This window comes from Leucobacter triazinivorans, from assembly GCF_004208635.1.
GTDB classification, from domain to species: Bacteria; Actinomycetota; Actinomycetes; order Actinomycetales; family Microbacteriaceae; genus Leucobacter; species Leucobacter triazinivorans.
On record NZ_CP035806.1, the window covers coordinates 284196 to 399538 of the forward strand.

A 115343-nucleotide genomic window follows, 5' to 3' on the forward strand; every position below is an offset into this window, starting at 1 on the left:
GCTCGATCGGGCCGATCGGCTCGGAGGCCAGGTCGCGCTGGCCCTCGGCGTCGATCGTGAGCGACGTCTCGTAGCTCCAATCGCCCGGCGCCGTGCAGGCGACCGAGAACGAGAAGGTATCGTCGGTTCCGAACGGCTCGGCGCCGACACCGTCGAGTGTCTTGTCGATGATGATCCAGCCGGGCGCAACGAGACGCTCCTCATCCCGTTCCACGCCCACCCGCGGTGCCTCCAGCACATTCATGCGCAGACCGGTGGCGGGGTTTCTCACCGACACCGCGGCAGAGTTCCATGCCACATCCTCGGCACCGATTCGGGGCGCCTGCATCTCGAACTCGACGGAGAACCCGCTCCCGGCGGCGTAGGCGTTCGCCGAGCGGAAGCGCAGCGCGGTGACCTCGCTCAGATCTTCGGGCGTCGCACTCGACCAGTCGTCGACGCATCCGGTGTTCGCGCTATTCGGGAAGACCTCGTCTCGGCAGGGGTTGTCCGCGCGAGAGTACTCCGCGGACACCCCGGCAGGAAGATCCATGATGCCCGCGAGCACCGGTCGGAAGGTGCTGCCCCGTTCCGTGTCGGCCTGCCCCACGCTCACGCCGCGGTCACCGGGCGCGGGAAGCAGGTCGTAGATCACCGCGTCGTCGACCGACGCACCGTGCGCGTTCATCCAGGTGACGCGATAGACGGCGCTGCCGCCGACCGATGAGATCTGTCCGACCGCAGGATGCCTCGCGAATCCCGCATCCAGATCGCCCTTAACCTCTTTGATGAGTCGCTGTGAGGACGAGCCGGGCTGACCTGGTTTTTCGGGAACGGTGTACGAGGACGTAGCGCGGCAGTAGTCCACAGTCGAGGAGTCACCGTCGAGATCCTTCGCGTCTGCAGCTTTGCATCCCGACAGGAACTGCGGCGACGGAAGGTTCGCGAATAGTCCGGCCTCATTGGCGTAGACACCCGGCAGCGTGACGTCGGGGGTCAGCCACAGGCGGATCGACAATCCGGCGGCATCGCTCGCGATATGCGCGTTCAGGTGCTCGGCCGGGATCGTGACGCGCACCAGCTCCCGTCCCGTTCCGCCGAAGTCGTGAAGCACCTCCGCCGGATACATCTCGGCATCCGTCTGAGAAGCGCCTTGCCCGTGGGTGCTGATCAGCACCGGAACCGAGTCGCCGGTCACGAGCCCCGTGGAGGCACCCACGGGGATCAGATCGGTCATCACGACGTCGCTCTCGAACGCGCGCGGGGTGAAGACTTGAGCGTTCAGTGTCCACTCGAGGCCCGCGGCGGAGGCACTGCTGCTCTTGGTCAGACCGACCACTGCTCGATCCGTGATGCTCAGGGTCGCCTGCCGAGTCACTGTATTCGACGGGGCACCCGTGTGCGCGTCGGTGAACTGAGCGGTGGCGGTGTTGCGAAGCTGATCGCCCGGGCGCGTGGACTCGTCGGCGTATCCCCCGATCGTGTAGCGCAACAGCGCGCCGGGCACTTTGGAAAAGACCAGTCGAGACACCCGCCCGATCGCGTTCTCAGGCACCTCGGCCTTGCCCGAAACCACCGGCAGAGTGATCGTCGAGCCGTCGGTCAGCACCGCTTCGATCGTCGGTGTTCCCACGCCCCCAGGGTAGATCGCATACGGATGCCACGCCGGCGTCTCGCAGAGCTCGCCGTCGGTGCGGCTCTCGTGGAGGGTGCCCCCGCTGAGACAGGGCATGTCGTCCTCCACCTCCCACTCGACCCGGGTGTGCTGCCCTCCGCCGGTCCCGATCGTGAGGACGTAGCTCGACTCGCTCAGGCTGCTGCCCTGCAACCATCGTCCGGGGTAGGTCGTCTGCGCAGGCAGGTTCGGCCCACCGATCGCCCCCTTGGAGAACTCGCCGGTCGCGGGCTCCCGCTCCGCGACCGTCGAGGTCACGGACGCGGTGTCGTGGGTGCGATCGCCGGCCGCCCAGGCGAACTCGATATCGACGGAGTTGTCGATGTCCGTGCCGGGTGCGACGTCTGCGAGCACTCGAACTCTGAACGTGGTCAGGGCAGAGGCCCCCGGGCTGCAGCTGAGGCTCGAGGTGGTGACGATGATCTCGCGCGTCTCGGCATCGTAGCTCCCCGGGCCCGACACGAAGGCGACGAACTCCACTTCGGCGGGCAGCGTGTCCCGGGCCGTCACCGATACGGGTCGCTCGTGGCCCGCGGCCGGTGACACCCCGCAGTCGTACGTCAGGGTGTATGTCAGTTCCTCCCCCGGGTACGGTGCCGTACTCGACACGGTCTTCCCGGCTGCGGCCGGTGTGCGCTGCGCAGTCACGGTGCTCGTGACCGTGTTCCCCGGCACGGATGCGGGAAGGTTCTGCGCCGTGAGCACCGGCTGCACCGTCCACTGCGTCCCATCGGGAAGCCACAGGTGGGCCCGGTAGAAGAACTCGAAGGAGATCTGCCCGCCTTCCGCGCCCATCTCGGCGAGCGAGACCGTGATCACCTGCGACGACGGAACAACAGTTGCCCCGAGGATCTCCGGGGGCAGATCGCTCGGCAGCGTGACGGTGCCACGTGCGGGATTCGGCATCTGGATGTGCACCTCGCCGCCCTCCAGACAGACCTCGGAGTCCAGGGCAGAGCAGGACAGCGTCACCCGGTACGTGAAGTCGCTCCCAGACGGGAGGGTGTCAGCAGAGGTCTGCTCGATCTCCACGGCCACGACGCTCTCGGCGCTCGCTGGCGCCGCGATCACGCCGATCCAGAGCAGCGCAGCGACGCCTCCGGCGATCCATCGAAACCACATCTTCAACAGCCCCCTCAATACACACAGTCCCTACACATCGTGAGTGACTTCAAGTGAACGCTCCGTTGGGGCGTGCGTGCGGAGCTATATACCTTGTTGCGTAGTCATGACTCCTGGAGCGAGTAGTGCAGATCTGCGAGTAGGTATCTTGTAGACGCTGTGTGCGCGTATGTCCCGCCCATACGCCGCTGTCCTGATCGCAGATGGTGAAGATCAGCGCGGTCCACCGGGCGCGTCGTCCGCGACATCGAGACCGAGGCCCGAATGTTGACGGGTCGGCAGTCGATCGGCAGGTGATCGTCGCTCGGCGCCGACTGAGGCGCTTCGCGGGCCAGTGCCGCGCATGAGCGCGCGCGGCCGCAGCTCCGCAGTCGCAGCTCCGCATCCGAGTCGGCGTCCGCGGCTGGGTCAGCCGGAACGCCTCGACCGCGTCGCGAAGCCGCGCACGTGCGCAGCCCGAGCAGCGGCGCGCACCGCGTCAGAACGCACGTCTGCCCCGGCACATGCGCCGGGGCAGACTGATCGGGGTCCCTGCGTAGAGAGTTCTCGAACCCTAGTCCGAAGCTGAAATCCTTGATTTCCCGCTGGAAACGAGGGGCATACCGAGTGTCACAGCGGTCCGATAACACCCCGATTCAGGACGCGCGAGGGCCCTGTGTCCGGAGGATCGGGAAACCTCAAACCTTTCTCACCCCCGCAGAAGTAGACCGTCTTGTCGACGATTACCTCACTGGTCTCAGCGTCGGATACCTAGCCCAGAAGTATGGTGTGCACCGTGCAACCGTCTCGAAGCATCTCACCCGGAGCAACGTCGTGCGCCGCCAGCACGGCCTCACAATCGAGGAAGCCGCAGAGATAGTGAAGCTGCACGGCGGTGGCATCTCAATGCGCGCTATCTCACGCACTCTCGGTGTCGACCGTAAGCAGGTTCGCATCTCCTTAGTCGCAGCTGGTGCACTCGTCGATCAAGCCTCGACCATGAGAATCTAAACGAAGCCTTCCTCGACAAGCACACAACCGCTCTCGGTAATGACATGGGCCTGGCCTGAACCGTCAACGACTCGGCTCCAACTCTCAACCAGCAATCGACCCTTGAATATCGACATCGAGAAGCCGCCGTACATACCTGGATAACCAAAGTACAGATTGTCCAATGTCTCCAACGCGATGATCTCGGAAGGGATTGGCCGAATCTTTACGGGCTCCAAAGACTCGGTACGTTCCTGAATCAGTTCAGATAGGTGCTTGTCCCATGCAGCAAACTTTCGCAACTGGTTGTCGCTCAGATCACGCACGGTCAGAGCATCAGCAAGATGCTGATGATTGCGTTTCAAAGCAATAACGATTGGACGATCGCCTTCAGCGTTCCGTAACGAACGCCATGCTCCGCGGCGGATGAGTTCATCCACGACCTCCGATGAGGCGCCGAGCCAAGCTGCCTGGTGAAGTGGTGTGAACCAAGAGTCACCAGCGATTCTCCATTGATTTACGCTCAGAGATCGCTCTCGATCAAAAAGACGAAATACCACCTCCCAATTGCCGACTTTGGCAACGTCCGCAAGACGGTTGATGTTGTCGACGCGACTCTCCCTGAGAAGTCCCGCCTCTATCACGCCTGGCCAATCAACTTCCAACTGCCACCCTACGCTCGACATTCGGACGGTGTAACCAGAACTACTGCTGCCGGATCTACATCACTTGCCGTTGCAAGAGTCGGCAACTGGGTCTGCTGCATGAGTTGGTGACTGACCTGACCTACAGTTTGGTTTCCACTCAGGGTAGCTAGTCTCGATGGCCTTCATGAAAGGCTCACCCACATGCCACGCCCCTACCCACCAGAGTTCCGTGAACGTGCGATCGCGCTCGTCCGCGATGGCCGACCGGTCAAGCAAACCGCCGCCGATCTCGGCATCCACGAGGTCACCCTCCATTCCTGGCTCCGTCAAGACGATATCGATAACGGTCGCCGTAAAGGCAGATCTACCAGCGAAGACGCTGAGCTGCGAGCGGCACGAGGCCGAATCAGGCAGCTTGAGCAAGAGCTAGAGATCGTGAAACGAGCCTCAAAATGGCTCTCTGAGGAGGAACGCGTTAACCCAAAAGGGCTCACCCGGTGATCGACCGTCTCGTCGACGCCGGGGCACCCGTCGAGACCTGCTGCCGACTCCTGGGCGTCTCCAGACAGGGCTACTACCGCTACCGCAGACGCCCCACGAGTGCTACGCAGATGCGCAGGCAATGGCTCACTGGTTTGATTCGAGAAATCCACACTGCCTCGCGCGGAACCTATGGATACCGGCGCATCCATGCCGAGCTCACCATCGGGATGGCGATCCCCTGTTCGAGTCGACTGATCTCAGTGCTGATGACCAAGAGTGGAATGTACGGACTCCCTGGTCCGACTCGAGTGAAACGGTTGAAAGGGGTGGCTACTGCTGATGATCTCGTGCATCGCAAGTTCCACCGGCTGTCGCCGAACGAGCTCTGGGTGACGGATATTACGGAGCATCCGACGCGGGAAGGAAAGGTGTTCTGTGCGGCAGTGCTTGACGCATGCAGCCGGAAGATCGTTGGCTGGGCGATCGATTCCAAGCAGGATTCAACACTCGTGGTGAATGCCCTCGATATGGCGCTCCGCGCGAGAGCACCATCCCCAGGCGGCATCGTCCACGCTGACCACGGGGTCCAGTTCACGTCATGGGCGTTCACCCAGAAGATTCGTTCTGCAGGACTTCTGCCATCGTTCGGGACCGTCGGTGACGCGCTTGATAACGCAATGATGGAATCGTTTTGGTCATCAATGCAGATCGAGCTGCTCAATCGAAAGAAATGGACGACGCGGATCGAGCTCGCGAACGCGATATTCGAGTACATCGAGGTGTTCTACAATCGCAAACGAAGGCATTCATCGTTGGGCTATCAAACTCCCGCAGACTTCGATCTCGCCCTCACCAGACAGTTGACACCAGCCTGAAGCTAGCGACCGAGACTGGAAACCAAACTGTAGGTCAGGTCACCGAGTCAATCAAACCGACATCAGACCCTTGCCAGACGCGGAGGGTGTCGGGAGAGACCCCGAGGAGCCCACCGATATGTTTGCTCGCCGCGTGGAGGCTGGCGTGCTCGGGAAGTGCTTCGGCGAGCATGCGCAACGCTCGGTCTTTGAAATCTGGGTCGTATGGTTTGGGCATGATGTTCCTATCTTCCTGGTTGAAAGATCGGAACTAAACACAGGTCGAAGCAGTCACCGGGTTCGATATTCCCTGGACAATGAACATCACTCCCCCTTACACGGACAACGACTATGCGCGGGATACTGAAACCCTGCTGGAACGCACCGCAGCACCCGCGCCGCTTATGCCAGGGTCAGGAACAGTTTCTCGAGCTCTTCAGGTCCGTCCGAGCCATGCGGTTGCGGGTGACTCAGACACTCGGTGAGCGCATTGGCGATCAAAAGATATCCGGCTCGGTCCACCGCCTTCGAGACAGCCGCAAGTTGCTGCACCGTGTTTCGACAAGGGGCATCCTCTTCAACGGTAGCAATCACCGCCGCAAGCTGCCCCTGTGCGCGCCGTAGCCGGTTGACAATCTTGCGGTTTGCGGCAGCACGAGACTCTTCTGACTGGCCTCCATGAATTCGCTCAGCATTCATTCCAGAATTTCCTTTTCAACACTCACTTGACAAACCCGATACCCCCCAGGGTATATTGATCTTAGCCAAACGAATACCCCGGGGTGTATTTCACCGCTGATACGGGAAGACAAAGGGAGCCCACATGTGTAGAGCAGTCACCTGCAAGACCTGCGGAAAGACCACCTGGGCAGGATGTGGCCAACACATCAACATGGTGAAGAAATCCGTACCCGCATCGCAGTGGTGCGGCGGAAGGCACACACAAGCGCAGATCGACGCGGCGAAAGCCGAACGCGGCGGTTTCTTTTCGCGCCTCTTCGGTAAGTAAACACGAGCAAGGACGATTCACATTATGGCTACGAAACATCTCACCCTGAGCGATTTCCCAGAATTCGTCAACAGCGACGGCATCGCGCTCGTCGATTTCTGGGCGGCATGGTGCGGCCCGTGCCGAGCATTCGCCCCAACCTTCGAGCGGGCCTCTGAGCAGCACACCGACATCGTGTTCGGCAAGGTTGACACAGAAGCGGAGCAGCAACTGGCTGCCGAGTTCAGGATCACCTCGATCCCGACGCTCATGGTCTTCCGTGATGGCATCATGGTCTACTCGCAGCCCGGAGCACTCCCCGCACCGCAGCTCGAGCAGCTCATTCAAGGCGCACGTGACCTCGACATGGATGACGTCCGCCGGCAGATCGCCGAACGAGAATCACAGCCTGCAGCCTAGCCCGCACCCCCTCCAACACAACCCTTAGAAAGGAACACCATCATGTGTGCACGTACCACTTGCTCGAACTGCGGCAAGCCAACCTGGGCTGGCTGCGGCAACCATATCGAGGAAGCTCTCTGGGGCGTTCCCGAGGCCGACCGCTGCCAGTGCCACTAATTCCCTGACCCACCCCCACCCACGAAGGAACTGATCATGCTGCTTGAGCGCATCTACGACGAAGACCTCGCACAGGCGAGCTACTTCATCGGTTGCCAGGCGAAGGGCGAGGCCATCGTCGTCGACCCCCGCCGCGACCTCGACGTCTACCTCGATCTCGCCGCAAAAAATGGCATGAAGATCGTCGCCGTCACCGAAACTCACATCCACGCCGATTACCTGTCAGGCACCCGCGAGCTCGCCGCACACACCGGCGCGCAAATGTACGTGTCGGACGAGGGCGGCCCCGACTGGACCTACTCCGCCGCGTTCGATAGCGCCGTGCGCATGAAGCACGGCCACCAGATCACCCTCGGCAACATCACGATCGAGGCGGTGCACACCCCCGGCCACACGCCCGAGCACATGTCGTTCCTCATTACCGACGGCGCACAGTCACCCGAGCCAGGCTTCATGCTCACCGGTGACTTCGTATTCGTCGGCGACCTCGGCCGCCCTGACCTCCTCGACGAAGCAGCCGGCTTTGTTGATACCCGGTTCAAGGGCGCGAAAGATCTCTTCGCGAGTCTGCGCGACCGTTTCCTCACCCTCCCCGACTACGTGCAGGTTCTTCCCGCACACGGATCGGGTTCAGCGTGCGGCAAGGCGCTTGGCGCAATCGCTGTGACCACGGTCGGCTACGAGCGGAACTTCTCGTGGTGGGGCAAATACCTGAAGAACAACGACGAGCAGGGCTTCGTCGACGAGCTCCTCAATGGGCAGCCCGACGCACACGCCTACTTCGCGCGCATGAAGCTGCAGAACAAGATCGGCCCCGCCGTCATTGGTGACGTGCAAGAACTTGTCGAGTACACCACCGCAGACCTCACGCAGGCGCTCACCGATGACCGGGTCATCTTCGTTGACACCCGAAACAACCAGCTGGTGCACGAGGGAACCGTAGATCGATCGCTGAACATTCCGGGCGTAGAGAAGGCCGCAAGCTACGGCGCGTGGGTCGTAGATCCCGACCTCGAGCAGCGCCCGCTGGTGCTCCTCGCGGAATCACGCGAGCATGCAGAGGAGTTCCGTGATCACCTGGTGCGTGTCGGTATCGACACCACACACGGGTTCATCACGACACTCGAGGGCCTCGATCTCGTCACCCCGAAACTGGTTCAGCCAGAACAGCTCGATGGTTTCGACCGTGTGATACTCCTCGACGTGCGTAACAAGACCGAGTACGCTGACGGCCACCTGCCCGGCGCGGTACAGCTCTCTGGGGGCCGCGTGATGTGGCACCTGGATCAGCTGCCCGCACCCGGCGCCGGCACGATCGTGACGTACTGCCAGAGCGGGGTGCGCAACAGTGTTGCCGCGAGCGCGCTGCGCCGCGCCGGGTACGACATCGCAGAACTCGACGGCAGCTACGCCGCCTGGGTATCACGGGTCGGCAACGTGCCCGTCATCGAAGCAGCTTAACCATCGCCACGCTGAGGAGCACCCAGTGGAACCCCAACTCATCATCATCGCGCTCGCCCTTGCGGCGCTGGTTGGGGTCTCCCTGGGGCTCCTCGGTGGAGGCGGATCGATCCTTACCGTCCCGATCCTCACGTACGTGCTGGGCATGCCGCCGCGCGAAGCGATCGCCGCGTCCCTCTTCATCGTGGGCGCGACCAGCGCCGTCAGCATGATTGGGCACGCCAAAGCGGGGAGGGTGCGCTGGAAGGCCGGGCTGCTCTTCGGCGTCGCGGGCATGGCCGGGGCGTTCGCGGGCGGCATTCTCGGTGGGTTGATCCCGGGCGCGATCCTGATGGTCTTGTTCGCGGTCATGATGATCGTCACGGCGACCGCGATGATCCGCGGTAGAAAAAACCAGGCCGCGAAAAGCTCGGCTGCCGAGCACACACCCGCGCTCGTACGCATCCTGCTCGACGGGTTCCTGGTCGGCATCGCCACCGGCCTTGTCGGCGCGGGCGGCGGGTTCCTCATCGTGCCGGCCTTGAACCTGCTCGGTGGCCTCCCCATGGCCATCGCCGTTGGCACCTCACTGCTGGTCATCACGATGAAGTCATTCGCCGGACTCGGCGGCTACCTCTTCTCGGTGCAGCTGAACTGGCCGATCGTGCTCGCGTTCACCGCGACCGCGTTCGCGGGCTCGTTCGCGGGCGTCGCCCTCGCTGGCCGAGTGCCCGAACGCGCACTCCGCAAGGGGTTCGGCATCTTCGTGCTCGTGATGGGCGCGTTCGTGCTCGTGCAAGAACTCCCCCCACTCATCACCTCCCTCACCGGCGCCTGATCTCCAACTGGCCCCGTCTCACCAGAAAGGCCGTTGTGGCACCCGCACCCCCTTCCGCACAGACAGCGCGACCCCGCATCGGCACGATCGTGCCCGGCTACGCGGTTCCGGTGATCAACGAGCGCGCGGTTCGGGCGGCAGCGGGCATCCTCTTCCTACTCGGCGGTGCCGCGTTCGCGACCGCTTTCTTCACTGAGTCCATGCAGCCTCTCCAGCCATTCGGCATGTTCTTCATGCTCGACATGCTGCTCCGCGTCGTGGCCGGCGACCGCTGGTCCCCCACCCTGGTCCTCGGCCGCCTGGTCGTCAGCCGCCAGCGGCCCGAGTGGGTGGGAGCCTCACAGAAGGAATTCGCCTGGTGGCTCGGGTTCGCCTTGGCCGCGGTCTCCTGTGCCAGCATGGGACTTTTCGCCGCCCCGCTCTGGGTCACCCTCGCGCTCTGCAGCGTGTGCCTCATCCTGCTCTTTCTCGAGACCGCGTTCGGCATCTGCGTCGGGTGTGTATTACAGAAGCGGTTCGGTAAACAACCACCTATGTATTGTCCCGGCGGCACCTGCGATTATCACGCGGAAGATCCTGTCGTCACCGCATTCACCCAATCCCGCAAACATTTCTAATCGCCGAACAGTCACCCCAGTGCTTCGCTCACCACCCTCACCCGTCACGAAAGGACCGCATCATGCGTCGCATCATCCTCCTCCCCCTCGCCGCATCCGCACTAATGCTTGGCCTGACTGCTTGCTCGGCAGGGCCCGTCGCAGGCTCCGTGGAGGTCGGCGCAAACACGATCATCCTCGATGTGCGCACCGCCGACGAACACGCCGCAGGTCACCTCGAAGGCTCACAGTTGCTCGACTTCAACAGCGGTGAGGTTGCCAAGGCGATCCCAACCCTCGACCCTGAGGCCGAGTACCTCGTCTACTGCCGCTCTGGTAACCGCGCCGGCCAGGCGATCACGCTCATGGAACAGGCAGGTTTCACCAACCTCACGAATCTCGGCTCCCTCGAGCAGGCAGCCCAGGCGACCGGCGTCGCAATCATCCGTTAAGGCTCTCTGACACGGGTTGAAATCTGGTCTTCAGCAGGCACCTACGCGGTGAGCCGCGTGTGTGCATACCCATGCTTGCGGCCGAAAACTGTAATACGGTGTGAGTGATGTCGAATCGGCTCTTTCCTCCTTCACACTCGCACCACAAAGGATAACTACGCAGAACCTTCCTTTTCTCCGCGCAGCCGTCGGGTTGCTCGTTGCATGCGTCGCCATCGCAGGACTTTCGGGGTGCATGAGAACCACCGCTGATGGTCGTGTCGGCGGCGGCATCTCGTTGGGCGATAGGGCAAGCGGTGGGTATGTCACCCCGATTGATGTCGTCACCGGTCGTTACGAAGTGACTGTCCAGGACTACATCTGGGGTGCGCCACCGGCAGACGGAGTTTTCGACATTACGAAGACGAGCCTCACCACACTCACGATTCTCACGAGCGATGATGCGCTCTGGAACTGCGATTACGACGAGGAGCTAGCCTCTGCAACCTGCACCGCAGCTGCTGACACAGAGAAAGAGATGCCGATGCAGGTCGATTGGTCAACGCAAGATGACAAGAGGCACCAGATTTCTGGATTTGTGACGGTAACACTCGAGGGCGAAACTCATGAGGCAATGACGTTCGAGGGTACTCGTATCGTCGAATAGAGCACGGAGGCTCCCGGCAGCCTTTGTACTTTCGAGATCCTGAAGCATCCCGAGGCCCCGATGCGTGCAGTTTCGTTACCTCCGCAGCCGAGAAGCCGTGCGAATCCTCATGCGGTCAACGCGAATGTCTGGGAGGTTCGAGCCATGCGCTCACCAACCGGGATACCGTGTGGTCCAGCGTGTGTACAGGCCGTATTCGCCCTGCAGTTCATGCCCGCGAGTGAACTCGTAGACAAAGTCATCTGTAAGTTCGAGGATGGTGCCCCGACCTTCAACCTCAAACACCAGCTGCGGCGGCAACGATTCTTCTCCATGCAGCGCACCAAGGATGTTGCCACAGAGCGCACCCGTCGAATCAGAATCACCTGAGTGGGTGACCGCGAGCGGGAGCGCCTTGAGTATGTTCTCTGGCTCGGGGCACTGCAGCGCTGCGTAGACAGCGATGCCTAACGCTTCATCAGCTACCCACCCGCCACCCAACGACTCCAACACCGCAACGCTGGGTGGTTCAGTCGCCAAATCGATCGCCTGCTGAAGCACTCGCGTAGTCTCTTCATGGTGTTCGCGACAGTGTAGATGTCGCATCATTGTGTTTACCGCCTCGTCAAGTTCTTGCCCCAGAACTATCGCACCAATAAGCGCGGCGAGTGCACCCGAAGCGAGCTGGGCAGTCGGATGACCGTGCGTAAAGGATGCCGCTTGCGCCGCGCTATCGAACTGCCACCCGAAGGCGTCGTCAGAGCTCGGTGGCAACAGCCCGAATGGTGCACTGCGCATGACCCCGCCGCAGCCTTTCGAATCATTCTCAGCCTGGCCACCGTATTGCGAGATCTTCCGTTCGCCGCATCGCGCATCCATTAACGCTGATATGCAGGTGTTGCCAGGGGCGCGCCTGACATAGAGCCACTTCTGGTTGATCCACCAGCCATCTTTTGACCCATCGGGCTCGCGCATGAGCTGCGTGTCGGGGAAGTACACCTAGCACACCGGGCCCGGTCGCCCAGCCGAGAGGAGACACCCATGACGAAGCCACACTCGGGCCACGGGCACGACCACGGGCCTCACAGTGGCCACGAGCACCACGAGCACCACGAGCACCACGAGCGCACTGGGCACGAGGATCACGGTGGTCACGCTGGCCATATGGGCCACTGCGGTCACGGCGGCCACGGCGATCATGTGGCACAGTTTCGGCGCCTGTTCTGGGTGAATCTCGTGCTCGCGGTGCCAGTCGTCGCGTTCTCGCCAATGTTTGCCATGATCCTCGGCCATTCAGTACCAGGCTGGGCCACCTGGATCGCACCTGTTATCGGCACCGTGATGTATGTCTGGGGCGGCTCCCCATTCTTGACGGGCACGGTGAGCGAAATCAAGGCCCGCAAACCGGGCATGATGCTGCTGATCGCCCTGGGCATCACCGTGGCCTTCCTCGCATCGTGGGGCGCACCACTCGGGCTGTTGCATCACGAGCTCGAATTCTGGTGGGAACTCGCGCTGCTGGTGGTCATTATGCTGCTCGGGCACTGGATCGAGATGCGTTCGCTCGCCCAGACCACTTCTGCGCTCGACTCCCTCGCTGCGCTTTTGCCCGACGAAGCCGAGCGGGTCGAGGGTGAAACGGCCGTCACGGTGAGCCCGGCGGAGTTGCGCGTTGATGATCTCGTGATCGTGCGCCCGGGCGGCAGCGTGCCGGCCGACGGCATGATTGTTGACGGAAGTGCGGCCATGGATGAATCGATACTCACTAAACAACAGCGCACTGCCAGCACGGACAATGATGAACTTCACGTAGTCGAAAGCGATCGGCTCAATCGCTTCATGCATGGTCTGGGTCCTGGCAATTATCGGTGAGAACTGCCCGACGTATGGTGAAGTTTCGGTGTCTTCTTGGGCTAGTGCTTCCTTCGCGGTGTTGGCAGCGTAGAAAAATCGCCTGGTGGGCTGGATGCTCACGGCATGTCAGCCGTGCGAGGGTGTGTTATCCATTTGATTGTTCGGCCCTGTGCGTTCGGGTGAGACCTCGCTGTGTGCGAAGGTAGTCCGTGAGGCGGTCACCTTCGATATCCAGGTTCGGGAGGATCTTGTCGAGCCATTTCGGTGTCCACCATGCTGCGCGTCCAAGTGTTGCCATGAGGGCTGGGACGAGTGTCATGCGGATCAAGAACGCATCAATCAATATTCCGACAGCCAGCGCTAACCCAAATTGTTTCACCATGCTGTCTTCGCTGAAGATGAACCCGGCAAACACTGAGACCATAATCGCGGCGGCAGCAACCACGACACGACTGGACTGTTCGAACCCGCGGATGACGGCTTGGGCTCCCTGGTGCCCGTGCACGTGGGCTTCACGCATAGAACTGACAAGGAACATCTCGTAGTCCATGGCAAGGCCATACAAGATGCCAGTGACCATGATGGGAAGGAAACTGAGGATCGGGCCAGCCGTGTCGATGCCGACGAGGTCTTTCAGCCATCCCCACTGGAAGATCGCGGTCATGATCCCGAACGTCGCGCCAATGGTCAGCAAGAACCCCACGGTTGCTTTAATCGGGATCAGGATCGAACGGAAGACCACGAGCAGCACCAGCAACGAGAGGATGACGATGATGGTGATGTAGAGCGGGAGCACGCTCGCGAGTTTCTCGGAAATATCGAGATTGATCGCAGTGAGACCTGTGACACCAATGGTTGTTCCGGCGATTCCGGTGAGATCACCGGAATCTGCGCGCAACGTGTGCACGAGCGTGGTTGTTGACTCAGCATCGGCTCCTTCAGTAGGGATGACGGTGAAGAGTGCGAGCGTGTCGTCGGGAGAAAGCCCCATGGGCCTAACTGTCTCGACAGACTCACCGCGTTCGAGTGATTCGGCAATGGCAGGGAGTTCGGTGGCGTCGAAGTGTTCTCCGTCTGGTGCATGAATAACGGTGATGAGCGGTGCGTTGTAGCCCTCACCGAAACCCCGGGTGACGGCGTCGGATGCCAGCCGCTCGGTCGTTTCGAGATTTGCGGTGGATCCATTGGGCATGCCGAGAGACATCTGAGTCATAGGGATGGCGGCGACCCCCAGGAGTGCGACAACGCCGATGATGACGGCCCACCGCCCCTTCACCACGCCGGAGGCGAATGTGTGGGCGAAACCGTGACGTTGTACGTAACTGCGCTGCTGCTGTCTCTGCCGTGCCCGCGGGCTGAGAATTCGTTCACCGACGATTCCCAACAGGGACGGGAGCAGGGTGAGCGCGATGAGTACCGCCAGAAGCACAGTTGCCGCAGCCACGAGTGCCATGGTGGTGAGAAAAGATATCCCGATCAGCGTCAACCCGCCGAGAGCGATGACCACGATGAGACCTGCGAAAGCTACCGCACTACCAGCGGTCCCTAATGCTCGACCGGCTGCCTCCGCTGCAGAAAGCCCTTCGCGGAGAATGAGGTGCCGTTGCCGGTTGACGATGAAGAGGGCATAGTCGAGGCCGACGGCGAGCCCGATCATGAGCGCAAGCACCGGTGTCGCACTGGTGAGTTCAACGGTGTTCGACAGGGCGAATGCGCCACCCAGACCGACCGCGACACCGAGCACCCCGGTAACAAGTGGCAGGCCTGCAGCCCGGAGTGAACCCAGGGTGAGGAAGAGCACAAGACCTGCCACCAACAACCCCAACGCTTCATGCCCGCCCAGAGGAGGTTCGTGAGGTTTCAGAGACTCGGTCGGCAGAGCCATGATTCCGACTTCTTCGGCGTGTTGTGTCGCAGTAGTGACCACGTCGTCGATCACACCTGCAGGAAGGTCTTCGACTTGCAGAGAGAACTGGATCTGCATGAGCGCCACAGTTCCGTCGTCAGAGATGAGCACACCGGGGGCGAGCATTCCCTGCTGCCGGAGAGCCTGCTGCATCATCATTTCTTGCTCAGCTGGGGAGACCTGTTGCCCGGCATGACCTTGCATCTGCTCGGGTGGTTGTGGCGCATCACCAGGCGCTATCGGACCGGTGGCGTCCTCAGGTTTCGGCATGACTGCTGCGAGATCCTCTGTGCTGCGCTCCACCACGAACTCGTTGGCCGAGATGGCCGTGAGTGACGAGCGGATCGCTTCTGCGCTCGCCCCCTCGTCGACTCGCTCACCAGACGGGCTCGTGAACACGATCGTGCCCTGCCCGCCAGCGGTGTCAGGAAACTCAGAACGAAGCTCTTCGATGACGGCTTGACTCTCTGTCCCATCGATCGTGATCGCAGAACTGATCTTCACCCCGCCCGTGATCGCCAACGTGATGACGCTCCCGAGAATGAGGAACCAGGTGATCAGAAACACCCACGGGCGCCGGTAGGAGAAGCGCCCCAAACGGTACAGGAATATTGACATCGAAAAGCCTTTCTGGCAGGGGAAAGCAGCGCGAGCAGCAACAGATCACGCTCAAGATGAAAAAATCAGAGACCGGACTTGAGTCTCGAGAAGACCTTCTCGACGAACTCGCCGGGCGAACTCGGCGGCGACACTGCCCCATCGATGAGAGAACTCAGTGCCCCATACGCGGCACCGACAATAATGTGTGACGTGAGTTTCGAGACCGAATTCCCTGCGCGCTCTCCGACAACGTGTTGTGCGGTGCGGCGAATCTGAGCGTGCACGCTCTCCAGGTACGGTCGCAGTGCCGGATCCGCCTCCGCAAGGTCTCGAAGCTGGAAGAGAAGGTCCAACAGGCCCCCGGAGAGCTGATGAATCGCAAGGCCCTTCACCCAGTCCAACAACGCAGTGTCGGCGGGCAGCTCGGGCATCGAGGAAATTCCCTGGTGCAGCTGCTCGAGCGCGAGCGCCGTAACCGCTTCCTCCTTATTCGAGAAGTAGTTCGCAAAGGTTCGACGTGACACACCGGCCCGCCCCACGACATCATCAATCGTGTAGCCCTCAAGCCCGTGCTCACGTGTCAGCTCGAATGCTGCGCGCGCGAGCGCATGCGAGGTCTGTTGGCGCTTCCAATCGCGGTGGCTAGGTTCTGTCATGATCACATCTTAATCACATAATTGCCCAATGGGCAAATATGCCCGTTGGGCAACTATCGCCATCCTGTAAGTGTGAATGAAACTACCGAGGTGATGGTCAGGCAGCTGGAACGCGCTCGCGTCGGGCATTTCGTGTCACTGAAATCGCCGACGCTATCGTCTGACGCGGTCTCGCTTCGTTCCCGTGTGCGCTCGGAGCGCGCGGAGCGCCGACAGAATGGCCACAAGGTCAACAATCTCTTGCAGCAGCGCTCCCACCACCGCCGGCAAATAGCCGAATGCGGCGACGAGCATCAAACCGACTGAGATGATGATGCCCATCCAGATCGACTGCCGGGCGATCTGCACCGTGCGCCGCGAGACATAGGCCACATCTGCCACTCGCGCGATGTCGTTCGAGGTGATCACCGCCGCTGCTGACTCGCTCGCGACCGTTGCACCCCTGCCCGCCATCGCAACACCGACGTCGGCGGCCGCCAGCACCGGGGCATCATTGATCCCATCGCCGACCATGAGTACGGGTCTCGGCCGCATCGCCTGCACAATCCGCACCTTGGTCTGGGGAGTGGTCTCAGCGTGCACCGTCTGAATGTCGACCGCGTGTGCGACAGACTCCGCGGTCGACGTGATATCACCGGTCACCATCGCGATCTCGACTACGCCTGCTCGGCGAAGACGGGACACCGTGTCTGCAGACTGCTCACGAATCGGGTCGGACAAGATGATCACTCCGGCGAGCTCGTCACCGACCGATACGTAAACAGCCGTCTCCCCAGCTGAGAGTACGGGTCGATCGATCGGCCCGGTCACCTCTTCGATAAATGAGGGCTTGCCCACTCGCACCGAAGTGCCGTCTGCCAGGGAGGCGAGGACACCGTTTGTTGCCACCTCGTCGGCCGTCACCACTTCGGGAAGCTCAAGTTGCTGTGTGCGTGCCGATGCCACGATCGGATCGGCGAACACGTGCACGGAGTACTGCTCGGCGGCGGCCGCGAGCTGCAGCGTCTCGTCTACGGTGCGAGCAGCAGGGTGAATCTCGACGACGTCGGCTTTACCTTCGGTCAAGGTGCCGGTCTTGTCGAATGCGACTACACGGACCCGGGCGAGAACCTCTAACACGCCACCGTCTTTGATGATGACGTTGAGCTTTGCCGCGGAGCTCATCCCGCCCATAAACGCGACCGGGGTGGCGATGAGCAGCGGGCACGGCGTCGCCACGACGAGCACCTCGGCAAATCGCACCGGGTCCCCGCTGAGAAACCACGCGAAGCCCGCAATCAGCAATGACACAATGGTGAACGGCACCGCATAACGGTCGGCGAGTCGCACCATCGGTGCCCGGGAGTCCACGGCCTCCTCGACCAACCGTACGATCGAGGCGTAGTTCGAATCGGCTGCCACCTTCTGCGCGCGCATCGTGAAGCTCGTCGTGCTGTTGACCGTTCCAGAAAGCAGTGGGTCGCCCGCGTGGTAGTTCACCGGGATCGGTTCACCGGTCACGGATGATTCATCAATCGTCGCGTGATCCGATAGGAGCACCCCGTCGACGGGGAGGATCTCTGAGGAGCGCACCAGCAGTTCGTCGCCGACTTTCACCTCTTCGATCGCGATGCGTTCGACCTCACCTGTTACCGGGTGAATTCGACCCGCGAATGCTGGGGCTCGGTTCAACAGTTGGTCGAGTTCTCGGCTCGCGCGGCGAGCGGCGAGGTCTTCGAGTGCTTCCCCTCCGGTGAGCATCAACGCGATGATGAGCCCCGCGACATACTCCTGTACGGCGAGTGTCGCGATCATGGCGATGACCGCAAGAATGTCGAGCCCCCAATGCCCGCGCATCAGATCTTTGAACATGTCGATCGCGGTGATCACGATCACGATACCGAGCACCAAGTATGCGGTGACCCCGAGAGCCATCTCTGCGCCGGTCAGCCAGAGCATAACCCCGGTCGCCAAACCGACGAGCACGAACATCATGAGCTTGCGGTTGCGAAGAAATTCCACCGTCGATGACATTGCGTGTGACGCTTCCGAGGTACGTGGGGCGATGGTCTGGGCTGGCACGGTGCTGTTCTCAGTCTCTCTTCGAGTGGGTTGAGAGTGCGGTGAGCGCGGTCACATCAGTGATCGTGATCCGCCCCTGTTCCTGTTGTGAGATCACCCCGGTGTCGGTGAGTTTGCGAAGTTGCCGACTGAGGGACTCTGGTGTCGTGGACAGGAGCGAAGCGATGTCCTTCTTTGCGAGCGGCAGCGTCACGTCGATGGCTCCTCGCGGCCCTGGCGTCGCAGGGAGCGAGAGCAGGTAATCGGCGAGACGAGAGCTCAGGTTTCCCAAGATGACAGAAGCCAGTCGCGCCTCAGTATCATCCAAGCGCTGACTCACTCCTTGCAGCATGCGCAGCCCGATGCTCGGATGCTTCTCGACGAGACGCCCGAGATCGGCATGATGGAACACGCACAGTTCGGTATACACGAGCGCTTCTGCTGCGTGATCGGGTCTCGTGCCGGTGAGAAACGCGGATTCTCCGATGAAGTCGCCCGGCCCGAGGACCCGGATCACCTGCTCGTGCCCAGCCGCACTTGTGCGAGCGATCTTCACCTGACCGGTGTGCACCACCATCAACTGCGACATGTCCGAGCCTGCTGTATACGCCTGCTCGACAGCGTCTAATCGGACGGTACGTGCAAATCCCGCAACTTCCACTTGCTGCGCATGTGTGAGCCCTTGAAACAGTGGTACACGGGCCACGCAGAGATCATTTGCTGGATCAGCATCCACATCGGTTGAAACAGCCAACGGCATCCTTCCCTTCCCTTCCCTTCCCTTCCCTTCCCTTCTAGTATGGCAACTCGTGGCACAACACACGCGCTTCAGCTGAAGCCAGGGGTGGCGCGTGCAGTGATGTACGCGTGTGGCGTCCGCGGGTTCGAGCGCTGCCCGATCACCTCGAACCCGGCGTGGGTGAGGGCTTCGACCATTTTGTTCATCGGCCACCGGTATGCGGCGGCGATCGGATGGTCGAATGCCTCTAGCCGCGGCCCCGCGAAAAAGGACATCAGCAGCGATCCGCCGTCACCCAGCCGAGTGCGCAGTGTTGCGAGCGCGTGTAGAAGCTCTTCTGAGCTCATGTGAATGGTCGAATACCAGGCGAGGATCCCGCCCCAGCGGGTCTCGCAACGGGCGAGATCGTCGATGGAATCGTGATGGAACACAACCGCGAGATGTCTGGCTCGGGCAATCGTGATGAGGCGATCCGATGGCTCGAGCCCTTCCACCGTGTGTCCGAGGCGTGCGAGGTGACCGGTCCAACGCCCGGTACCCGCGCCGACATCGAGAATGGGGCCATCGACTGCCGCGGCCCACGGCTCGATGACCGCACGGTCAGGGTCATCCGGTGAGATCTCGGCGCCGAGAATGCCCTCGATATCAACCTCAGGCGACCCGTATGCATCGGCCACCCGGTGTATTGAGGCCACAGGATCAGACGTCCGTGCTGCTGTGAATACGGCGTCCGTCGGTGCCTCAGGCCGCTGGGTCATGGTTCGATGATCACTTTGCCGGCAGTGTGCCCGGCCTCCACCATGGCGACGGCTTCCGCAGCCCGATCGAGACTGTATCGGTCCGTCACCTGCGGGTCGACGAGACCGTACTGGGCGACGCCGGTGATCTTCTCGAGCCCTTCACGCGTGCGCACCACCGCTACGCCACCGAGTTGCTGCACGGTGGTCGGGTCTGCGGTACTGATGATGACGCTCGGGTCTTTGGCGACGACCGCGAGATCACGAAGCGCCTGCCCACCGACCAGGTCGATGAGCACATCAACACCCTCCGGCGCGATGGCACGCACCCGGCCAGCCGCACCCTCCCCGGAGGCAACGAACGTCGCACCGGTCGACTCCACCAGTTCCTGCTTCGCTGCACTGGCCACACCGATGACCGTGAACTTGTGCACATTGCCGATCTGCGCCGCCATCAGCCCGACCCCACCTCCGGCGCCAAGAATCAGCATCGTCTGACCAGGTTCCAGCTCGATCTGATGCGTCACGTCATACGCAGTCGCCCCTGCGACAGGCAGTGCTGCAGCGTCAGCAAAGGAAAGCTCTTCGGGCTTCTGGACGGTTTGTGCCGCATCCAACACCGTGTGCTTCGCGAACGTTCCCTGTCCTTTGGCCGCGAGGCCGAGCACCATGTCACCGACAGCGAAGTTCTCGACCTCTGCGCCTACGGCGGTGACGACACCGGAGGCCTCTCGGCCCATCGGTGCGGGAAGCGGCCAGTGGGAGCCCATCTGCCCCGCACGGATCTTCCAGTCAGCAGGGTTCACCCCGGCCGCTTTCACTTCGATCGCGAGCTCTCCAGGCCCAGGCGCCGGAGCGGGGCGTTCAACGAATTCCTGCGTCTCGGGGCCGCCATAGGCGGCGAAGACCAGCGCTTTCGACATTATTGACTTCTCCTCGTTCTCCAGGTGAGTGACACTTACGTGGTTGCCTGTGGCGGAGCGTCTTCACCCGAAGCCTCTGCCGCATCATCGAGTTCCTTCGTGGCATACTCCGCGTCAATTGCGTGCTCCGGAGGTGAATAGACGGTGTAGAGCACCAAAGGCTCATCGCCAGTGTTGCGGAAGTTGTGGCGAGTACCGGCCGGGACAGCGCAAAGGTCGCCAGCATCAACGGTGTGCGTCTCGCCGTCAAGGTCGGCCTCTCCGCTGCCCGACACAAAACTCAGCAACTGGTCGGTGGTGTCATGCACCTCGTCGCCGATCTCCCCGCCCACCGGAATCGTCATCGCAACGAGTTGGGAATGCTTTCCCGTCCAGAGCACCTGACGAAAATTCGTGTTTGCTTTCGCGACCTCGTCGATGATGAAGTGCGTCGCCTTCTCGCCGACGCTGAACTGGTTCTCACTCATGTGTGTGGTCCTTTCCTAAGATGGAAGTTCGGATGAACTCTGGGCCGTGGCTGGTTCGACCGGGCGGCCTGTTTCATGTGCGGCTCGGGCGCGTTCACTCCTCGACAACGCAGTGGCTCCTTGGGTGTTGCGCAGCAGGCGCATCGCGTTGAGGATTACGATGAGCACCGATCCCTCGTGCACGAGCATGCCGATAGCCATCGTGACACCCCCTGCGAAGACCCCGACGAGCAGCACGACAACGGTGATGAGCGCGATCCAGATGTTCTGGCGCATGACGTTCACGGTGCGTTTGGCGAGGCTGATTGCTTCGGGCAGTTTCAAGAGGTTGTCGCCCATCAGGGCAATGTCTGCCGTCTCCACGGCCACCGCTGAGCCCGCTGCACCCATGGCAACACCAATGTCGGCGGTCGCGAGGGCCGGGGCGTCGTTCACGCCGTCGCCCACCATCGCGACCGTGTGCCCCTCGCGCTGCAACCGCGCGACAGCGTCGAGCTTGTCCTCGGGTAGCAACGAAGCATGGATCTCATCGATACCGACCGCCTCACCGATGGCTTCGGCGACAAGGCGCGTATCTCCGGTGAGCATCACCACCTTCTGCACCCCGCCAGCGTGCAAGCGCCTGATCATCTCGGGGGCATCCTCGCGGATCGTATCTGCGACACCGATTACGCCAAGCACGCTCTCATCGACCGCGACAATCATCGGGGTCTTGCCTGCCGCCGCCAGTTTGTTCGCAGCCACAGCCGCCCCCGCGTCGTTCACGATCCCGTACTGTTCGAGCAGCGGCACGTTACCGATGAGTACCCGCTTGCCGTGAGCGTCGGCCACGATCCCCTTGCCCACGACCGGTGTGACCGATCCCGGAAGGCCCTCGGGGGCCACTCCTTCTTCTCGTGCGGTGTCGAGGATCGGGCGGGCAAGTGGGTGCTCAGACCCTGCTTCTGCGGCGGCTGCCCAGCGAATCACCTCGCGCCGATCCGCTTCAGGATTGAGCACAACGATGTCGGTGAGTACCGGGCGGCCCTCGGTGAGAGTCCCCGTCTTATCGACTGCGACGGCCGAGATCTTGGCCGAGGTTTCGAGGTACTCGCCGCCCTTGATGAGAATCCCGTTGCGGGCCGAGCGGCCGATTCCCGCTACGATCGCCACGGGAATCGAGATGACGAGCGCGCCCGGGCAACCGATCACGAGCAACGTGAGGCCGAGCACTACGTCACCAGAGATGAGGCCCGCCGCAAGCGCGAGTACCATCACCGCGGGCGTGTACCACTTCGAGAATCGGTCGATGAATGCCTGCGTTTTCGCTTTCGCATCCTGCGCTTCTTCGACACGGTGAATGATGCGCGCGAGCGTCGTGTCGGCTCCGATGCCGGTCGCCATGACCTGTAGGAATCCGCCCCGCGAGATCGTGCCCGCAAACACGTGATCTGACTTCGTCTTTTCGACCGGGATCGACTCACCCGTGATCGATGCCTCGTCGATCGCTCCGGTGCCTGACACGACCTGCCCGTCGACGGGAACTTTCGCTCCGTTCTTTACGAGCACGATCTCGCCCATGCGCACCTGATGTGCGGCGATCTCGACCTGCTCACCGTCGCGCATCACGACTGCAACGTCGGGGGCCACCGCGACCAACTCAGCGAGCGCTGCACGGGTCTTGTTCATCGTGCCGGCTTCGAGTGCGTGACCGATCGCGAAGAGGAACGTCACGGCGGCAGCTTCCCAGAAGTTGCCGATGAGTGTCGCGCCGATCGCTGCAATCGATACGAGCAGGTCGATACTGATGAACTTTACGAGCAGTGCCCGGACGGCCTTCACGACGATTCCGTACCCCGCGACAATTGCTGCGGCGAGCATGAACGCGTTCGCAAGGGTAAACACATGACCAGAACCGTGGGCGTGTTCGCCAGCGTCGATCCACCATTGCGGACCGACCGTGACGTTCCAGCTGCCGCCGAAGAGCTTTTCGACGCCGAACGACACGAGAATGAGGAGGCCCGAGACAACGGGAATGAACCAGTTGCCATACCGCCACTTACGGAACGCGTTCACGAATGTGCCGCCTTTCGAATTGGTGAACTTCGTGCGTGAGGAGCCGTTTGGCTAGAACGCGGAGGTCTTCGACTTATAGCCGGCCTTATCGACAGCAGCAATGAGATCGTCGACGGAACTTCTTGTCTCATCGTGGTCGATCTCAACGCGACCCGAGGCGAAGTGCACCGTCACGTTCTCGACGCCATCGAGCTTGCCGACCTGCTTCTCGATCTTGGTCACGCACGACGGGCACGAGAAACCCTCGGCGCGCAGCAGAGTGTGGGTGGTGTCAGTAGCGTTCGCCATGATGAGTCCTTTCGCTTCACCCCGAAACGGGGATCGACCAGGAGGTTCCTGGCCTTCACGACCCAGACTATTGTGTTGACAGAGCCTCAGCCTTGACCTAGATCAAGTCGCGCTCGGAGCTCCTCTCTGTGGCTCACCAGCTACTTGGGTGCCGTGAGTCGCTTCTTGGTTGATCTGCTGGGCGCCATGAAGGTCTACAAGACCGAACTGATCCGTCAGCAAGGCCCTGGCGGACGGTCGAGCAGGTCGAGCTTGCGACCCTCGAATACGTGTGGTGGTGGAACCATGAGCGGCTCCACGGGGAACTCGATATGCGTACTCCGATCGAGGTCGAACAGGCGTACTACGCTGAAACCGAGACGCTTCTGTCACCGACCGGCTGACAGGGAAACCGGTCGGAACAAGAGCCAGGCCAATTCAATTGTGCCCAAAGAAGTCTGGTACCAGGTACAGGCCGTGCTCGACGCACACAAATCCGCAGCTGATGCCACGCAGGTGCATGACCACTACCTGAAAGGCACGTATCGACTGGGAGTGGGCTTGTCGGCAGCTACAGGCGAGCGTCGACTGAATTACGAACTGCGAATCCTGGCGGTTTCTTGTTGACGCCATGTTTCACCAGTCGCCGTTCACAGAAAAACCCGGCCCCTGAGGGGCCGGGTGGTGTGAGACCAGATTAGCATGGATCACCACTCAGGTGGCTTCGAGATTCGGCTGCCGATCATCAGCGGAAGTTGGTGTTCGTACCAATCAGCAGGCTGCAGCTGATACCACCAGTGATTGCCTACGCCGTCCGTCGGATGACCGGCAAGCTTTCCCGCACGGTAGCCTTTCGTCGGATTAATCAAGCCGACCGGCACGCGTTCCCTTACGAAGCTGATCGGGAATGCAAGGTCGCTGTCATTCGAAATGACCACCGCGGCATCGACTACGCCGGTCAACACATCGATCAACAAATGTGAGGCAACGTTGACGTCAGAGCCCTTCTCTTCGCGTCGCGCCACCGACGCCATGAACCGAGCCCCTGGTACGTCGTTCTCAGCACCGTCCTGCACCATGAGTGGCCACTGCGGATGCGAGATCACTGGTTTACCGTTGCAGCCGGCAACGGCCAATGGTGCGGTCGCAACGCGAGAGACGTAGTTGCCGAAGCTGATCGTGGATGCCGACCCTGAATGTTCTAACGCCCTGAGATAAACATCCTGCTCGCGTTGGCCACTGGGGTTGCTCGCTCCGCTGATCCTGGCCGTGCAATATGTGACGTTTTCAATCACGGGATCTACCCACCGGGAGTGGTCTGCGACAAGATCGCCGGCGAGGCCCCGCAGGTCCAGCCATCGCCAGCCCGGCGTAGAGCGACCGCAGATGCCACGGCCTCCGTAATAGAGGTTGTACCCATCGATGTAAATGCCGACTCTCATACCTGCGAGGGTAGGTCATACGACCGACATCAAGAAAAGGTGAGCCCTCCAGTGCGGCTCGCTGTGACCATGCACACATGAACATCGACGCCAAACCGCCAATCAGATCAGAGGAGTCGCTGGACAAAGTACGTGATTTGGTTGATGCCTTGCTGCACCCGACTCCGGCATTCACCCAGTTGATGGCGAATCTGAAAGCAAATCACGAACTCGACGCCACCGCCTCGACTGAAAAACCCAAAGAACAGCTGCCAGTAACGACTGAAGTGCGAGCCAGCACGAAGACTCCGATCACTCCGCGACCAGATTCAAGCACAAAGACTTCGATCAATCCCCCACCCGAAGCCATCACTCTTCAAATGAATGAACGCGAGTTGCAGGCTCTGCTCGCGCTCGTGGTCGACTACGCAAACGGGCTCACCCAAATGGAGCTTGCCCAGAAACATGGCATGCATGTTCAGACCGTGAGGAAGCGCCTCAAGGAAGTCGGCGTCAACCTTCGAGCGAGGGTGAAGCTCCTGAGCCCAGCACAGTTGGAGGCAGCCCGATCCGCTATCGCGGGCGGCGCAAGCTTGCGGGCGACCGCACGCCAGCTCGGAGTCTCGCACGCGACCCTGACACGCAATCTCAAACCTGGAAAGGTTTGAACCTTCACCATTGCGTACCACCAATGGAATCTTTTCAAACCCGGGCCGAACACCTCGGTTACCATTGCGTACCATTGACACAAAATGGGTGTGATCTGGGGTTTTATGAAAAATCCCCTGCCCCCGAAACAGAAATCGGGGGCAGGGGCCCGGGTCCCTGCGTAGACAGTTCTCAAACCCCAAACCGAAGCTAGAGTCGTTGATTTCTCGCTGGAAAAGAGGGGTATACCGGGTGTCTCAGCGGGCCGAAAGCACCCCGATTCAGGACGTGCGAGGGCCTTGCGTGAGGAGGATCGGGAAACCTCAAACCTTTCTGAGTGCCGCCCAGGTGGACCAGCTCGTCGACGACTACCTCGGCGGCGCGACCGTCACCGATCTTGCCGTCAAATACGAGGTGCACCGCGCCACCGTCTCTCGCAACCTCACCGACAACGGCGTCGTGAGGCGATCGGCTGGGCTCCACGGAGGGGAGGCAGCCGAGGCCGTTCGACTGTTTCGGCAGGGCGAATCGCTTCGAGGGATCTCTCGCTCGATCGGAGCCAGCCGCGACTCGATCCGGAGGACATTGGAGCGCTACCAGGAGATTCCGCAGCTCACTCGCCGTCGCACCACCGAGCAGCTTTCTGAGGAGTCCGAGGATCAGATGTCACGAGTCGGTGAGGTTCACCTCGACGATGGGCCCTCCGCCGACTCCAGGCTCGAGAGTCATGACCGGTACGTACCGGTTGTCGCCACTTAGGTCGCCAGCCCATTCGTAAACGACGGTGCGCAAGGTGTTCAGGTAACGCCCGAGCAACACTCCGAGCCCGTACGGACCGTGGTAGGCGAGGTGGACCTCCGACCGCCCGAACGCAGAAGCGACCTCGCGAACCTTCGACATGAGAGCTCTGCTGAAGCATCCCGCTACCGACGGGTCGATGTGTCTGTCACCGGCACTCAACGCGACGGCAATGTCGAAGCCGGGCCCGTGCTCGATCAAATTTTGGAACGCAGCGTGATCAACTTGCGGAGACAACGTCACAAAGACTGCCACTCGGGACTTGGCGCTAGGCGAATCCGACTGAAGTAGCGTCTCGGTGCGGATCTGCGGGACCTCTCCACCCTCGCCGCTAGATGAGTGCCAGGTCTGGCCGCTGGCGTCGAGGACCTCGAGCTCATGGAACTCTGTCGACGGTAGCGCTGCCCCGAGTGCAAGCGCCACAGATAGGTGGGCTCCACCAGATACGGCAATCTTCTGTGCACCCGAAGCGTGGACCGCGTCCCCGAGGAGACCAAAAGTCTGTTGGAGGAGCATCAGTCCCTTGTGCTGCGGTAGACGCCCGTTTTCAGGGGCTTGCACGCGGATGTGCAGATCCTCTGTTCCCGCGTCGATCGCATAGCTTGCGGGCCTCGTTTGGATCTTGATTGTGAAGGGGCGTCCTTCCTGGCTGATTGTCGGCTTTCGCTCCTCGATCCGGTGCATAACGAGGTCCCTGATGATCTTGAGCTTGCCATCCGCTTGAAATACGTTGGTCTGCTTCTTGTCTGCAAGCACTCGTCTAGGTGCCAAGCGAAGTAGATGGTCTGGTGCTTCGTAATCGCACTTCGTTTCGTCTGCCGCTCGAGGGATGGCATTGGCTATGCATAGCGAGAATTCGCTTGCCTGGTCCAGCTCGAGGAGCCGAGGGAGTTCGCGTTCGCGAACAATCTCGCTGTCTGCGATGTCAGGGGTCGTGATAAGAACTGCACCTGACAGCCCCTGGGTGAGAGCGCGTTCGAGACGATCTGTCGTCGTCCCACCGCGCAGATCTGTGTGATCGCGCCACACGACTAATCCTGCTGCACGTGCCAGCTCCTCGAACGAGTCGGCAAGCTTCGTGCCATCACTTTGCCGGTAAGAGATAAACACAGGACCATCGCCACGAACCGCACCTTCTGGAAGCAACTCGAGTGCTGGGAATCGCGACGGTGGGTAGGAGACATCAGCGGGCGTTGTCTTGGGCTGTATTAGTGGACGGCGCCTGGCTACCTGCCCCGAATAATTCCAGGGAGTCCCAACGGAGTACACAAGAAGAATCAGTGGGTCTGCATGCTGTTTAGCGATGCCGCGAATGGAACTAATGTCTTGTGAACTCGGCCCAACGGCTGCGGGGTGACTGTGCCACTCGCCGATGTACCCAACCGGGTCGGTCGGAGCGCGCTCCTCAAAGAACTCAGCCAGCAGACGGTTCGCTTCGACGTCGTCGCGCACGAACGAGGTACTCGTGCGCTTCCCTTCGACTACGAGGGCTGCCGTGACGGTGAAGTCTGAGCCAACACGGTAGCCGAGGAGGATGCCACCAGTTTCATTCGGCAGAGCCTTAGCCGTCGAAGATGCAATCGTCTCATGTGCGTCACGGGACAGCTCAATGTGAATAAGTTTTCTGGTTGAGGTCATGATTCGTGAGTCTCTCCTTGAGGCGCAACGCTTCGAGTCTCACCAGCGTCGTCAATCGGACGGCCGGAAAGAATCCCGATGGCATGCCGCACCGCTGCAGCCGCAGCCTCCATCACCGCGTGGGGAGGTGCCGGTGAGATGGGGCTCCCACATCCGGGCTCGAACAGCTCGGCGACCTCCTCCTGTGTAGTGGGAACGACGAGTGCCGGTGTGGCCTCGACCTCAGTTAGCGGCGGCAATACATCGATTCGAAAAGTCACTCCCTGATCCCGAAGAGCGACGGACAATACGTGTTGCTCTTGCGACTCAGCGGCGACACGTAGTAGTGCTGTCGTGGCGAAATCGGCACTCGCGTTGATGACGAGGTCATGTGCATCGATCAGGTCAAAGGCGTCGGCACCATTGTCCAGCCGCTGCGCAACGGGCTCCAACGTGAGGTTCTGAGCGCCGTATCGCTCCATCAAGTACCTTCGCACTGCTTCGACCTTGGAGAGCCCCACACAGCTCGGATCGACCAGGTGCCGAACGAGGTTCCCCGGCAGAATGATGTCAGGGTCGATGAGAGTCAGGTTGCGTGCGCCAGAACGAACGAGTGCGTCTGCTACGAATGACCCGATTGCGCCGAGACCGACAATCGCGATCTTGCTGTTACCGAGCGACGGGGCAAGGATTCCGGCACGCACGTTACGGGCTTCTGGACCCGTAGACGCTGAAGTGAGGGCACCCGCCGCAATCGACTGCTCCGCGTCGACAGACAGGTCCAGTGCCAGCACTCCCAGAGAAGCACCGCGCCGGTAGGTAACCATCACTACGGAGATGGAGCCATCTCGAATCTTGCGGTCGATCGACAGTTCTTCCGGCAGGCGCTTCTCAAGGTCATCCCAACTACGAGGCGGAGTATCGATGTCCCCGAGTTCAACGACGTAGCCATACCGGTCCTTGTGACTCTTGCGGGCCTTTGGAATCCGCGTCCCACGCAACATGATCATGGTGTCGTTCTTGGCTGGCTTGAAACGCACGAACGTATTCACATGGTCCTTGATTTCGTCGTAGAGATAAACACGGTGGTCGCGGGACGGCTCGAAATAGCGCTCCAGGTCGAGATCTGGACGATCATTCGGCCACCCAGCATCCGCTTCTTCAAGCCAAGCCGAAACGTGATTCAGGAACGCGGTGCTGTCAGTCCACCAGAGGTCATCATGATCGTCCTCGGCTACGAGGCACAGAGCACCGTCCCGTTCACGATGCCAAGACCAGCCGACGTTCTCCTCTTCCTCAGGAACAACACGCGGCGGTCTAAACGGGAAGCGGGAGGGCAACGTGATAATCACACGGGTCGAGCCTTGCCCGTGATTGATCAACCCCGACCATCCCACCGGTCCTGTCCTGAAGCCTGCACGGATAAGCCCCTCCTCAAAATGCAGCCGAGCGTAGGCGACGAACTCGTCCCAACGATCGTTGCTCAACCGAACGTCCTGCTGCCTGCCGGTACGAGTCGAGCGCCTGCAGATACAGCGCTCGCTTTCTTGGTCCCGTCCTCATTGAACCCGGGCGGCATCGGAAACACGTCTTCGTCGTCTCCGTTCTTCCCGAGAAGGCCGCGGAAGGCCAGCGCGGCCTTCCCCTCATCTTCCTCATTAAGAGCGGCTTTCGCTGTGCTGGCAGCTGCGGCGAACTGGTTGCGTGCTGAAGTAAGCTCATCGTCGGAAGCGCGGATGCGGATGATGTTTCCTGCGACGGTGGGGTCCTGCAGATCGATGCCGTAGTTGACGAAGTCTGTGACGATTCGGCTTACTTCATCGAGTGCCGACGCGAAGTACGACGCGTGATCGGTGCCGGTAACTGCGCCCGAGGCGAATGCCTGGTACGTCGCAATCTCGAAGAAGAATCCACCAGGCTTCGACTTACCAAGTAGTGACCGACGCGTCTGTCGGATCAGTTTCACGATTGGAACGTAGTAGCCGTCGTGGGCAGCGTTCATCTCGCTCGACAGCGCAGTCAGCTGCTCGGGATTCGTCTGCACCCACTGGTCTTTGTCACCGCGTTGCGGAATCTCCCATGTCTCCCCGTCAGAGTGCGGGCGGGCAGGAACCGCATCGACATATAGGTCAAACTCCGGGAAACTGACCTGCAGACTACGATCCTGCCTCTTCGTGCGCCGCTGCCCGTCGTCGTCGGAACCGAACTCGTCGTGCAGCACACGGAAGAACCGGTCGAGGACCTGCTGGGACGTCACATCGTTAGGAATCTCCGGAAGCCGGACGAACACATCGACATCCTTGATCCGCTTGATCGATACGTTGCGCTTGTACGAGCCAATCAGAACAGGATCTGCACCGTAATCTGTGAGTTTCGAATCCGACAGCAGCGCGGCCCGCACGACCTTGTGCGCTTCAGGCGCGTTGGCCTTGTCGTCGCCAGGCTCGATTGAGCTCAGCGCATCTTTGAACTGCTGAATAAGACGTGCCATTTGAACCTCGATCTAGTCGTAACGCGGTGGTAAGACTCATTGTGGCAGGGGCCACCGACATTGGGACGCGTCATGTCTCGCAACGTCCGCGGACTTTCCCATCTTGCGGGTTGACTCGCATTGTTCAGTTCACAGTCGACATTCAGACTTGGAGCATGAACCACACGCTCAACGATGCGCAGCTTCTTGTCCTCCGATGGGTCGCTGCTGGCGCAGACCTCAAACACCCTCCCAACGACACGTTCAAGACAAGCGCTGTCGCGCTTCACACCCGTGGCCTCGTCAATCTGGACAAACGAAGAGGCCGCTGGAGTATCGAGATCACGGACGCAGGAAAGTTCTATCTCGAGCACGGCTTTCACCCCAAGGCAGGGCCACCGAAGCCGACGCCCAAAGCAAAGGCCGCCGCTTCAACGCCCTCTCCCAAGCGAGCACATAAGGCTGCGGTTGTCAGCGCTGCACCCGCCGAACTCCAAGATGCATCCGACTCAGAAGCTGAGCCCAGACAAACCATCCACCGTGAGACTCTTCCGATTCCCGATCAATTGCGGCGCCCGCACAAGGCAGTCAAGGAGATCGTCGATCACAAAGCCCGTCTCGGTATTCCGGCAGAGCAGCACTCACGGGCACTCCTAATTCTGCACGCCCTCGCTCAAGAGGCCATTTGCCGCGGCTGGGAGGTCATCCCGAACCCGTCCAAGTTCGAGGTCGACCGTTGGAACGGTCGCCGGAAGCGCGTCTCCCCCGGCCCTGACTTGTTTTCAATCGACGCCGGTGCAGCACCCGCGGCTCTTCGCTTCAGAGTTCAGCACAAGAGGGTCGATCATGTGCCAACTGAAAAGGAATTGGCTGAACAGGCGAAGTACAGCTGGTCGCGACCCCCGAAATATGATTACCTCCCTACCGACCGGCTCCGTCTCGACCTGCGGTCTGGTTCATCTAACTCCCTCACTCTCGATGACACTGCCAGCACACGCATTGAGGACAAGCTGCTGCGTGCTGTCGAGAAGATCGAACAGCTCACCGTCCACGCACGAGAGTTAGCTGAACGACAGCGTCAGATAGAAATCCAACGCCAACTTGAGCGCGAGCGCGCAGAGCAACTTCGCAAGCGTGCTGCGAGGTACTCAAGCTGGTACGACACTTTGGAGCAGCTTCGCGCAGACTTTGTTCGGCACCGTGAACTGAGCGAAGTCGTCGCTAGTCTCCGTCGTGCCACCGCGGAGCGCGGACCGGAGCACGAGTTTCCCGAGATTCTCGGCGCCTACCTCTCGTGGTCTGAGGAGCACTTGGAAGAATCGGATCCACTCCGCCGAATTCCACTGCCTCAGGGAGATCGACCAGATCTGACATACGACGAATGGCGAGAGTGGAAGCGGCACAACTCACGCAGTTGGTGATGCTCCGGAAGGATCCACGCACCGTGATCTTCTGAACCAGATCGTGGACGTCGCGAATTTCTCTGCCACAGCGTACCCTGTTTGCAGGCGGCCTCTACCTGCTACGCCAGCACCCGAAGTGTTGGCACGACCAACGGCCTTGGCTGGACAGTCTTTTCTTCTTGTCGCCCTCGATGGGAAGAGGACTGTCATCATGTTTCGCCTGATCTGGATCATCAGTATCTACGTCCGCAGCTTCATGCGTCGTTTCATACCAACGAACATTGCACTCGATGCGCTCCGCACCCGGCGCGGCCTCAAATGGGGTGTGCCCGCAATGCTGTTGGCGATCCCCTACTGCTTTGTCGCCGCGTACGTCACCGCGCTCATCGACGACGGTGCAACGAACTGCCTCTACCTCGTCGTGCTCGTGTGCATCTGGAACGCGTTTAAGTTCGTGTTGAACGGTATCGTCTGCATGGGGCTCCTCGCGCGTGTCCGCGTCCACGAGCGGCGACTCCAGAGGTCCGCTGCCGAAGCGCCTGCCGTATACGCGAACGAGCAACTCGTCAGAGCCTGAACACGAAGTCAGCAAGCAACCTCGCGCACTGAATTACGCCGCAGCGACGAGTAGCTCATCCCAGTTGGTGAGGCATCTCCGAGATAGCAACTCGCGTTTCATCTCCCAACCGGGTGGGGCCTTCATGCCGCCAAGTCCGACGCCAACCGCGGTGGTCGCGAACTTCTGGTTGATCTGGTCGAGGGCTTGCCCCACGCCGCGTCCCTCGAACTCTGGCCTGAAGAGGTCGAGCGGTTGCACGCCGTCAGCCTGTCGCAGGTCGGTGAGCACGACACCGGCGCGGGCGTATCTGATTCCCTCGGTTGGAAACAGCTTTGGCATCAGCACACGCGCCGCCTTCGTGAGCGTGATCGGGTCGTCAGTTAGCGTGGAAAGCCCCACGGAAGCTTGAGCACTGTGAGAAACGGTGCCGGTGTCTGCCCAGCCTGTCATTGCCCACGCAGACAGGTGCCCGGCGAGTGATCCCTGTGCGCGTAGCCTCGCCGATACTCGCTGCGCGTACAGCGAGATCACCTGCTGCATATCGTGTCTGTCAGTGATCTTCTTCGAGAAGCTGCGCGAGAAGATCAGCTGGTCTTTGGCTGCAGGCGGTATGAGTTCGAGCGGAATGCACGGGGTGCCGCGCAGTTCGAGCACGATGCGCTCCATGTTCACGTTGAATTTCTTGCGCGCCCACTTCGCGTCGAGATCGCGCAGGTCGCGGGCACTGTGCACGTTCATCGCGGCAAGCTTCTTGCCCGTGCGCCCGGCGACACCCCAGAGATCGGTGACGGCAATTGATTCGAGGATCACCCCTAACTGCGCTTCGCCGTATCTGCCAAGGTGCAGCACCCCGTTCAGGCTGGGCGTCTGCTTAATACCGATCGCTGCGACTTTCGCGAGCGATTTCGTGGCCCCCATCGCCACGCGCACCGGCACCCCCGTGAGCATGCGCACAGACTTGCGAATCTCACGCCCGATGGCTTCTAACTCTCCCGGTGATCCTTGTAATCCAATAAACGATTCGTCAATCGAGTACACCTCTTGCCAGGCGGAGTAGCGCGAGATGATCTCGGCGATTCTGTTCGACACGGCGCCATATAGCTCGTAGTTCGACGATCGCACCGCGACGCCCATCGTCTCTGCCCAGGCCTGAATCTGAAAGTAGGGCTTGAACATGATGCCAGGATCGAGCCGCTTCGCAAGAATATTCGCCGCGACGACGCAGCCGTCGTTGTTTGAGAGCACGACTATGGGGCGGTCGCGCAGCTTTGGATCGAATGCGGCCTCGCAGCTGGCGTAGAAACTCTCGGCGTCGATCAGCGCTATCGTCTGTGATGTTCCTGGCACATACGGAGAATATGGCTTGCCCCAGACATTAACTGCGGACGGGCAAAGCGCAGGAAGTACAAGCCGTATGGATCCTCCAGATTGGAGACGAATCTAGCCTTCCAATCAGACCACATCCATCAATACCTAGAGACTCATGGTACTCGTGCACAACTATGAAGAGACAATAATTTGCTAGCGACCTCAAAATTTGCGTCGCGAAGAACCTGGTGAACCACCGTTCACAGCCCTCACACTCGTCGAGGGGCGATCAAAGTACGGTCGGGCCGATGCATCATTATTTCCAGATTCGTTGCGATGCTTTTCCTCTGGTGCTCGACCGAACAAACCTTCCTGGGTGAGACCTCGAAAGTTCGGTCTTTCCCTCGGTTGCCGCTTTTCTTGGGGCCTGGTGGTCAGGGCTGTTTCGAGTTTTACAAGGCGTTCGTATTCCAAGAGAGCACGCTTGAGTCGCAGCTGAAATTGACTGACCTGCGCTTGAGTGGGAGGGGTATCTGTCGCGCATTTCTCCATCCTTGCAGTCCGACCCTTCCTGCAACGCCTATGGTATAAATCCTGATGTGCTTCCAATTTTCCCGCGGGAGAGCGAATCACTAATTGCCGACACGTTGCACAGACTGCGAGCCTGTGCTTTCTGCGCACGCGTTTTTCAGCACTGGCTCTAACGAGTGCGTCCTCAGCGGAAGAATTAGCCGACTGAACGCAAAGCTCCTGGCCCCCAACATTCAGGTGAGGTGCGAGGTCACGACCTTGTTGCAAAATCAGACGAAGGCATGAGGGGCACTCTGAGGCAGAAACTCGTGAAGCGTCTCGTTTTGAAACCCGTTTTGGGTTGTACTCGTTGTCACCTAGTCGCTTGTGGTGACCCTTCTTTCGGGTACTCACTATTCACCAAGCTGTGCGTAAAGTAGCGCGAGGTCTGCTCGGACAGAGAGCCGTTGCGGTGGCAGACCTGGAAGATCCATCACCAACAATGCAGCTGGCGGCTCCCTGTCAGATGAAGCCTGACCTGAAAAGATATTGATGGCTTTCGCCGTTGTAGTATCGTGCCCGACCTTCTGAAGTCGATCTCCAGTTTCGGCGTATGTCAGTACATGGCCCACAGTTGCACTGTCCAGAAGCCCGCCCTGTTCGTCGAGATTGTGTGCAAACCATCGCGCTACAGCATTGGTCGTGATGAGTTCATATCGGCCTTGTTCAACTTTAACCGGCGCTTGGGAAAAGTCGTGGTCTGTAACTAGTCGTAAAAACGTCTTGACGTCGTCACTTGGCGAGAACACATGTGGCCTACCATGCGCATTTAGAGCATCCTTAAGTCGAGGGGGTTTAAGTACCAAGTCGCGAATGCGCTCGATCTCTTCGACCGTATCTGCTCTCGGCTCTGCAACAGGTTCACCGTTGAGATAACGACTGTGACTTATCGCGTTACGTAGGTTACCGAAGAGCTTCAAGGCTTCTTTGTGCTTTGGTATTAACTCATTCGAGTTATCAACCAAGTCCCAGAACTTTGGACGTTTAGACCCGGGCAGCGATTCTCCCTGCTGTCGCGTAAGTTCAGTTTCGATGTCAGCGTGAGCGTTCAAGAACCTTCGTGCATTTGTTTCATCATCCATTGAGCCCACCGTAATCTTTGCGTTTAGCCAGTCTCTGAAAGCCTAGTCTCGAACGCATGAAAGAGGTCTGCTATGCTCGCTTTCACGTTCAAGAGTCGTGACCGTAGGTACCTGGCTGGTCGCGCGACAACCCGAATCCATCGACTCCCGGGTGTCCCAGGGGAAGAACGGGCTCACGAAACCTCGTGATGCAAGATTCGATGGGGCGATGCCCCGGAGAGGGGCATTCAACATGCCTACGTCAAAGAACAGATTCACCGACCGCGACGGCTGGTGGGGTGAACTCAATTTGCGTTACCAGCACGTCCCGATTCAGTCAGGGCATGAGTTTGAAACCGAGCAAGCTGCACTCGCAGTGCTGGCGGCCCATCCGCCGGTCGGCTTCGTCGGTGACACGGAAGGCAGCGAGATCTCTGCGGATCAGCTCAACGAGCTAGTCAGAGGCACGGTCGAGAACGCCGAGCAGGAAGCAAAAAACCAGCGGGAGTCTGCTGCTGAGAAGCGGCGCTTGCTCGGTTGGGCGAAAATCGAGGAGGCGCTGGCCGACCCCAACGCTGATCGGGTGATCACTGAAGGGCGCTGGGCAGGGTTCAGCCGGGGCGACGCCGTCGCCTGGTGCTGGAATCTGTTTCAGTACGAGCCGCACGGCTTCACACACCCCGGCTCGCAAGTGCGCCACGAGGCCATGCAGCAATTGCAAGCCGGTGGGTTGCCCGAGGTGTTCGGTTACCCCGAGCGCGCTCGCGAACTCGTAGCCCGTGGGCTGACGCCGCGCGAGTACAGGCGGCACCAGGAGGCTCTAGGCGCTCGTACATTCGCTGCCCTGGACGTCAAACATCCTCGACCCTAAGTGCGATATCAGCAGGGACCTGAGCAGGGGTGAACAACAGCCCCTCTCAGGTTCTCTGCGACTCCTGTTGAGTGGCGGTTGAGTGCGCGCCGATCCACCGCCATTATGAGGCCGGGCTGATGATGAACGTAACGACGCCCCACACCGTCATCTCGCTCAGCTCGGGCAGCACGAGATGCGGAAACCCTGGGTTTTCGGCCCGCAGTGTGACCTGGCCGCTCTGGTCAATATGCAGGCGCTTCACCGTGTACTCGCCGTCAACGATCGCAACCACGATGCGCCCAGGCACCGGCGTGACACCGCGATCAACGATCAGCAGCGCCCCGTCTGGAATCACGGGCTCCATCGACCGCCCCGCAGCTCGCCAGAAGTAGGTGGCCGCACGGTCGCGAATGAGATGCTCGACAAGGCTCAGCTCTTCGGTTGGGTAGTCCTGCGCTGGGCTCGGAAACCCGCACTGCGCAGTCTCAGGGGCGACTGGCAGTGAAACGTCGAGCGTGAGCAGCAGGGGTTCGGGATTTTGCATCACCAAGCACTCTACCGAACGTATATTCGAATGATTGTGTTGTGGCCCTGGGCACGCACCTGTGTGGTGAGCTTTGACAGCGAAGGAGCCAGCTGATGCCTACCCTCTCCGATCTCGTAAGAGACGAGCGATCCGCACGCCTGCTGCTCTCGCTTGTCGGCACGCCTAACGACGAGGCAACCGGACGATTGCTCACCCGCGTTGGCGCAGAAGAGCTGATCGCGCTTGCAGATCGCGACACTGAGATACCCGGCATGGATCGCGCCGAAGCTGCGGTCTGGCGCGAACAGATTCGCACTCATCACGGCATGGATCAAGCCGCCTCCCTTACGGCAAAGAGCGCACGATATCGGTTCATCATTCCCGATGACACCGACTGGCCTTCCTCATTGAATGACCTCGGTGACCGCACCCCTTATGGGCTCTGGGTTAACGGCAACACCGATCTGCTCCGTGGCGATGCTGCTGACCGCGTCACGATTACGGGAGCACGCGCAGCTACCGGCTACGGCACTTTCGTCGCCGAAGAAATCGCAAGCGGCCTCTCCGAGAAGGGCCGAACGGTCGTGGCTGGTGCCGCCTACGGCATCGAAGGTTCCGCTCACCGCGCCGCACTTGCCGGGGACGGCAGCACGATCGCAGTGATGGCGTCGGGTACCGACCGCCCGTACCCGGCAGCCCACAATCAGCTCCTCGAAAGGATCGCCCAGCGCGGGCTTGTCATATCTGAGGTGCAGCCCGGGTCCGCACCAACCCGACAGCGTTTCATCGACAGGGCGCGTCTTCAGGCGGCACTCGCGGGTGCCACCGTCATCGTTGAGGCTGGCGCCCACTCTGGCAGCATGCGCACCGCGCAAGAGGCGCAGGATCTCGGGCGCATCGTGGGTGCGGTCCCGGGCCCGGTCACGAGCGCCGCGAGCTACGGCACGAATCAGGCGATTCGAGACGGCCGCGCACAGCTAGTCTCTGGCAGTTTCGACTTCGAGCGATTGCTTCTCGCATCTGAGTCGCAACAACCGCCTCAGCGAGCATTCAACCAAACACACCAGCTCAAGCAGTGGCATTCACGTCCGCGGAGCATTACCCCGCAAGGGATGTGAGCAATCCTTTCACAAGCGCAACCCGCGGGGCTCTGCTGCACGCACGGGCATTTCTGGATGACGTGGGCGGTTGAGGTTCTCGATCGCACGCAATGCTGCTTCAGCGCGTGCCCGGTCGATCTTCTGGGCGGTCACGTCGGCTGGTGCGCCGAGCGCAGCGTCGCTGGTGATCTGGTAGCGGTCTCGATATGCGGCGACGATGCGAGCTGACCGCCGCCACGCGGTTGCACGTCGTGGATCGGTCGGCAAGGCCCCAAGTGAACCGACCCATCTTGCTCCGCCAGCAACATCACGATCGAGCACTGCACCCACCCGTTCCTCAATCAAAGCTCGGCGCTCCTCAAGCGCTGTTCGCATTTCGTTACTCATCGACCCATTGGCTTCTGGGATCAGCCCGACTATCAAACGAGGTGCTCTACGCGAGCGTCCCGAACCAGCAGCACGCGATGTCGCCGACGCAACCCGGTGTCGCAAGACCGCAGCGATATCATCGGCATCATCAAAGCCGCGCGCGCGCACCAGTCGTGGCAGCAAAGCATCCACGTTGTGATGGTTTGCTTCGGCACGACGAAGCTCAGCGGTCAACGGCCCAAATGCCTCTGAATCGATTGCAGCCTCAGCATCCGACGGTGACAGCCCAGAGGCCCGCAACAGCCCTGCCCACCGGTCTCGCTGCGCAACGGCAGCGATGGTTTCATACTCCGCGGCGAGCTGCGCGATCGTGCCCCAGGCTTCTTGCTCGGCAACGAGCGATTCGTGAGCCGAGAGTTCCGCCCCGACGTTCTGCAGAACGCCGTATAGAACGCTCCGACCCGTTGCTCCGTCATCATCGGCTGGGTGCGGCCCACTGTGTAGGGCCTCGGGTCGATCCACCGCCACATACGCTCGGTTCACGAAACGCCCGCGCGTCATGGCGACGTACAGGTTTTCGCGCGTCATCGACGAGTCAACGAGCACATGCGCGGTGTCGGTCGTGACACCCTGAGCACGATACGAGGTGACCGCGTAGCCGAGGTTCTGTAAACGCACCTACCTCTCACACGAGTAGGAAGGCGGGGCCGAGAAATGGGCCACAACGAGCAGAAACCGAGCACAAAGCCGTTGCGTGCAGTGGTGTACGTCAGGATCAGTGACGACCCCGAGGGCACCGAGCGCGGCGTGGATCGGCAGGAGGCCGATTGCCGCGCCTACGCCGCCGCCCACGGGTGGGAAGTCGCGGCGGTGTTCCGTGAGAATGACACATCGGCGTTCAAGCAGCGCACGATCACGCTCCCGTCGGGTGAGCGGGTGCGGCGGGTTGTTCGTCCGCAGTTCCGCGCCATGCTGAAACACCTCGTGGACGGTCAGGCGCAGGTGATGATCGCGTACGACCTTGATCGGGCGGTGCGCGACCCCAGAGATTTGGAAGACCTCATCGACGCGAAGGTGCTCGGAGGGTTCACCGTCCGCTCTGTCACCGGCTCGCTCAGGTTGGATACGGATTCTGATGTGGCGATGGCCAGGGTGCTGGTCGCGATGGCGAACAAGTCGTCGGCTGACACCGCCCGCCGTGTCGCACGGGCAGCGAAGCAGCAGGCTATCGAGGGGGCCTGGCACGGCGGTAGGGTGCCATTCGGGTACCGGGCAGAGGCAGGCGCGCTTCTGATTGATCCGGTGACCGGGCCATTGGTGGTCGAGATGTACCAACGAGTGCTCGCCGGTGACTCCCTGTACCGCATACGCAAGGACTGGAACCAGCGCGGCATCCTCACCACCCACGGATGCGCCTGGTCGGATCGCACGCTCAAGATGGTGCTCTACAACCCCTCCAACAAGGGAGTGCGCGAGTACCGGCCCGTCATGCCGGACGGAAGCCGCGCGCGAACCTCGAAGATGCAGGTGAAAGCGGCGTGGCCCGCGCTTGTGGACGAGGACACCTGGCAGCAAGTCTCCGATGTCCTCGACGCGCGGAAGAAGGCCCGAAACTTCCACCAACCCGGCAGCGGTGCCGCGGTGCGGATGTATCCGTTCTCGGGGCTCATCCGCTGCTCACTGTGCGGCACAGCGATGATTCACCGGGGTGGCGTATACCAGTGCTTACAGCCAACCCCAGGAGGGTGCACCCGTTCGATTCGCTCCGCCGAAATCGCCAAGCTTGTCGAAGAAGCAGTGCTCGCGACGTTCGAGCAGATCACCCTCCACCCCACGAAACAGCGAACCTCCGGGAGCGACCTTGCGGCACGGATCGGGCTCGCAGCGACGCTCGACCAGGATCGGGAGCGTCTGGGACGGCTCGATGATGACTACTACGACGGTCTGATCGACAAAGCCATGTGGGTGCGGCAACGCGCGAGGATCGCGGAGCGCATCGAGGCGACCCGGCGCGAGCATGCGGCGACGCTGCCCGAGCAGCACGCGGGGCTCAACATCGACATGACCACGGTCGCGGCTGAGTGGGAGGGGCGTACCCCGATGTGGCAGTACCAGGCGGCGAGCCTGATCCTGCAATCAGTGCTCGTGCATGCGCACCCAGCGGACATGATGACCGCCGTGCCCAAGCGCCGCAACGAGAGCACCGAGGCGTTCCATGTGCGCCGCGATGCGCACCGTGCGGCAGTGCTCGCACGCCGGGTCGAGTTCGTCTGGCGCGCATAGATCGGATCGCGCGTGACCGGCCCCACAGCTCTGAGTCGTTCAGGGTGCGGGGCCGTCGCGTCTCTCCGCGACGGACGCGCGCATGGAGCGCGGGGCGGTGCAGAGTTCGCGCAGTTTGGCCAATACCGCAGGATCGTTCACGGCGGTAGCGAGGCCCTGTGCGTGCCGCGAAGCAGCGGCGAGTCGCGCGCCGAGCGTGGCGTCAGGTGATGGTGTGGGGGCGGTGGACGTAGCAGCGGGGGTTTCGGTGTAGGTGCTCATACCGTTAGGTGCGGAGTCCCACCCCCAAATCAAGGCGCGGCGCGCTCGGCGGGGTTCGCGGCGTAGATCATCTTCAACAGTGCCTCATCGTCGCGCAGACTGTCCAGCGTTTCGCCGTTCAGTAATCGCAGCAGCACACCATCACCCATCGGAGTGCCCGCATGCTTCGGGTCAGGGTGCCCGAGCACGATCCGCAACAGCGCAGACCACGAGCGGGGCGGTATGCCGAGCAGTATCGGGATCGCGTGGTCACAGCGCAGTACCTCAACGCCGCGCTGCCGAGAAGACAGATCGGCAAGCCGGTAGGCCACATGTTCGACGCACTCGGCAACGAGCGCAGCATCCCAGCCCGCAGACTCTAATAGCGTGACCGTGGCAGAGAGCATCGCGGCCACCCGCGCCTCGTGCTCGCTCTCGTCCGCGTCGCCGTCATCATGGTGCGTGAACGCCGGATGGTAGTCAGCCAAGCGCTCACGCTCGGCAAACCGCACAGCATCGTGAAACCCGGCGATCCGAGCGGTGTGACGCACCTTGCTGGCAGAGGTCAGCATCCCAGCGGCACGAGTCTCCGCGTGACAGGTGATCTGCACAGCACGCGTCACCACCGCCCACGGGTTGACAGCGTTCCTGGTCGAGGGCGCGAGCATCACCTCGAACGCGGCGGACGCCACCGCCCAAGCATCCAAGCCATGCTTACGTGCAAGTGGTCGGTACTTGATCGCCGTATAGCGCATGAGGTCGGCGGCTTCAGGCTCACCCCGCCATGCACCCGGCCCGGCGTCGTGTAACCGGATGAGGAGGGAACGTAGAACTTCTGGGCTCTCGAAGCTGCTGCTGGTCGAGCCAGTCGTTCCCGCAGCATCGTTGGTAGCGGGTGAGGTGTGTTCGTCCACGGTGACGCCTCCCACAAGGGAGGTGCGGCACCGGAACCCAAATCAAGACAGGCGTTAGTGCGCCAGCTACGCCTGCCGTTCGTCAGCAGAAGTACTGTCCTGTCACCCCTCGAGTCGGGTATGCGATCCAGCAATCGGGCGGAACCGTCTGCGGACGACAGGCCCGCAGTGGTTCCGCCCGATTGCTGATCCGATGGGCTATTCGGCTTGTCGTGCTGCCTGTGGGAGCCGCGCGAGGGCTGCCCCGCCGATCACAGCGAGCATGGCGGCGGTGATGACCATCGCGCTGGTGAAGCCCCACTGTCCGGTGCTGATGCCGGTGAGGAGTGGGCCGCCCGCGAGTCCTGCGGCGTAGGCGAGGTTGTAGAGCGCGAATGAGCCGCCGAGCGTCGGTGGCGTGGACTTGTATCCCTGTTCGCTGATGAGCGTGGTGGCCGGGGCCAGCAGCAGTGCCGAGGACGCTCCGAGGAGGATCATGCCGATGCAGGTCTGCCACAATTCGGTGGCGAACCCGGTCACCACGAGTGCGGCGGTGACCGCGACGACCCCCGCACCGACGAGCAGCCTGGGTGATGCGGTGGACACCAGGCGACCGACGATGGGGTTCGCGATGATCGAGGCGAGGGCAGCGAGCCCGAACAGCAACCCGATCGTCAGCGAACTTGCCCCCAAATGGACCGGGAGCACCGGCTCGATGCCAGAGAGCACTGCCGCGCCGACCGCGACGGCGAGAACGATAGAGAATGACCCCGGCACTTTGAGTACCGCGAGCGGCCCCGCCGTGTCATCGGTGACGCGGGGCGAGTCCTTCACGAGCACGATCCGCAACACTCCATCGGCCAGTGCGACCGCGGCAGCGAACAGAAACGGAGATGCGGTGCCGAAGTGCTCGACCAGAAACCCGGCCAACGGCGGACCGATCAGCACACCGAGGGTAATGGTGGACAGTGCGATACCCATCGACTGGCCGCGCTTTTCCATCGGGGTGGTGGCCGCGATCAGCGAGAGGGCTGCGACCCACGACATGCCACCCGCGATGCCTTGGGCGAGGCGGGCGACGAGCAGCAGCCAGTACGGGCCGCCGGTGGCGAACAGCAGCGTCGCCGCCGCAAGCCCCACCAGGCCGATCAGCAGCGGTGTGCGGGGGCCGTACCGGTCCACGATGCGCCCGGCGAACAGCGTTGCGATGATCATCGCCGCTGCGTACGAGGAGAACAGGATCCCGGTTGCCTCCGGCCCCACTTCAACGACGGAGGGCAGGAGCGGGAGAACTGGGACGGCGAGGCCGTGCACGAGCATGTCGGTGAACAGCGCGGCGGACGATACGACCAGCGCGCGCGTGGGAGTGGTGCCCCCGGCAGGGGCGGTGTGTGGAGTTGTCATGGAAATGAGTGGTCTTTCTAGGAGATCAACCCCCGAACCAGCGCGGCGACCGCGCTTTCAAGGTGTGGGGATTGTGGAAGGTCTTGTGGGCGGGTCACCGCGGTCACGGTGAGCCCCTGAAGCAGGACGAGCGCCAAGCCCGCGATCTGCGCGGGAGGCAGGGCGGTCGTCACGGAAGTGTCGGCAGCGATCAGCTCGCTCAGGCGGGCATGCCAGACATCCAGACCGGCCCCCTTCTCCGAAGCGTCATCGAACGCCTGCGGTGCGACCAGCACCGTCGAAGACGCCAGCGCCCTGAACAACGGATCAGCACTCAATAGGCGCACGTACTCCGACAGCAGGCGGGCCAGCCCGGTGGCTGCGTCCGGGGTCACCTCGGACGGGAACAGTCGGTCGGCATACTCACCCCAGCCCCATGCGAGGGCATCGCGCAGGAGCGTGGCCTTGTGTCGGAAGTGATGATGCAACGCACCGCGGGTCACTCCCGCCTGTTCTGAGATCGCCTCGAACGTTGCCCCCCGCCACCCCTTCTCCTCGAAGGCCATCAACGCCGCCTCACACAGCGACAGACGCGTATGTTCCGCGTCCTCAACCGAACGTCTCATACATACAGGCTAACACGTACGTAAATGACCGCCACAACCTTCTCCCGCCAACAAGCAGTGATGCACGTATGCCACCGTGGGTGGGGCGTGCGCACCTCCCTCATGAGACAACTCATGAGGGAGGCCGAGATGAAGGGCGGGGTGATCCTGTTTCGCGGCAACGGTGCTGCCGCGCGCCGTTATATCGAAGCCGACCGTTCCCGCGCGGATGAGTATTACCTCGGCGCGGATGATGCCGTGGCCGAGTACGCGGTACTCGACGGGCGCGGCGAAGTCACCGCTACCCACGCTCTGTCGGCGGATGAGTACGAGGGGTGGGTGGACTGGATCAATCCCGGCACGGGCGAGTCGATGGGAACTCCGCGCGCGGCGGCCGTGGGTATGAAGGGGTCGCCGTTGTTCGCGGAGATGACGATCAATGCCCCCAAGAGCCTGTCGGTTGCCGCTGCACTCCACCCCGATGTATCGGTGGCACTCGACGCTGCGCAGCAGGACGCCCTTGCGGAGATTCGCCAGTGGCTGGGTCAGCACTCGGTCACTCGGGTCGGTCCGCGTGATGCGCGGGAAGTGTTGCCTATCGAGCGGATGCAGGTCGTCGGTATCCGTCATAAGACCTCGCGTGCGGGTGATCCGCATCGGCATATCCATATGCAGATCGGCATGCGGGTGTGGGCGGCTGGGAAGTGGCGGGCACTGGATACGGCAGCGTTGTTCAAGCAGCAGGGCGCGATCCGCGCCCTCGGTACGGCGGTGATCGCTGCGCACCCGCAGCTCGCGCAGACCCTTACCAGGCATGGCCTGGCTCTCGACCCGGCCAGCGGCGAAATCAGGGAGTTGGAGCCGTTCAACGCGATGATGTCGAAGCGGTCGGCGCAGATCAGGCGCAACCTCGACCGGCTCGAAGCCGAGTGGGAGGCCGCGCATCCGGGCGAGGAGCTGGGGCGGGTGATGACGGCGCGGTTGCAAGGCATCGCGTGGACGCACCAGCGGCCTGGCAAGAAGCCTGTCGACCTCAAGGATGAGCAATGGTGGGTGCAGGAACTCCGTGAGGCCGGATACGACCCCGCAACGTCTGAGCACCGCACCTCGCAACCAGCCGTCGCGGTGGATGAGCTATCAGTGCAGGAGGTTGCATCGCGGGCGCTGGATCGGAGCGCCGCCTCATCCTCGGCGTGGACGAGGCACACGCTCCAGGAGCACGTCACCCGCATCACCACCGAAGCAGGTGTGCAGGCAACCCCTGCCGAGTTACGGGAGTTCATCACCCTGGCGACCGAGCTTGCCGTCTCGGATTGCTTCTCGGTGCTGCCGCCTGGCGCGGCGACGCCGGAGCATGTCGCGCACCTGACCAGCCTCAGCGTGCTCACCGCAGAGGCCGCGCTCCGCGACCAACTCACCGCCACGAAGCCAAAGCGGAAGTCGGAGCACCCCGACGTGACAGAGGCGGCGATCGCCGCCGGACTCGATAGAGGGCAGACGGTCGCGGCAGCGGCCGTCGCATCTGCCGATGCGCTGGTGATCGTGGAAGGAGCAGCAGGCAGCGGAAAGACGACCATGCTCCGCACCGCCATCGACGTTGCCGCCGAGCATGGCAGACCGTCGCGGGTGGTTGCCCCGACGTTGCGCGCCGCGCAGGTCGCGCACGAAGAACTCGGGGTGCCCGCAACCAGCGTCGCGGCGCTCGTGTATGCGCACGGGTGGCGCTGGAATGCTGACGGCGTATGGACACGCATCGCTGTGGGCGATACCGACCCCGAGAGTGGTCGCGCCTACACCGGCCCGCCGAAAGATACGCGCTTGTCGCGGGGTGAGCGGGTGATCGTGGACGAGGCCGGGATGCTCGACCAAGACACCGCTCACGCCCTCCTGGCCGTCACTGCCGAGGCAGGCGCGAACGTCGCGCTCGTCGGCGACCGCGCCCAACTCCCCGCCGTCGGCCGAGGCGGGGTGCTCGAAATGGCCGCGCAGATACGTGGCCGAACCTATGACATGACCGAACTACACAGGTTCGCCGATGCCGAGTACGCAGCACTCACGCTGGCGTTGCGCGATCGCGAGACCCCTGGCGACGTGTTCGACCAGCTTGCCGTGCTGGGGCTCGTGACGTTGCACGCCGATGATGAGCAAGCCTGCGAGCGTATCACCGAGACCGCTCACCATGGCGAGGCGATCACGGTCGTTACGAACGACGAGGCGGCGGAGTTGAATGAGCGCATGCGCACCGGCCGGGTTGAGCGTGGCGAGGTTGATGACGAGGTGACGGCAACCGGCAGCGACGGCCTGCCCATCGGGGCCGGTGACCTGATCCAGACCCGCAGAAATGACACCGCGCTCGGAGTCGCAAACCGACAGCAATGGATCGTCCAGCACATCGCCGACGACGGCACCGTCTATGCCCGCGAGGTTGGCAGCGGCCGCAAGAACCCCCGCACTGTCACCCTGCCGCCGGAGTATGTGGCCGGGCATGCGCACCTGTCCTATGCGGCGACCGCGTATGGCGTCCAAGGCGCAACCGTCACCACCTCCCACACAATCCTGTCGGAGGCGACCACCGCGGCCGGGGTCTACGTCGGGATGACCAGAGGCCGCGAGACCAACCGGCTGCATGTCATCGCCGAAGACATGGCCGATGCCAGAGCACAGTTCATCGAGGCATTGGAACGCGACCCTGCAGACCGAGGCCTCGCCCACGTCACAGCCCAAGCAGCAGAAGCCGTACGCGGCCTCGTCGCCAATGGCCCGGTCAAGCTCGTCACCGAAGAACTCGCTCGCCTCGACCAGGTAGCCGAGCGCGCCAAGGAGCAGGCAGACCGGTGGGAGCAAAAAGCCGCGCGCCTCGACGCCCAACGAGACGCCCACCGTGCCGAAGATGAGCAAGCCGACGCCGTAATCCACGCTGCTGAGGACGCAGCCGAGCACGTCCGTACCGAAGTCACCAGGCCACTCGTCCAACGAGCAGAGCAGGACGGCGCGACCTACCTTGCCGCTGTCGAGGACGAAGCCGCCGCCAGCACCCGACTCTCGGCCGTCGGCAGGTTCGGTCGGCGCAAAGCCCGCGCCGAGCACCAGGCCGCGAAGGAACAGACGCAGACTCAACGGGCGCGAGTGCGCGACAACTGGGGCAGCGCACCGCCCCGTAATCACCAAGCACTCCCCGGATGGGCAGCCCAGACAGCGGCACAGAAAGCGAAAGGTGACCCCCGCGTGGCCGAAGCCGCCCGCGCCGCCGACGCTGCGCGCACCGACCGAGGAAAAACCTCGCGGCGACACAAGCAAGAACGGTTCGCATTGTTGGCTCGTGAAATTGGAACCGAGCAAGCACGCAGCGATCAGTTCGGAATGCGCACCGTCAACCCACAGCGTGCTGCCCGAGACGCCCTCACGCGAGCAACATTGGCGCGCGCCGAAGCCGACGAACTCCGCAACCTCTCAGTCAACGACGCTGCACGAATCATTGCAGCCAAGCGGGCCGAGCAGGAACAGACACGACGGCTGTTGGAGCAGCGAGAGCGGCAACTCAACCCGTTCCAGCGCACCACCCCCGGCAGCGACCCAGGTCGTGACGGGCCAGCACGCGGCCTGTGATTCCCGGGTTTGCTGCTCCGATGAACTCTGTGCTACGATCGGGTAAGATGATCGGCATGGGTAACTTGATTTGCGTGTTCGCTGTGACGCACACGCTTGCTGTTCGCGACCGCCGCGCCTGACGGCGCGCCTCGCTGAACGCTTCGCGCGTCGTCCATCCGAGAGACCATTCGCGTCTCGGAACGGCGATTTTGCGCATCCATTTTCTCCGTCTGCGCTCTGCCCTGTTTCCGAGGCGTTCCATCCTTTCTTTCTTGGAGCGCGAACATGCCTCGTTCATCCCACGGTGGCCGCCACGAACTCGGCCAAAACTTCCTCATCCACACACCCACAATCAGCAAGATCACCGCTCTAGTCACCGCGACGAAAGGGCCGATACTCGAACTTGGCGCTGGAGACGGCGCACTCACGAGACCTCTCGCCCAGCTCGGCAGGCCGGTGACCGCGATTGACCTCGATGAGCACCGGATCGCTGGCCTCCGCCGCGCGCTGCCGGATGTGAAAATCAATCACGCCGACGCGCTCACCGTCCCTCTCGACCACCCCGTGATCGTGGGGAACATCCCCTTCCATCTCACCACCCCGATCCTGCGCCGACTTCTCCGCGTCGGCACCTGGACTCAGGCGGTGCTCCTTACGCAATGGGAGGTCGCCCGCAAACGCTGCGGGATCGGTGGCTCCACCATGTTGACCGCACAAACCGCGCCCTGGTTCACCTTCGACCTCCACGGCCGGGTTCCCTCCTGGGGTTTCCGACCACGCCCCAGCGTCGATGGCGGCATCATCCAGATCAGCAGGCGCAAAGATCCGCTGATTCCCGGCTCGCAGCGCACCCGGTACCAACAGTTCGTACGCGCGGTATTCACCGGCCGAGGCAGAACCCTCGACCGTGTCATCGCGAACGCGAGCCACATCGACCCCGGCCGAGCCCGGCAACTCCTGAGGCAGTGCGGCGTCGATACACGCGCACTGCCGAGGGACCTGACACCGGAGCAGTGGGCCGGAATCTGGAACGCGATACCTGAGTAGCCACCCCCAGAGCCACCATGCACGACACAACTTTCGCGATTCGTGGTCTCTCGGCCCGCGATGACGAGTCGGTCGCGTGAGCGTCCTCACGGCGACCGGTAGAATAGAACCGCGCGCACGCGCACGTTCACAGGTGAGTGTGTTTGGGGAACCTCGGCTAGCCCAGCTCCAGATGCTCGGCAACGTACGCCGCGGGCAGCACAACAGAGCAGCCTCGCGTCGCCCCGAGCCGACGGGCAACGACCGCACCATCGGTCCGCACGTCGAGTACGGTCCATCGGTCACCGTTTCGCACCCATCCGCGCCCCGCTACGAGCCTGCGGTCGTTCTTGCGCGTGATCACCGTGTCGCCGATCGCCGCACGGCTGTCATCGTGCAGCGTTGCTTCGCGCGGCCCGCGCACAGTGCCATCGAGGATCAGGTCGGTGCGCGCTCTGCTGTTGAGCGCCGCCACTGATTCATTGGAGTCAGAGATCAAGATCGAGGATCGCCCCACGGCCCGGTTAGCTCGCCACGCCGCGTATGCAGCATCGATCATGGTTTCGGTCTCACCATCGAAGATGCGGCCGTGTTCGTCATAGGAGTCGATGGCTTCGGATCGGCCGTGCCGTAGATTTAGTGAGGTTGTCTTTTCCCAGGGGTGAGTGAAGCGGTGCACATCGACAAGTTCGGGCAGATCGGCCCGGCTGTGTGCGAGTAGCCCGAATGCTCCGCCAGCATCAACCGCTTGGAGCTGAGCGTAGTCACCGACGAGTAGCACCTTCGCCCCGCCCGACGCCGCAAGCGCCGTGATGCGATCGAGTGACAGGGTGCCCGCAAGTGAGGCTTCGTCGAGGATCACCAGCTGCCCGGCTGAGAATCCTTCACCGGTAGTCAGGTGATTCTGCCACCATTTCGCCGTGTTCTCGGTGGGGATCCCGAGATCCTCGGCGAGCACCTCCGCCGCACCAGCTGAAGGCGCGAGCCCCACGACAGAATCGGGTCCGTGCTCTGATTCCCATGCCCGGCGCAGCGCACGCATCGCGGTAGTTTTTCCTGCGCCAGCTGGCCCAACGAGCAGATCAACGACTCGACCCGAGACTGCGATACGAGTGAGCGCTTCGGCCTGGTCGTCTCCGAGCACGCGCCTATCTCGATCAGGCTGACGCGCGAACTTCTCTATCGTTGTCAGCGGCACCGTTGGCGCGGTGAGGTCGCGGCTGAGGTCAAGCAGCCGGTCTTCGGCTTCGAGCAGCAGGTTTGAGGAGAACACGGTTGAGTTCTTCGGTCTGAACACCGAGGATTGATCGCTGCGCCGAAACTCGACGGGGCTCGAAGCCAAGTCGAACGGTGTCAGCCGCAGGGAGGCTTGCTCGGCGGCATCAACGACGAGCCCGACGATGGCTTCGCGATCCTCCATCGATGCGAACCGGTAGCCCATGGTTTGCCGTGCCGCTTCTGCGGTGAGGTTCCATCGCCGCCAGGTGGAGCGCTTCTCGCCAACCGCAGCAACGACGCTCTCACCGATAGAGCGAATCACGTCGAGGGGAATGTCATCGGCGCGGAACAGCAATGGCCTATCGTTCGATGCAACCTGCTGCGCCCACGCGGTTGCATCCTCACCCAGAATCGTGCCCGCCCGGTCACGCCATTCAGCTGTCAGATCCGCGAGTGAGTGCAAAGTCTTCTCCGGCCGCGTCGAGAGCGTCGCCTGCGCACGCAACTTCATTATCACCGCGGCACTCGGTCTGCGGCCATGACGCTCGACATATTTATCTATGAGCTTGTCGGTTTCGACGTCAATGTGGCGGGAACGAGTCGAGAACTCGGCAGCCAATGATTCCGGCACCGAACTGATCGCCCAGCCTGGGTTGCGATTGCGACCCATCGCACGTAGCTCCCACTCGACGCCAAGCACCCGCGTCAGATGATCCGCAAACACGGCCTCGTGCAGCTCTGAGATCGCTACCGTCGCGGCATGCATCGGCCTGCTATCGAGAGACCTCCATTTGTTGTCGAGCACGGTCTGTACTATGTTGCTGATGACGACGTGCGTGTGCAAGTGCGGATCTCCCGCACGTGAATCGTAATGGTCGTAGGCGGTTGCAATAACGCCGCGCACATCCACTTGCGCAACCGCACCGTTGCCTTCGCTTGCACCGGTTCGAGTGAATGCAATCTCGCGCTCCATATACGCAACCATCTGCGCAACTGCAGCGTGATGTGCCTCGGCGATCAACGCCTGGGTTCCAGCGTCGGCAACCGCCCACAGCACGCTTGCTGACTTTGGAATAGAGAACGTGAAGTCGAACCCCGCAACAGCCTTGCGCCCTCCACGCTCAGCCTCTTCAGCTTCGATGGCTGCAACTGCTCGGCCGCGTTCGACCGGGCTCAGCACGGAATCGAGGGCTTCGACTCGGGCTTGAACGCGCTGTTCGGCTGACTTATAGACCGGATATGCCCGACCTAGCGGAGCGCGCGTGATTGGGTCGTGCCCCATCCCGACAAGGAGCTGGAGCTGTGCTTCGCTGACTTCGTCACCGGCCATGAGTTGCCCGCTGCCGAGCGCCGAAAGCCCGGCCCCCATCCACCGGCCGGGCGGCGTCCCTTCAGCGGAGTAGTAACGAGTCAAAGGTGTCGTTAATGATCGGTCACCATCACCTGCCGCGACGGTGCGCAGCAGGTACTTGTACCCGTCACCGGCGGACATCACCCGCATTGACACCGTCATCGTCGGGCACCTTTCCTTCGTTACGAAGGAGGTGGTCGATCGGGGTCAACCTCGATCTGCCAGAGGCGTGGGGACTTAATAATGAGAGCGTGACAAACTCAGAACGGCGGCCAGTCGTCCTCGTCAGGCTGCGTATCATTCGACTTTTCTGGCACTTTTTCTGGCGCTGCGTCCGTTTCGGCAAGTGGAGTGAGCCACGCTTTCGTCACCGACATGGTCCGGCTGTTTGGCTCTGACTCCGCGGGCAAGCTACCCACTTTTACGACCACCGGTACCTGTGCTGAAACACCCGAAAGTATGCATGCACCCGTCGGGAGGATCGGCATCGACTCAAATGAGACGCGATCCAAGTAGGCCACTGCTTTCTCGATGGCGTGAATGTCTAAGTTGTTCACTAGGCGGTGAAGAAAGTAGTTGTGAAGCTGCGAAATGATCGTGGGTGAAATGTCATGGGGACGCTGGCTGGCGAGAGTCAAGAACACTCCAAACTTGCGCCCCTCTTTGACGATCTCTTCAAACGTCTCCAATCGATAGTCCCGCCACGCCTCGCTTTCACGCGAAGATTCCAACGAGAGAATATTGTGTGCTTCATCAATGATGAGGTTCAGGTAGCGTTCGTTGGTTGGGTCACTTTGCTTTTTCTGATCGTATAGATGCTTGCAGAGGAGCATTGGGATCACCTTCCGCATCGACAGATTGACGTCCCGGAGCGAGACCACTAGTAGTGGGGCGTCGTACTGCATCGTGTCATCAACAACGAGCAGCTTTTTGATGTCTGGCACCCGGCTCTGAAGCCGCTTAATCAGGGGGGAAATGTGCTCGCGATTCGAGAAACCGCTGATGACCTCGTTGTAATACTGAAGAACGATTTTGAAGCGGATCAGGTCAATACCAGGCTCGATTGATGAAAAATCGATGGGTAGCGAAGTTACTCGATCTTTAGTCTTCGCCTCCCACGTATGGTGGTCTGGGTCAATGGGGGCACCACTCCAAGGACCCCAATAGAACTTACCCATGGTGGCGTTGTAGTGCAGGTTCTGCTGGAAGTCCTCGATTAGCGCGGCAAGTTCTGCCGATGGCGAGGAGCCAAGGCAACCCTGTACCTCTGCGAGCAGATTGAGTACAGTCTGCCTGTCGAGGGAACGATCGTTGCTCTTAGTTGCTCGGAGCACCATATCCCCGAGTACCGTGAGCAAGTCGTCAGGTTTCGCGATCCGTTCATCCCAATAGTCACTGTCCAAAACGCGAGCGAGGAATGGCGCCTGCGTCTTTTCTGTGGCGTCAAGGAGAACAGTCCAAAACGAGATATCGTTGACCGCACTTGACGGTAGTGAAAGTCGATCCCCACCTCGCTCACGTGTACTGAGCGCATATTCGTGCTTGTTCGCGGCGCTTGTCACCACGGCGGTTGATCGGAGGTCGTCGTCTTTGGGGCGCCGATCGAGGTACTCACCGTTAAAGTCGATGAGAACGAACTGTGACCGTTCTCGGAATGACCCAACCGAGCCATACTCCTTGAACAGCTCATGGTAAAGCTTCGCCAATGTGTAGGATTTACCGCTACCAGTGTTGCCGAAAATCCCGACGTGACTCGCGAATATCGCGTTAATGCCCACAGCCACCGGCTGCGTAGGTTCCATTGCGAGTACGCCGAGCTGCAGCGGCTCGTCCCTAACAGAGACAAACGAGTGAACTAGACCAAACTCATCCGCTGTCAAGATGAAGCACTCGTTGTCGAGTAGCGGCATCTCGCGGATTCCACGTTCAAAGTGCCCGTCTTCGATGTAGCCGACCAGGCTTACGTCGAGCTGGCGGGACAACGGGTCCACAGCGCGACTGTACTTTCCGTTCGCGCCGCGGTCCTCTCCAACGACTTCGCCGTCCACCTTGGCGATCAGCTCTACGAAGCCCTTCGCGATCTTTACGTAGCTCCCAACAGCGACATTGCGAACGAGACCACCACGATACAAGAGATGTGAGCCATTCTTGAGCTTGTCTACAGCGATGCGAACTTGGCGCCCATCGACGGAGATTACCCGGCCGACACGGAAGACGGCATCATGATCCAGGGCACGGGCCTCACTCATTTGAGGGCTCCGGGGATGCCGTTCGGATGTCGAGTTCAATTCGTTGGTCAGGTGCAGGCACCTTGTCCCGCACGATTGGTGCGAAGAAATCCGAGTCAAGAACGTCGAGAGAAATCTTTCGCTCAGCCTCACCCTCGTTGGGTTGGCCCGGTGTCACGAAGACAATGTTTCCGTTCTTGATCTCCGTGTCCGGCAGGAGCTTCTCATAATCCGGAAGCGCTTCACGGGAGTAGCAGAAAATGACAACTTGGAGAGTTGGATTGGTTCGCGCGGCTCGCATCACCAGTTCCCGCAAATGTTCGTCACGGAATGAGAACCCGTGGACAAAAAGGACACTATTTTCCTTCTCCAGTTCGTTGGCAAATCGCCGGATCAGCTCGTAGTAGGTCTCGTTCAGCACAGTCGTAGCAAACTTGCGTTTGTCTGGATTGACGATGCCAAGCTTGTCGTACGACGTCGAAAAGTTTGCAATGTCCGAGGGATTCGACGACGTGTTACCGTTGGCGTCGGTCAGTTCGAGCTGTGTCAGGTATTGCTCCGCATCTGCGATGAGGTCAACAACCGGCCGGATAGTAGGCCCCTGGTCTTTAGGTTGAGGATCAATGAGAACAGGCAGCAAGTGTGGCTTCGCAGCACTCAGCGCTTCACCGACCTCTCTGACGAGCGTTAGCCCATGATCAAAGTAGATATCGGTCCTTCGGTCGGCTCGCTTCTGTTGCTTCCATGTCGCCGAACCGTGGATCTTCACCAGGTTGAAAACTGGAACTTCAAACCGCTTCTCGAACCGGCTACCTGTTTGGAAGCGCAACGCACCAAAATCTCCGACGTCGAACTTTGGGTGAATCTTGCCGCTAAACCCGTCCGCATACTCAACGCCAAGCTGCTCCATGGAAACCTCGAATAGCATGTCCACGTTCGTCGTGAAGATGTTCGCTTGTTTTGACAGAAGTGTGCTGTGGCGCCGCAAGAGTATGCGATTGAGTGTACGCACGAAGGTTGCATACGAAATGAGCACTTGTTCCGCAGACTCATCGCGGTCGATGATCGACGTGTTCGGAGCTACGACATTCTCAAAGAAGTAGGCCTGGATAGAGGCGCGGACGAGCATTTTTGTAGCTGCATCGGCTACGGCTTCCGCGACTTCTGTGAGGGCATCTTCGATATTGCCCAGTGCTGCGAAAAAGGCGCTGGATGTTCCAGCGCCAATCAGGAAGTTGAGGTGCGCCGACTCCACGATCGTCCGAAGCCGATCTGGCGAGAGATGATTTGGTTGGATATCGACGACTGGCTGCTGTGGCACGCCATTGATGCGTACTTCGGTCACGAAGAGTTCTCCTCACCTGGTTTAGCAAGAGACTTGACGTAGTGAACGCTGAATGCTGAGGCGATTATTCGGAACTCCTGCCGGTTGCGGCCGAAATCGAAGGGGTTGTCGCTCGGCCGTTGCCAGATGTCGAGGCCTTTACCGAGGTCGATGCGCCAGCCGTTGCTCGCTTCTATGCGGCGATCGTGGATAGTGTCGTCGAAGCGAACCTTGAGTCGAACCCCTACGGCGTCGGACGCGTCCTTAATCGACTTCAGCATCAGCAACTGATTGTGCTTGTACTCAACCCTTGTTTCCTCGGCGGTCACGAGGGCCACGTCGATCTCTTCCGCGTCGTCCTTTGCGGTGGCAAGCAGACTAAGCAGGTCAGCAAGGTTGCGACCTTGATGAGGCATACGGATATAGGGGTCCGTAATGGTAATGCTCGCTGCGCCGCGAACGTACGGCAAGATCAGACTCTCGTATGAGACGCCCTTCTGACCCGCTTTGAAATCCCGGTGGCCCTCGACCAGTGTGGTCTCAGCAGGCGTTTCTAGAGCTTCGGCTGATGAGATTGATTCGCTCTCCGGGATGGTGCCCGGATGCGTTTGTGCAGAGCCCTCCGAAGCGGCATTCTCAGCAGGTTGAGCGTCCCAGTCACGTTGATACAAGTGTGGATACTGACTCTCTTCAAGCGACACAACATCAGTCCACGTGCCAGCATGATCGGAGTACCGGAAGTTAACCGGGTTGTCGCGCATTGTGGCGTCGATCCGCAGGATCGAATCCTTCACACGCTTTCGCCCTTCAATCGCAAACTCCAGCAACTCTCGGATTTCTTCTTCGGAGGCTTCGCCCGTCGGATGCACGAGCTTCATCAATCCTGAGAACGTCTTGCGGATACCGTCTTGGTCTCGCGTCGAGATGGAGCTATCCAGAGTGAAGTACTTCTCGTACTTGTCGGCGAAGTCTTCCACTCGCTTGGCTCGAAGAATCTCAGCGAGGTAATCAACGACGAAGCCGTACCCGGTCGAGAACATCTCAGAACGGATCGGGGCTACTTCCCAACCGGGGATGTAGTGGTGGATGCGGTCAAGCCATGCCGGGTCGCGATACGCTTCGGGAAGCTCGTCGAACAGATCGGAGTTCTTAAGCATGTACGGGACTGTGTGAGTGGTGTTGCCGATGAACGCCATCGAGGCTTCTGCGCCGTAGATGCTGGTGCCACGTGAGAAAGACTTGTTCGCCAGATAGTTCTTCATCACGTTCACGAGGTTCTGATCGGTGCGACGGTTTGCCGCGAACTCGTCGAATGCGACGCAGTCCCAGAAACCGACGAGTCCGATCTGCTTGCTCGCGTTATTGACGAAGAGCTTTGCGACAGTAACTTCGCCTCCGGAGATGAGGATGCCGTTGGGCGAGAACTCACTGAAGGTGTGAGACTTACCAGTGCCTTTCGGGCCGAGTTCAACGACGTTGTAGTTACGCTCTACGAACGGGATCAGCCGTGTGAGCGCAATGAGTTTGCCGCGGTCGTTGAACTGTTCAGGGTTCAGGCCGATCGACTGCATAAGCAGGTCGATCCATTCGTCGGTAGTGAACTCTTTCCTGGCCTCGTAGTAATGATCGATGTCGACACCTGCAACCTGGATAGGCTTGAGGCTGCCAAGAATCCAAGGCACGACACGCTGGTCATCGGAATGAAAGTACTCAATGTCGCAGATGCACCACACGCCTCCGACAAGGAGCTTCGGGTTCTGCTTAACCGTGACGTCGTCGATGATGACGCTCTTGATCTGAAGGTTCTCGAACTCCGCCTCGTGAACGTCGTTCTTTTCGTTGAGCGTGACCGTGACCTTGTCGATCACACGGTGACGGCCTTTGCGACGGATTTCTGACTTGACGAGCATGTGCTCGTTGCGGTTGACATAGTGCGTCGCGAGAATCTGCCGAACGCTCTCGATACCTGCCTGAATCGTCGATTCGTCATCGGATGCCGCGTACTGGCCGAGCAAGTACTCCAAGACGTAAGACGGCACGACAGCGTTCCCGCGAACAGCCTTGACGAGGTCCTTCCGGACGACTGCACCGGCGAAGTGCTCGTTGATCTTGTCGTCGAGGGCGGACTTAGTTGGAACGGTATCGGTCGTTTCAGCGTCGGCGAGAACGTCGATCCCGCCGAGCGCATCTTCGAGGTTCGTCATGGCTCTCCTAGAAGTCGAAATCTGTCGTGAACGACCGCTTGATGGTGTAGTTCCCCTTCGAGAGCAACTTCCATTGAGTCGTGTTAGGGATCGGCTCTTCAAGGCGCAGCTCGACGGGTCGGTTGTTGTACTGGTCAGCGTCCTGGGTCAGATACAACACAGACTTCTGGTACCGGTCGCGCTGGTTGTCAGATGCACTGTCAAACGTGAGGATGGGCTGGTCAGAAATCAGCGTGTCGCCAACGTAAAGGCCGAGGCGCACTTGGCGAGGTCGGATCTTGTCAGTTACCGCTTCACGCTGAAGCAATTTGACTGCAAGCTGACCGGTGGTGATCTTGTCAGTCTCGGGCATGAGGTCGACATTGACGTACCGGACGTCGCTCTTACGCTTCTTATTGACCGTGATCACTGGGACCACGATCTCCTGGAGCGATGCACCGCCGTGAACATATCGGGTACCAGCACCGGGTTGCGGAATGCGGTGGATCGACTTCGGAATCTGAATGTCGATGTCCCCCACGAGCCCCACTTGTGCCGAGGTGAACGTCATGAAAGACGGGGAGGGTTTCAGCGACCTCCCCAGTACGTAGCGTCGGTTGGTCTTGGTGACCGCGTCCCCCTGCGGACTCTCTGAGAGGTAGTAGGCCTGCTCCAGCGGGATGTCCTGGTAGAGGAACCCATGATCGGCGGTGATCAGGATGTTCGTGGCGTTCGCGTTAGTCCACTTCTTCACGAGTTGGAGCAGCTCGCGCAATGTCTCTTCAGCGGCCTCAAAGACAGTTCGCTCGGTTGAGGCCGAATCTCCCGCGGCATCAATGCGGTCATGGTAGACGTAGAAGATCTGGTGCTTCGTGTAAAGCTCGCGAAGTTCGCTTCCCGGCATCGCCAGAACTTGAGCGGCCGTGATGGCATGCCCTTTGACTGATTGCAGAATCTTGTCGCGGTTCGCGGTTCCGTTCGTCGGCTTCCCGTCCGCCAGCACCGGCAGGCCCACGGGGTCGAGTTCGAGGCTCGACTGCGGCAGTAGCGACGCCATACCGAGCTGCGTATAACTCGGTAACGAACCGAGCACGGCCGAGAGGGAGGCATCGAATCGGTTCTCGCTACGGACCGTCGAAGCGAGTTCCTCAGCGACCTCGTAACGCATGCCATCAGAGATGATGACGACCACCTTCGTGCGCCCGTCCTTCACGACGGGAGCGACGTGGTTGTCATAGAACTTGGCCTGCGGTGCGAGAGCAGGAGACTTCCACTCGCTCAAGGGCTCAAGTGCCTGCTGCCATCGCCCCCCGAAGTCGTAGAGGTACTTGTTGGCATACTGCTTATCGACCTCAGCTTTGAGCGCTTCAAGTGGCTTCTGGAAATCAGCGGTCTGATGTGCGTAGGTGAACCAGCGGTAGTGCTGGTCGATACGGAACCAGTCAGACTGATATTTCTCCAGCCCGACGGCGGCCGTAGCGATTGCATGCGGCAACCCGGCGATCTCTGTAAGTAGCTCGGACGCACTTTGGATGGCCTTGTAAAGCTTGGTGTACTTTGCACTCCACAGGCTGTGCTGCCGTTGTCGAACAATCTCAGCAACCTCGCGGGGCGTCACCGACTGGGTAGCGACGGCGGCGGCGAGATCCACAATCACCTTGCGGTCGATCTCCTCGAAGATCGTGACGTTAGCCAGTTCACGGTAGTCTCGATGCTCAATCCTCGTCTTGACGTCGAGCGCGTCGGAAGCGCGTGACGCGAGTGTTGTCATCACGTCCTGCGTGCGAACATCGTAACGCAGTGCGTTGAAGTCGCTGCGGATGTTGCGGAACTCGTCAGGCGTGGTCGACGAGAAGTCCTCGATCGCACGGCTGAACATCCACAGAACAAAGTCGTCAATTGTCGGTGTCGTGCTCGCGTACTTATAGATGCTCGCAAGCCCGTCCCAGAAGAACTGGCTGAGACCAAAGGTCACAAGATCATCGAACCTGGCGTGCTTCCCCGCTGCGTTCTCAACCACGAGTTCGCGCACGATATCGGTCAGCTTGTTGCCGGATGCTTTGACAAGCACCTGGCACATTTTGGCGCGAAGGAGCGCCGCGTCGTCGCCGTCACTCAACAGCTTCACCAGCGCCTGCTTGCGACTGTTCGCTGCAAAGAACTTCTGATGCTCTTCGATTACCGGCAGCAAAGCAGGGTCACTGAGGCCTAGCTCCTGCTGGAGCATAGAGGTCCTGTCCGCGGTGAAGACCCCGTATGCCAACTCGAGGTCAAGCAACCAGTTCGCTGTTCCGTGTGGGATGACGCCGGAGCGGTAGACGAGGTACTTGCTGGTGTGATCAGCGAGGATCGTGCTCTTCACCCCAAATTCGTCGTCCTGAACGCGGATGACGTCGACGGCGCCAAGATCGAGCGCATCAAGGTCGGCAGTGTATTCTTCGTTGGGATCGTGCCAGAACACCACCCGTTGGGCGGCGAGTCGGCTTTGAAGTGCATCCTGGACGGAGGTCAGATCAGTCACTCGCTGCCTCCAGTCCCGGAATCTTCTTGAGCGCGGCACCGAACTTCGGGTAGTTCACCTTCACACCATCGTCGAGGTCGATCACAACGTTCTCGGATGCCTTCGGGAAGAGCGTGTCGTGCTCATACTCATTCAGCTCGACAAGGATTTTTCGGAGCCGATCCGCTTCCTTCGCGTTCCCAGCACGCTCAGCCTGCTGCAACGCCGACTCAAGCTTCGTCACATACTCGCGAAGGTAGGTGAGGACCGTCGAGACCGTCGACGGCGTGTAGCGGTGCATGTAGATCAGCGCATTGAACGAACCCTTAGGACTGGAAAACAGCCAATAGATTGGGCGCTTCTTATACCGCTTGACGTGGTCCTTGTAAAACGACTTTACGAAGTAGTCCCGTAGCTGCTTCACACCGAGTGACTTGGTGACGAACTGCAGGTTCTCCTCGAAGTATTGCTCTCCGAACGCGGCCCGCAAGAACTGGCGGAATCGCTCGATGATATCGTCCTCAAACCAGTCGCCGTCCACGATTGGAATCACGTTGTCGGCGTCCGGCTCGAACGTCGGCGACGGGACCTTCGCGAGGTAATCCTGCAATGTTGCGCCCTGATCAGCGAGGATGAGCCCCGGCTCATCGAGGCTGTAGCGCCCGAACATGCAGCCGACTGCATAAGAAGCCAGGTCGTGGACCGCGCGATTCGAAGCTGCGGCGCGCCGGGCAGCAGCGCTGGCCAACCCGCTATGCGCCCAATCGGGATTGCTGTTAAGCGTTACATCCTTGAGTGAGACTTCCACCGGCACGGCATCCCCGAGCCCCAACGCGTACGCAAAGGTCTCGTTGTTCCGCTGCTCAATCCGAGCGAGGTGAGAGGCGCGTTCCTCGAACACAGAGAGCGCCGCGGCGACAGCGTCAGCGACCCGCCCCTCTGGCTTCATACCCACCAGGTAATTCTGGGTGAAGTCCAAGGAAGTCTCTTGTTCATCCCAGTCCTCCTTCGCCAAGCGACGAGCTTCCTCAGCCAATGTCTCTACCTGTCCGCGCGGAACCTGGTCCGACCAAGGGAGACTGGAGACATTGCCTGGCTGGAAGTTGAGGGTTGGATTTAGGGCACGGAGTATGTAGTCGGCGACGCTAGAGGACAGATAAGCCAGCAGGACCGGGACCGAAACGTCGTTGTCCCGCGGAAAGATAGCTGCGGACGGGTCATTGAATATGAAGCCACGCGGTTGATACCGCCCTGAAAACCGGCCAGTCGAGATTTTCGACCAGGTGACACCCTCATGAAATATGTCATCGAGGTTAAAGTTGTGGGCCAGCACACGCATACCCGTTGGGTCCATTCGCGTCTGTAATACCTTCCCGTCGTCTTTCCAGTCCAGTACAGCACTGATGTTCCCATACCACTTCCGATACTCGCCGCCCTTCGAGATCGGAAACCATCGCAAACCCGAATCGGCAGCCTCCTGACGCGCGAAGTCGATACCGATTTCGTTGCGTGAGACTTCGAACCACTCTCGAATATAGGTATTGTTATCACCGGTGATCAGGCCAATCCTTGTGTAAGCGACGCTCGCGAGGTTACTGCCGTTAGCGAACGCTGGTGCGATCACTTCCGCGACCCAATAGACGAGCGGCTCACCAGGTAAGCCCCGAAAAGCACTCCGTTCAACTTCAAAGCAATTAAAGGACGTGCGATCGTTCACAGACTCGCGGAAAGCAACAGCCAAATCTTTGCCTCGCTCAGTGTTGACAAGTCGAACGAAGGTTGCAGGTCGATCGTCGGTGGCGAAAGTTACGAACGTGAAAGCGCAGATTTGAACTGTTGCACTATCAAATCCCCCTAATGGAAGCTCGATCAATGATTGAATTCCATGGCGATCCAAAAGAAGCCTTCTCAACTCGGCGTGGGCCGAGATGTACATCCAGACATTCGGAGACATGATTCCGGCATACCCTCCGCGGACGCACAAGTCCGCGGACCGTTTCACAAACGCCGAAAAGAGATCCGACTTGAAATTTGCATAGAAGTTTTTCAAGTACTCGAGAAGGGGCAGCGAAGCATTCTTCATGCCCATGTATGGTGGATTCGCGACAACAACGGAGTACCTCGGTGCCAGGAACTCGGCCTGGCGAATTTGCCGGTGAGCCCAATCGATCGCGTTGGCACGGAGAATGTCGCCTCCATCATCGAGCCTTGCGATGTGATTAGCCAGCCGCAGAGCCAAGACAGGATCAGGCTGAATGAGGGAACCGACGATGTCAGCCTCCGCGAACTGGTTCCAGAACGCTTCCTCGGCGCGACGGTCGCCGTCCTTGGTCACGAGGTAGCTCAACTCGTCAGCGGAGAAGGAGATCGGTTCGAGCACGCAGATATTTGGGGCGACGGGGTTCTTAAGGAACAGTTTGCGCTTTGCGGTGGCCTTCATCGTCAAAGCGAACGCTGCCAAGGCACCGGCACGTGGGTCGATTTCGGTGCCGTAGAGGTTGTTCGTGAGGATCAGTCCCGGAATCTGCGATGGAGTGTAGCCCTCCTCCTCGTAGATCGCATAAAGGAGGTCAAAGGCGTAAGTGAGCATGTGCCCGGACCCACAGGCGGGGTCGATCACCGTAAGTTCTTCGGGTTTGGTGATCTTGAGGAAGTCTGTTTCTTCATCGACCGGAGCGATGTAGTAGTCCATCTGTTCAATGAGGCGTGACTCAGGGTGGTTGAGCATCCATAGGCGACCGACGGAGTTCTCAACGAGGTACCGGACGATCCAGTGCGGGGTAAACAGCTGTGTGGCCGCAGGGATCTCGTCAGCCCCAGCCTTCTTGTTCTTCTTGAACCCGGCGAAGACCTCATCCTTACGTTCGGAGATATAGAACTGGTAGAGCCAACCAATGACTTCGACGTCTTGGCAGACCTCCTCAGTCAGCACAGTCACGGAACGGCTCAGGACAGAGTCCTCGGCGAGAACGTTCGCGGGGATCAGCAGTTCGGTGAAGTCCCCTTCGCGCTCGAACATGAACGGCATCGCCCGGTTCCAGTAACGGCAGTAGTCCGCGAGCAGCAGCGAATAGGCCTCGGCTTGAGCGTCGACACCTGGTCGGGGCTGGCGGGTACCGTTGAGGAGTCCCGTAACGGTGGCCACGTTTGCACCCTTGACCACGTCACCATCGACCTGGCCGCGCTTTGCGGCAGCAAGAATCTCAGGTTGGCCGACCTGGTCTGCCGCGGGTGAAACGACGCCGATCCCTGTGTACCCATTGGCATCCATGAAACGCAGCGCGATGATGCGGTTGAACCAGGTGTAGGCGACCTTGTCGGTCACGTGCGCCTTGCCCTTGTCGCCGCCGCCTCCCACGGAAATCGCGCGTTCCAGCTCCGACACGGCTCGCGGTTGCTCGACACGCTCGGGAGAACCCGGGGCAAGAACCGCTGTGATGCGCGCGGCGACCTCGCGGATGAGTTCTGTACGCGCTGAGGTAGCAAAGGACTTAAGGAGGGTGGTATCCATCAGAGCGTGATTCGCTTTCCTTCGTTGAGGGTCGCAACCAACGCGGTCCGCAAAGCGGCCAGGTAGTTATCGACATCCGATTCAGATTCGAGGACACCGGCAACCCCAGGGGCCTTTATCGTCTTCACCGAAACCATCGGCTTCGGCGGCGGAGTGTCGCCGTCCCCGACTTGCTGTGACTCAACGAGTTGACTCAGCAATGCCGGGTAATCGTCCTGCTCAAAGGTCGCTCCCGCCTGGAGAATGATCGCGACCTGTGTTTCATTGCTGAGTCGCGCGAGGATAGCGTCGATTCGTCTCATCACGCTCTCCTGTGCCGCTGGCGTGGCGTTGGCGTAGTACGCGCTACCAAGGATTTCGGTCCTACGCCCTTCGATCGCTGCAATGACGGCCGCACGCCTTTCGGCCACAACGTCGTCAATCTGGCTCCTCAAAGCGTCGGCTGCCACCTTGAGCTGGTTCATCTTGTTGCCACGGAAGGCATTAGCATCCGAAAGCAGTTCCTTGACCCGCTCGGCACTACCTGCCGGAAGCGAGCCGAGGTTTCCCGAATTGGTGTTCAGAAGGGTCTGTGCTTCGTCGAAGATCTTCGCCTGCTGCCCGTTGAGGAAAGACTTGATGGGGTCGATCAAGTCCTCCTTCGCTTCGAGCAGCTCATCGGCCCTGTCGAAGTCGTTGAGGTACCAGTCGACATGGTTGCCGACGACGTCGTCGAGAAGAGCGACAACGTTGGCGAGTTGACTTGTGAACGGGTACCGGCTGCTGCCCACAAGGGCAGCTAGTTCGTCACGCCTCGCCGAGAGCTTGTCCTTGCCAAACCTGGCAAGCTCGGTGGCGTCGGACGGTACTGCAGCTTCGTCAAAGAAGTCGGTGCAGAACTTCTTGAATGCGGCGACCTTCGCCTGATCATATGCCTTCTGGGGGGCAACGACAACATGCTGATGCTTCCCTGTATTGCGGATCAGGGATGCTGCTTCGGTCCGAACCACCGGGTTGGAATCGACACTCAGCGCCACCCTGCCGTTCCCCACGAGCCATCCGAGCACAACCTCGATTGAGCCGAGGTCCCAGCCGTAGGGCTTGGTCTCGAAGTGGTCGATGATCTTCTTGATCGTCACTTGTTCCCCCAGGCCAGTCTGGGTGATGATCCAGGACTCCATCTCAGTACCCGGCGAGTTCAGCGCGCTGAGCGTCGCCGCGTCGAAGAGACCCCCATCGTTCTGCACGGCGCTCGCAACCTGCTGCTCAGGGAACACCTTCCCGCCGAGCAATCCCAGGCTGGTATATGTGCGGCTCACGAGTTCCTGGAACCCGTCGGTCACGCGTGTGAGCGCGTCTTGCGAACTGGACGTGACCTCGGCAGCATTGATAATCAACTGGGCATTGCCCACAGCCTGCCGAAGTCGCTCGATGAGTTCCTTCTCGCGGTCGGTGTTGAGTATCTGCTTGGACTGCAGGATCGCCTGCATTGAGGGAGTAGCACCGGAATTGGTGCGCTGCTTGGTGTACTTCTCCGTCTTCAACAGCAGTCGCAGGTCGGCGAGCAACCGCTTGTCGCGACCGAGGAACACTCGCAGCTCGTCCCGACCCATGCTCTGTGCCGCGATCTCGGAGTCGCTGTAGCTGGTTTCGGGAGTGATGAAGTGGATGGTCAGATCACGCTGAGTTCCCTGCGGAATGTCGTCGAGCTTGAAACCAAACGAGAAGTCTTGGCCGTTCTTGGCGTACTTGAGTTTGTTGCTCTTGAGAATGTCTGAGGAAAGGTACCGGAAGAGCTTGCTAGAGACCTCGGAGGAGTCAACGTCGACCGCCTTGATCTCCTTTTCAATCTCTTGTTCCTCGTTGGTGAGGTACTCGTAGATGTTGCCGTTCCGCTGAACATACGATTGTGCTTCCAGGAGGTTGAGTGCCTCCTGAACCTGCTTGCCCAGTCCCGTGAGGTCGAGCCCGAAGCGGTCATAAACGAGCACGGTGAGGTTACGGGGAGTCGCTTTGAAGGTGTCAATGTACTTGACCAGGAACAGCGCCTTCAGCAGACGATTCGCGAGAATAGTGACGTCCGAGCTTGGGTCAGGCAAGTGCTTCTCAGCCTGGAGAATGGCACTCTGAGCGGCCGACTTTAGTGCCGCGCTGATTCCGGCGAACATCTGGTCGAAGGTGGCAAGGTAACCAACCTGCTCGTTTCCGATGCGCTTGGCAACTTCCTGGACCACGCCGAGCATCGAACGCTCACCGACCGAGCTGTTCTTGCCCTCGAACATGTTGTGGTCGGACAGGCCCTCGATCGCGGCCTGAAACATCGGAATTTGGTAGGTGACGAACGGATACGTGTTGATGAAACGGGTTTCGTCCACGTAGTTGCGGTAGGTTTTCGCGCCGTCGACAAAATTGAAGATGGTCGGGAAGTTCGCCGCCTGCGTGGAATGGATCGCCTGCAATTCGGTCGTTCCAGCGTCGTTCTTCTCCAGTAGACGCTTGCTGATGACTTCTTCGACGTCTTGGCTGGTGAGCTTGACCTTGGTGCTGAAACGAGCCTGGATCTTGGAGAAGTCGTTCCCTTGTTGCCTCGTACGGTCGCCGATGACCTTGTCCATGTCTTCCTGCGAAGTCACGAAGACCCACGACCGGCCCTTGCACTTGGTGTTGAGAGACTCGGCGATGGTCTGGAGGTTGAGCATGAGCTTGACGTCATCGGCGATGAACTGACCGACCTCGTCAACGAAGAAGTTGAGCCTGAAGCCTGGCTCCTGCGTGTCAATCCATGCCTTTACAGACGTCGCGAAGTCTTCGATCGAGACTGCGTACGACTTCTGGTACTGGGCGATGATGCCTGGATTCGCCTCACCATTTACCTCAGCGAACGCCTTGTCAATGTTGTGACCTTCAAGTGCGGTCTGCTCGCGCCCTTGTGACCAGTCAATCCCGGCGATCCTCGCAAACGCTGCCTTGAACGCGTCATACTGGCCACGCTTATCAAGGTCTTCCTCAAAGCGGGCGACGGCGCCGTCGTTACCGAAATATCCGCGACTCTCGTCGAACACCTTGACGAACACCTTGAGCAGTGCGTCCGTCTGGTCCTTTGCGATCAGGGTCGCCTTCTGGTCAATGTTGAACAGCAGGCTCTTGGCAGGGATGGCCGCTGCCTTCTTCAAAGATGCAATCAGCATTGCGTCGTCTGTCTTGGCGAGAAAACTCTCTGCAACTCTGTCGCGCTCAAATGCCTGGCCCTCGACGTCACCGAGGAGATGTGCGAGCATCTTCAACAGGTGGGATTTACCTGAGCCGAAGAAGCCCGAGATCCACACGCCGTTGGCGTTTGTGTAGTTGGTGTACTCCTCCAGTAGCGGCGCAACACCCTTGGCAGCGTCGTTGGTAAAGACATACTCCTCGACTTCGATGCCGAGGTGGTCAGCGTCATCGGCTTTGACGACACCCTCGATCGAGCGAGTGACGTCTTTGAGGAAGATCTCGTTAAGTTTCATCGGGTCATGCTTCCTGGTCGAGAATGCGCTTGGCGCGGTAGAAGGAGTCGTCTTTGAGCTGGCCGAAGAGGACCAGGGCTGAGCCCTGAGTGGCTGACACCTCGTATCGGCCAGGGAAAAACATCAGCATCGGCTTGTCGGATACGACGGTCTGCAGGTTGTTGAGCACGGTGTGCGAGCGCACGAACGGGAACACTTCGCCGACCCCTGTCAGGAAGAGGATCTGAAATGACTCGGCCGCCATCAGCTCCTTGATCGCAGGCGCGAGATGCATCTGCGGGTCAAGCATGTTCTGCAGCATCTTGAGGAACTCTGGCTTGTCCATCGTCGGCTCAGCAGCAAGGACTCGCTCCCAGACGTTGCGCTTCTTGAGCAGGTCGACACACAAGTCGTAAAGATTGATCTCGAAAACATTGATCCCCAGCTCGGTGTTGAGCTTGGTTTTGATGCGCTTCTTCGCCTGCGCAACGTCAAGCGCCCACGACGGGTCATAGTCGTAGATGAAGTGGGCGACCTCATTGCCGAGGCCCTCCATCCTGAGAAATCGTTCGCTGCTGAGTACCCGGAAGAGGTGATCCTCTTGCTCAGCAAGGGTTTGCTTTGGCTGCATGAATTAGTAAGCCTCCCTCGTCGGGAAAAAGCGGATGTCACTTGGAATCCGCGCTGACAGGCACTCCACAACACGGGCCGATAGCAGGGTCGGTTCGATGCCCCCGTCGGAATTTACGAGTGCGGCCTCGGTCATCATTCGGAAGATCACCTCTCGAAGCTTCTTGTAGGTCGAGTCGGCAATGGTGCCCAACTCGTCGTGCCACATGGATTTTGCGCGAAAGAATGAGTCATAATCTGTGTAAGAGATGGATCCAGCTAACGTGAGAAACTTTTCACGCAGCACTTCCTCCGCGAACTCACCGATTAGGTCGTATCTTCGGCAGGCTGCTGCCCACATCAAGTGTCCGCGTTCTGAGGCGGTGATGTCGTCGAGTATCTCGAGTTCGTGGTCACTAAGCGCAGACAATCGCTTGATTGTCTCGCGGGCTACACGTACCCCGGTGCGATATGTTCTCGCCTGCAAAAGGTTCTGGGATACCGCGAGATCGCGTACCTTTTCCCAGTCCTTCAGTTCAATATAAATAGGGGCGAGAACCGCTGCTTCTTTCGAAAGAAGGGCGCCGCTGGTAAAAGACAAAGCGTAGCGATCTTCTGCGCTTTGAGCCATTGGTCCTCCTTTCAATTTGGGCAGTAGGTCAGGATATGAGTAGCCACTGACATTCATGTCGATGGCGGTGTGTCGCATTGGTAAATTAGGACGGTTCTGAGCCCTCCTGCGCTGCAGCCCCACCACGACGAACCCAGTCGTCGACCTCTGTGGCTTGGAACTTCCAGAGGCGACCGATCTTGTGGGCGGGCATCCCCTTTTCGGCGATCCAGGTATAGATGGTGTCCTTCGTGACGCCAAGGTGGGAGGCGATGTCGTCAGCAGACAGCCACGGCTCAGTCACGTTTAGTCCTCCCTTACCGGCCCATTCGGGCAGTCACTGCCAATGATATCGAAGTTGTGCCGATTGAGCCGGGTTTTTCCGGGTGAATGTGGTTGTCAGCGGCCTATGCGCTGGCCGAGCCAGCTTGCTGCAGTGTTATGCCAGCGTTCATTATCGGCATTCCAGTTGAGGGTGTGACCAGCGTCGAAAGCTTCAAGGGTGACGAGTGCTGGGCGCTGGTCCCGTAAGCACTTAGAAGTTGCGAACGGCGCCGAGTCATCGCGAGTGCCGTGAAGAATCAGCGTCGGGACATCGAGTTCGTGAGCCCGTTTCACCCAGTTGAAATCTTCGAGAGGCAATGCCGTTGGCAGGCCGACCATGCGCGCAAGCGGTTCCTTCATCAACCACGGCATCGCGATTGCGCCTGCACTGCTGGGCAGCCCGGCGCGCTTGCAGTTCGCTTGGATTACCGATCGCCAGTTCAGTACTGGTGAGTCAAGCACGAGTCCGACGATCAGTTCTCGATACTCCGCTCGGTGTGCAAGTTGCAGCGCAATCGCGGCACCCATTGACCAGCCGAAGAGCACGATCCGTTCGGCACCACGCCTGATCGCGTTACCGATTGCAGCATCGACGTCTTCGATTTCAGTGACGCCGAGTGTCGACCTGCCGTTGCCGAGGTGTGGGCCTTCGCCATCGTTTCGGTAGGTGACCACGAGCGAGGTGTAGCCGAGTTCGGTCGCGACCTGCACGCCGCGAATCGTACCTGCTCGGGAACTGCCGAGCCCGTGAACGTGTATTGCCCACGTTGAAAGGTCGCCATCGATCCTCCAGGCAGGGGCATGACCAGCTGGCGCATTAATGACGATCTCTCGGTGTTCAAGGCCTGCGTCTTCTGGGGATGAGTAGTAGATGCCACTCCACGAGGCCAGATCTCCTGCTCGTGGACTGAACCCCTCGGAGGTTCCGGTGATGGTTCGGGCGATGCGCTTGGATCCTCGGTCTTCTACTTCGTTTCCGAGCTGCACCCAGCCACCGCGTTCGAACCAGAGGTTACAGACGCCTTGTGCTTCTGTGTCCTGAGTGCGATCGAGCACAAGACGCGACTGTCCATCAGCTTGTTCAACACCACGCACAGTGAGGTCGAAGTCGCGCGGCCCGATCGGTGCAGTGAGCTTTCGAGCAATACCACAACCCAGAGCAGCGCCTCCGGCACCGAGTATCGCAGCCGCAGTACTCAGGCTCGCCGCGACGATCCTTCTCGTTCTCATTTCAACGCCTCGTCGAGGTCAGTCGTGGTGAAACGTGTCGACATCACGGACGTTGTACCCCGTACCAGGAGGTGATTCTCGGCTCGTTCAAGCAGCGCGAGATCGGTAGGGCTGATCTCGAAGACGACACGTGGGTCGATCATTGCATCTCGGATCTCCACGACATGTCGATACAGCTTTGCTTCGGGGTCCTCGAATACCTCTGAGCCGGGGTGCAATTTGCTCAAGCCTGGTCTGAGCTTCGTCGCGTTACGCCAGATTGGATCAAGCTGCATCAAGAAGGCGTCCGTGCGCACTCCTCGAAAACGACGCAGCACAGAGCGCGTGGCGGGCTGCGCTACGAAGCCCGCACACAGGAACAAGAATGTTGCGAGTGTGAGCGGCCCGTAGGCTGCATCGACAAGGCGCATGAGATCAAGGGCTCCGATCATATGCGTGACGTCCATGAAGACGACCGTGGCGCAGAGGGCAATTCCACAGCTTGCGCCGATCGCGAGTAGCAGAGCAGGGACGCGCAGCAGGCCCTGCGTGACCCGACATTGGCCGATAGCCAGTGCGAGCATCGCGGCAAGGACGATGCCACAGTACGTAAACACGGTGATCGAATATGCGCCGACCAGTGGCTGATCTCCGTGATCACTCATGAACGTGGTGGTGGTGTGACCTCGGTCCGCGAAACTGAACATCGTGGCCACGCAAACAAGAGAGATGAGGAGCGTGGGCAAGCTGATGGCGATCCGCACGAGTCGAGGCCGGTAATCTCCAGCCCGCATGACACCTCGACCCAAAAAGTACAGGCCGGTCATGAGCAGCATGTCCCCGGCAAGCGTAATGAAGTTGGTTCCGCCAAATAGCGGATCGAGAGCGAGATAGACGGGATCGATGTTCAAAGTCATCGCGAGAGCGATGATCGTTGACGCATAAGTGATGCTGTGATCAGCGCGACGACGACGGAGAACGAGCAGGCTTGCAACCAGCGCCCACATGACGCATGAAACAAGCACCTGGATCACCCGAAAATCTCCGTGTAACTCGTCTCGGCAAACGCAACCCCGCGGATCCTCGCTGCAAGCTGGTCCGCGAGGCTCTCAGCCGCGATCTCCTCTTCGGTGCTTACATCTCCGCGGGCGAGTGCTCGGATACGCAATTCCGCGGGAATGTCTGGCAGGAGCGTATCTGGAATGTTGCCTGCGAGAGCATCACTATCGTTTTCGCAGTGACCCAGGATGATGTGTGCGAACTCGTGCAGCACAAACTGTTGAGTGTGTAGCGCGGAGTCGCTGTGTGCATGCAAGATCACGTCACGATCGTCGGAAAATAACAAGACTGCGCAGAGCCCGCTAGATTCCCCAATCTCAGGAACTTCCGCGACTACGATTCTTCGCTGACGGAGGCGCTGCACCGCGCCCGTAAGTTCTTCAAAGGTGAAGTGCTCGCCCAGGTGTAAGCCCGCGAGTGCGATAGCCACTTCCTGATCGATATTCATGACTCACTCTGTTATCTCTTCATCCAAGAACTTGGTGATGGCTTCGAGAGTTTTCGGTGAAAGGTCTCCGAGTGTGCGAGTCGCGTATGACTTCACTCGTGCAGCCCGCATGGCACGAACAAGATCAAGCTGCGCATTCACCTTCGCAGGAGCAGACACGTCGCTGTCCCCAGTGAGGAATGCGACATCGACGTCGAAAAACTCCGCGAGCCCCTCAACGACGAGCGGATCATCGACTTTCCGGTGACCATTGACCATGTACGTCCATCGTGATCTCGATAGGTTCACCCCACGCTCTTTCAAGAACGCGGCGATCACAGAATGCGACGGTTCGGTCCCACTCTCAGCGGTCTTCACGTCGAGTAGCAGGCGCAGGCGCTTCGCCAGCAGGTCGGCTGCGGCCTGGTTCTGCTCTTGAGTCTTGCTCATAATGCCCCTCCCCTCGGGATGGGTTCGGCAACGGTGACGTTTCACGCGACTGCGACTTGTTGTGCATGCTCAATATAACTCTTGAGCATGCACAAATCAAGGGTTGTGCATGCCCAACGATCCGGGTAAGACTTGAAGCCATGTGGCGTTAAGCATGCTCAACGAAGACTTGTTGGTCATGCATTCTGACCTGCGCCACTTCAGCACCGAGGAGGTGCACCATGCGATACCGCCATGCCAAAAATCGGCCTCCACGTCATTCCACGGGTCAGTTATGCCCACCTCTCAGATGTATTGCCCTCCGGGATTCGCCGGTTGTGCAGCAAAGAGGAGGACGAGCGATGGCCACATACGAGGATCGCCAAGCCGCGCGTGACGCAAAGCTCGATGAGCTACATGAAACGTTGTCCAGCGCGGTCGAGCAACTGGTGTCAGGTGAAGACTGGAAGCGCGCTCTGACGTTCGCAGCAAACTTTCGCAGTCGTTCGTTCAACAACACCCTGCTGATTTGGGTGCAGCACCAAGCCGCGTTCGAGCAGGGGTTGGTACCTGACCCGATCCCGTCTTACATTGCCGGGTATAGGCAATGGCAGGGTCTCGGCCGTCAAGTACAGAAGGGACAGCCGGGATATCAGATCCTTGCTCCCGTTACCGGTCGATTCGCTTCGGCGACACCTGCGGACGCGGAGTCTTGGCGCAGGCTCAAGAAGTTCGAGAAGCCTCGCCCGGGTGAGGCCGTGCGCTCGAAGATGATCGGGGTGCGACCCGCCTATGTGTGGGATGCTTCACAGACCGCGGGCGATCCCTTGCCTGAACCGCCTTCGCCAAAGCTGCTCGAAGGCGAAGCACCCCGAGGACTGTGGTCAGGGCTCGCTGCGCAGATCGAAGCTGCTGGGTTCTCGCTGGGTGATGCACCGGATGCGGCATCAATCCACGGGGCAAACGGAGTGACGAACTACACCGATCGCACCGTGCTCGTACGTGCCGACATTGATGACGCGGCCCGGGTGAAGACGCTCGCACACGAGCTGGGACATGTGCTCATGCACGATCCCAAGAGCAGCGAGGTACGTCTGCACCGCGGAATTGGTGAGGTCGAGGCCGAATCAGTGGCGCTGATGATCGGGGCCGCGCACGGCATGGACACCAGCATCTATACGATCCCGTACGTCGCAGGTTGGGCAGCAAACGTTGATGGCAAAGAGCCAGTCGAGATCGTCAAGGCCACCGGTGATCGAGTGCGAGCCACCGCTCTGAAGGTCCTGGATCAACTCGATACTGAGCAGCTCGGCAACGGCACCCCGCCCGGCCTTGAACGGGATGTACCGCAGCGGCAAGCACCAAAGACGGAGCGTACTTCCATTGCGCATCCGGTGGGCCGTACTGCGGGATCCACACCACTGAGAGAACCAGCTGCAGCAACGGCGAGGAGCCTCTCGTGAACGCGCGTCTGAGTTCGTGCTCGGCAGTACTGGGACAGATGCCGGAGCAGGTGAGTACCTTCGCAGTGGCGAGCAAGCTCGCTTCACTTGGCGTGCCCGTGTTTCCGGTCTGGTCAGATTCGAAGCGACCGGCGACGCGCCACGGCTTTCATGATGCCAGCACGGACATTGAACAGATTGAAGCCTGGTGGTCATCGACCCCAAATGCCTCACTCGCGATACCGACGGGTCAAGCATCTGGCGTCGTTGTTGTCGACGTCGATGTGCACGGCCGCGTGAACGGCTACGAGGCCGCGACGCGTACCGAACGCGCAGGGCTGCTCTCGGGGTGGGAGCTAATGGTCCGCACTCCCTCTGGCGGCATGCACTTGTATTACCCCGCGGTCGATGACGCCGAGCAGCGGTCCTGGCAGTCAGCGAGTTCGGGCATCGACTTTCGAGGTGACGGCGGTTACATCATCGTCCCGCCGTCCATGCGAATGATTGGTAAGCATCTTGAGCGGTACACGGTTGAACGAATGAATCATGGTCTTACGAGCAGCCTTGACGCAGATCGACTTCGCGAGTTCCTCGACCCGAAGCCCGACCGAATCCGTCGCCCAGCCACAGGTGATCGCGGGATGGAAGTTGGTCGGCTTGCGGCGTGGGTGTCGCGTCTGCAAGAGGGCGAAAGGAATCACGGACTGTTTTGGGCGGCTTGCAAAATGGCCGAACACGATATCCCATCAGACACGGCACTCGACGCGCTTGCTGCAGCCGGTAGCAGTGCCGGACTCGCCGAGCGCGAGATTCTTACGACGGTGCGGTCGGCGTATCGAACCGTTCACGGCGCACCTGCACGAGAACCGTCTACGGCAGCACTGTCGTCGCCTGACCGGCCACCGCCTACCTCAACACGAGCGCAGGTGCTCTCGTGAGCACATCACCATCTAGTCACCGTTGGGCGGTGCGGACCGCGGTCTGCGGGACCGTGTTCATCGCAGTGGGCGCCTTCTGGCTGTCGTTCACGTCGCTCGCCGACCTTGCGCACCGATCTGGGATCGGTGCGGGACAAGCTTGGGCGTGGCCACTCATCGTGGACGGCATCATCGTGGTCGCAACCGTGGCTGTGGTCGCCCTCGCTGGCAATCGCGCCTCCTGGTACCCATGGGTGCTCCTGGTCGGTGGTGCGGTGGTGTCGGTGACGGCCAACGCAATCCACGCGATCATTGCCGCCGATGCCGACGTGCCCAGCATCCTCGCCGGAGCCGTCGCTGCGGTACCTCCAGTGGTGCTCCTGGCAATCACGCATCTCACAGTGATCCTGGCCCGGGCGTCGGGTTCGAAAGAAGTCGAGTCATCAATCGAAGCCTTCGAAGAAGTTGAAGCCGAGACCGCAGCACCTGATCGCCGCGCTCTCGCGTCGGCGCTACGCGGCATCGGCTGGACGAACAAACAAATTGCGAACGAACTCGATGTGCACCCCTCGACTATCGGCCGCTGGCTTTCCGCTGATGACCCCGAGGTGGCTGAAAGTGATACGCACCTACTCGCCAGTAGCGAATCAGCAGAGGAGAGATCATGAATGTCAACAGAGATCCCCGACCCGTACTTGGCGATGTTGCCGGGATCGACGGTATTCCCGATGCAGTTGAAGCAGCATCATCACGGCGACTTCGCGGGCTGCCGATCAACCCGTCTATAGCCACCGCCCGCGGTGTTGAATGGGTGCGGCCTACGGATCTCGTGGCCCGCGGCGCATCTCGGGTTGCCGGGGCTGGAATCGACTTTCAGAGAGAACTCGCGCGTCGTGCTCGCGCTGCAACATCCGACCACGTGCGTGCGCTCGGGCAGCGAGCACGGAGTCTCCCACCGCTGTCGGCGTTTGGGCGAGGTGGCATTGACCGTGGCATGGATCGAGGCGCCGTCGGCATGCGCTGAGCACGCGTCGGTACGGAGGCAGATCATGCAGAAACTTGCGGAGGGTCAGATCGTGGGAACCGGTGTGCACCTGCTTGCCAGGAGGTTCCACACAATGATTACTGCAACCCAGAACGCGGCTTCCGAAGACTACACAAGTAGCGAAGGACTGCGCAGAGTGCTCAAGCGATTGCATCAGCAAGGGCCGGGCGCATGGCAACGCGACCCAGTTGCCGCTGATCTCATGAGCTTCGCCGCTGAAAAGTATGCAGCCCTCGCGCGGAAGCACGGTCTCGACCCATGGGAGGCAGCAAGTGCCGCATTTGACGTAATGCGACTTCGCTCTACTAGGCTCGCCAACGATCCCTGGGCGGTCGTCACCCGCGGCGTGCAAGTCACCTGCATCGCAGAAGAGCGCGGACAAGGGCTGCTGTGCTCCACAAACAAGGCCCGCCGCCCACACATCTCCGAGCTGCATGACCCCGAGCGCATCTCCGATCGTGAGACACCGCTCTCTGATTACCATCCCTCGTTTCGCACGACCGATCACTTCGAGTTCGAAGAAGAGCCAGTTAATGACGAGCCGCAGACCGAGACATCAGTTGCGCGTGCGTCCGCGCGCACAGCGGTCGCTGATGCGGTGCGACTGTTCACCTTGCTTGATTGGCCCGAAGATGTTGCCACGCTCGCGATCGACAGGGTCTGCGAAACGACCGAACGCGCCGGGTCACGAGCGAGTGCTTACGAAGCTCTCCGACGCGACAAGCACGCGCTCGTGCTGCTTGATCTGCCCGCGGCGTCATGGTCCGCACTGCTTCGCGCGATCCTCGGGAACACACATCCGGCATTGCAGGCAACCTCGGCAGGTAGGGGCGTGCTGCTGCGCCTGCTGCTCGGCGAAACGGTGCACTCGCTGCTGCACGACGAGGATCTCGTGTTTCAGATCGCACTCGCGGCTCCGAAGCGAGGCGAACGGTCATGAGCAACAGGGACGACAATTTCGTCGTCATCAGAACCGTCGACTCCATTCAGGTCGGCAACCGACACCGCAAAGACCTCGGTGATATCGATGCACTCGCCGCGTCGATCCAACGCGACGGCTTGCTGCAGCCAATCACCGTTACCCCCGAAGGTGTGCTTGTGTGCGGTGCGCGGCGACTCGCCGCAATCAAACAGCTCGCATGGGATGAAGTGCGAGTGTGGGTGCGCTCTGGCATCTCCACCCAGCTCGGGTACATGCTCGCCGAACAGAACGACAACATGCTCCATAAGCCGCTCAGCCAGTTGGAAGCAGCGGAGCTGTATCGGGAGATGAAGGTGATTCTCGCCGAGGATGCTGCACAGCGAAAAGCTGCAACGCAGTTCGTGAGCGGTGAAAACCGCGGAATGTCCGGTCCCGCCGATTCGGCGGGACCGTCAACTGAGCCACGTGGGGATGCGCGGCGCCAGGCTGCCGAGATGGTCACCGATACGTCCTCCTACACCCGCCTCGAAGAGATCAATTTCATCCAACGCATCGCCGAAGACTCGAACCAGCCCGAGGAAATTCGTGCCGCGGCACAAGGCTTTCTCGACGACATTCGCGACGAGGCTCCAGTGCACCCGTGCTGGCAACAGTTGAAGGAGCTGCTCGCGGTGGCGAAGGCAGATCGTGACGTCTTGCTGCACCGGATCGCCGAAGAAAAACTTGCCGAGCTGCGGGCGGAGCAGAAACCGAAGAAGCGTGGGCAACGTGCCTCCACAGCAGCCCGGATGGAACCGATGCCTGTGCGGGCATTCGTGATCACTTGGATCGAACTCGGCAACCTGTACCCGGTCACTGACCCAGCCCTCATCGCCGCAAAACTGACGCAGGCCGAAGCCGAAATGTTCTTTACCGTTATCGACAACTGGGTCAAGTTTGCGGATCGCCTCCGTGAAGCACTCGACCAGCTCGACGACGACGATGAGGCAAAGCCCACCTCCGCGCCGTCTAAGAGATAGACGTGTCTTGAATAGGCTTGAGCCATGCCTCGCCAACAAGAAACCAAAAGCCGTCTGGTCACCTCGCTCGTGCCCTCGCTCTCTCGAAGCCTCGCCGAGCAGTTCAATGTCTTTCGGGTCATGCATCACGGCACTCACGAAAAACAACTCTCGAACGTCTTAGCCTGGCTCCTGCGGGCCGATGGAACCCACGAGCTGGGTGACACCTTCCAAAAGATCTTCTTGAGGAGGATCAACGCCGCGCTTCCCGAGGGCCTCGGATTCCAGACCTCCGGGTATCGGGTCAGCCAAGAAGTGGACACCTCCGGCGATGCCGCGACAGGCAAGGACATTGCCGACATTGTGCTCATGACAGCTCACGAGAGCGTCGTTGTTGAGAACTTCGGCACCTCCGACGGGCACGGCCATGACTATTTTGGCTACCTTGCCCACGGTGCTCAGGGCGGAAGACGTAGCGTCGTCGTGCTGCTGTGCATCCGACGAGAGAGCGAACTTCAGACCGATGGATGGGAACAAGCGGTCGTTCTCACCTATGCGGATCTCCTCAGTGACCTGCACGCGCACGTCAAAGCAGACAAGAAGTGGCGTCGAGACCACCCGCAACAGAACTTCTTCATTAACGAACTGGTCGAAAACTTCGTGGAAGGACCAAGCCCCGTGAATACTGCCGATCGGATAGCTTTCATCAAGACAATGTGTGAGACGGGAGAATCTGCTCGATACGGGCAACGTCCCCAGGATGCGGCCGCAGAACAGTTCTCCCAGACACTCGCGCAGCACGCGAAGCAGCAGTTTGAAGACGGCCGAAAGGTCCTTGGTGAAATCAAGCGGTACCTCCGCCAGTACGCAGAGCGACGACTCATGCACCAGGTCAATGAGGCACTCGGCGAGGAAGTTGTTGTCAAAGTTCTAGCGAATTTCGTGGGCCAATGGGAGTGGTACGTGCGGCTCCTCGACACTAACGGCGACGTAGTTGCAGGGCTCGTGTTTGGTCCGACCGTAGCCACCTACAATGACGAAGTCCCTGAGCCAGTCCAAAGCCCAGACTTCAGCAAAATATTTATCCTCATGCGCTCCTCAGATACTGCCCCTAAACGAAGCCTTCAGCAAACGGATATCGGCATAGACGAAGTACTCAAAGGGTTTGAACCAGCGGATGATCGACTCGCTCAAGCAGTGATCCCACTTGTGCAGGCGCACTATGCGACTCAAGATTGATTGCGCATCGCTGCTACCGTTTCGAACCGGCCGACACGCTCAATCTTGCCTTCGTAGCATGCGGCGAAGTCACGCAATCTCTTTCTGGCGTCAGTAAGTTGTTGCGAGGTGAGGTCCGCAGTGACCGGCGCTTCACCTTCTGCATACGCCGACAACACCAGTCGGCCACGGGCATGACGCATGATCGATTCCCAGTCATCGTGCGAAAGATATGACGCTGAGCCGCCGAGCGCGAGCACGAGATCAAACTGTGTCCCTGATAGGTTGCGGCGCGCGAGCGTGTCCGCGAACGTTCTTGGCTCAACCCGCGCCACGAGCGGGTGCTTCCGCACCAATTCATTGAGCATCGCCTGAGACGGGTCTATCGCTGTTAGTCGAGGGGCTTCTGTCAGCCCCAAATCAAGAGTGAGCCCGGTGCCTGCACCGATGTCTAGCGTGCGGCACTTGCGGTAACCGTCGGTGGCTACGTCTACGAGGCGCGTGAACCCTCGTTGTTCTTCGTCAGACGCGGTGAAGTCGCGATCCCAGTAAGTTGCGATTGCGTCGTAGCCGGAGCGGAACTCGCTCTTCGTGCGTGGCATGTTCTGCGGGCCGTAGATGTGGTCAGCTCTGCCTCTGTTGATCAGCGTCACGTCGTCGTGTTCTCGATCCATGGTCCAGTACTTCCAACCGTTGTGAACGAGGTAAATGCGTGTCGATTTGTAAAACTTCTGCGGCTCACCGAACGTGTGGATTACCCGAGCTGCCCTGACAAAGTCGGCCTTTGTCATTCCTTCAGTTCGCTCAGCGATGTATTCGTGTGGTGCGCCCTCAGCGTAGGTCACTGCGAAGACCCAGTCCAACTTCACAATCTTGTTTTGCCACCATTCAAGGTCTTTCTCGGTGATCGGCAACACGCTTACGTTCTTCTCAATACTCACTTGCTCACTCAACTATCTCTGCGCGTCTTGGATGACGTGCATCTTCTTGTGATTTCGAGTATCAGGCCAGCCACCGACATTCCTCGGTCAGTCGGATTCTGTGCTGGGTCACGTAAGGATGTCGACAAGACCTCATAGTCAGCGGCGTGCACCTAGTGGGCATGAAGACTTCACCCGACACGCGCACACGCCGAAAGCTCATCGCTCTGACACTCAGCGGCGCAATCCTCATCGCCCTGGTCGCATTTGGTGGTTACGGGCTACTCACCGGATCCCGCGATGCACCGCCCCCAGAGCCTCCAGCTTCGTCTCCGGTGGCCCCCGCTACGCCTTCTCAACCGGGTACCTCGCGGCCAGTCGCACCTCGGATCGCTCCCACAAGTGATCCCGAGCTGTTCGCTCGTCGTGTTGCAGCTGCATTGTTCACTTGGGACACCGGGGGCGGGCTGGTGCCGCTCGACTACACATCGGCGATCCTCGACGTTGGTGACCCATCCGGCTACGAGCAAGCCGGGCTCGCCGCAGACATTGCCAGCTACGTCCCCACGCGTGACGCATGGGTGCAGCTGCGCGAGTACGCGACCACTCAGTCGATCGAGATCGAAACCGTCGATGTGCCCGACGCCTGGGCAGACGCGGCCGCGCAAGCGAGACCTGGGCAGCTCCCTCCCGGTGCAATCGCGTACACGGTCAATGGCATTCGTCACCGAAACGGTGTCTGGAACAGCACCGCAGAATCACTCTCAGTGCCGGTCGCATTCACGCTGTTCATGGCCTGCCCTCACGATGGCGATCCCTGCTACCTGCTCCGACTTTCGCAGCTCAATAACCCACTTCGGTAGGAGCATTCAATGTTGAAGAAGCTGGCCATCGGAGCCCTTACCTTAGCCTTTGTGGCGCCGACGTTCGGACTCGTAAGCGTCGGGCTCATCATGAATCCCGCCGTAACGACGATCTGCACTGTTGATGGTCTTTCTGTACGTAACGTGCCCGATTCGCTCACTGTGACGACCACGAGTGGGCACACGTTCGAACTGAACAAAAAGCAACTCACACACGCGGCCACGATCATCACTGTCGGTTCCGAGATCGATGGCGTCACCCGTGACGCGTTGAAGATTTCACTCATGGCGGCGCTTACCGAGTCGACGCTGCAGATGCTCGCGAACACCGGCACCTATCCAGAATCACGCGACTACCCGAACGACGGTAACGGCTCGGATCACGACTCGCTCGGTCTGTTCCAGATGCGCCCCCAATCTGGATGGGGCACGGTAGCCGAACTGATGGACCCGAAATACCAAGCAGCGGCATTCTTTGGCGGGCCGACCGGACCGAACTACCCATCGCCGAGGGGCCTGCTCGATATCCCCGGATGGCAATCAATGGGACTCGGTGAAGTCGCCCAGGCTGTGGAAGTGTCGGCATTCCCAGACCGATACGACAACTATGCGCCTGTCGCCGAGGAGATCCTCGTCACCCTCACCGCCGGAAGGGCCACGGCCAGCGCTTCAGCAGCAGACTCTGCCGTGCGTGCCGTGCCTGCCACGAAGCCGACGGTGTCCTCGAAAGTGGTGTTTCCGCTGCCCGAAGGCACCTGGGCAGTCACAGATAACTTCGGACCCCGGATTGATCCGATCTCTGGAGAACAGAGCACCCACTACGGACTCGATCTCGGTGCTGCAGACGGCACCCCGATCCTGGCTGCTGCCGACGGAGTCGTCACTGTTGCCGAGTTCTCGGGTAACTTTGGTGGGCTGATCATCATCGAGCATCAGCTCGGTGGTGAGACCATCGCGACCGCGTACGCACACATGTGGCAGCACGGCATTCACGTGATCGCAGGCGAACGCGTTATCGCAGGTCAACATATTGGCGACGTCGGCTCGTCAGGCTACTCAACCGGAGCGCACTTGCACTTCGAAGTACGTCCAGGCGGCACCAACGGTGCTGCGATCGACCCTGCAGCGTGGCTCAACGCTCACAACGCTGCGGACCTCCCCGAAGCGACTACTGGGCATTCTGGCTGCATGAGCTGGGGTGCATGATGGACGTCTTTCCTGACTTTGGCGGCCTCGGAGGTATCGGCGACCTCAAGGTCGTCATTGGCGCCATGCTCACGATCATTCTGGTCGTCGCGGTGCTCATGGTCATCGTCAGCGCGATCCTCTGGGCAGTCGCGTCGTCGACCGGTAATCCTGGCCTCGCTTCCAAAGGCCGTATCGGAGTTCTCGTCGCGGCCGGAGCCGCAACCCTCGCCGGATGCGGCGTCGCCTGGATCAACTGGCTCATCAGCCTCGGTGCACAATTTTGAGCTAGTTCATCAGCGCAACTGCTTATGGATAGCATTGCAGCATGGGGCTTGACCAGATCCTTCAACTTGGGCTTACAACATTTGTCTCCGCGGCTGCTGGTTCTGGTTTGATAGTTTTTCTCAGTTGGAATTCTCGCCGGATCGCTCGTCGAAATTACGCAAAAGAGCAGCTACTTGGAGCGATCGAGGAACACATTCGAGCGCTCGAATCTTATGACAATCTCTTCCAACAGCAAGCATTGCTTGGTGTTGGAAATGCACAATCAAATAAGGGACAGTTCGCCCCTCAGAAACCGTCAACACAAAGCTTGGTGCTGGCATTTAGAAGATCAGCAATCGAACTTCCGCTTAAGGCACAGCTCGCAATTGGACAAGCCGAGCGGCTCGCGCTCGCAGCTTCACCAGAGCATCCCCAAAGAGCAAAACTTGCAGATTGGGAGTCTGAGGCAGCCGAATTCAACATGCTCGCAGTTTGCATCTCAGCCTGGGACGGGAAAAGTAGCTCTCTGCCTGAAGTTCGTCCGAATCGGACAGCCCGAGCAGACCTGAAAGCACTAGGCGAGTTGGATTATCCTTCGAGCAAAGCACTTCCTGATCTGGACTACCATGTTCTGCCTTCAAATAGGCACAAGAAGGCAACTTACTTCGACCTTAATCGTTGACCTGAAGTCCTCGAACACTGACTTATGCGAGTAGTCAAATACTGATACGACGGACGTAAATAGAGTCATTCTCTTAGCGACTCCGATCTTGAGCATGAACCGTGGTCGTTGTCGTGCACCTGCTTGGCGACCCTGTTTCGCCGACCGCCGCTCTGGCGGTTCTACCGCAAGGAGCACGCCGTGTTCGAACTCACCTCAACGCTGATAGAAGCATCCGCTCAGTTGTCTGCCATGGTGCCGATGAATATTGACATCACTCCGAATGATTCTGGGCTTCCTGGCATCTCGCAGCTTCGCACCATCGTTGGCGCGGTCATGACTGTCGGCCTGATCCTCAGTGTGCTCGCGCTCATTGTGTCGGCGATCGTCTGGGGCTTCGGGTCGAACTCCTCGAATCCGCACCTGGCATCGCGCGGCAAGGTGGGCGTACTTGTCTCATGCGGTGCTGCTGTGCTCTGCGGCGCAGCCGTCACCCTTATCAACTTCTTCTGGGCCGTAGGCCAGCAGGTTTGATCCGCACTCATCACTAACCCAGAAGGGGCATCTGATGAGTGTGTGCGACATCCCAGTCATCTCAGCAGTCTGCGAAACCGCCGGTGAAGCGGCGGCGACTCTTGTTTCAGCGCCATTCGACTGGCTTGCCTCGACGATGGGGCAAGCAGCCGGATGGCTACTCGAAACAATGTGGCAAGTCTTCGACTCGACGACCCTCGTTGATGTCACGAGCGACGGCTATCTCGGCGTCTACAACCTTCTATTTGGGATCGGCGTTTTCGTCGTCCTCCTGTTCTTCACCTTCCAGCTGGTGCTTGGCCTGATCCGCCGCGAGCCTGCTGCACTTTCACGTGCAGCGCTGGGGGCTGCGAAAGCGGTCCTCGGCTCATTCGTTGTCATCACATTGACCGCGACCGCGCTTGAGGTCGTTGATCAGCTCTGCATCGGCATCGTGCAAGCTGCCGGAGAAACCACCGGCACCATGGGAGACAAAATCATGCTCCTGACAGCTGGGCTTTCGACAATCAACGTCGCGGCCCCAGGCGTCGGGGCGATCGTGACGATATTCCTCGCCGGACTCATGATCTGTGCGGTCGCAATCGTGTGGTTCTCACTCCTGATCCGCAAAGCATTGCTGCTGGTTGCGATTGTGCTCGCTCCGATCGCGTTCGCTGGCGCCGCATGGGATGTCACCCGTGGATGGGTCGGGAAATGGGCCGCGTTCGTGATCGCGTTGATCGTTTCAAAGCTGGTGCTTGTGGTCGTCTTCCTCATCGCGATCACTCAGATCTCCACCCCGATCGCTGTTGATCTCGCGGCGGTGACCGAACCTGTGAGTGGGATCGTGCTGCTCTTCATCGCGGCGTTTGCCCCGTACATGGTGTACCGGTTCATTTCGTTCCTCGGCTTCGATCTGTACCACGCCATGGGTAGCGAACAAGAGGCCAAGAGTGCCATCAACCGTCCTGTTCCCGTGCCCGCCAAAGCACAGGGTGACGGAGTCAAGAAGATTCTCGATGGTGGCGGTAACGGTGGATCCGCTGCAGGCGCCACCGGTGCGAAATCTGCCGCTTCCGGTGCCGGTGGTGGCGCAGCAGCGAGTACAGCTGGCGGCTCTGGCGGTGCAGCAGCAGGGGGTGCCGGAGCAGGTGCGGCAGCGGCAGGCCCTGCCGCCGCAGTCGTCATAGGTGCAGAAGTCGCGAAAGCTGCGGCTACGGCAGGACCGAAACTCGGCGGCGCCGTCGGAAGCACCGCAGAGACAGCGGCTGGTTCCGCTGGCCAGACCGCGGAGCCAACCGCAACATCTCAGGCAGCTCGACCTGCCTCGCCACAACCGAGGGCACCGTCGGCTGACCCTGCACCACCGAGGCCCGCGCCACCTGCACCGAGACTTCCGAAGGAGTAACTCGCCATGTCTTCGAAGAACGCGCCGAACCATAGCTCTGGAGAACTCACGCCAGTGAAGTTCTCCAGGCTCACCCGCCGCGGCATTCTGCTCGGCTTCTCCGTATCTCAGCTCGTCACCCTTGGAGTCGCCGTCGGGGCTCTGGTGTGGGCGTTCTACGCAGGAGGCGGCATACTCATCGCGTTCACCGCGCCTATTTGGGTGTCTGCTGCTGCGCTGACGTGGATACCGATCGCAGGGCGTGCGCTCGTCGAATGGATCCCAGTCGCGTTCTGGTGGATGTGGAAGTCAACCGGAGGGCAGCTACTGTACCGTCGTAGGGTGGTGACGCCCCGACCTGCAGGGACGCTCTCTCTACCTGGAGACATGGCTCGGCTTCGCGAATACGAAGATCCCGTCACTGGCGCGGGAATGGTCCATGACCCTGCAGCAGGAACTCTGACTGCCGTACTCCAAGTGACCCATCCCGCGTTCGTGCTCCTCGACCCGGGCGAGCAGGAACGCCGGGTGGCCTCGTGGGGTCGAGTGCTTGCGACTGTCTGCCGCTCCGGGCGAATCTCCATGCTGCAAATACTGGAGCGCACTCTGCCTGATACCGGTACAGGACTTGCCGAATGGTGGGCGGCGCACGGGACACAGGACGATACCTGGGCATCAACGACGTACGCGGAACTTATCGATCGGGCGGGCCCCACTGGGGAGCGTCATGCGACGACGCTGTCGCTTTCGCTCGACATGCGCGCAGCATCGCGTCAGATTCGCACAGCGGGCGGCGGAGTTCGCGGAGGTGCCGCCGTCTTACGGCAAGAAATGTCCACGCTTGTCGCCGCCCTGCGATCTGCGGATCTCGCACCATCCGCGTGGCTCAACTGCGGGCAGATCGCAGTGATTCTGCGCTCTGCGTATGACCCGGCTATCGCTGCAACGCTCGAACGTCACGGCGAACTTGGCCAGTCTCTCGCAACTGCTGGGCCGGTCGCGGTCAATGAGTCATGGTCAGGACTCCGCACCGATTCTGCCCATCACGCAGTGCTGTGGATCAACGAATGGCCGAGATCGATGGTGTTCCCTGGGTTCCTGGCGCCAGTGCTTCTGTCGAGCGGCATCCAACGCTCGTTCTCGCTGCTGTGCACCCCGATGCGTTCCGACCAGGCGGCCCGAGACATTCGCAAGAAGAAAACCGAGTACATTTCTGACGCCCATCAGCGGCAGCGGATCGGACAGATCGAGGACGCATCGCAGACCGCCGAGTTCCATGACGTGCTTCAGCAGGAAGCTGACCTGACCGCCGGGCACGGTGTGCTGCGCTATACCGGCCTCATCAGTATCTCGGCTTCGAACACCGAAGAACTCGACGCATCGATTGCTGCGATCGAACAAGCCGCTATCCAGGCTTCATGCGAGACGAGACTACTCGTCGGCCAACAAGCCCAGGCGTTCACTGCGGCGGCGCTGCCGCTCTGCCGTGTGATCTGACCCCTTTTCTAAACTTCCGGAGATTTCCCGTCTTTTTGAGAGAGGGCCTTCACCACAGGGACAGCGAGAACAACTGCGGCGGCTGCCCCGCCTTTCAGTACATTCACGCCGACTTCGCGCCCGGCTGACTTCAGTTGCCTGCTGTCTTTTACCGCCTCTCGCCAAGGAACCGTGACCAATTCTTCGCGAGCAATTTCAATCCCAAGTGGGAAGTGAAATTCCGCAACCAACTCCCCAGTCACGTTTAGCGCGCCCACTACGTCACGTGCCGCACGCGAGTGGAGGATGATGTTGGCGTTAACGATCTCGCCTGCACGATCAAGCTGGCTCATGAGTTTGCTGGTGCGGGCGAGAACTTCATCTCGGCGAATTTGTCCTGCTTTTGCGAGTCCTGCTCTGTGCCCTCCAAGGTTCTCGGGAGCTGTGGCAATAACATGATCTAGCTCAACGACGTGGAACTCATCGTGAAGTTCAAAGCATCGCGCCAAAATTGCTAGTTGCATGGCAACATCTTGTTCAATCTCGCGAACAACTTTACGGAGTTGACCAGTTTTCTCTTTGCTCTCGACTTTGTCTGCAAGCGCACCGAGGGCCGCGAGGGCATTCTCTTGCACGTTAGTGATTTGACCAGAAACTTTGCTCACCTTGTCCCAAAGTGTTTTCGGGTCGCCACCATGTTCACGTATTGTCATAGCTTCTTGAATCTCCGCAGCGGCAGTCCGCATTCTCGCGAGGACTTCATCTTTTTGAGCGCGTCGAACGTCATCGAGCTTCTCATCGAGCTTCACAATGAGTTCCTTGAGTTCCTGCGCTTCAGCTTGCTGCGCGGCTTGGCTCATGAGTCCGCCGATACCACTCAACACTGCGGGGTTCGTCGCCAAGGACAGGGGCCCGTCCTGCACTTGAAGCCACTTCATAGTGTGGTCACCAGTCTTGCCTAGCATCGCGTGGCTAATGCCCTTGGTTTTGGTCTTCATGAGTCCACCTGCATCCTGCAGGCGACGCGCTGATTCTGGAGTGAGCTTTAAGTACAATGCTGATTGCTCCGCCACCCCGGAGAGCGTTTCGGCAACGTCAGCTCCTGAGCGGAACATCTCATTGAGTCGTGCAAGTGAAACAGGGCGAGCCTTCGGCAGCCATTCATGGTCTTTAAGGAATCTCGCGAGAGCGGATTCGTTTCCTTTCAGGACGGCTCCATCGCCATCGCTGATGATCTCAACCTCTTCAGACATACTCTCCCTCTTCCCAATTACAAGAGTACTTTGCACATCCGACACCTCTCGTGGTGGCGAAGTGCACCTGCTCCGTGACCAACATCAACTTTTCGATACGGGAGCGCGAGATGCCTACCTACTACGACCCCGGCGCTGACGCCGGTGACGCCTACGAAGCGCTGCGGGGGCTGGCCCACGCGAGCCGCCGGTTCGAGCATCCGAAGGACTTGTACGGCGTTGTGGGTGATCTGCTTGGCGGGGTGCGATCGCTGAGACAGGTGCTCGACCAACTTGCCACTGCTCACGCTTCCAACAGACCACTGGCCTTCGACGACAACGGCGACCACTCGGCAGGATCCAAAGATGCGCTGGCAGCAGCAGACGAGCTTCACCAGGCCGCAACGTTCATTGACCAGGCCGAAGAGCGACTGAACGCGGCGATGTCAGCAGCTGGCAGAATCGCGTGGCATTCCGAGCCTTCCAACAGTCCGGTGTCAGTCCAGCGCTGGATCAGCGTCTGCTTTCTGCAAGGCGATGACGCAGACGAGCTGCTGCAGATGATCGATGATGAAGGTGCCGATGCCGCGCTGGCCTACTTAAAGAACTGGGACTACGGCGACGAAACAACCCAAGCTGCACTTGAGAACGGCTACGTTTACGACCTACCGCCCACCGGCCCCCTAGAGCAAGAGATCCGTAGCGGAAACTACGACATGACCTTCAGCCACTCGTTCGGCCATGTCGGTCTCTACCGTCTCCACGAGATCAACCCCACCGACGCCATCACGGACGAACAGCCCATTCGAACAGGATCACTCGCGAATGATTTGCAGCCCACCGCATCACCGTCGTCATGGTTCGAACACCCTGGCATCGCAGCGGTCAAGCGAGCGAGGGGTCTGGGGCTGTGAACAAAGACGAGACCGAACGCCTACACACCTCTGTACTCGTCGCACCGACAGCCGAGAAACGTCGCCTGCGTAAACAGCGGAGCGCGGCAGTCAAGAAACTTCAACTCGAACAGCGTGAAGCCGAGAAGCGTGCGTTGCGCAAGAAGCACGAAGCGGAACAAGCTGAGCGCCGATCCACCATCTACCTGCCGAGCGCAGGCGCACCCGGCCCTGTCCAGCTACGTTCACCCGGCAAGTTCAAGCTTCCGCGGCACCAGGACACGTCAGCCACCCTTGCAGGCGCATACCCGTTTCTTGCCGAAGGTGGGCTCGGATCCGACGGTGTCTTCGTCGGTCAGGATCTCTACTCGGGCGGCTCATTCGTGTACGACCCCTGGGTGCTCTACGCTCGCGGCCTCATCACTGCACCAAATCTTGTGCTCGCGGGCATCGTCGGCTCCGGCAAGTCATCACTCGCCAAGAGCCTCTACACGCGGTCACTCCCGTTTGGGCGACGCGTCTACGTACCCGGCGACCCCAAAGGCGAGCACACAGCAGTAGCTGAAGCAGTTGGCGGGCGCGCGATCGTGCTCGGACACGGACTCAGCACACGTCTCAACCCGCTCGATGAAGGCTACCGCCCCCTCGGAATGAGCGATGAGACATGGGCATCGACCGTTGCTGCTCGGCGGCGTGACCTCATCGGCGCACTCGCTGAAACAGTGCTCACACGCCCACTAACTCCGCTGGAACACACCGCGATTGACACTGCACTGACCGAAACAGTCCGAGCAAACACAGTGCCGATCCTGCCCATGGTCGTAGAGCAAATCCTCTCACCAAGCAGCACAGCCGACCCTGACGGCCGCCTGGCAGAAGACGGCCGTCTCGTCGGTCACGCACTCCGACGCCTGGTCGCAGGTGATCTCGCGGGGCTCTTCGACGGACCATCGACCGTGCAGTTTGACCCGACCCTGCCGATGATCTCACTCGATCTTTCCCGAGTTGCAGAGAACTCGACCCTCATCTCAGTGCTCATGACCTGTTCTTCAGCGTGGATGGAGTCTGCACTGCTCGACCCAAACGGCGGACAGCGGTGGTGCATATACGACGAAGCATGGCGACTCATGTCGCACCCTGCACTGCTGAAGCGGATGGATGCGCACTGGCGACTGGCACGCCACTACGGCATCGCCAACATGCTCATCTTCCACAAACTCACCGATCTGGAAAACGTCGGTGACCAAGGCTCAGCCATGCGCGCCCTCGCAAACAGTCTGCTTGCGAACGCAGAAACGAGAATCATCTACCGGCAAGAATCAGACCAGCTCGGCGTCACCGCAGCATCGCTCGGACTCACCGGCACCGAGCAGAAACTCCTGCCTGGCCTCGGCGTGGGTCAGGGGCTTTGGCGAATCAAAGATCGATCATTCGTGTGTCAGCACCAGCTTCATCCCGCTGAGCTGGAACTCTTCGACACGACCGGCCGAATGGTTAGTTGATGCAGATCATGGCTCGTGCTGCATCGAGCACTCAACGAGCGTCTGAACAGGTGTTTTTCCAGGCACTACGGCACCGATCGACAAGATTGGTCGCTGTTAGATGGAGCTCCGAGGAAGTGAACTCCCCGTCTTGCTTGGTATTAACTTGCAACAGAATACCCGGGCCTGTGTCATCTACTGCATGGAGGACGCGTGCAAGCTTACCCATAAATGTGTTCCGTTTCCGAAAAGCCTCAGCGCGGCGCTCGAGCTCAAGAAACTCTTCAAACCTCTGGTCTCCCCATGTCCGCTTCATGGCTCTGTGAGACTCTTGCTCGTACTGCTGTAGAACATCTCGCCTCAGAACCTTCGCGGACCAAGTTTTGCTCTCCCCAGGAGCCAAAGCAATTGGGAACTTGGGAAACCCGGCGTATGGCGAACGTGAGAACTTGACAAATTCTGGGTCACCGCAGCTTTGGTCATGAATGCGAATTCGTGGAGTTATTGAACTCACTTCGACTGAGTCAAGATTCCCTCGCGGGTTTTCTAACGTCACTTCAAACACCGTTTCGGCACCAACGTCAGTCGTCGTTGCTGACAGCTTCAATGATGCTTTGCGCTTCCAGTTGTTACGACGCAATATAACGGCAAGAGTTCGACCCCCAGCACCGATCGCTGGCCCGACGATTCCATCCATACGTTTGATTGTACTTTCCCATTTGGTTCAACAAACGGATCTGATTAGACCCATCACCGGTCGTCCCAGACGTCTGTGTGCACCTCCAGTACATGAGCAACCATGGAGACGAGACAAAACTGCCACTGGTCGATCTGCCGCTGGCGGTTGTCACCGTCAGGGAGATGGGTGCGGTCAGCGTCAGGTTCGACGGTATCGAGGTTCCACCTCCGATCCATGCCGAGCACTGGAGTCGAGCACAGTTCGGCGAACTGCTCGACTCCCTCACTCAACAACGCAGTCGCACGATACGTCTTGAGGTGCGGGAAAGCGACGGGAGCGTTTTCACTGAGATCATTCACGCGAGGCGCGGCAACTCCGAGACAGCCGACATGGCGACACCATCTGCACCGGAACCAGATTCTCGTCGGGCCCGACGAGGCCACCCTCCACGACTCATCGAAATCACCGGTGGCGGATTCATTCAGGGAGAGGACGTTCTTGTCGCGATCCCCGTGAGCACAGCAGAGGGTGACGATTCTGGAGTCGCACGAGCCGTGATCGACCTCGACCAGCTCACAAGCCAAGTGCGCGAAGTGGCGCTCATTGGGTATGTGTCCGGGCGTATCGTGACTGAGCGGCTTCCATGAGCGTCCAAGGGCGGCAGTCCGGCTCATTCGGAGACGAGATGACCAACATCCTGATCGCGGCGCTCATTGGGACCTTCGGACTCACTCTCGTGCTCCGCGCCGCCGGTTCGGTCGCGGCGTTTCTCACAGGAGTGAGTCAACCTGATGAGGGTATTACGGGAGGCGTCGGGGTCCTGTTTGACCCAACTCACCCGGGCCTGGCGCTCGGCAGCGACGGATTAAATCCGTTCGTGTACTGGATGGTTGTGGGCGTGATGCTCGCGATTCTCGTCGTGGTACTCATGTGGGCCTGGACCCGGTGGAGACGGCACTCACGCAAGGTCGATACGGATCCACGCAGGCTCCCTGGGACAGCCACCGCATACGAGGTGCAGGCCACCGCATCGTCCCGCGCGCTCCTACGCCGAGCAGCTACTCTCCGGCCATCGCTTGAGCGGCCAGAACATTCTGACATTGGATACCGACTCGGGCAGTCCCGCGGGAAGGGCGTCTGGGCGAGCGTCGAAGATTCGATTCTGCTCATCGGCCCACCCCGCTCAGGCAAAGGCCTGCACATCGTGATTCCGGCGATCCTCGACGCACCAGGCGCGGTCGTGACAACCTCCACCCGTCCCGACAATCTGACTGCGACGCTTCGGGCACGAATGCGAGTCGGCCCCGTGATGGTGTTCGACCCGCAACACCTGGCGGAAGGCGTGCCTGCGGGGTTGCGCTGGTCTCCAATTCGTGGGTGCGAGGACCCACTCACTGCAATGATTCGCGCAGCCGGGCTCGCTGCTGCCACCGGGCTTGCCGACGGCGGGGTCGACGGTGGTGGATTCTGGGAAGGCAAGACACGCGTCGCACTGCAAGCGATGTTGCATGCCGCGGCACTTGACAACCGCACACCCGCCGAACTGTTCCGGTGGACACTCGACCCATCAGCCGCTGCTGACGCTGTCGCGATCTTGAATGCTTCACCGCGGGCGGCAACTGGTTGGTCCGAGGGCCTTGAAGCAATGATCGAGACCGATCCACGCACCAGAGATTCGATCTGGCAGGGCGTCTCACTGGCTCTCGCCGCTCTCGCCGACCCTCGCGTGCTCGATGCGGTGAGCCCAGGCCCAGATGAAGCCTTCGACCCTGAAACTTTCATCCGCGAGAAGGGCACCCTCTATTTGCTCGCAACCGGTGCAGGCGCAGGGAACAGTGCTGCGCTCGTTGCCGCGTTCGTTGAGGACCTCGTTGAAACCGCCCGCCGAATGGCAGCACGATCACCCGGGGCGCGACTTGACCCACCGTTGCTGCTCGCGCTCGATGAGATCGGAAACCTTGCGCCTCTGCCATCGCTTCCCACGCTCATGGCGGAGGGAGGCGGTACTGGAATCACGACGATGCCGGTACTGCAATCACTCGCTCAGGCCCGAGACAAATGGAGTGAGGATCAGGCCGCAGCAATCTGGGATTCGAGCATCGCGAAAATCATTCTTGGTGGCGCATCGAACTCACACGACTTGCAAGACCTCTCGACCTTGATCGGTGAACGCGACGAGTTCACCGACTCCGTCACGCTCGGTGACTACGGCTCACGAAGCAGTCAGCGCTCAGTGCGCCGGGTGCCGATCATGCCCCCCGACCGCATCCGCACCATGCCATTCGGCACAGGAGTCCTGCTGCTTCGTTCAGCTCCACCGATCATCGTCGACCTGCTGCCCTGGCCGAAGCGCTCTGACGCAGCCTCTCTCAAACGCGAACGCAGTGAGATCGAAACACTGCTCGAAAACCGACCTACCAGCGAGTGACGAGCTACCGAGCTGGTTGCGCCTACGCACCTTCCTGATACGAGCGGCTGACGTGGCCGCTCCCAATCAGGCAGGAGGACGGTCCCATGACCATCCGCACACAGCAGTCGATCTCAGGTTTCATCGCCAGCGACCCTCAACTCACTCAGACAGACCGCGGCGACGCACGGTTCTACGCCCGCTTCGGCCAAGAGAACTTCCGCCGCGAAGACGATGGCACGTTTACGAAACTCGAAACAACTTTCCACAACCTAGTGATGTATCGCGCCACCGCAGAACGCGCGTACGAGCGCTTCTCGAAGGGCGACAGCTTCGTCGCCGAAGGCTACTTGCACGAGTACAGCTACGAGCGCGACGGCCAAGCCACAGACGGCGTGGAGTTTGTCGCCAAAAAGATCGGTCACGACACCGCTCGCACCCAATACAGCGTGGAACGAAGCCAGCGCGCCACAGATCACGAAGCACCGGCACGCGGTCAAAGCCGTGCGTTCGAATCCCCTCAGAAGCGACCGAGCCCTGACGCTCCGACACTCGGTCGCTGAAACGGCATGAGCGCAACGATGACTAACAACAATCGCACTGACGAAGTATTCGACGATATGCCCGAACCAAGCTTCAGGCCTGAAGACGAGACAGCGCCGCCGCACCCGATCAACTGGAATCTGCTCACCTCCCACGACCTTGAGCAAGAGCTGCTCGCACTCAACCGGTGGGTGAACTGGCTCAGGTTGGAATATGGGCTTCCGGCGTCAGAAGTGCCGCCGCTCTGGCACCGCCACCCAGAGCTTCTCTGGGAGCTGTCGGCGCTACACCTACACTGGCTCAGCGCTTACGATGCGGAACAAGACGGCTCAGCCCCGTTCGGCTGGCATCGAGACTTCGCAGATGCTCGCAACCGACTTCGTGACTGGGTTGCCGCCAGCGGCACTCGACGAGACCGCGATCGACCCACCAGACAGACACCCTGGCCAGGCGAAGAACATTCCCAAGAGGTCGTGGAACAAGTCATTCACGATCGCGAAGCCGACTTTATCGAGTTCGTGCTCGAACAGGTACAGGCCCGCGAAGCAGCTGAAGACGCGTTCTACGCCAACATCGACTTCGAAACTGGGGAGGTTCGAGAATAATGTCTCGTCCGTATGAGAGGAAAACCGACCGCCGTAGCCGTGAGGAGCGCAAATATTCGGTGCGAGCCGAGCACCGAGCGCAACCGGATGTCGACCTGCTGGCAGAACTGTTGATTCGCTTTGCGCTGCAGGAGACGGGAGCAGGCCGTGCTTCTGTCTCAGAGCCGGGGAAGGCAGCCCTGGCGGGCATCAGGGCTCAGACGTAGAATGAAGTTATCCGCCGCGGTGGTGGATGTTGTGGTTCTTAAACCCTCGCGCTTCGGCGCTTGGCAAAATTACGTGGCTTTTCAGCCTAGTCCTACAGCCTTTCGGCTCTTCTCACGATCAACATTCACAGTTGAACCTCCCGCGGTGGGCGCTCAGAACCACAAATTGCGGAGAACTGTCATGAAGAGCCCAACCCCGAACCGCACCGCGGTCGATGACCTTGCGCGACCCTCAGTGCCGTCTGGTGGCGCAATTGCGGTCACCTATCTACGCGTGTCGACGAAAGAGCAGGCAGAGAAGGGCGGCACGGACGAGGGGTACTCGATCCCGGCCCAGCGTGAAGCGAACCGTCGCAAAGCTGAACAGATCGGTGCAACAGTCATCGAAGAGTTCGTTGATGCTGGCGAGTCTGCCCGCAAGGCAGACCGGCCCGAGCTAATGCGAATGATCAAGTATGTGGCCGAACACCAGGTCAACTACTGCATCGTGCACAAAGTGGATCGGCTTGCACGTAACAGGGCTGACGATGTCGCCATCCACCTCGCACTGCGTGACGCGGGGGTCATGCTCGTCTCCGCCAGCGAGAACATTGACGAGACCCCGTCGGGCATGCTGCTCCACGGCATCATGTCATCGATCGCAGAGTTCTATTCACGAAACCTCGCCACCGAGACCGTGAAGGGGCTCACACAAAAGGCAGCGCAAGGTGGCACCATCAATCGTGCGCCGATCGGGTACGTCAACATTGGCGTGCGTGATGAACGCGGCCGCGAGAGCCGCACCGTGAAAGTCGACGAAGAACGAGCCCACCACATCACCTGGGCGTTTCAGGTATACGCCTCAGGCCGTTGGACGCTCTCGCAAATCCATCGCGAACTCATCGCCCGCGGGCTCACCACCCTGCCAACTCCGAAGCGCCCCTCGAAACCGATCGCGATCTCAACCTTGCACCGGTTACTGTCGAACCCGTACTACAAGGGAGATGTGACGTTCAAAGGAGCAACCTACAAGGGCAACCACGACGCGATTGTGCCCAAAGAAGTCTGGTACCAGGTACAGGCCGTGCTCGACGCACACAAATCCGCAGCTGATGCCACGCAGGTGCATGACCACTACCTGAAAGGCACCGTCTACTGCGGTCAGTGCGGCGAACGACTGATCATCACAAACGCGAAGAACCGCCACGGCAACGTCTACCCATATTTCGTGTGCTCAGGCAGGCACTCCGGCAAGACCGAGTGCACAAGGCAAGCCATGCTCATCGAAGATGTCGAGCGGCTCATCGAGAAGTACTACGAGATGATCGAAGTGTCACCCGGCATGCGGCAAGACCTCGCTGGAAAGATCCACGCTGACTTCGACCTGCTCATGGCGAACGAGACAAAAGAGCTTTCGCGGCTTACGAGTGAGCGCGACCGGCTCGACGACGAGCGCATGAAACTGTTGCAAGCCCACTACGCGGGGGCGGTGCCGATCGACCTGTTGAAGCAGGAGCAGGATCGCATCGCGAATCAGATCGGAGACATTCAGCACCGAATCGAAGCGCACCACGATGAATATGCGTCAGCAAGGGCAAACCTCGATGACTCGCTCGGGCTGCTTGCCAACATCGTCAGCGTGTACGAGCGTGCTGATGACGCAAACCGGCGACTGTGCAATCAGGCGTTCTTCCACCGGATCTTCATCGAGGAAGACGGGGATGTCCGTGTCGAATACGAACGACCTTTCGGGTCGCTCTGCGATACCGAGGAGCAGATGAACGCTCTGAACTGGGCCGCTGAAGCGAAGAAGAAGGGAGAGGTTCAGACCGGACAAAGAGTGGTTACTCTTGTCGAGGGTTTGAACCTCTCCCATTTGGGGTGGCTAACGGGACTTGAACCCGCGACCACCGGCACCACAAGCCGGTGCTCTACCAACTGAGCTATAGCCACCATGCTGACCGCGCCCGCCAGGGCGAACGAGGCAACCCCACGATCATAGCCCATCGGGCGCCCGCTTCGCCAACCGGCGCGCGCCGGGCGTGTGCGCTCCCCGTTCCTCGTTTCTTCCCCTCGTTCCCAGCCGCTTTCTGTGTAGGGTGAAACCATGCTCGAGATGTCGCACGAGGAATTCGAATCGATGGTCGCGGACGGCCTCGATTCGCTGCACGACGACATGCTCGATCAGCTCGACAACGTGATCTTCCTCGTCGAGGACCGCCCGCAGGACGGCAGCGGCATCCTGGGCGTGTACGAGGGCTACTCCCTCGCTGAGCGCAACGTGTACGGCTACGGCGAGGAGCCTGACCGGATCATCCTCTTCCGCGAGAACCTCCTGGAGCACTGCGCCGACCACGACGAGCTCGTCCACGAGATCCGCGTCACCCTCGTGCACGAGATCGCCCACTTCTACGGCATCACCGAATCGCGCATCCATGAGCTCGGGTGGGGCTGAACCGGTGATCACCTTGCGTGCGACGGGCACCCGGGCCGAGCTCGGCGAACAGGAGCGCGCCGCGCCGGAGCGCGTGTGGCAGACCGTGGTGTGGGACGACCCGGTGAACCTCATGTCGTACGTGGCGTACGTCTTCCAGACGCACTTCGGCTTCGACCGCGCGCACGCGGAGGAGCTGATGCTGCTGGTGCATCATCGAGGCAGCGCAGTCGTGGCAGAAGGAGCCCGCGAGTCCATGGAGATGCACGTCGAGGCGATGCACGGCTACGGTCTCTGGGCCACCGTGCGGCAGGCGGGCGACTCATGAAGCTGCTGCCGCTGCCGGCCGGGCAGCTCCGGCTGCTGCTCGACCCCGACGAGGCCGCGATGCTCGATCAACTGGTCTCGCAGCTCACCGAGCTGCTCCAGAGCCACAGCAGCACCGCACTGGATCCCGACCCGCTCTTCGCGAGCCTCGAGGTCGGCGGCTCGGACGAGATGCCCGAGGATCCGGCGCTGGCGCGCCTCTTCCCCGACGCGTACTCGGGCGACGACGACGCCGCGCAGTTCCGGCGCGTCACCGAGCAGGGCCTGCTGAACCGGAAGCTGCAGGACGCGATGCAGGTCACATCGGCGCTCGGCCTCGGCGGCGGCGTGCCCGGCGAGACCGAGTACGTCGAGGTCGAGATCTCCACCGAAACGCTGCCGGCCTGGGTGCGCACGGTTACGGCGCTGCGCCTGGCGATCGCTGCGCGGATCGGACTCGACACCGCCGAGGACCACGCGCGACTGGTCTCCGAGGACGAGACCCGTGGCACTGTGCTCGTGTTCGACTGGCTCGCGGCGATCCTGGAGTCCGTCCTGACGATCATGGCGCCGGGGCAGGATCCCGATCAGGGGTGATGGCCGCCCCGGGCATCGTGCCGCTCCGGCGGCTGCAACGATCGCGGATCAACGACCTCATCGCGGCCGGTGAGCAGGCTCGCCGACGTCACGCCCGCGGCGCCGAAGCGGCCGCGCACGTCATCCACCGCCTGGTCGACGGCCCGCCATCCGTCGTCCTCGCTCCAGAGGCCCGCCGGCTCGCTGCCCGCATCGACCAGCTGCTCCGCCCGCACACCGATCAGGCGCACGGGCCGACCGGCAGCCCCCAGACCGGCGAAGAGCTCCGTCGCGGTGCGATAGATGCGCTGCGTCGCGTGCGTCGCCTCGGGAAGCGTGCGCGAGCGGGTGACGGTTTCGAAGCTCTCCCAGCGCACCTTGATCGAGATCGTACGCGCCTCGATCCCCGCCGCGCGCAGCCGCTCCCCCGTGCGCGTCGAGAGGCGCAGCAGCTCCCGATGCAGCGTGGCCGGATCGACCACGTCGTGCGCGAAGGTCTCCTCGTGGCCGATGCTCTTCTCGACCCGGGCGGTCTGCACCCGTCGCTCGTCGCGTCCGTTCGCGAGATCGTGGAGGCGTCGAGCGCTCGCGACGCCGACGATGCGCTCGAGCGACGGCAGCGGCTCGCGGGCGAGATCCGCCACGGTGCGAATGGCGCGGGCACCGAGTGCACGCGCGGTCGCCTGCCCGACGCCCCACATCGCCTCGACCGGCAGCGGATGCAGGAACTCCAGCGTGCGCTGCGGCGGCACCTCGAGCACCCCGTCCGGCTTGGCCCGCTGGGAGGCGAGCTTCGCCACGAACTTCGTGCCCGCGAGCCCCACCGATGCCGGCAGCCCGGTGCGATCCCGAACGCGCTCGCGCAGCTGCCGTGCGATCTCCGCCGGAGTGCCGAACAGCCGCACGGACCCCGCCACGTCGAGAAAGGCCTCGTCGATGCTCAGTGGCTCGACGAGGGGCGTGAACTCCTGGAAGATCGCCATCACCGCTCGCGACGCGCGCCGGTACTTCTCGAAGGTGGGGGGAACCAGCACGAGCTGGGGGCAGAGCTGCTTGGCCCGCACGACGGGCATCGCCGAACGCACACCGAAGCGCCGGGCCTCGTAGCTCGCGCTCGACACCACGGAGCGCGCCGTGTCGTGCGCCGCGGCTACGGGAAGGCCGCGCAGCTCCGGCCGGTCGAGCAGCTCGACCGAGACGAAGAACGAGTCCATGTCGACGTGCAGGATGGACGCGGAGCGTCGACCGCCGGGCTCCGTTTCCTCAGGACTCATGCCCCCATTGCATCACACGCCGCTGACACGAGTACCGGTACCGGCTCTTGACCTCAGCCTATTCTCGGGCACCACACGCATCAGAGCGACCCTCAATACACGGTAGGGTGATCTCACGCTGCTGCTGCGCCGACCGCTGCGCGGCGAGCGCGAAGGCCAGCACCTCGCGCCCCTGCTCGGCCGTGAGCTTGGGGTCGCGGCCGGTCTCCAGCGCCTCCACGAAGTCGCGGCCCGAGCGGATGAAGCTCTCCTCCCAGCCGATCGGGACGTTGTCGTAGCTGGTGAGCACCCCGTCGGCGTAGACCTGCACGGCGGGCTGGTCGAAGAGGCGGCCGTGACCCTGCGCCACCCAGATCACCCCCTTCGTGCCGGTGATCTCGACCCGGTCGTCCTGCGCATAGTGATTGGTCTTGAGCAGCAGCTCGGGCGAATAGACGACCTCGAGCGACCCGATCGCGCCGTTCTCATGGGTCCAGCTGACGATCGACGGAGCGTCGAGCATGCCGTCCGGCGTCGTCCCGATGAACGCGTGGATGCGCGTGGGCAGGCCGAGGAAGTGCCAAGCGACCGCGAACTTGTGGTGCCCGTCGTCGAATACCAGGGGCCCGCCGCCGCACATCTCGGGGTTCACGCGCCAGGCCTGGGCCGCAGCAGGCACATGCCACTGCGTGGGGCTCATCCCGGGGTTCGACTTCAGGCGGATGCCCACGATCTCGCCGATCGTGCCCGCGTCGACGATCTCCTTCGCCTTCATCAGCGGCGGGTAGAAGACGAAGTTCTCGAACACCTTGAAGCGCACGCCGCATTCGCGGGCCAGCTCGATCAGGGCATCGGCGTCGGCGACCGACAGCGTCATAGGCTTCTGCAGCGAGACGTGCTTGCCGGCGCGCATCGCGTCGGAGGCGATCGAGAGGTGCAGATGGTGAGGCACCAGGATCTCGACCATGTCGATGTCCGGCCGGGCCAGCAGCTCGCGATGATCCGTGTGCACACCGCGCTCCGGCACGCCCCAGGCGGCGGCGCGGTCGCGCGCCAGCGCCTCATTCGAATCGCAGACCGCGGCGATCGTCGCATTCTCCAGGCCGTCGTAGGCGGCGGCGTGCAGATCGGAGATTCGGCCGCATCCGATGATTCCAACGTTGAGCATCTGTGGTTCCTTTCCGCGCGATGCGGGGTCGTGTCAGCCTTTCACAGCGCCCGCGGTGAGGCCCGCGGTGAACTGCTTCTGGAAGAAGATGAAGATGATGATCGTGGGCAGACTGGCGCATACGGCGACCGCGGCCTGGATGCCGTAGGCGGTCGTGTAGGGGCCCTGCAGTGCCAGCAGGCCCACCATCGCCGACTTCATCTCGTCGCTCCGAGTGAAGACGAGGGGGTAGAGGAAGTCGTTCCAGATGAAGGTGAACTGCAGCGTCGCCAACGCGGCGAGCGCGGGGCGAGCGACCGGCAGCACGAGCGAGACCAGCACGCGCAGTTCGCCGGCGCCGTCGATGATACCGGCCTCGCGCAACTCATCGGGGATGCTCTCGAAAAAGTTCTTCATCATGAGCGTGCACAGCGCGACGCCGTATCCCGCATGCACGATGATCATCGGCCAGAGGGTGTCGTAGAGGTTCAGCGCCGTGAACGAGCGGAACAGTGGCAGCAGCAGGATCTGCGGGGGGATGAACAGCCCGGAGACGAGGAAGAGGGTGATGAACTTCTCGCCGCGGGGCTTGAACTTCGCCAGCGAATAGCCGGAGAGCACCCCGAGCGCCACCGAGATCAGCGTGGCGGGCACGGTGATGAGGAACGAGTTGACGATGTAGCGCCACATGCCCGTCTCGGCCCACAGCCGCACGTAGTTGTCGGCGGTGAGCTGCGCGCTCCAAGTCCAGAGGCCATCGTTCGCGATGCTGGCCTCGGTGCGCATCGAGGTGAAGAGGATGCCGAGGATGGGCGCGACGAAGGTGAGGCCGGCCACGATCATGAGCGCGAGCAGCAGGACCCGGGACGCGTCCATCCGGCGCTTCGGCTTCTTGCCCTGCGGCAGCAGGAGGAGGCTGGTGGTCGTCATTGCTGGGCTCCCTTGCGGCCGGTCCACCAGAAGAAGGTGCCGATGATGGCGGTGGTGAGGAGGAAGAGGATCACGACCGCCGCGCTCGAGTAGCCGGCGTCGTAGTTGGTGAACGCGATCCGGTAGCTGAAGAGGGCCAGGGTCTCGGTCGTGCGGAAGGGGCCGCCGGAGGTCATGACGTAGACGATGTCGAAGCTCTTGAGCGCGTTGATCAGCGCGAGCGACATGACCACGATAAGCGCGGGGTTGAGCGCGGGCCACGTGACGTGCCTGAAGTGCTGCCAGTGGCTCGCGCCGTCGAGCTTCGCCGCCTCCGAAAGGTCTGCGGAGACGCCCGTGAGGCCGGCGAGGAAGATGATGACGCCGAGCGCGATCTGCTGCCAGCTCCAGGCGACGAGGACCGCGGCGAGCGCGGTGCCCGAGTCTGCGAGCCACGGGCGGGCGAGGTCGCCGAGGCCGATCGCCTGCAGCACGATGTTGATGAGTCCGTTGTCGGGCCGCATCAGCCACATCCAGACCTGCCCGACGACGACGAGCGAGAGGGCGAGGGGCAGGAAGAACATGGTCTTCACGAACTTGCCGAGAACGGTCAGCTTGCCCAGCATGACCGCGATGAGCAGCGAGAGCGCGACGGGGGCGGTGACGGCGACCACCGTCCAGACGACCGTGACTCGCAGCGAGCTCCAGAACGCCTCGTCGCCAAATAGTCGCTGGTAGTTCGCGAAGCCGACGAAGTCGGAATCGCCTCCGAGCGTGGAGGCGTTCGTCATGCTGTCGCTGAACGAGATGACGGCCGGCACGAACACGATGATCGTATAGGCCGCGAGGGGCAGGGACAGGAAGATCCATGCCCATAGGGTCTTGTGCTTCATCGCTCCTTCTCCAGGCGGAAGTGGCAGACGACTCCCGCCGCGGGCGCACAGCCCACGACGGGAGCCGTTCGATCAGTACAGCGACTCGACCTGGGCCTGCAGCTGGGCCAGGAAGTCCTCGTACGAGGCCGGGCTGTCGACGAACATGGCGAGCATGTTCAGGCCCTCGGACGAGACCTCGGGCGGAGTGGCGAGGTCGTAGTTGAAGTTGAAGCTCGGCGTCTCGGCGACGATCTTCGCGGCGTTCTGCATTACCTGGTTCTGCTCGCTCATGTCGGCGTCGACGTTCGGGGCGAGGCCGCCGGCCGCGAGCGCCATGGTGCGCTGCGCGTCGGCCGAGGCGAGGCAGGCGAGCACCTGGTCGGTCGACTCGCTGTTGGCGCCCTTGGCGGGCACGATCCAGCCGTCCACGGGGCCGAGGGCGGAGGGCTCGACGCCGGGATCGATCTCGGGGAACGGGAACATGTCGTAGCCGGTAACCGGTTCGACGCCGTTCGAGTCCCAGGCGCCCGTCACCCAGGTGCCCATGAGCGTCATGGCCGCGGTGCCGCCCGAGACCTGGTTCGCGGCGTCGTTCGCGTCGATGCCGTTCGGGCTGTCGTTGAAGTAGCCCTTGTCGAAGAGCTCCTTCCACATCTCGAACGCGCGAGCGACCTCAGGATCGGTGTACGAGGCCTCACCGCTCATGAGCTGGGCACGGTAGTCGGGGCCCGCCGTGCGCAGCAGGATGTAGTCGAACCAGAACTGCGCGGGCCAGCGATCCTTCGAGCCGAGCGCGAACGGGGTCACGCCGTTGGCCTTGAGCTTGTCCGCGGCGTCCATCAGCTCGTCCCAGGTCGCGGGCATCTCGGTGATGCCGGCGTCGGCCATGACCGTCGGATTGTAGAAGAGCCCGACATAGTGGTAGACGAACGGCAGCAGGTACTTCTCGCCGTCGTAGACGGATGCGGATTCGGTCATGCCGCTCGGGATCACGGCGTCGAGGTCGTTCGCCTCCCAAAGGCCGTCGATCGGGCGCAGCAGATCCTTCTCGACCAGCGACGCGGTCTTTGCGCCCGCCCAGTAGGAGGCGAGGCTCGGCGGGTTGCCGCCGGCGAGCTGCACGAGAATCGAGTCCTTGAACGCCTCCTGGCCCATGGGGCCATTGCTGATGGTGGCGCCGGTCTCGGTCCCGCACATCGGGATGATCTCTTTGAAGGCGGCTTCGCCGAACGCATCGCTGAAGTAGTGCGTCAGGCTGACGTCGCCGCTGCCGGTGCCTTCCCCATCCCCCGAGCCGGAGGGCCCTGAGCACGCCGAGAGCAGCAGGCTCGACGTGGCGACCAGCGCGGTCAGTGCGACGACGCGCTTCGCCGCACGATTCTTCATTGAGGTGGGGTGCATCCTTGCTCCTTGTTCGATGGTTGTATCAGGTACCGCGAAGGGGTTTGCCGCCGAGCCGCTCGGTGATGAGCGCGGCGACCTCCGAGACGCGCCGACCGCGATGGTCGAGCGCCCCGTCCGCGAGAACCACGGCCAGACCGGAGATGCCGATCGAGCCCACGACGGCTCCCGAGTAGTCGAGGATCGGCGCCGCGACGCAGCTGACGCCGATGTTCAGTTCTTCCCGGTCGGAGGTGTAGCCGATCCGGCGGGCCGAGCTGATCTCGTCCCAGAGCCCGTCGAGCGTGCTGATCGTGCGGTCGGTGAACCGCTCGAGGTCTCCGGGCAGGAGATCGTTCAGCTCTTCGGGTGTGGCGAGGAGGAAGAGGGCCTTCCCCGTCGCGGAGGCGTGGATCGGGGGCTGGACGCCGATCTCGGTCTCGACGCTGGCTCCGCTCTTCGACGACCCCTCGCGCGCGATGTAGACCCCGCCGCGGCTCAGCCGCCTGGCCAGGTGGACCGGAGCGTCGAGCTCTTCGCTGAGCGCGCGCATGAACGGGATGGCCACGACTGCCAGGTTCTGCTGTCGCAGCAACGTGCCCGCCATGCGGAAGAGGGAGCCTGATGGGAAGAAGAGCTTGGTGTGCTCGTCCTGCTCGACGTAGCCGCGATCCGCGAGCGACCGGAGCACTCTGTGGATGTTGCCCTTGTCCGCTCCCAGCTCTGCCGCGATGTTGGTTACGCCGATACCGCTGGAGTTCGCCGAGACGACCTCCAGTACGTCGAGGCCCGTATGCAGGGCTCCCGATTGCTTCACTGCCGTTGTTGTTGTATTCATGCCCTCAATCTTCCTGCACCCGCTCCGCGCGCCGAGTTCGGCGCTCCCGCGGATCCCGAGAGCCGTCGCGCTGGGCGCGGCGGCGACCGGGATGCGGTCGAGGGGCGGGGTGAGGGACATGAAACGAGATCCTTTTCGAGACAACAGTTTTGTTTGGGATGATCTATTTTTACAACACTGTTGCGCTTTTGGCAACATGCGGTAATCTGAACGTTATGGAAGACGACCTCACCCCCTCCCGCGCGGAGCGCGCGGCGCGCGCGGACGCCATCGCCCGTCACGGCGGAGTCATCGCCGCGCTCGACGCCGGCGCGCTGCCCCAGCACCTCGAGATCACCGTCGCAGAGGCCGTGATCCTCGGCCTGCTCGTGCAGGACGTGCGCACGTTCATCGGCATCTTCGGCCACGGCAGCACGGATCTCGGCGAGGCCATGAGGGTGTACGAGGCGGCCGGGCTGCTCCGCACGCACGCGGTGCGCAACGAGGTCGAGGCCGCCCACGCGGCCACGGCACTCCGCTGGAGCACCGGGCAGAAGTCGGCCGTCTTCACCTCGATCGGCCCCGGTGCCCTGCAGGCCATGGCCGGCAGCCTCGCAGCGGCCAGCGACGGCATCGGAGTCTGGCACGTCTACGCGGACGAGACGACCGAAGCCGAGGGCGAGAACATGCAGCAGCTGCCCCGCGGCGAGCAGGAGCAGTTCTTGCGCCTCACCTCGACGATGGGCCCCTCGTACTCGCTGCACACCCCGTGGGCGCTGCCCGAGGCCCTCCGGCGCGGGCTCAACGCCGTCGACGATCCCCACCGCGGGCAGCCCTTCTTCCTGCTGCTGCCCATCAACGTGCAGCCTCAGACCTTCACGCTCAATCTCCGCGCCCTGCCCACCGCCGCCCCGCCGCGGCTCGGCGCCGCCGCGGGATCCTACGAGGAGGTCGCCCGCCTGCTGATCGAGAGCCCCCGGATCGTCGTCAAAGCGGGTGCCGGCGCGCTCGACTCCGGCGCCGAGATCGCCGAGCTGCTCGACCTCATCGACGGCTTCCTCGTCACCACCCCCCGGGCATCGGGCCTCCTGCCCCACGACCACCCCCGCAACTGCGGCGTCGGCGGCTCGAAGGGATCCATCAGCGGCAACCACGCCATGGAGCACGCCGAGATCCTCGTCAACGTCGGCGCCCGCCCCGTCTGCCAATCCGACATGTCGCGCACCGGCTACCCTCGCGTGCGCCGCGTCGTGAACATCAACACCGACGTCTCCGCCGTCACGCACTACAACCTCACCACCGCACTCCGCGGCGACGCCGCGGCGACGCTACGGGAGCTCATCGGCGCCGCGCGCCGGCTCGGCGCCGGGACGCAGCGAGAGGGGGCGCCGCAGCCGCTCGAGAGCGAATGGGCGCGCGAATGCGCCGCCGCGCGCCGGGCCTGGCGCGATCATGCGCACGTGCGCTACGAGAACGAGACGCTCTTCGACCCCGTGTGGGGCAGAGAAGTGCTCACCCAGCCCGCCGCGATCCACCTCGTCACCCGCTGGGCGCGCGAGCACGACGCCGTCTCGTTCTTCGACGCGGGCGACGTGCAGGCCAACGGGTTCCAGATCGTCGAGGACGAGCGGCCCGGCCAGTCGATCACCGAGACCGGGGCCAGCTACATGGGCTTCGCATCCAGCGCGCTGCTCGCCACGGGCATCGCCGACCGGCCCTTCTACGGCGTGGCCCTCACCGGAGACGGATCATTCTCGATGAACCCCCAGATCCTCATCGACGGCGTCGAGCACCGCTCGCGCGGCACCATCGTGCTCTTCGACAACCGGCGCCAGGGTGCCATCTCGTCGCTGCAGCGCGACCAGTACGGCGCCGACTACGCGACCAGCGATCGGGTGGAGGTCGACTACGTCGGATGGGCCGAAGCCGTCGTCGGCGTCCGCGGCATCTTCGGCGGCACGAGCCTCGCCGAGCTCGAGGCCGCCCTCGACGAGGCCCACGAGCACGACGGCCTCAGCCTGATCCACGTCCCCGTCTACTTCGGCGACGACCCGCTGGGAGGCATGGGAGCCTTCGGCCGCTGGAACGTCGGCAACAACGTCGCCGAGACCCAGGCACTTCGACACGGAACGGACCTCTGACCATGGCATTCCCCGACCAGCACCCCGACCGCCTCTTCGTCAACGGAGCCTGGCGCGACGCCTCCGACGGACGCACCATCGACGTGCTGAACCCCGCCACCGAACAGGTGCTCGGCACCATCCAGGCCGCGACGGAGCAGGACGTGGACGAGGCCCTCGCCTCGGCCCAGGCCGGCTTCGGCGCCTGGCGCTCCACGGACGCCTGGACCCGCAGCGCGCGACTGCGCGAGGTCGCGCGACTGCTGCGCGAATGGGTGCCCGACGCCGCCCGCCTCATGACGGGCGAGCAGGGCAAGCCGCTCGCCGAGTCGGTCTCCGAATGGAACGCCGCCGCAGACCAGTTCGACTGGTACGCCGACGAGGCGAGACGCATCTACGGGCGCACGGTCGACGGGCACAGCACCGCGAACAGGATCACGGTCCGCCGCGAACCCGTCGGCGTCGCCGCCGCGTTCTCCTCGTGGAACTTCCCAGCCCTGCTGCCATCGCGCAAGATCGCGCCCGCGCTGGCGGCCGGCTGTTCGATCATCGTGAAGCCGGCGCAGGAGGCGCCGTTCTCCACCCTGCTCATCGCCGAGGCCTGCCGGCAGGCGGACATCCCCGCAGGCGTCGTCACCATGCTCACCGGATCCTCCCGGATGATCAGCGAGCGGCTCATCTCGTCACCCGTGATCCGCAAGATCTCGCTCACCGGGTCCGTGCCCGTCGGCCGTCAGCTGCTCCACGCGGCTGCCGACCGCATCATCCCGGCATCGATGGAGCTGGGCGGCCACGCCCCCGTGCTCGTCTTCGAGGACTGCGACGTCGAGGCCGCGGGGGGTGCCTGCGCGGCCTTCAAGTTCCGCAACGCTGGTCAGGTCTGCGCCTCGCCGAGCCGCTTCATCGTGCAGCGGTCGATCGCCGAGCGCTTCACCGAGGCCTTCGTGCGCGCGACCGCCGGCATGAGAGTCGGCGACGGCCTCGACGCGGGCACCGACGTCGGCCCGCTCAACAACGCCCGCCGGGTCGAGGCGGCCGCGGCGCTCGTCTCGGACGCCGTCGAGCTGGGCGCGCGGGTCGCTCACGGCGGCGGCCGCGACGAGCGCTTCGAGCGCGGCTACTTCTTCCATCCGACCGTGCTCACCGGCGTGCCCGCCCACGCCGCCATCATGAGCGACGAGCCCTTCGCTCCGGTCGCCCCGATCACCGAGTTCGACACCCTCGACGAGGCCATCGCGCTGGCGAACAGCACCGCCTATGGGCTCGCCAGCTACGTCTTCACGAGAGACCTCAGAACCGCGATCCTCGCCAGCGAGCGGATCGAGGCGGGCATGGTCGGTGTCAACACGCTGGCGATCGCCACGGCCGAGGCGCCCTTCGGCGGCACCAAGGACTCGGGCTTCGGGCGCGAGGGCGGGGCCGAGGGCGTGCTGGACTACACGACCACCAAGTACGTGAACATCCAGATCTGAGGCGGGCATGAGCGGAACCGACGACATCACACCCACCGATACCGCCGCTGCAGGCGCCGGTGAGCTCACCGGAGTGGATCGGAGCCTCACCAACTACGGCGACACCGGCTTCAGCCGATTCATCCGCCGAGCCTTCCTCTCGTCAGCCGGCCTCGACGCCGATGACGTGGCCCGGCCCGTCGTCGGCATCGTCAACACCACCTCCGACTACACCACCTGCCACCGCGACATGCCCCAGCTCATCGAGAACGTTAAGCGCGGCGTGCTCGAGGCCGGCGGCATCCCCTTCGTGTTCCCGGTGATGTCGCTCGGCGAGATCCTCACCAACCCCACCACCATGCTCTTCCGCAACCTCATGGCGATGGAGCTCGAGGAGCAGCTGAAATCCCAGCCGATGGACGCCGTCGTGCTGCTCGGCGGATGCGACAAGACCGTGCCGGCCGAGCTCATGGCGGCGGCATCGGCGGACATCCCGGCGATCCAGCTGGTCGTGGGCCCCATGATGGTGGGCAGCTTCCGCGGCGAGCGCCTCGGCGCGTGCACCGACTGCCGCAGGCTCTGGAGCGACTTCCGCGGCGGGCGCATGGACGAGGCGAGCATCGCCGAGGCCAACGCCGAGCTCGCCCCCACGGCCGGCACCTGCATGGTCATGGGCACCGCCTCGACCATGGGCTGCCTCATCGAGGCGCTCGGCATCGCGCTGCCCTTCGCAGGCACGGCCCCTTCGGTCTCCTCGCAGCGGCTGCGGCTCGGCACCGCCACGGGCAGGCGGGCGGTCGAGCTCGCCAGGGAGGGTCTCAGGCCATCGCAGATCCTCACCGAGCGGGCGTTCAAGAACGCGCTCGTGGTGCTCTCGGCGATCGCCGGCTCGACCAATGCGGTGATCCACCTCACCGCGATCGCCAAGCGCCTCGGCATTGAGTTGACGCTCGACGATTTCCACGAGGCCGCGGCCCGGACGCCGCTGCTCGTCGATTGCAAGCCGGCCGGCAGCAACTACCTGCCCGACATGCACCGCGACGGCGGCATGCCCGCGCTCCTCAAGACCCTCGCACCGCTGCTCGACCTCGATGCGCTCACCGTCACCGGCAAGACGCTCGGGCAGCTGATCGCCGACGAGCCGGGGCCGCAGCCCTGGCAGCGGGTGATCCGCAAGCTCGAGGATCCCCTGGGCGGCGAGGGCGCGCTCGTCTCGCTCACCGGCAGCCTGGCGCCGCAGGGCGCCCTCATCAAGGCCGCCGCCGCCACGCCCGAGCTCATGATCCACGAGGGCTCCGCCGTCGTGTTCGACTCGCTCGACGACCTCGAAGCGCGCCTCGACGACGAATCGCTCGGCATCGCTCCCGACGACGTGCTCGTCATGCGCAACATCGGGCCCGTCGGAGCCGGCATGCCCGAGGCCGGCTCGATCCCCATCCCCCGCTACCTCGCCCAGCAGGGCGTGCGCGACATGGTGCGCATCTCGGACGGCCGCATGAGCGGCACCGCCTACGGCACCATCGTGCTGCACTGCAGCCCCGAGGCCGCGATCGGCGGGCCACTCGGGCTCGTCCGCGACGGGGACCGGATCCGCCTCGACGTGCCGGCTCGCACGCTCGACCTGCTGGTCGACGAGACCGAGCTCGCGCGGCGGCGCAATGAGCTGCAGCTGCCCGAGCCGCCTCCACGCGGCTGGCGGCGCCTCTACGCCGAGAGGGTGACCCAGGCTACACAGGGAGCGGATCTTGACTTCCTGCAATAGTCGGCAACCTCTGATTCGTGATTTCGATCGACAAGTGACGTATGTGGACGCGAGCGGTTCGGCCGTTCAGGCCGGATGCGGCATGCTGGACGGAGACGATGCCGAATCCTCGCAGACGGATGGAAGGACGGGACGGGTGAACGAGTGCACATCGACGGAGCGAGCGGATGTCGCGGCGCTGCGGGAGCGGCCGGGCGCCGACGTCCTCGTGATCGGCGGAGGGATCAACGGCATCGCGGTGTTCCGCGAGCTCGCACTGCAGGGGGTCGACGTCGCCCTCGTCGAGCGCGGCGACTTCGTCTCCGGGGCGTCCTCGGCCTCCAGCCACATGGTGCACGGCGGCATTCGCTATCTCGAGAACGGCGAGTTGCGCCTCGTGCGCGAGGCCGTGCAGGAGCGGAACCGACTGACCCGCAATGCACCGCACTACGTCAAGCCGTTGCTGACCACGATCCCGATCTTCTCGACCTTCTCAGGCGTGCTGACCGCCCCGTTCCGGCTGCTCGTCACGCACGGACGGGGCAAGCCCCGCGAGCGCGGCGCCCTGCTCATCAAGATCGGGTTGATGCTCTACGACACGTTCTCGCGTGGCGGCGGACGCATTCCGCGCCACCGGTTCCACGGACGCACTCGTTCCCTGCGAGACCTGCCTCGACTCACGCCGTCGATCAAGTACACCGCGAGCTACTTCGACGCGTCCATGCACAGCCCGGAGCGGCTCGCGCTCGACGTGCTCTCGGACGGCGTCGCGGCCGGCGGCGATCGTGCACGCGCGGCGAACTACGTCTCAGCGGTCGGTGCGGTGCCGGACGGGATTCGGCTGCGGGACGAGGTCACCGGCGCCGAGTTCGACTTCGCCGCGCGCCTGGTGATCAACGCCACCGGGCCCTGGACGGATCTGACGAACGAGGCTCTGGGTGCGCCCACCTCCTTCCTCGGCGGCACCAAGGGCTCGCACATCGTGCTCGACCATCCGGAGCTGCTCGATGCGACCGGAGGTCGCGAGATCTTCTTCGAGCACTCCGACGGGCGCATCGTGCTCATCTACCCCGTCAAGGGCCGGGTGCTCGTGGGCACGACCGACATCGATGCCGACCCTCGCGAGCCGAGCCGCTGCACGGATGAGGAGGTCGACTACTTCTTCGACCTCATCGGGCACGTGTTTCCCGCGATCCGCGTCGACCGCTCGCAGATCGTGTACACCTTCTCGGGGATCCGACCGCTGCCGCGGCACGACGACACCGCGCCCGGCTTCGTGTCGCGCGACTACCGCATCGAGCGCGGTCGTATCGGACGCGCTCCGCTGCTGAGCCTCGTCGGCGGGAAGTGGACGACGTTCCGCGCGCTCGGCGAGCACCTGGCGGACGAAGCGCTCGCCCTGCTCGGGGCCGAGCGGATCGCGAGCACGCGCGCGACGCCCATCGGCGGAGGGGCCGGGTTCCCCTCGGGGCGGGCCTCGCGCCGCATCTGGATCGCGCGGCACGGTCGCGGCCACGATCCCGAGCTCGTCTCCGCACTGCTCGACCGCTACGGCACCTCGGCCGCCGAGGTGCTGCGCGCGCTGCCGTCGGTGCCCACGGACTCCCGCGACCTCCCGGGCTATTCCGACGAGGAGCTCGCCTGGCTCGCCGCGCAGGAGCGCGTCGTGCATCTCGACGACCTGCTGCTGCGGCGCACCTCGCTCGCCTTCACCGGCGGGCTGACCCGTGCCGGGCTCGAGGGCGCGGCGGCAGCGATCGCGCCGGTGCTCGGCTGGAGCGCCGAGCGGTGCGGGCACGAGGTGTCGCGCACGGCCGAGCTGCTGCGCCGGGAGCACCGCGTGATCCTCGGCGAGTCCGGGATCGCCCCGCTCACCTGACCCCGCACCCGATCGACACCCCTGCAGCGCACGCATATCCAACGAAGGAGCACACGCATGGCCGACCACGTCATCGCGATCGACCAGGGCACGACATCGACGCGCGCCATCGTCTTCGATCGCACCGGCACACCCGTCGCGATCGGGCAGCGCGAGCACGAGCAGATCATGCCGCAGGCCGGCTGGGTCGAGCACGACGCGCTCGAGATCTGGCGCAATGTGCAGGAGGTGATCGGCATCGCCCTCGGCCGTGCCGATCTCACCCGGCACGACATCGCGGCGATCGGCATCACCAATCAGCGCGAGACGACGGTGGTCTGGAACCGACGCACCGGGCAGCCCGTCTGCCGTGCGATCGTGTGGCAGGACACCCGCACGCAGGCGATCGTCGATCGCCTGGCGGCCGACGGCGGGATCGACCGCTTCGCGGGCGTGGTGGGCCTGCCGCTCGCCACCTACTTCTCGGGCACCAAGCTGGCGTGGATCCTCGAGAACGTCGATGGCGCGCGAGACGCTGCCGAGGCCGGGGACCTCCTCTTCGGCACCACCGACTGCTGGGTGCTGTGGAACCTGACCGGCGGCGTCGACGGCGGTGTGCACGTCACCGACGTCACCAACGCCTCGCGCACCCTCTTCATGGATCTGCGCACGCTCGAATGGCGCGACGACATCCTCGAGGTCTTCGGTGTGCCCCGTTCGATGCTGCCGGAGATCCGATCGTCATCCGAGGTCTACGGCTTCGCGGAGAGCTCCTCCCTGCTCCGGGAGACCCCGATCGCGGGGATCCTGGGCGATCAGCAGGCGGCGACCTTCGGTCAAGCGGCCTTCCATGCCGGCGAGAGCAAGAACACCTACGGCACCGGCTGCTTCCTGATCTGCAATACCGGTCGCGAGATCGTGCACTCGGGGAACGGGCTGCTGACGACCGTCGGCTACCAGCTCGGCAGCGGCCCCGTGCACTACGCCCTGGAGGGCTCGATCGCGGTGACCGGATCGCTCGTGCAGTGGCTGCGGGATCAGCTCGGGATCATCGACTCCGCCGCGGAGATCGAGCCGCTCGCGACGAGCGTGCCCGATTCCGGAGGCGTGCACATCGTCCCCGCCTTCTCCGGGCTCTTCGCGCCGTACTGGCGCCCGGACGCGCGGGGCGCGATCGTCGGGCTCACCCGCTATGCCAACCGGGCGCACCTCGCCCGTGCGGTGCTCGAGGCGGTCGCGTTTCAGACCCGCGACGTGCTCGACGCCGTGAACGCCGACATCGCCGCCTCGGGCGGCGTGCCGCTCTCTGAGCTGCGCGTCGACGGCGGCATGGTCGGGAATGAGACCCTCATGCAGTTCCAGGCCGACGTGCTGGGCGTCCCCGTAGTGCGCCCCGAGGTGGCCGAGACCACCGCGCTCGGCGCCGCGTACGCTGCGGGCCTCGCGGTCGGGTTCTGGGACGGGCTCGAGGCCCTCACGGCCAACTGGCGCGAGGGCAGACGCTGGGAGCCGCGTCTCGACGTCTCCGAGCGCGAGCGGCGCCTGCGCGTGTGGAGAAAGGCCGTCGAGAAGTCGATGGATTGGATCGACGACGACGTGCGGGAGTAGCGCGCCGCCGGTTCAGCGAGCAGCGCCGGGCGAGCGCGCTCGCCCGGCAGGGCGCGCTCGCCCGGCAGGGCGCGGTGTGCCTACTGGCCCGCGCGCTCCAGCACGATCTCGCGCACCTTCGCCGCGTCGGCCTGGCCCCGCATCGCCTTCATCACCGCGCCGATGATGGCACCGGCGGCCTGCACCTTGCCGTCTCGGATCTTCGCGAGTACATCGGGCTGCTCGGCAAGCGCTGCGTCGACGGCCTCGATGAGGGCTCCGTCGTCCGACACGATGGCGAGGCCCCGCGACTCCACGATCTCGGAGGCGGTCCCCTCCCCGGCGATGATGCCGGCGAGCACCTGGCGAGCGAGCTTGTCGTTGAGGGTTCCGGCGTCGACGAGCTCGACCACCGAGGCCACCTGGGCCGGAGTGATGAGATCCGCCGGCGCTGCCGACCGCTCGTTCGCGATGCGGGCGATCTCCCCGGTCCACCACTTGCGCGCGGTCTGCGGGGGCACGCCCTCGTCCACCGTCGCCTCGATCAGCCCGGTGAGCCCGGCGTTGACCACGTCCTGGAACTCGAGCGCCGAGAAACCCCACTCCGTGCGCAGCCGGCGGCGCCGCAGCGTGGGGTGCTCCGGGAGCGCGGCGCGCAACTCCTCGACCAGTTCGCGCGACGGGGTGAGCGGTGCGAGATCGGGCTCCGGGAAGTAGCGGTAGTCATCCGCATCGCTCTTCGGTCGCCCGGGCGAGGTCTCGCCGGTGTCCTCGTGCCAGTGGCGCGTCTCCTGGGTGATCGTGCCGCCGCCGTCGAGGATGGCGGCCTGGCGCTGGATCTCGAAGCGCACCGCCCGCTCCACCGAGCGCAGCGAGTTGACGTTCTTGGTTTCGGTGCGGGTGCCGAGCACCGACATGCCGGCGTCCTCGTTGCCGCGCGGTCGCAGCGACACGTTCGCGTCGCAGCGCAGATTGCCGCGCTCCATGCGCGCGTCCGAGATGCCGAGGGCGATCACCATCTCCCGAATGGTCGCGACGTAGGCGGCGGCGATCTCGGGCGTGTCGGCCTCGCCGCCGAAGATCGGGCGGGTCACGATCTCGACGAGCGGCACCCCTGCGCGGTTGTAGTCGACGAGCGAGTACTCGGCGCCCTGGATGCGCCCGGTCGAGCCGCCGACGTGATTGAGCTTGCCGGCGTCCTCCTCCATGTGCGCGCGCTCGATCGGCACGTGCACGACGCGCCCCGACGCGAGCTCGATCTCGACCGACCCGTCGAAGGCGATGGGATCGTCGTACTGCGAGATCTGGTAGTTCTTCGCCATGTCCGGGTAGAAGTAGTTCTTGCGCGCGAACCCGGAGACCTCGGCGATCTCGCAGCCGAGCGCCAGGCCCAGGCGCAGCGAGTAGCGTACCGCCTGCTCGTTCACCACCGGCAGCGCGCCCGGCAGGCCGAGGCACACCGGCGTGAGATTGGTGTTCGGGTCCGACCCGAAGGCATTGGGCGCCGAGGAGAACATCTTCGTCTGCGTGTTCAACTCGACGTGCACCTCGAGGCCGATCACGGGCTCGAAGAGCTCGAGCGCCCGATCGAAATCCATCAGCTTGGTCTTCGCCATCAGCGGGCTCCCCCTTCGTATCCCGGCACCTGTTCCCAGAACGCCCGCCCGTCGCGTGCGGTGATGAGGCTCTCGACCGCGGCACCCGCGCGGTAGAGGCGCGCGTCCTCGAACGCCGGCGCCATGAGCTGCAGGCCGACCGGCAGGCCGTCCTCGCTCGCGGTGCCGATGGGCAGGCTGAGCCCGGGGATCCCGGCGAGGTTGGCCGGGATGGTGGTCGCGTCGTTGAGGTAGTCCTGCAGCGGATCGCCGCCGTGCGCGCCGAGGCGCCACGCAGTCGTGGGCGTCGTCGGCGACGCGATCACGTCGACCTGGGCGAACGCCGCGGCGAAGTCGCGCTGGATCAGGGTGCGCACCTTCTGCGCGCTTCCGTAGTAGGCGTCGTAGTAGCCGGCCGACAGTGCATAGGTGCCGAGGATGATGCGGCGCTTCGCCTCCACCCCGAACCCGGCGGCGCGGGTCTCGCTCATCACGCTCTCGACGGTACCGCCGCCCTCGGGGGCGACGCGCAGACCGAACCGCACCGAGTCGTACTTCGCGAGGTTGCTCGATGCCTCTGCGGGCAGGATCAGGTAGTAGGCCGCCACCGCGTACTCGAAGTGCGGGGCGTCGATCTCGACGATCTCGGCGCCCTGCGCCGTGAGCAGGGCGAGCGACTCCTCGAATCGTGCCTTGACACCCGGCTGCACGCCGTCGAGCATGAGCTGCTTCACGACGCCCACGCGCAGGCCCCGGAGCGATCCCGGATCGGCGCCGTCGCGCGCTGCTGCGGCCATCGAGGGCCAGTCGAAATCGAGCGAGGTCGAGTCGTGGCGGTCGTGGCCCGCGACGACGTCGTGGAGCAGCGCGGTGTCGAGCACCGTGCGGGCGCACGGGCCGATCTGATCCAGCGACGAGGCGAGTGCGATGGCGCCGTAGCGGCTGACTCCCCCGTAGGTGGGCTTCGCGCCCACGGTGCCGGTGAGCGCCGCGGGCTGGCGGATCGAACCGCCCGTGTCGGAGCCGAGCGCCAGCGGGGCTTCGAAGGCGCCGACCGCTACGGCCGACCCGCCGCCGGAACCGCCCGGCACGCGGTCGGCGGCCCACTGGTTGCGGGTGGGACCGTACGCGGAATTCTCCGTGGAGGATCCCATCGCGAACTCGTCCATGTTCGTCTTTCCGAGGCACACGAGACCGGCGGCGCGCGCCTTCGCCACCGCCGTCGCATCGTAGGGCGAGCGGTAGCCCTCGAGAATCCGCGATCCCGCGGTCGACGGCATGTCGGTGGTGACGAGCACGTCCTTCACCGCGAGCGGCACGCCCGCGAGTTCGCCGAGGGCATCGCCCGCGCTGCGACGCGCATCGATCCCGCGCGCCGCGGCGAGCGATGCCTCAGCGTCCGTCGCGAGGAACGCGTTCAGCTCGCCGTCCACGGCCGCGATGCGGTCGAGATGAGCACGCGTCGCCTCCTCTGACGAGACCTCGCGGGAGGCGAGCTTCGCGGCGAGCTCCGCCGCGGTGAGATGGATCACATCAGTCATCTGCGCGTCCGCCCTTACTGCTCTTCGCCGAGGATCGAGGACACCTTGAACATGCCGTCGGCCGCCTCGGGCGCGTTCGCGAGCGCCTGTTCTCCCGTCAGCACGTCGGCGACCTCATCGGGCCGCATCACGTTGTTCAGCGGAATCGGGTGGCTCGTGGCGGGCACGTCGTCGCGCGCCACCTCGCTGACCTTGGCGATGTTCGCGAGGATCGAGTCGAGCTCTGTCGTGAGCGAGGCGATCTCGGCATCGGTGAGGGCGATCCGGGCGAGGCCGGCGAGATGCTGCACGGTCTCGGCCGTGATCTCTCCGGTCGCCGCGGCGCGTTCTGCCGCAGGGGTTTCAGACATGCTGCTCCATCGTGACGTCGGGAGTGGGAGGTTCGGTGCCGGGGGTCTCGCAGCTGGCGGCCCCGGCGAACCCCACCATCCTATCGATGCGGGAACGGAGGATTCTGCGCGGTGCGCGATCCGTCGGCGTTCCAGAGACCGGAGCATCCGCGGCGGTGGCTCGTGACCAGGTGCGCGTCCACGATACCGGTGGCGGTCATCAGCGCGAAGACGGTCGTCGGTCCCACGAACGAGAACCCGAGGCGCTTCAGCTGCTTCGCGAGCGCGTGCGACTCTGGTGAGGCGGCGGGGACCTGCTCGTCGCGCTCGGGCGCCGGCGAACGCTCGGGCATGTACGACCACAGGAGCTCGGCCAGGCCGGGCCCGGAGCCGTCGCGCAGGCGCATCACGGCACGCGCGTTGCGCACGGTCGCGGCGATCTTCATCCGGTTGCGGACGATGCCGGGGTCGGCGAGCAGGCGCTCGATCTCGGTGTCCCCGTACTCCGCGACGCGTTCGGGGTCGAAGCCGTCGAAGCCCGCGCGGAATGCCTCGCGCTTGCGCAGGATCGTGAGCCAGGAGAGACCGGACTGGAACGCCTCCAGGCTCAGGCGTTCGAACAGCTCCTGCTCTCCGAAGACCGGCATGCCCCACTCCGTGTCGTAGTACTCGGTCAGCAGCGGGTCGCTCGTCGCCCACGCCGCGCGCGTCGGCGCGCCCGTGGGGCTCTGAGGTCTGGGGCCTCCCGGCTCGACTGGGTGCTGAGGCATCTCCGATCCTTCCCGCGCTGACGACCGCGCTTCCGGGTCCGGATGCGCGTGCCCCTCAGGTTAGTGACGCCCGGAGCGCAGCGCAGACCGGAACCGCGACTTGTGGATAACTCGCGCGCACGGTCGCCTGTGCGCAGTCGGATCAGGATTCGGCGCCGTC

General features: G+C 61.9%; 98 protein-coding genes, 1 tRNA gene, 3 pseudogenes and 1 riboswitch (2 of these 103 cut by a window edge). Of the genes and pseudogenes, 46 read left to right on the forward strand and 56 right to left on the reverse strand.

What is annotated here, in order from left to right; genetic code table 11:
- Positions 1-2776, reverse strand: partial view of a DUF5979 domain-containing protein gene (locus EVS81_RS15980; protein WP_240740040.1) — the 5' portion only. 1184 nt of this gene lie to the left of the window's left edge; the window shows 2776 of its 3960 coding nt (coding positions 1-2776); the start codon lies at positions 2774-2776; its stop codon lies beyond the left edge, outside the window.
- Positions 2777-3762: 986 nt separating this feature from the next.
- On the reverse strand, positions 3763-4431 hold the full coding sequence (locus EVS81_RS01340) for an ankyrin repeat domain-containing protein (protein ID WP_205879368.1): 669 nt from the start codon (positions 4429-4431) through the stop codon (positions 3763-3765).
- A gap of 162 nt (positions 4432-4593) precedes the next feature.
- On the opposite strand from EVS81_RS01340, the gene EVS81_RS01345 reads away from it, so the two are divergent.
- Positions 4594-5750, forward strand: a protein-coding gene (locus EVS81_RS01345) for an IS3 family transposase (protein ID WP_130108797.1) whose coding sequence is annotated in 2 segments (ribosomal slippage) — positions 4594-4870 and positions 4870-5750 — 1158 coding nt in all. Because the reading frame shifts where the segments join, the coding sequence is not laid out codon by codon here.
- A gap of 34 nt (positions 5751-5784) precedes the next feature.
- Here EVS81_RS01345 and EVS81_RS01350 read toward each other — a convergent pair.
- Both EVS81_RS01350 and EVS81_RS01355 read right to left on the reverse strand, forming a co-directional pair.
- Positions 5785-5967: a hypothetical protein gene (locus tag EVS81_RS01350; RefSeq protein ID WP_130108798.1), complete on the reverse strand. Its 183-nt coding sequence runs from the start codon at positions 5965-5967 to the stop codon at positions 5785-5787.
- Positions 5968-6131: 164 nt separating this feature from the next.
- Positions 6132-6428 carry a metal-sensitive transcriptional regulator gene (locus EVS81_RS01355; RefSeq protein ID WP_130108799.1) on the reverse strand — a complete coding sequence of 99 codons (297 nt, stop codon included), beginning with the start codon at positions 6426-6428 and terminating at the stop codon, positions 6132-6134.
- Between the two features lie 124 nt (positions 6429-6552).
- On the opposite strand from EVS81_RS01355, the gene EVS81_RS15985 reads away from it, so the two are divergent.
- The 7 genes from EVS81_RS15985 to EVS81_RS01390 all read left to right on the forward strand — a co-directional run bounded on the left by EVS81_RS15985 (position 6553) and on the right by EVS81_RS01390 (position 11268).
- A complete protein-coding gene (locus EVS81_RS15985) occupies positions 6553-6738 on the forward strand; it encodes a hypothetical protein (protein WP_130108800.1) in 186 nt (61 codons plus the stop codon).
- A gap of 24 nt (positions 6739-6762) precedes the next feature.
- Positions 6763-7137, forward strand: coding sequence for a thioredoxin (gene trxA, locus EVS81_RS01365; protein ID WP_130108801.1), 375 nt, complete (start codon positions 6763-6765; stop codon positions 7135-7137).
- Between the two features lie 195 nt (positions 7138-7332).
- Positions 7333-8757: an MBL fold metallo-hydrolase gene (locus tag EVS81_RS01370; RefSeq protein WP_130108802.1), complete on the forward strand. Its 1425-nt coding sequence runs from the start codon at positions 7333-7335 to the stop codon at positions 8755-8757.
- A 25-nt stretch (positions 8758-8782) separates the two neighbouring features.
- The gene (locus EVS81_RS01375) at positions 8783-9574 is read left to right on the forward strand and encodes a sulfite exporter TauE/SafE family protein (RefSeq protein WP_130108803.1); all 792 of its coding nucleotides are present in this window, start codon (positions 8783-8785) and stop codon (positions 9572-9574) included.
- A 110-nt stretch (positions 9575-9684) separates the two neighbouring features.
- On the forward strand, positions 9685-10191 hold the full coding sequence (locus tag EVS81_RS01380; protein ID WP_240739912.1) for a DUF4395 domain-containing protein: 507 nt from the start codon (positions 9685-9687) through the stop codon (positions 10189-10191).
- Positions 10192-10253: 62 nt separating this feature from the next.
- On the forward strand, positions 10254-10622 hold the full coding sequence (locus EVS81_RS01385) for a rhodanese-like domain-containing protein (protein WP_130108804.1): 369 nt from the start codon (positions 10254-10256) through the stop codon (positions 10620-10622).
- A 100-nt stretch (positions 10623-10722) separates the two neighbouring features.
- On the forward strand, positions 10723-11268 hold the full coding sequence (locus tag EVS81_RS01390) for a hypothetical protein (protein ID WP_130108805.1): 546 nt from the start codon (positions 10723-10725) through the stop codon (positions 11266-11268).
- Positions 11269-11418: 150 nt separating this feature from the next.
- On the opposite strand, the gene EVS81_RS01395 is transcribed toward EVS81_RS01390, so the two are convergent.
- Positions 11419-12222: an ADP-ribosylglycohydrolase family protein gene (locus EVS81_RS01395; RefSeq protein WP_130111224.1), complete on the reverse strand. Its 804-nt coding sequence runs from the start codon at positions 12220-12222 to the stop codon at positions 11419-11421.
- Between the two features lie 66 nt (positions 12223-12288).
- On the opposite strand from EVS81_RS01395, the pseudogene EVS81_RS01400 reads away from it, so the two are divergent.
- Positions 12289-13029 (forward strand): annotated as a pseudogene (locus EVS81_RS01400) (P-type ATPase actuator domain-containing protein); the annotation flags it as partial.
- A gap of 217 nt (positions 13030-13246) precedes the next feature.
- On the opposite strand, the gene EVS81_RS01405 reads toward EVS81_RS01400, so the two are convergent.
- The 9 genes from EVS81_RS01405 to EVS81_RS01445 form a co-directional block, all read right to left on the reverse strand.
- On the reverse strand, positions 13247-15625 hold the full coding sequence (locus EVS81_RS01405) for an MMPL family transporter (RefSeq protein WP_130108806.1): 2379 nt from the start codon (positions 15623-15625) through the stop codon (positions 13247-13249).
- Between the two features lie 65 nt (positions 15626-15690).
- A complete protein-coding gene (locus tag EVS81_RS01410; RefSeq protein ID WP_130108807.1) occupies positions 15691-16263 on the reverse strand; it encodes a TetR/AcrR family transcriptional regulator in 573 nt (190 codons plus the stop codon).
- Between the two features lie 153 nt (positions 16264-16416).
- Complete coding sequence (locus EVS81_RS01415; protein ID WP_130108808.1) at positions 16417-18276, reverse strand: heavy metal translocating P-type ATPase; 1860 nt, start codon at positions 18274-18276, stop codon at positions 16417-16419.
- Positions 18277-18334: 58 nt separating this feature from the next.
- Entirely contained in the window at positions 18335-19063 is a 729-nt protein-coding gene (locus EVS81_RS01420) for a Crp/Fnr family transcriptional regulator (protein ID WP_130108809.1), read from the reverse strand.
- 68 nt (positions 19064-19131) lie between these two features.
- On the reverse strand, positions 19132-19800 hold the full coding sequence (locus EVS81_RS01425) for a class I SAM-dependent methyltransferase (protein WP_130108810.1): 669 nt from the start codon (positions 19798-19800) through the stop codon (positions 19132-19134).
- The gene (locus tag EVS81_RS01430; RefSeq protein ID WP_130108811.1) at positions 19797-20702 is read right to left on the reverse strand and encodes an NADP-dependent oxidoreductase; all 906 of its coding nucleotides are present in this window, start codon (positions 20700-20702) and stop codon (positions 19797-19799) included. Before EVS81_RS01430 ends, EVS81_RS01425 begins: the two co-directional genes overlap by 4 nt.
- 35 nt (positions 20703-20737) lie before the next feature.
- Positions 20738-21169, reverse strand: a complete 432-nt coding sequence (locus EVS81_RS01435) for a cupin domain-containing protein (protein WP_130108812.1) — start codon at positions 21167-21169, stop codon at positions 20738-20740.
- Between the two features lie 15 nt (positions 21170-21184).
- On the reverse strand, positions 21185-23224 hold the full coding sequence (locus EVS81_RS01440; RefSeq protein ID WP_130108813.1) for a heavy metal translocating P-type ATPase: 2040 nt from the start codon (positions 23222-23224) through the stop codon (positions 21185-21187).
- A gap of 51 nt (positions 23225-23275) precedes the next feature.
- The gene (locus tag EVS81_RS01445) at positions 23276-23512 is read right to left on the reverse strand and encodes a heavy-metal-associated domain-containing protein (RefSeq protein ID WP_130108814.1); all 237 of its coding nucleotides are present in this window, start codon (positions 23510-23512) and stop codon (positions 23276-23278) included.
- A gap of 269 nt (positions 23513-23781) precedes the next feature.
- Between EVS81_RS01445 and EVS81_RS16230 the strand changes: the two genes are divergently transcribed.
- Positions 23782-23895 carry a hypothetical protein gene (locus EVS81_RS16230; protein WP_083775112.1) on the forward strand — a complete coding sequence of 38 codons (114 nt, stop codon included), beginning with the start codon at positions 23782-23784 and terminating at the stop codon, positions 23893-23895.
- Between the two features lie 303 nt (positions 23896-24198).
- On the opposite strand, the gene EVS81_RS01455 is transcribed toward EVS81_RS16230, so the two are convergent.
- Complete coding sequence (locus EVS81_RS01455; protein WP_130108815.1) at positions 24199-24933, reverse strand: NYN domain-containing protein; 735 nt, start codon at positions 24931-24933, stop codon at positions 24199-24201.
- 77 nt (positions 24934-25010) lie between these two features.
- Between EVS81_RS01455 and EVS81_RS01460 the strand changes: the two genes are divergently transcribed.
- Positions 25011-25580: a hypothetical protein gene (locus tag EVS81_RS01460; protein ID WP_130108816.1), complete on the forward strand. Its 570-nt coding sequence runs from the start codon at positions 25011-25013 to the stop codon at positions 25578-25580.
- Between the two features lie 646 nt (positions 25581-26226).
- Here the strand turns inward: EVS81_RS01460 and EVS81_RS01470 are convergent.
- Genes EVS81_RS01470 through EVS81_RS01480 form a run of 3 tightly spaced genes read right to left on the reverse strand, consistent with a single transcriptional unit; the run spans position 26227 to position 30466 of the window.
- Positions 26227-27996, reverse strand: coding sequence for an SAVED domain-containing protein (locus EVS81_RS01470; protein ID WP_130108817.1), 1770 nt, complete (start codon positions 27994-27996; stop codon positions 26227-26229).
- Positions 27993-29462 (reverse strand): ThiF family adenylyltransferase, encoded by a 1470-nt coding sequence (locus tag EVS81_RS01475; RefSeq protein WP_130108818.1) that lies wholly within the window; start codon positions 29460-29462, stop codon positions 27993-27995. The genes EVS81_RS01470 and EVS81_RS01475 overlap by 4 nt, the downstream gene beginning before the upstream one ends.
- The gene (locus tag EVS81_RS01480) at positions 29459-30466 is read right to left on the reverse strand and encodes a nucleotidyltransferase domain-containing protein (protein ID WP_130108819.1); all 1008 of its coding nucleotides are present in this window, start codon (positions 30464-30466) and stop codon (positions 29459-29461) included. The genes EVS81_RS01475 and EVS81_RS01480 overlap by 4 nt, the downstream gene beginning before the upstream one ends.
- Positions 30467-30621: 155 nt before the next feature.
- Between EVS81_RS01480 and EVS81_RS01485 the strand changes: the two genes are divergently transcribed.
- Entirely contained in the window at positions 30622-31866 is a 1245-nt protein-coding gene (locus EVS81_RS01485) for a hypothetical protein (protein WP_130108820.1), read from the forward strand.
- A 193-nt stretch (positions 31867-32059) separates the two neighbouring features.
- The gene (locus EVS81_RS01490; RefSeq protein WP_130108821.1) at positions 32060-32425 is read left to right on the forward strand and encodes a sulfate permease; all 366 of its coding nucleotides are present in this window, start codon (positions 32060-32062) and stop codon (positions 32423-32425) included.
- A gap of 33 nt (positions 32426-32458) precedes the next feature.
- On the opposite strand, the gene EVS81_RS01495 is transcribed toward EVS81_RS01490, so the two are convergent.
- Together EVS81_RS01495 and EVS81_RS01500 are read right to left on the reverse strand one after the other, a co-directional pair.
- A complete protein-coding gene (locus EVS81_RS01495) occupies positions 32459-33754 on the reverse strand; it encodes a Y-family DNA polymerase (RefSeq protein WP_130108822.1) in 1296 nt (431 codons plus the stop codon).
- An 884-nt stretch (positions 33755-34638) separates the two neighbouring features.
- Complete coding sequence (locus EVS81_RS01500; protein WP_130108823.1) at positions 34639-35367, reverse strand: hypothetical protein; 729 nt, start codon at positions 35365-35367, stop codon at positions 34639-34641.
- An 86-nt stretch (positions 35368-35453) separates the two neighbouring features.
- A riboswitch (SAM riboswitch) is annotated at positions 35454-35570 on the forward strand.
- Positions 35571-35599: 29 nt separating this feature from the next.
- Here EVS81_RS01500 and EVS81_RS01505 point away from each other — a divergent pair.
- A complete protein-coding gene (locus tag EVS81_RS01505; protein ID WP_130108824.1) occupies positions 35600-36217 on the forward strand; it encodes a hypothetical protein in 618 nt (205 codons plus the stop codon).
- 103 nt (positions 36218-36320) lie between these two features.
- Here EVS81_RS01505 and EVS81_RS01510 read toward each other — a convergent pair whose 3' ends face one another.
- Positions 36321-36743 (reverse strand): LexA family protein, encoded by a 423-nt coding sequence (locus EVS81_RS01510; protein WP_130108825.1) that lies wholly within the window; start codon positions 36741-36743, stop codon positions 36321-36323.
- A 95-nt stretch (positions 36744-36838) separates the two neighbouring features.
- Here EVS81_RS01510 and EVS81_RS01515 point away from each other — a divergent pair, with 95 nt between their 5' ends.
- Positions 36839-37843, forward strand: coding sequence for a DNA-processing protein DprA (locus EVS81_RS01515; RefSeq protein WP_130108826.1), 1005 nt, complete (start codon positions 36839-36841; stop codon positions 37841-37843).
- 9 nt (positions 37844-37852) lie between these two features.
- On the opposite strand, the gene EVS81_RS01520 is transcribed toward EVS81_RS01515, so the two are convergent.
- Positions 37853-38872 (reverse strand): C-terminal helicase domain-containing protein, encoded by a 1020-nt coding sequence (locus EVS81_RS01520; protein WP_205879369.1) that lies wholly within the window; start codon positions 38870-38872, stop codon positions 37853-37855.
- Between the two features lie 36 nt (positions 38873-38908).
- Between EVS81_RS01520 and EVS81_RS01525 the strand changes: the two genes are divergently transcribed.
- Positions 38909-40477: a recombinase family protein gene (locus EVS81_RS01525; RefSeq protein WP_130108827.1), complete on the forward strand. Its 1569-nt coding sequence runs from the start codon at positions 38909-38911 to the stop codon at positions 40475-40477.
- 290 nt (positions 40478-40767) lie between these two features.
- On the opposite strand, the gene EVS81_RS01530 is transcribed toward EVS81_RS01525, so the two are convergent.
- The 3 genes from EVS81_RS01530 to EVS81_RS01540 form a co-directional block, all read right to left on the reverse strand.
- On the reverse strand, positions 40768-41631 hold the full coding sequence (locus EVS81_RS01530) for an exopolyphosphatase (RefSeq protein WP_130108828.1): 864 nt from the start codon (positions 41629-41631) through the stop codon (positions 40768-40770).
- A 198-nt stretch (positions 41632-41829) separates the two neighbouring features.
- Positions 41830-43014 (reverse strand): MFS transporter, encoded by a 1185-nt coding sequence (locus tag EVS81_RS01535; protein WP_070638153.1) that lies wholly within the window; start codon positions 43012-43014, stop codon positions 41830-41832.
- 17 nt (positions 43015-43031) lie between these two features.
- The gene (locus tag EVS81_RS01540) at positions 43032-43619 is read right to left on the reverse strand and encodes a TetR/AcrR family transcriptional regulator (protein WP_130108829.1); all 588 of its coding nucleotides are present in this window, start codon (positions 43617-43619) and stop codon (positions 43032-43034) included.
- Between the two features lie 129 nt (positions 43620-43748).
- Between EVS81_RS01540 and mobF (EVS81_RS01545) the strand changes: the two genes are divergently transcribed.
- Positions 43749-47204, forward strand: coding sequence for a MobF family relaxase (mobF, locus tag EVS81_RS01545; RefSeq protein ID WP_240739913.1), 3456 nt, complete (start codon positions 43749-43751; stop codon positions 47202-47204).
- Positions 47205-47471: 267 nt separating this feature from the next.
- Positions 47472-48233, forward strand: coding sequence for a 23S ribosomal RNA methyltransferase Erm (gene erm / locus EVS81_RS01550; RefSeq protein ID WP_130108831.1), 762 nt, complete (start codon positions 47472-47474; stop codon positions 48231-48233).
- A gap of 157 nt (positions 48234-48390) precedes the next feature.
- Here the strand turns inward: erm and mobF (EVS81_RS01555) are convergent, their stop codons facing one another.
- The 14 genes from mobF (EVS81_RS01555) to EVS81_RS01620 form a co-directional block, all read right to left on the reverse strand.
- Complete coding sequence (gene mobF / locus EVS81_RS01555; RefSeq protein WP_130108832.1) at positions 48391-50943, reverse strand: MobF family relaxase; 2553 nt, start codon at positions 50941-50943, stop codon at positions 48391-48393.
- A gap of 98 nt (positions 50944-51041) precedes the next feature.
- Complete coding sequence (locus EVS81_RS01560) at positions 51042-53030, reverse strand: ATP-binding protein (protein ID WP_130108833.1); 1989 nt, start codon at positions 53028-53030, stop codon at positions 51042-51044.
- Positions 53023-54354, reverse strand: coding sequence for an SIR2 family protein (locus EVS81_RS01565; protein WP_130108834.1), 1332 nt, complete (start codon positions 54352-54354; stop codon positions 53023-53025). The genes EVS81_RS01560 and EVS81_RS01565 overlap by 8 nt, the downstream gene beginning before the upstream one ends.
- Positions 54351-56537 carry a BREX system Lon protease-like protein BrxL gene (brxL, locus tag EVS81_RS01570; protein ID WP_130108835.1) on the reverse strand — a complete coding sequence of 729 codons (2187 nt, stop codon included), beginning with the start codon at positions 56535-56537 and terminating at the stop codon, positions 54351-54353. The genes EVS81_RS01565 and brxL overlap by 4 nt, the downstream gene beginning before the upstream one ends.
- A 7-nt stretch (positions 56538-56544) precedes the next feature.
- The gene (pglZ, locus tag EVS81_RS01575; protein ID WP_130108836.1) at positions 56545-59037 is read right to left on the reverse strand and encodes a BREX-1 system phosphatase PglZ type A; all 2493 of its coding nucleotides are present in this window, start codon (positions 59035-59037) and stop codon (positions 56545-56547) included.
- Positions 59030-62527 carry a BREX-1 system adenine-specific DNA-methyltransferase PglX gene (gene pglX, locus EVS81_RS01580; RefSeq protein WP_130108837.1) on the reverse strand — a complete coding sequence of 1166 codons (3498 nt, stop codon included), beginning with the start codon at positions 62525-62527 and terminating at the stop codon, positions 59030-59032. Before pglX ends, pglZ begins: the two co-directional genes overlap by 8 nt.
- Positions 62527-66009 carry a BREX system P-loop protein BrxC gene (gene brxC, locus EVS81_RS01585; RefSeq protein WP_130108838.1) on the reverse strand — a complete coding sequence of 1161 codons (3483 nt, stop codon included), beginning with the start codon at positions 66007-66009 and terminating at the stop codon, positions 62527-62529. The genes pglX and brxC overlap by 1 nt, the downstream gene beginning before the upstream one ends.
- 4 nt (positions 66010-66013) lie before the next feature.
- Positions 66014-66619 (reverse strand): DUF1788 domain-containing protein, encoded by a 606-nt coding sequence (locus EVS81_RS01590; RefSeq protein WP_130108839.1) that lies wholly within the window; start codon positions 66617-66619, stop codon positions 66014-66016.
- 3 nt (positions 66620-66622) lie between these two features.
- Positions 66623-67228, reverse strand: coding sequence for a DUF1819 family protein (locus tag EVS81_RS01595; protein ID WP_130108840.1), 606 nt, complete (start codon positions 67226-67228; stop codon positions 66623-66625).
- An 85-nt stretch (positions 67229-67313) separates the two neighbouring features.
- The gene (locus EVS81_RS01600) at positions 67314-67511 is read right to left on the reverse strand and encodes a helix-turn-helix domain-containing protein (protein ID WP_130108841.1); all 198 of its coding nucleotides are present in this window, start codon (positions 67509-67511) and stop codon (positions 67314-67316) included.
- A 95-nt stretch (positions 67512-67606) separates the two neighbouring features.
- Complete coding sequence (locus EVS81_RS01605; protein WP_130108842.1) at positions 67607-68761, reverse strand: alpha/beta hydrolase family protein; 1155 nt, start codon at positions 68759-68761, stop codon at positions 67607-67609.
- A complete protein-coding gene (locus EVS81_RS01610) occupies positions 68758-69774 on the reverse strand; it encodes a hypothetical protein (protein ID WP_130108843.1) in 1017 nt (338 codons plus the stop codon). The genes EVS81_RS01605 and EVS81_RS01610 overlap by 4 nt, the downstream gene beginning before the upstream one ends.
- On the reverse strand, positions 69771-70247 hold the full coding sequence (locus EVS81_RS01615; protein ID WP_130108844.1) for a hypothetical protein: 477 nt from the start codon (positions 70245-70247) through the stop codon (positions 69771-69773). The genes EVS81_RS01610 and EVS81_RS01615 overlap by 4 nt, the downstream gene beginning before the upstream one ends.
- Positions 70248-70250: 3 nt before the next feature.
- Positions 70251-70676, reverse strand: a complete 426-nt coding sequence (locus tag EVS81_RS01620) for a hypothetical protein (protein ID WP_130108845.1) — start codon at positions 70674-70676, stop codon at positions 70251-70253.
- A 341-nt stretch (positions 70677-71017) separates the two neighbouring features.
- On the opposite strand from EVS81_RS01620, the gene EVS81_RS01625 reads away from it, so the two are divergent.
- The 6 genes from EVS81_RS01625 (at position 71018) to EVS81_RS01655 (ending at position 77218) form a co-directional block, all read left to right on the forward strand.
- Entirely contained in the window at positions 71018-72118 is a 1101-nt protein-coding gene (locus EVS81_RS01625; RefSeq protein WP_130108846.1) for an ArdC-like ssDNA-binding domain-containing protein, read from the forward strand.
- The gene (locus EVS81_RS01630) at positions 72115-73035 is read left to right on the forward strand and encodes a bifunctional DNA primase/polymerase (RefSeq protein ID WP_240739914.1); all 921 of its coding nucleotides are present in this window, start codon (positions 72115-72117) and stop codon (positions 73033-73035) included. Before EVS81_RS01625 ends, EVS81_RS01630 begins: the two co-directional genes overlap by 4 nt.
- Before the next feature lie 29 nt (positions 73036-73064).
- On the forward strand, positions 73065-73682 hold the full coding sequence (locus EVS81_RS01635; RefSeq protein ID WP_130111226.1) for a DUF2637 domain-containing protein: 618 nt from the start codon (positions 73065-73067) through the stop codon (positions 73680-73682).
- A 450-nt stretch (positions 73683-74132) separates the two neighbouring features.
- The gene (locus EVS81_RS01645; protein WP_130111227.1) at positions 74133-74999 is read left to right on the forward strand and encodes a hypothetical protein; all 867 of its coding nucleotides are present in this window, start codon (positions 74133-74135) and stop codon (positions 74997-74999) included.
- Positions 74996-76000, forward strand: a complete 1005-nt coding sequence (locus EVS81_RS01650) for a ParB N-terminal domain-containing protein (RefSeq protein WP_130108847.1) — start codon at positions 74996-74998, stop codon at positions 75998-76000. The genes EVS81_RS01645 and EVS81_RS01650 overlap by 4 nt, the downstream gene beginning before the upstream one ends.
- Positions 76001-76024: 24 nt before the next feature.
- Positions 76025-77218: a PD-(D/E)XK nuclease family protein gene (locus EVS81_RS01655; RefSeq protein WP_130108848.1), complete on the forward strand. Its 1194-nt coding sequence runs from the start codon at positions 76025-76027 to the stop codon at positions 77216-77218.
- Here the strand turns inward: EVS81_RS01655 and EVS81_RS01660 are convergent.
- Entirely contained in the window at positions 77209-78138 is a 930-nt protein-coding gene (locus tag EVS81_RS01660; RefSeq protein WP_130108849.1) for a methyltransferase, read from the reverse strand. The genes EVS81_RS01655 and EVS81_RS01660 overlap by 10 nt on opposite strands.
- Positions 78139-78587: 449 nt before the next feature.
- Between EVS81_RS01660 and EVS81_RS16200 the strand changes: the two genes are divergently transcribed.
- From EVS81_RS16200 to EVS81_RS01695, 7 genes and pseudogenes are all read left to right on the forward strand, one after another.
- Positions 78588-78980, forward strand: a complete 393-nt coding sequence (locus EVS81_RS16200) for a hypothetical protein (RefSeq protein WP_338034658.1) — start codon at positions 78588-78590, stop codon at positions 78978-78980.
- Positions 78981-78989: 9 nt separating this feature from the next.
- A pseudogene (locus EVS81_RS01670) lies at positions 78990-80168 on the forward strand (M23 family metallopeptidase); the annotation flags it as partial.
- 17 nt (positions 80169-80185) lie between these two features.
- Complete coding sequence (locus tag EVS81_RS01675; protein ID WP_130111228.1) at positions 80186-80452, forward strand: DUF6112 family protein; 267 nt, start codon at positions 80186-80188, stop codon at positions 80450-80452.
- Positions 80453-80493: 41 nt separating this feature from the next.
- A complete protein-coding gene (locus tag EVS81_RS01680; protein WP_130108852.1) occupies positions 80494-81114 on the forward strand; it encodes a hypothetical protein in 621 nt (206 codons plus the stop codon).
- Between the two features lie 231 nt (positions 81115-81345).
- A complete protein-coding gene (locus EVS81_RS01685; RefSeq protein WP_130111229.1) occupies positions 81346-81627 on the forward strand; it encodes a DUF6112 family protein in 282 nt (93 codons plus the stop codon).
- A gap of 34 nt (positions 81628-81661) precedes the next feature.
- Complete coding sequence (locus tag EVS81_RS01690) at positions 81662-83014, forward strand: conjugal transfer protein TrbL (RefSeq protein ID WP_130108853.1); 1353 nt, start codon at positions 81662-81664, stop codon at positions 83012-83014.
- Positions 83015-83020: 6 nt separating this feature from the next.
- On the forward strand, positions 83021-84490 hold the full coding sequence (locus EVS81_RS01695) for an SCO6880 family protein (protein WP_130108854.1): 1470 nt from the start codon (positions 83021-83023) through the stop codon (positions 84488-84490).
- An 8-nt stretch (positions 84491-84498) separates the two neighbouring features.
- Here the strand turns inward: EVS81_RS01695 and EVS81_RS01700 are convergent, their stop codons facing one another.
- Complete coding sequence (locus EVS81_RS01700; protein ID WP_130108855.1) at positions 84499-85722, reverse strand: hypothetical protein; 1224 nt, start codon at positions 85720-85722, stop codon at positions 84499-84501.
- 74 nt (positions 85723-85796) lie between these two features.
- Between EVS81_RS01700 and EVS81_RS01705 the strand changes: the two genes are divergently transcribed.
- Positions 85797-86615, forward strand: coding sequence for a hypothetical protein (locus EVS81_RS01705; RefSeq protein ID WP_338034659.1), 819 nt, complete (start codon positions 85797-85799; stop codon positions 86613-86615).
- Positions 86612-88096: an ATP-binding protein gene (locus tag EVS81_RS01710; protein ID WP_130108856.1), complete on the forward strand. Its 1485-nt coding sequence runs from the start codon at positions 86612-86614 to the stop codon at positions 88094-88096. Before EVS81_RS01705 ends, EVS81_RS01710 begins: the two co-directional genes overlap by 4 nt.
- A gap of 31 nt (positions 88097-88127) precedes the next feature.
- On the opposite strand, the gene EVS81_RS01715 is transcribed toward EVS81_RS01710, so the two are convergent.
- A complete protein-coding gene (locus tag EVS81_RS01715) occupies positions 88128-88772 on the reverse strand; it encodes a hypothetical protein (RefSeq protein WP_130108857.1) in 645 nt (214 codons plus the stop codon).
- 92 nt (positions 88773-88864) lie between these two features.
- Between EVS81_RS01715 and EVS81_RS01720 the strand changes: the two genes are divergently transcribed.
- From EVS81_RS01720 to EVS81_RS15990, 5 genes and pseudogenes are all read left to right on the forward strand, one after another.
- Positions 88865-89401: a hypothetical protein gene (locus EVS81_RS01720; RefSeq protein WP_130108858.1), complete on the forward strand. Its 537-nt coding sequence runs from the start codon at positions 88865-88867 to the stop codon at positions 89399-89401.
- Entirely contained in the window at positions 89398-91182 is a 1785-nt protein-coding gene (locus tag EVS81_RS01725; RefSeq protein WP_130108859.1) for a TraM recognition domain-containing protein, read from the forward strand. Before EVS81_RS01720 ends, EVS81_RS01725 begins: the two co-directional genes overlap by 4 nt.
- Positions 91183-91268: 86 nt before the next feature.
- Positions 91269-91724 carry a single-stranded DNA-binding protein gene (locus EVS81_RS01730; RefSeq protein WP_130108860.1) on the forward strand — a complete coding sequence of 152 codons (456 nt, stop codon included), beginning with the start codon at positions 91269-91271 and terminating at the stop codon, positions 91722-91724.
- 18 nt (positions 91725-91742) lie between these two features.
- On the forward strand, positions 91743-92309 hold the full coding sequence (locus EVS81_RS01735; RefSeq protein ID WP_420813248.1) for a hypothetical protein: 567 nt from the start codon (positions 91743-91745) through the stop codon (positions 92307-92309).
- 387 nt (positions 92310-92696) lie between these two features.
- Positions 92697-93749, forward strand: a pseudogene (locus EVS81_RS15990) (recombinase family protein); the annotation flags it as partial.
- Between the two features lie 78 nt (positions 93750-93827).
- Here EVS81_RS15990 and EVS81_RS15995 read toward each other — a convergent pair.
- The 3 genes from EVS81_RS15995 to EVS81_RS01750 form a co-directional block, all read right to left on the reverse strand.
- Entirely contained in the window at positions 93828-94067 is a 240-nt protein-coding gene (locus tag EVS81_RS15995; protein ID WP_240739915.1) for a hypothetical protein, read from the reverse strand.
- A 12-nt stretch (positions 94068-94079) separates the two neighbouring features.
- Positions 94080-94370 (reverse strand): hypothetical protein, encoded by a 291-nt coding sequence (locus EVS81_RS16000; RefSeq protein ID WP_240739916.1) that lies wholly within the window; start codon positions 94368-94370, stop codon positions 94080-94082.
- A 1-nt stretch (position 94371) separates the two neighbouring features.
- A tRNA-His gene (locus EVS81_RS01750) sits at positions 94372-94447 on the reverse strand.
- Between the two features lie 154 nt (positions 94448-94601).
- On the opposite strand from EVS81_RS01750, the gene EVS81_RS01755 reads away from it, so the two are divergent.
- The 3 genes from EVS81_RS01755 to EVS81_RS01765 are packed head-to-tail and all read left to right on the forward strand — an operon-like array spanning position 94602 to position 95831.
- Complete coding sequence (locus tag EVS81_RS01755; protein ID WP_130108862.1) at positions 94602-94949, forward strand: metallopeptidase family protein; 348 nt, start codon at positions 94602-94604, stop codon at positions 94947-94949.
- Positions 94930-95256: an ATP-dependent Clp protease adapter ClpS gene (gene clpS, locus EVS81_RS01760; RefSeq protein WP_130108863.1), complete on the forward strand. Its 327-nt coding sequence runs from the start codon at positions 94930-94932 to the stop codon at positions 95254-95256. Before EVS81_RS01755 ends, clpS begins: the two co-directional genes overlap by 20 nt.
- Positions 95253-95831: a DUF2017 family protein gene (locus EVS81_RS01765; protein WP_130108864.1), complete on the forward strand. Its 579-nt coding sequence runs from the start codon at positions 95253-95255 to the stop codon at positions 95829-95831. The genes clpS and EVS81_RS01765 overlap by 4 nt, the downstream gene beginning before the upstream one ends.
- Here EVS81_RS01765 and dinB read toward each other — a convergent pair.
- The 6 genes from dinB to EVS81_RS01795 all read right to left on the reverse strand — a co-directional run bounded on the left by dinB (position 95822) and on the right by EVS81_RS01795 (position 102332).
- Positions 95822-97084: a DNA polymerase IV gene (gene dinB / locus EVS81_RS01770; RefSeq protein WP_130108865.1), complete on the reverse strand. Its 1263-nt coding sequence runs from the start codon at positions 97082-97084 to the stop codon at positions 95822-95824. The two genes, EVS81_RS01765 and dinB, sit on opposite strands and share 10 nt — an antisense overlap.
- A 58-nt stretch (positions 97085-97142) precedes the next feature.
- Entirely contained in the window at positions 97143-98231 is a 1089-nt protein-coding gene (locus tag EVS81_RS01775) for a Gfo/Idh/MocA family protein (RefSeq protein WP_130108866.1), read from the reverse strand.
- 33 nt (positions 98232-98264) lie between these two features.
- Entirely contained in the window at positions 98265-99140 is an 876-nt protein-coding gene (locus tag EVS81_RS01780; protein ID WP_205879371.1) for a carbohydrate ABC transporter permease, read from the reverse strand.
- Entirely contained in the window at positions 99137-100012 is an 876-nt protein-coding gene (locus tag EVS81_RS01785; RefSeq protein ID WP_130108867.1) for a carbohydrate ABC transporter permease, read from the reverse strand. The genes EVS81_RS01780 and EVS81_RS01785 overlap by 4 nt, the downstream gene beginning before the upstream one ends.
- Positions 100013-100084: 72 nt before the next feature.
- Positions 100085-101395, reverse strand: a complete 1311-nt coding sequence (locus tag EVS81_RS01790) for an ABC transporter substrate-binding protein (RefSeq protein ID WP_130108868.1) — start codon at positions 101393-101395, stop codon at positions 100085-100087.
- A 25-nt stretch (positions 101396-101420) separates the two neighbouring features.
- The gene (locus tag EVS81_RS01795; RefSeq protein WP_165384164.1) at positions 101421-102332 is read right to left on the reverse strand and encodes an IclR family transcriptional regulator; all 912 of its coding nucleotides are present in this window, start codon (positions 102330-102332) and stop codon (positions 101421-101423) included.
- Positions 102333-102427: 95 nt separating this feature from the next.
- Here EVS81_RS01795 and EVS81_RS01800 point away from each other — a divergent pair, with 95 nt between their 5' ends.
- The 5 genes from EVS81_RS01800 (at position 102428) to glpK (ending at position 110969) form a co-directional block, all read left to right on the forward strand.
- Positions 102428-104332 carry a thiamine pyrophosphate-dependent enzyme gene (locus tag EVS81_RS01800; protein WP_130108870.1) on the forward strand — a complete coding sequence of 635 codons (1905 nt, stop codon included), beginning with the start codon at positions 102428-102430 and terminating at the stop codon, positions 104330-104332.
- Between the two features lie 2 nt (positions 104333-104334).
- Positions 104335-105783: an NAD-dependent succinate-semialdehyde dehydrogenase gene (locus EVS81_RS01805; RefSeq protein WP_130108871.1), complete on the forward strand. Its 1449-nt coding sequence runs from the start codon at positions 104335-104337 to the stop codon at positions 105781-105783.
- 7 nt (positions 105784-105790) lie between these two features.
- Positions 105791-107524, forward strand: coding sequence for a dihydroxy-acid dehydratase (locus EVS81_RS01810; RefSeq protein ID WP_130108872.1), 1734 nt, complete (start codon positions 105791-105793; stop codon positions 107522-107524).
- A 136-nt stretch (positions 107525-107660) separates the two neighbouring features.
- Positions 107661-109382 (forward strand): glycerol-3-phosphate dehydrogenase/oxidase, encoded by a 1722-nt coding sequence (locus tag EVS81_RS01815; RefSeq protein ID WP_240739918.1) that lies wholly within the window; start codon positions 107661-107663, stop codon positions 109380-109382.
- A gap of 57 nt (positions 109383-109439) precedes the next feature.
- A complete protein-coding gene (gene glpK, locus EVS81_RS01820; RefSeq protein ID WP_130108874.1) occupies positions 109440-110969 on the forward strand; it encodes a glycerol kinase GlpK in 1530 nt (509 codons plus the stop codon).
- Positions 110970-111049: 80 nt separating this feature from the next.
- Here the strand turns inward: glpK and gatB are convergent, their stop codons facing one another.
- The 5 genes from gatB to ligA all read right to left on the reverse strand — a co-directional run.
- Positions 111050-112564: an Asp-tRNA(Asn)/Glu-tRNA(Gln) amidotransferase subunit GatB gene (gatB, locus tag EVS81_RS01825; RefSeq protein WP_130108875.1), complete on the reverse strand. Its 1515-nt coding sequence runs from the start codon at positions 112562-112564 to the stop codon at positions 111050-111052.
- Positions 112564-114084, reverse strand: a complete 1521-nt coding sequence (gatA, locus tag EVS81_RS01830; protein ID WP_130108876.1) for an Asp-tRNA(Asn)/Glu-tRNA(Gln) amidotransferase subunit GatA — start codon at positions 114082-114084, stop codon at positions 112564-112566. Before gatA ends, gatB begins: the two co-directional genes overlap by 1 nt.
- 14 nt (positions 114085-114098) lie before the next feature.
- Complete coding sequence (gene gatC / locus EVS81_RS01835; RefSeq protein ID WP_130108877.1) at positions 114099-114434, reverse strand: Asp-tRNA(Asn)/Glu-tRNA(Gln) amidotransferase subunit GatC; 336 nt, start codon at positions 114432-114434, stop codon at positions 114099-114101.
- Positions 114435-114514: 80 nt separating this feature from the next.
- The gene (locus tag EVS81_RS01840) at positions 114515-115183 is read right to left on the reverse strand and encodes a DNA-3-methyladenine glycosylase I (protein WP_130108878.1); all 669 of its coding nucleotides are present in this window, start codon (positions 115181-115183) and stop codon (positions 114515-114517) included.
- 142 nt (positions 115184-115325) lie between these two features.
- On the reverse strand, positions 115326-115343 hold the end of the coding sequence (gene ligA / locus EVS81_RS01845) for an NAD-dependent DNA ligase LigA (protein WP_130108879.1). It continues 2442 nt past the right edge of the window; 18 of the gene's 2460 nt are visible here — the last part of the coding sequence; its start codon lies off the right edge, out of view; its stop codon occupies positions 115326-115328.

Bases quoted from the DNA above. Each gene is read 5' to 3' on its own strand.
- EVS81_RS01340 (WP_205879368.1), bottom strand. From the start codon at position 4,431: ATGTCGAGCGTAGGGTGGCAGTTGGAAGTTGATTGGCCAGGCGTGATA.
- EVS81_RS01350 (WP_130108798.1), bottom strand. From the start codon at position 5,967: ATGCCCAAACCATACGACCCAGATTTCAAAGACCGAGCGTTGCGCATG.
- EVS81_RS01355 (WP_130108799.1), bottom strand. From the start codon at position 6,428: ATGAATGCTGAGCGAATTCATGGAGGCCAGTCAGAAGAGTCTCGTGCT.
- EVS81_RS15985 (WP_130108800.1), top strand. From the start codon at position 6,553: ATGTGTAGAGCAGTCACCTGCAAGACCTGCGGAAAGACCACCTGGGCA.
- trxA (WP_130108801.1), top strand. From the start codon at position 6,763: ATGGCTACGAAACATCTCACCCTGAGCGATTTCCCAGAATTCGTCAAC.
- EVS81_RS01370 (WP_130108802.1), top strand. From the start codon at position 7,333: ATGCTGCTTGAGCGCATCTACGACGAAGACCTCGCACAGGCGAGCTAC.
- EVS81_RS01385 (WP_130108804.1), top strand. From the start codon at position 10,254: ATGCGTCGCATCATCCTCCTCCCCCTCGCCGCATCCGCACTAATGCTT.
- EVS81_RS01395 (WP_130111224.1), bottom strand. From the start codon at position 12,222: ATGCGCGAGCCCGATGGGTCAAAAGATGGCTGGTGGATCAACCAGAAG.
- EVS81_RS01405 (WP_130108806.1), bottom strand. From the start codon at position 15,625: ATGTCAATATTCCTGTACCGTTTGGGGCGCTTCTCCTACCGGCGCCCG.
- EVS81_RS01410 (WP_130108807.1), bottom strand. From the start codon at position 16,263: ATGACAGAACCTAGCCACCGCGATTGGAAGCGCCAACAGACCTCGCAT.
- EVS81_RS01415 (WP_130108808.1), bottom strand. From the start codon at position 18,276: ATGTCATCGACGGTGGAATTTCTTCGCAACCGCAAGCTCATGATGTTC.
- EVS81_RS01420 (WP_130108809.1), bottom strand. From the start codon at position 19,063: ATGCCGTTGGCTGTTTCAACCGATGTGGATGCTGATCCAGCAAATGAT.
- EVS81_RS01425 (WP_130108810.1), bottom strand. From the start codon at position 19,800: ATGACCCAGCGGCCTGAGGCACCGACGGACGCCGTATTCACAGCAGCA.
- EVS81_RS01430 (WP_130108811.1), bottom strand. From the start codon at position 20,702: ATGTCGAAAGCGCTGGTCTTCGCCGCCTATGGCGGCCCCGAGACGCAG.
- EVS81_RS01435 (WP_130108812.1), bottom strand. From the start codon at position 21,169: ATGAGTGAGAACCAGTTCAGCGTCGGCGAGAAGGCGACGCACTTCATC.
- EVS81_RS01445 (WP_130108814.1), bottom strand. From the start codon at position 23,512: ATGGCGAACGCTACTGACACCACCCACACTCTGCTGCGCGCCGAGGGT.
- EVS81_RS01455 (WP_130108815.1), bottom strand. From the start codon at position 24,933: ATGAGAGTCGGCATTTACATCGATGGGTACAACCTCTATTACGGAGGC.
- EVS81_RS01460 (WP_130108816.1), top strand. From the start codon at position 25,011: ATGAACATCGACGCCAAACCGCCAATCAGATCAGAGGAGTCGCTGGAC.
- EVS81_RS01470 (WP_130108817.1), bottom strand. From the start codon at position 27,996: ATGACCTCAACCAGAAAACTTATTCACATTGAGCTGTCCCGTGACGCA.
- EVS81_RS01480 (WP_130108819.1), bottom strand. From the start codon at position 30,466: ATGGCACGTCTTATTCAGCAGTTCAAAGATGCGCTGAGCTCAATCGAG.
- EVS81_RS01485 (WP_130108820.1), top strand. From the start codon at position 30,622: ATGAACCACACGCTCAACGATGCGCAGCTTCTTGTCCTCCGATGGGTC.
- EVS81_RS01490 (WP_130108821.1), top strand. From the start codon at position 32,060: ATGTTTCGCCTGATCTGGATCATCAGTATCTACGTCCGCAGCTTCATG.
- EVS81_RS01500 (WP_130108823.1), bottom strand. From the start codon at position 35,367: ATGGATGATGAAACAAATGCACGAAGGTTCTTGAACGCTCACGCTGAC.
- EVS81_RS01505 (WP_130108824.1), top strand. From the start codon at position 35,600: ATGCCTACGTCAAAGAACAGATTCACCGACCGCGACGGCTGGTGGGGT.
- EVS81_RS01510 (WP_130108825.1), bottom strand. From the start codon at position 36,743: ATGCAAAATCCCGAACCCCTGCTGCTCACGCTCGACGTTTCACTGCCA.
- EVS81_RS01515 (WP_130108826.1), top strand. From the start codon at position 36,839: ATGCCTACCCTCTCCGATCTCGTAAGAGACGAGCGATCCGCACGCCTG.
- EVS81_RS01525 (WP_130108827.1), top strand. From the start codon at position 38,909: ATGGGCCACAACGAGCAGAAACCGAGCACAAAGCCGTTGCGTGCAGTG.
- EVS81_RS01535 (WP_070638153.1), bottom strand. From the start codon at position 43,014: ATGACAACTCCACACACCGCCCCTGCCGGGGGCACCACTCCCACGCGC.
- EVS81_RS01540 (WP_130108829.1), bottom strand. From the start codon at position 43,619: ATGAGACGTTCGGTTGAGGACGCGGAACATACGCGTCTGTCGCTGTGT.
- mobF (WP_240739913.1), top strand. From the start codon at position 43,749: ATGAAGGGCGGGGTGATCCTGTTTCGCGGCAACGGTGCTGCCGCGCGC.
- erm (WP_130108831.1), top strand. From the start codon at position 47,472: ATGCCTCGTTCATCCCACGGTGGCCGCCACGAACTCGGCCAAAACTTC.
- mobF (WP_130108832.1), bottom strand. From the start codon at position 50,943: ATGACGGTGTCAATGCGGGTGATGTCCGCCGGTGACGGGTACAAGTAC.
- EVS81_RS01560 (WP_130108833.1), bottom strand. From the start codon at position 53,030: ATGAGTGAGGCCCGTGCCCTGGATCATGATGCCGTCTTCCGTGTCGGC.
- brxL (WP_130108835.1), bottom strand. From the start codon at position 56,537: ATGACGAACCTCGAAGATGCGCTCGGCGGGATCGACGTTCTCGCCGAC.
- pglX (WP_130108837.1), bottom strand. From the start codon at position 62,527: ATGGATACCACCCTCCTTAAGTCCTTTGCTACCTCAGCGCGTACAGAA.
- brxC (WP_130108838.1), bottom strand. From the start codon at position 66,009: ATGAAACTTAACGAGATCTTCCTCAAAGACGTCACTCGCTCGATCGAG.
- EVS81_RS01590 (WP_130108839.1), bottom strand. From the start codon at position 66,619: ATGCAGCCAAAGCAAACCCTTGCTGAGCAAGAGGATCACCTCTTCCGG.
- EVS81_RS01595 (WP_130108840.1), bottom strand. From the start codon at position 67,228: ATGGCTCAAAGCGCAGAAGATCGCTACGCTTTGTCTTTTACCAGCGGC.
- EVS81_RS01605 (WP_130108842.1), bottom strand. From the start codon at position 68,761: ATGAGAACGAGAAGGATCGTCGCGGCGAGCCTGAGTACTGCGGCTGCG.
- EVS81_RS01615 (WP_130108844.1), bottom strand. From the start codon at position 70,247: ATGAATATCGATCAGGAAGTGGCTATCGCACTCGCGGGCTTACACCTG.
- EVS81_RS01620 (WP_130108845.1), bottom strand. From the start codon at position 70,676: ATGAGCAAGACTCAAGAGCAGAACCAGGCCGCAGCCGACCTGCTGGCG.
- EVS81_RS01625 (WP_130108846.1), top strand. From the start codon at position 71,018: ATGGCCACATACGAGGATCGCCAAGCCGCGCGTGACGCAAAGCTCGAT.
- EVS81_RS01645 (WP_130111227.1), top strand. From the start codon at position 74,133: ATGATTACTGCAACCCAGAACGCGGCTTCCGAAGACTACACAAGTAGC.
- EVS81_RS01650 (WP_130108847.1), top strand. From the start codon at position 74,996: ATGAGCAACAGGGACGACAATTTCGTCGTCATCAGAACCGTCGACTCC.
- EVS81_RS01655 (WP_130108848.1), top strand. From the start codon at position 76,025: ATGCCTCGCCAACAAGAAACCAAAAGCCGTCTGGTCACCTCGCTCGTG.
- EVS81_RS01675 (WP_130111228.1), top strand. From the start codon at position 80,186: ATGGACGTCTTTCCTGACTTTGGCGGCCTCGGAGGTATCGGCGACCTC.
- EVS81_RS01680 (WP_130108852.1), top strand. From the start codon at position 80,494: ATGGGGCTTGACCAGATCCTTCAACTTGGGCTTACAACATTTGTCTCC.
- EVS81_RS01685 (WP_130111229.1), top strand. From the start codon at position 81,346: ATGGTGCCGATGAATATTGACATCACTCCGAATGATTCTGGGCTTCCT.
- EVS81_RS01690 (WP_130108853.1), top strand. From the start codon at position 81,662: ATGAGTGTGTGCGACATCCCAGTCATCTCAGCAGTCTGCGAAACCGCC.
- EVS81_RS01695 (WP_130108854.1), top strand. From the start codon at position 83,021: ATGTCTTCGAAGAACGCGCCGAACCATAGCTCTGGAGAACTCACGCCA.
- EVS81_RS01700 (WP_130108855.1), bottom strand. From the start codon at position 85,722: ATGTCTGAAGAGGTTGAGATCATCAGCGATGGCGATGGAGCCGTCCTG.
- EVS81_RS01715 (WP_130108857.1), bottom strand. From the start codon at position 88,772: ATGGATGGAATCGTCGGGCCAGCGATCGGTGCTGGGGGTCGAACTCTT.
- EVS81_RS01720 (WP_130108858.1), top strand. From the start codon at position 88,865: ATGAGCAACCATGGAGACGAGACAAAACTGCCACTGGTCGATCTGCCG.
- EVS81_RS01725 (WP_130108859.1), top strand. From the start codon at position 89,398: ATGAGCGTCCAAGGGCGGCAGTCCGGCTCATTCGGAGACGAGATGACC.
- EVS81_RS01730 (WP_130108860.1), top strand. From the start codon at position 91,269: ATGACCATCCGCACACAGCAGTCGATCTCAGGTTTCATCGCCAGCGAC.
- EVS81_RS01735 (WP_420813248.1), top strand. From the start codon at position 91,743: ATGACTAACAACAATCGCACTGACGAAGTATTCGACGATATGCCCGAA.
- EVS81_RS16000 (WP_240739916.1), bottom strand. From the start codon at position 94,370: ATGGGAGAGGTTCAAACCCTCGACAAGAGTAACCACTCTTTGTCCGGT.
- EVS81_RS01755 (WP_130108862.1), top strand. From the start codon at position 94,602: ATGCTCGAGATGTCGCACGAGGAATTCGAATCGATGGTCGCGGACGGC.
- clpS (WP_130108863.1), top strand. From the start codon at position 94,930: ATGAGCTCGGGTGGGGCTGAACCGGTGATCACCTTGCGTGCGACGGGC.
- EVS81_RS01765 (WP_130108864.1), top strand. From the start codon at position 95,253: ATGAAGCTGCTGCCGCTGCCGGCCGGGCAGCTCCGGCTGCTGCTCGAC.
- dinB (WP_130108865.1), bottom strand. From the start codon at position 97,084: ATGAGTCCTGAGGAAACGGAGCCCGGCGGTCGACGCTCCGCGTCCATC.
- EVS81_RS01775 (WP_130108866.1), bottom strand. From the start codon at position 98,231: ATGCTCAACGTTGGAATCATCGGATGCGGCCGAATCTCCGATCTGCAC.
- EVS81_RS01780 (WP_205879371.1), bottom strand. From the start codon at position 99,140: ATGACGACCACCAGCCTCCTCCTGCTGCCGCAGGGCAAGAAGCCGAAG.
- EVS81_RS01785 (WP_130108867.1), bottom strand. From the start codon at position 100,012: ATGAAGCACAAGACCCTATGGGCATGGATCTTCCTGTCCCTGCCCCTC.
- EVS81_RS01790 (WP_130108868.1), bottom strand. From the start codon at position 101,395: ATGCACCCCACCTCAATGAAGAATCGTGCGGCGAAGCGCGTCGTCGCA.
- EVS81_RS01795 (WP_165384164.1), bottom strand. From the start codon at position 102,332: ATGTCCCTCACCCCGCCCCTCGACCGCATCCCGGTCGCCGCCGCGCCC.
- EVS81_RS01800 (WP_130108870.1), top strand. From the start codon at position 102,428: ATGGAAGACGACCTCACCCCCTCCCGCGCGGAGCGCGCGGCGCGCGCG.
- EVS81_RS01805 (WP_130108871.1), top strand. From the start codon at position 104,335: ATGGCATTCCCCGACCAGCACCCCGACCGCCTCTTCGTCAACGGAGCC.
- EVS81_RS01810 (WP_130108872.1), top strand. From the start codon at position 105,791: ATGAGCGGAACCGACGACATCACACCCACCGATACCGCCGCTGCAGGC.
- glpK (WP_130108874.1), top strand. From the start codon at position 109,440: ATGGCCGACCACGTCATCGCGATCGACCAGGGCACGACATCGACGCGC.
- gatB (WP_130108875.1), bottom strand. From the start codon at position 112,564: ATGGCGAAGACCAAGCTGATGGATTTCGATCGGGCGCTCGAGCTCTTC.
- gatA (WP_130108876.1), bottom strand. From the start codon at position 114,084: ATGACTGATGTGATCCATCTCACCGCGGCGGAGCTCGCCGCGAAGCTC.
- gatC (WP_130108877.1), bottom strand. From the start codon at position 114,434: ATGTCTGAAACCCCTGCGGCAGAACGCGCCGCGGCGACCGGAGAGATC.
- EVS81_RS01840 (WP_130108878.1), bottom strand. From the start codon at position 115,183: ATGCCTCAGCACCCAGTCGAGCCGGGAGGCCCCAGACCTCAGAGCCCC.